Here is a 115343-nt window from a genome sequence, read left to right on the forward strand (position 1 = left end):
GAATCAAAAAAGAATAAAACTCAGTCTTGGGGGACTCAGCCCGGTAGAATACCGGACTGAGTATCAAAAAGCCGGTTAACTGAAACTGTCCAGGTTTTGGGGTTCAGTTCAATCTTATCCGGCGCTTACTCGCCCTTTTTCGCCGCCTGGATATACAGCATCTCCAGCGCCAGCGTCGCCGCAGCCAGAGCGGTGATTTCCGACTGATCGTATGCCGGAGCCACCTCCACTACGTCCATCCCAACGATGTTGAGATCTTTCAGGCCGCGTACCAGTTTAATGGCGCGATCGGAGGTCAGGCCGCCAATCACCGGCGTACCAGTTCCCGGCGCGAAAGCAGGATCCAGACAGTCGATATCAAAAGTCAGGTAAACCGGCATATCACCTACAATCTGTTTCACTTGAGCGATAACGTCATCCACGCTGCGATCGTTCACCTGGCAGGCGTCCAGCACGGTAAAACCGTTGTCTTTATCAAACTCGGTACGAATACCAATCTGCACGGAATGATTCGGGTCGATCAGACCTTCTTTCGGCGCGGTATAGAACATGGTGCCGTGGTCAAATTCACAACCGTTCGCATAGGTGTCGGTGTGGGCGTCAAAGTGTACCAGCGCCATTTTGCCGAAATGCTTCGCATGAGCACGCAGCAGCGGCAGCGTAACAAAGTGGTCACCACCGAAGGAGAGCATACGCTTACCGGCAGCCAGCAGCTTCTCGGCGTGCGCCTGCAGCTTCTCGCTCATCTCACGGGCATCGCCGAAGGCATATACCAGATCGCCGCAGTCCACGACGTTCAGGCGCTCACGCATGTCGAAATTCCACGGGAAGCGATTGTGTTCCCAGGCCAGATTCGTCGAAACCTGACGGATCGCTGCCGGACCGTGGCGACCACCCGCACGACCAGAAGTGGCCATATCGAACGGCACGCCAGTAATCACCCAGTCAGCATCGCTGTCATATGGCTGGAAGTTCATCGGCAGGCGTAAAAAACCAAAGGCGTTGGAAACCAGTGAGTTATCGTATTGATGACCTAAGGTGCTCATGGATGGACTCCTATTACAAAGTCGATATAAAAAAACCCTTCCGCGTCGTTAGGCCCGACGAGGAAGGGTTGGATTTGCGAAACACAAGTTTGCGCTAATTATCGCCTTAAATGGACGAGGCATCAAGCGAGGTTGCTATTTCCGACACGGTGGCGGCGCATAGCCATTGTTGTCCGCCGGAAAGGCTTGTCCAGAGCACGGCGGCAGCGCGTTTTGCGCCGGGCCTTGTAATTCAAAGGCGGCAAAGCCGATTACACCGGTATTACGCACATCGCCTTGCGCCGAATTGGCTGCGTAGGAATCAGCAACGTTGGCGAACTGAAAAGCCGCTTCGGTATGTTTATCTTTGCGGAATCCTTTAATCGCTAACGAATCTCCGGCATTCACAATATAGCCGTTGTTATTCAGCGAACCTTGCTTGCCGTTCAGCACATCCAGGCCATCAACCGTAGCAACGATCTCGTAGTTGGTATTACGACTGTAATTGCGGACATATAATTGATAATTCATTCCTACTCTGGCATGGACAATATAGCGTGGTTCATTATTGGATGAATCATAAACCCGCGTAATAGGTAGAGAATTAAAATTACCATCGCGAATAGCATATTCAAGTTCGTTAATACGAATGCTATAAACGCGGTCGTAGCCCGAAGGAACAGTAGTCGAATAACTAATAACGATCATCTCTGCCGGATCGCGCCAGGCTCGCTCAGCAGATACGCCCTGAACCGATGAGTGCACATCCCCACCCCAGGCGGTGCCGACATTGCCCGATGTACTGCTATTATACTGCGCATTACTGGAACAACCGGCCAGCAGCACGACTAATGCTATCAACGCGCTACGTACTTTCCATTTTTTCATAACCGTTCCCTCTGCATTTAATTAATGCAGCGATTGTAGGGGGATTATTTAATAAGAAAAGCAGCTAAATTATTTTTAAGAATATATAAAAAGAAAGCGGGCCGATTTACGTAAATAAATCGACCCGCCAGCGGAATAATCTTAATTATTCATCTTCAAGATAAGTATAACCGTACAAACCTGCCTCGAACTCTTCAAGGAACTGTTGTTGCAGTTCAGCATCAAGATCGGTTTTCTTCACTTGATCACGGAACTGGGTTAACAACGTTTTCGGATCGAGCTGTACATATTGCAGCATATCCGCCACGGTATCGCCTTCGTCAGACAGTTCTACTTCTACGCTGCCGTCAGGGAAGACGAACACGTCAACCGCTTCGGTATCACCGAACAGGTTGTGCATGTTGCCGAGGATCTCCTGATATGCGCCGACCATGAAGAAACCGAGCATCGGCGGATTCTCTGGATCGTACTCCGGCATTGGCATTGTCGTGGCAATACCATCACCATCAATATAGTGATCAATAGCACCGTCAGAGTCACAGGTAATATCCAGCAGCACAGCGCGGCGTTCCGGCACTTGATCCAGCCCTTCCAGCGGCAGAACCGGGAACAACTGGTCGATCCCCCATGCGTCCGGCATCGACTGGAACAGCGAGAAGTTGACGTACATTTTGTCCGCCATACGTTCCTGCAGTTCGTCGATAATCGGACGATGCGCACGGTTTTGCGGATCCAGTTGCTTCTGCACTTCATGGCACATGCTCAGATAGAGTTGTTCTGCCCATGCACGTTCTTGCAGGCTAAAGGTACCGGAAGAGTAGCCGATATGAATGTCGTGCAGATCCATCTGGCTGTCGTGTAACCATTCACGCAGAGAACGGCGAGTTCCCGGTTCGTGCATCTCCTGCCAGGTTTCCCACATGCTTTGCAGGGCGCGCGGTGCGTCTTCTGCAGGCGCGGTCGGCACCGTGTATTCGTTACGTTCCACGCCGATGATATTCGACACCAGCACGGTGTGATGCGCAGTCACCGCACGACCCGACTCGGTGATTACCGTCGGATGTGGCAGACCATTTTCTTCACACGCATCACCAATCGCCCAGATGATGTTGTTGGCGTATTCATTGAGGCCGTAGTTCACCGAACAGTCGGACTGCGAACGGGTGCCTTCATAGTCCACGCCCAGACCGCCGCCGACGTCGAAGCACTGAATATTGACGCCCAGCTTGTGCAGCTCAACATAGAAACGCGCGGATTCACGAACGCCTGTCGCGATATCGCGAATATTCGCCATCTGCGAACCGAGGTGGAAGTGCAGCAGTTGCAGGCTGTCGAGACGCCCGGCTTCACGCAGCGTTTCAACCAGTTGCAGTACCTGAGTCGCCGCCAGGCCAAACTTCGATTTTTCCCCGCCGGAGGACTGCCATTTACCCGAGCCCTGCGAAGCCAGACGTGCACGCACGCCCAGACGAGGAACGACATTCAGACGTTCTGCTTCATCCAGCACAATGGCAATTTCTGACATCTTCTCAATGACCAGATAGACCTTGTGGCCCATCTTCTCGCCAATTAATGCCAGGCGGATATATTCGCGGTCCTTATAACCGTTGCAGACGATGACGCTACGGGTCATGCCAGCATGTGCCAGCACTGCCATCAACTCCGCTTTGGAACCGGCTTCCAGACCCAGCGGTTCGCCCGAATGAATCAGGGACTCAATCACGCGACGGTGCTGGTTAACTTTGATCGGATAAACAAGGAAGTAATCGCCGTTATAGCCGTAGGATTCCCGCGCACGTTTGAACGCGGCGTTAATGGAACGCAAACGGTGCTGCAGGATCTGTGGGAAACAGAACAGTGCAGGCAGACGCTGACCCTGTGCTTCGCGAGTTTTCACTAACTGCGCGAGATCGACGCGAGCTTCCGGGACGTCCGGGTCCGGGCACACGCTAATGTGGCCCAGCTCGTTAACGTCATAGTAGTTATTGCCCCACCAGGCAATATTGTAAGTACGCAGCATCTTGCTGGCTTCCTGGGAGCTCATTGCAACCTCCTGCATGGAGCGTAGTACACCGTGTTCGCCCGCTGACGAAGGCAAACCCATAGACATGTCGTCAGACATAGCGAACCTCAAATTATTTTATTAAGTGTAAAACAGTTAACGACTATCGCAGCCTGGAACTGCGATAACAACCCATAAGCACATGGATTTTCCAGCAGTGAATGCTGACGCTCCAACTGCGCAACCGGTTTCTTTTTCATAACATTATTAAGCACATAACCGAACGTAAGTGTGACAGTTCGGCGAAACCACGAGAAAACTCTTGTTTTTACAAGAGCGCCCTTGTTCAGTCCTCAGTAGCTGTAACCAGCTCTTGAATCCTGAGAAGCGCCGAGATGGGTATAACATCGGCAGGTATGCAAAGCAGAGATGCAGAGTGCGGGGAACGAATCTTCACCAGAACGGTGAGACAGGTTAAGCAGCAGACAACGGTTCATTATTTCGTATCACCTCCACGGCCGCCTGTTAAGACGAACCCACAAGCCAAAACTCTGTTTTCAACCCGGCTGGAAGTGGCAACACGAAAGAAACGTCGTGTGCTTTTTATTTAAGCCGCGCGCCGCGTTTTATACCCCACAATGGCAGAAAATTGCAAAAGATAAATACGCAGAATGCCAGCATTGTCAGGAAAAATTTCCAGCCACGTTTTTAACAGAATGAGACACGATTCAAAAAAAAGTGGAAATTGGGTGAAGAACTGACCTAAAATAGCCATCCAGATGTTAATCCATCCATACCGATTAACACTCAGACTGCCAGTGTTTTTAACCTGCAGAGTCGTGGTAGGATCCGCTACCACAGAAAATCCACACAACAGTTTGAGCTAACCAAATTCTCTTTAGGTGATATTAAATATGGCAAAACACCTTTTTACGTCCGAGTCCGTCTCTGAAGGGCATCCTGACAAAATTGCTGACCAAATCTCTGATGCCGTTTTAGACGCGATCCTCGAACAGGATCCGAAAGCACGCGTTGCTTGCGAAACCTACGTAAAAACCGGCATGGTTTTAGTTGGCGGCGAAATCACCACCAGCGCCTGGGTAGACATCGAAGAGATCACCCGTAACACCGTTCGCGAAATTGGCTATGTGCATTCCGACATGGGCTTTGACGCTAACTCCTGTGCGGTTCTGAGCGCCATCGGTAAACAGTCTCCTGACATCAACCAGGGCGTTGACCGTGCCGATCCGCTGGAACAGGGCGCGGGTGACCAGGGTCTGATGTTTGGCTACGCAACCAATGAAACCGACGTGCTGATGCCAGCGCCTATCACCTATGCACACCGTCTGGTACAGCGTCAGGCTGAAGTGCGTAAAAACGGCACTCTGCCGTGGCTGCGCCCGGACGCGAAAAGCCAGGTGACTTTCCAGTATGACGACGGCAAAATCGTTGGTATCGATGCTGTCGTGCTTTCCACTCAGCACTCTGAAGAAATCGACCAGAAATCGCTGCAAGAAGCGGTAATGGAAGAGATCATCAAGCCGATTCTGCCGGCTGAATGGCTGACTTCTGCCACCAAATTCTTCATCAACCCGACCGGTCGTTTTGTTATCGGTGGCCCGATGGGTGACTGCGGTCTGACTGGTCGTAAAATTATCGTTGATACCTACGGCGGCATGGCACGTCACGGTGGTGGTGCATTCTCTGGTAAAGATCCATCAAAAGTGGACCGTTCCGCAGCGTACGCAGCACGTTATGTCGCGAAAAACATCGTTGCTGCTGGCCTGGCCGATCGTTGTGAAATTCAGGTTTCCTACGCAATCGGCGTGGCTGAACCGACCTCTATCATGGTGGAAACTTTCGGTACCGAGAAAGTGCCTTCTGAACAACTGACTCTGCTGGTACGTGAGTTCTTTGACCTGCGTCCATACGGTCTGATTCAGATGCTGGATCTGCTGCACCCGATCTACAAAGAAACCGCAGCATACGGTCACTTTGGTCGCGAACATTTCCCGTGGGAAAAAACCGACAAAGCGCAGCTGCTGCGCGATGCTGCCGGTCTGAAGTAATCTTTCTTCACCTGCTTTCAAAGGCCAGCCTCGCGCTGGCCTTTTTCTTTTACCTCACCGCGGTGGATAGGCGTTCACGCGGCATCCGGCAAAAAGCTGCCCGCACAATAACATCATTCTTCCTGAACACGTTTTACCGCAAATTATCATCGCTACTGAAACCGATTACACCAACCACACCAGCCAAAGATTTGTAATATTTTCATATTATTATTCGGTTTTCACAGTTGTTACATTTCTTTTCAGTAAAGTCTTAATTGTAGATAACAGCGTTTAATCTATGATGATATAACTCAATTATTTTCATGCACTTAAATCATAACTAAGATAAATGTTAGTGTAAGCGATTACACTGATGTGATTTGCTTCACATCTTTTTACGTCGTACTCACCTATCTTAATTCACAATAAAAAATAACCATATTGGAGGGCATCATGCCTGACGCTAAAAAACAGGGGCGGTCAAACAAGGCAATGACGTTTTTCGTCTGCTTCCTTGCTGCTCTGGCGGGATTACTCTTTGGCCTGGATATCGGTGTAATTGCTGGCGCACTGCCGTTTATTGCAGATGAATTCCAGATTACTTCGCACACGCAAGAATGGGTCGTAAGCTCCATGATGTTCGGTGCGGCAGTCGGTGCGGTGGGCAGCGGCTGGCTCTCCTTTAAACTCGGGCGCAAAAAGAGCCTGATGATCGGCGCAATTTTGTTTGTTGCCGGTTCACTGTTCTCTGCGGCTGCGCCAAACGTTGAAGTACTGATTCTTTCCCGCGTTCTGCTGGGGCTGGCTGTGGGTGTGGCCTCTTATACCGCACCACTGTACCTCTCTGAAATTGCGCCGGAAAAAATTCGCGGCAGTATGATCTCGATGTATCAGTTGATGATCACTATCGGGATCCTCGGTGCTTATCTTTCTGATACCGCCTTCAGCTACACCGGTGCATGGCGCTGGATGCTGGGTGTGATTATCATCCCGGCAATTTTGCTGCTGATTGGTGTCTTCTTCCTGCCAGACAGCCCTCGTTGGTTTGCCGCCAAACGCCGTTTTGTTGATGCCGAACGCGTGCTGCTGCGCCTGCGTGACACCAGCGCGGAAGCGAAACGTGAACTGGATGAAATCCGTGAAAGTTTGCAGGTTAAACAGAGTGGCTGGGCGCTGTTTAAAGAGAACAGCAACTTCCGCCGCGCGGTGTTCCTTGGCGTACTGTTGCAGGTAATGCAGCAATTCACCGGGATGAACGTCATCATGTATTACGCGCCGAAAATCTTCGAACTGGCGGGTTATACCAACACTACCGAGCAAATGTGGGGGACGGTGATCGTCGGCCTGACTAACGTACTCGCCACCTTTATCGCAATCGGCCTTGTTGACCGCTGGGGACGTAAACCAACGCTAACGCTGGGCTTCCTGGTGATGGCTGCTGGCATGGGCGTACTCGGTACAATGATGCATATCGGTATCCACTCTCCGTCGGCGCAGTATTTCGCTATCGCCATGCTGCTGATGTTTATTGTTGGCTTTGCCATGAGTGCCGGTCCGCTGATTTGGGTACTGTGCTCCGAAATTCAGCCGCTGAAAGGCCGCGATTTTGGCATCACCTGCTCCACCGCCACCAACTGGATTGCCAACATGATCGTTGGCGCAACGTTCCTGACCATGCTCAACACGCTGGGTAACGCCAACACCTTCTGGGTGTATGCGGCTCTGAACGTACTGTTTATCCTGCTGACATTGTGGCTGGTGCCGGAAACCAAACACGTTTCGCTGGAACATATTGAACGTAATCTGATGAAAGGTCGTAAACTGCGCGAAATCGGCGCTCACGATTAATCTCCTCAGGCTTCCTCCCGTCGCGGAGGAAGCCACCTCTTGCAGTCATCTTTTCTTCGCTCTATCCTCTGCCGCTATGAAAACATCCCGTCTCCCTATCGCCATCCAACAGGCCGTTATGCGTCGCCTGCGGGAAAAACTCGCCCAGGCCAACCTGAAGCTAGGGCGTAACTACCCGGAGCCAAAACTCTCTTACACCCAGCGCGGCACCTCCGCCGGAACAGCCTGGCTGGAAAGCTATGAAATCCGCCTCAATCCCGTTTTGCTGTTGGAAAACAGTGAAGCCTTTATTGAAGAAGTGGTGCCGCACGAACTGGCACATTTGCTGGTATGGAAACATTTCGGCCGCGTAGCACCACATGGCAAAGAGTGGAAGTGGATGATGGAAAGCGTGCTGGGCGTTCCCGCCCGTCGTACGCATCAGTTCGAACTGCAATCCGTGCGTCGCAACACCTTCCCCTACCGCTGCAAGTGCCAGGAGCATCAGCTTACCGTACGCCGCCATAATCGCGTAGTTCGTGGCGAGGCCGTCTATCGCTGTGTTCACTGCGGTGAACAGCTGATTGCAAAGTAACCACCTGAACTATCAGGAACTTTCCTGATCTGGCTGATTGCATACTAAAACAACTTTCGCTACGTTGCTGGCTCGTTTTAACACGGAGTAAGTGATGTACCGTTATTTGTCTATTGCTGCGGTGGTACTGAGCGCAGCATTTTCCGGCCCGGCGTTGGCCGAAGGTATCAATAGTTTTTCTCAGGCGAAAGCCGCGGCGGTAAAAGTCCACGCTGACGCGCCCGGTACGTTTTATTGCGGATGTAAAATTAACTGGCAGGGCAAAAAAGGCGTTGTTGATCTGCAATCGTGCGGCTATCAGGTGCGCAAAAATGAAAACCGCGCCAGCCGCGTAGAGTGGGAACACGTCGTTCCCGCCTGGCAATTCGGTCACCAGCGCCAGTGCTGGCAGGACGGTGGACGTAAAAATTGCGCCAAAGATCCGGTCTATCGCAAGATGGAAAGCGATATGCATAACCTGCAACCGTCAGTCGGCGAGGTGAATGGCGATCGCGGCAACTTTATGTACAGCCAGTGGAATGGCGGCGAAGGCCAGTACGGTCAATGCGCCATGAAGGTCGATTTCAAAGAAAAAGCTGCCGAACCACCAGCGCGTGCACGCGGTGCCATTGCGCGCACCTACTTCTATATGCGCGACCAATACAACCTGACACTCTCCCGCCAGCAAACGCAGCTGTTCAACGCATGGAACAAGATGTATCCGGTTACCGACTGGGAGTGCGAGCGCGATGAACGCATCGCGAAGGTGCAGGGCAATCATAACCCGTATGTGCAACGCGCTTGCCAGGCGCGAAAGAGCTAACCTACACTAGCGGGATTCTTTTTGTTAACCCCTACCCCGCGCGTACAACCGCGTGGGGAGACGACGCGGATTTTTAACTATGCGTATCCCCCGCATTTATCATCCTGAACCACTAACCAGCCATTCTCACATCGCGCTTTGCGAAGATGCCGCCAACCATATCGGGCGCGTACTGCGCATGGGGCCGGGACAGGCGTTGCAATTGTTTGACGGCAGCAACCAGGTCTTTGACGCCGAAATTACCAGCGCCAGTAAAAAAAGCGTGGAAGTGAAAGTGCTGGAAGGCCAACTCGACGATCGTGAATCTCCGCTGCATATTCACCTCGGTCAGGTGATGTCGCGTGGCGAAAAAATGGAATTTACTATCCAGAAATCGATCGAACTCGGTGTAAGCCTCATTACGCCACTTTTTTCTGAACGCTGCGGCGTTAAACTGGATAGTGAACGTCTGAACAAGAAGCTCCAGCAGTGGCAGAAGATTGCAATTGCTGCCTGTGAGCAGTGTGGTCGTAACCGGGTGCCGGAAATCCGTCCAGCGATGGATCTGGAAGCCTGGTGTGCAGAGCAGGATGAAGGACTGAAACTGAATCTTCACCCGCGCGCCAGTAACAGCATCAACACGTTGCCGTTACCGGTTGAACGCGTCCGCCTGCTGATTGGCCCGGAAGGCGGTTTATCGGCAGATGAAATTGCCATGACTGCCCGCTATCAATTTACTGATATCCTGTTGGGACCTCGCGTTTTGCGTACAGAGACAACTGCGCTCACCGCCATTACCGCGCTACAAGTACGATTTGGCGATTTGGGCTAACGGAGAAGAATAATGATCAAGCTCGGCATCGTGATGGACCCCATCGCAAACATCAACATCAAGAAAGATTCCAGTTTCGCTATGTTGCTGGAAGCACAGCGTCGTGGTTACGAACTTCACTATATGGAGATGGGCGATCTGTATCTGATCAATGGCGAAGCCCGCGCCCATACCCGCACGCTGAACGTGAAGCAGAACTACGAAGAGTGGTTTTCGTTCGTCGGTGAACAGGATCTGCCGCTGGCCGATCTCGATGTGATCCTGATGCGTAAAGACCCGCCGTTTGATACCGAGTTTATCTACGCGACCTATATTCTGGAACGTGCCGAAGAGAAAGGGACGCTGATCGTTAACAAGCCGCAGAGCCTGCGCGACTGTAACGAGAAACTGTTTACTGCTTGGTTCTCTGACTTAACGCCAGAAACGCTGGTTACGCGCAATAAAGCGCAGCTAAAAGCGTTCTGGGAGAAACACAGCGACATCATTCTTAAGCCACTGGACGGTATGGGCGGCGCGTCGATTTTCCGCGTGAAAGAAGGCGATCCAAACCTCGGCGTGATTGCCGAAACCCTGACTGAGCATGGCACTCGCTACTGCATGGCGCAAAATTACCTGCCAGCCATTAAAGATGGCGACAAACGCGTGCTGGTGGTAGATGGCGAGCCGGTACCGTACTGCCTGGCGCGTATTCCGCAGGGGGGCGAAACCCGTGGCAATCTGGCTGCCGGTGGTCGCGGTGAACCTCGTCCGCTGACGGAAAGTGACTGGAAAATCGCCCGTCAGATCGGGCCGACGCTGAAAGAAAAAGGGCTGATTTTTGTTGGTCTGGATATCATCGGCGACCGTCTGACTGAAATTAACGTCACCAGCCCAACCTGTATTCGTGAGATTGAAGCAGAGTTTCCGGTGTCGATCACCGGAATGTTAATGGATGCCATCGAAGCACGTTTACAGCAGCAGTAACCCTGTTTAGCGAGAGGGATCTCGTTGAGACTATGAGTGACAGCGCCCTTCTTTCCACGCATACTGGGCGCTGTTGCTTTTTTGAACCAGGAAACAGAACCTCTGACAATGAATTTACAGCATCACTTTCTTATTGCCATGCCTGCTCTCCAGGATCCGATTTTCCGTCGTTCCGTGGTCTACATTTGCGAACATAATACCAATGGTGCAATGGGGATCATCGTCAACAAGCCGCTGGAAAATCTCAAAATTGAAGGGATTCTGGAAAAGCTGAAGATCACGCCGGAGCCGCGTGATGAATCAATCCGTCTGGATAAACCGGTTATGCTCGGCGGTCCGCTGGCTGAAGATCGCGGGTTTATTTTGCATACTCCGCCCTCCAATTTTGCTTCCAGCATTCGCATTTCAGACAACACGGTGATGACCACTTCCCGCGATGTGCTGGAAACGCTCGGCACCGATAAACAACCGTCTGACGTATTGGTGGCTCTGGGTTATGCCTCCTGGGAGAAAGGTCAACTGGAACAAGAAATTCTCGATAACGCGTGGCTAACGGCCCCGGCAGATCTGAATATTCTGTTCAAAACGCCGATTGCCGACCGCTGGCGCGAGGCGGCAAAACTGATTGGTGTGGATATTCTCACCATGCCTGGTGTGGCAGGACACGCCTGATGAGTGGAACCTTACTCGCCTTCGACTTCGGTACCAAAAGCATTGGTGTAGCGGTCGGCCAACGCATTACCGGCACCGCTCGCCCATTGCCTGCAATTAAAGCACAGGACGGTACGCCGGACTGGAACATTATCGAGCGTTTACTGAAAGAGTGGCAGCCGGACGAAATCATCGTCGGTTTGCCGCTGAATATGGACGGCACCGAACAGCCGTTAACCGCCAGAGCGCGTAAATTTGCCAACCGTATTCATGGTCGTTTCGGTGTTGAAGTAAAGCTCCATGACGAGCGTCTTAGCACCGTGGAGGCACGTTCCGGTCTGTTTGAACAGGGCGGCTATCGGGCGCTCAACAAAGGCAAAGTCGACTCTGCCTCTGCGGTTATTATTCTCGAAAGCTATTTCGAGCAGGGATATTAAGGCGATTTAAAAGCCTGGCGGATAGTCGTTACCGTCATCTTGCCGGATGCGGCGTGAACGCCTTATCCAGCACACATCTGGCAGCGGCTGTAGGTCTGATAAGACGCGTTAGCGTCGCATCAGACGTTTATTGCCGGGTGCTGCGTTTGTATGCCTGATAAGCGTAGCGCATCAGGCATATTTACTAAACTAATCAATCACTTTAGCCTCACAAACGTCCTTCCCCCACCCGCTGCTGATAACTCTGCTGAAACGTTAACATCCCCACCTGCTGCCCGGTTTGAATAACATGCGGCAACTGGTGGGTTTTCCCTTCGCGAATCAAATTCCCCACCGCGGGAGTGTTAATCAGTAATTCAAACAGCGCCACGCGTCCTTCCTGTTTATCCACTTCCAGCTTTTGTGACAGCACTGCCCGTAAACTACCCGCCAGTTGATTACGTACGGGATCTTTTTCCTGCGCCGGAAATGAATCCACCAGTCGCTCAACTGCCTGCGCGGCACCACGTGTATGTAATGTTGCCAGCACCAAATGCCCGGTTTCTGCCGCCGTAAGCGCCAGACGGATTGTCTCGCTGTCACGTAGCTCTCCGAGCAAAATCACATCGGGATCTTCCCGCAATGCGGCACGCAATCCCGATGCGAACGTCATACAGTGCAAACCAATCTCCCGCTGCTGGATCAAACATCGCTGGCTGGCATAGAGATATTCAACAGGATCTTCCAGCGTCAGAATATGCGCATCGGCATGTTGATTGAGATAGCCAACCATCGCCGCCAGCGTGGTAGATTTGCCGCTCCCCGTCGCCCCCGTCACCAGAATCAGGCCATTCTCGCTCTTGAGTAATTCCGGCAATACCGGTGGCGCACCAAGCTGTTCGAGCTGTGGACAGTGCGAAGGTAACAACCGTAATGCCAGAGAAATACCTTGCCGTTGCGCGAACGCACTGCCACGCAACCGCTGGTTTTCCGCCAGCGACACAGCAAAATCCAGCTGACCATTCTCCAGCAATATTGCCCGCTGATCGTCATCCAGCCACTCCCGCAGTAGCTCTTCGACGTCCGGCGCATCAAACGGCACAGCTTCCATTCGCCCGCGAATACGCCATCGTGCGGGCCAGGCGCTGCACAGGTGTAGATCCGAGACGTTATGCTTTACACTAAGGGCCACAATTTCTTCCATATTCATACTAAGATCCTCGGAAAATGAACGATATTGCGCATAACCTGGCACAGGTCCGGGACAAAATCTCAGCGGCTGCAACGCGTTGCGGCCGTTCTCCAGAAGAAATTACGCTGCTTGCAGTCAGTAAAACAAAACCTGCGAGCGCCATCGCAGAAGCCATTGATGCCGGGCAGCGTCAATTTGGTGAAAACTACGTTCAGGAAGGGGTAGATAAAATTCGCCACTTTCAGGAACTGGGCATAACAGGATTAGAATGGCATTTTATTGGCCCGTTGCAGTCTAATAAAAGCCGCCTGGTGGCAGAGCATTTCGACTGGTGTCATACCATCGACCGTTTGCGCATTGCTACCCGCCTCAACGATCAGCGCCCGGCAGAACTTCCCCCTCTTAACGTACTGATTCAAATTAATATTAGTGATGAAAACAGTAAGTCCGGGATTCAACTGGCAGAACTGGACGAGCTGGCAGCTGCGGTCGCTGAACTACCGCGTTTACGTCTGCGCGGGCTGATGGCAATCCCTGCGCCTGAGTCAGAATATGTAAGGCAGTTTGAAGTTGCACGCCAAATGGCTGTAGCATTTGCCGGACTGAAAACGCGCTACCCGCATATCGACACGCTCTCTCTGGGAATGTCGGACGATATGGAAGCCGCTATTGCGGCAGGTAGCACGATGGTTCGTATCGGCACTGCAATTTTTGGTGCGCGTGATTACTCTAAAAAATAAGGAATTAAAGGAACGCCATGAATACGTTGACTTTCCTGCTTTCAACGGTCATTGAGCTGTATACCATGGTGCTGTTATTACGCATCTGGATGCAGTGGGCTCATTGTGATTTTTACAACCCCTTCTCACAGTTTGTGGTGAAGGTGACGCAGCCGATTATCGGACCACTGCGCCGCGTTATTCCGGCAATGGGACCGATTGACAGCGCCTCGCTGCTGGTTGCCTATATTCTCAGTTTTATCAAAGCCATCGTGCTGTTTAAAGTGGTGACCTTCCTGCCAATCATCTGGATTGCCGGTTTACTGATTCTGCTGAAAACCATCGGCCTGCTGATTTTCTGGGTCCTGCTGGTGATGGCGATTATGAGCTGGGTAAGCCAGGGTCGTAGCCCGATTGAATACGTGCTGATTCAGCTGGCCGATCCGCTGCTGCGCCCGATTCGCCGCCTGCTACCGGCAATGGGTGGGATTGATTTCTCGCCGATGATCCTCGTTCTGCTGCTGTATGTCATCAATATGGGTGTCGCAGAAGTATTACAGGCAACCGGAAACATGCTGCTGCCGGGGCTGTGGATGGCGTTATGAGTGCCGTAACAGTTAATGATGACGGTCTGGTTTTACGGCTCTATATTCAGCCGAAAGCCAGCCGTGATTCTATTGTCGGTTTACATGGCGACGAGGTAAAAGTCGCCATTACCGCGCCGCCGGTTGACGGCCAGGCCAACAGCCATCTGGTGAAGTTTCTCGGTAAGCAATTCCGGGTTGCCAAAAGCCAGGTGGTGATTGAAAAAGGCGAACTTGGCCGCCACAAACAAATTAAAATCATTAATCCGCAACAAATCCCGCCAGAAATCGCGGCGTTAATTAATTAGGTATCCTATGCAAAAAGTTGTCCTCGCAACCGGCAATGCCGGTAAAGTGCGTGAGCTGGCGTCGCTGCTTAGCGACTTCGGTCTTGATATCGTGGCCCAAACAGACCTCGGCGTAGATTCCGCTGAAGAAACCGGCCTGACCTTTATTGAAAACGCGATTCTGAAAGCGCGCCATGCGGCAAAAGTGACCGGTTTACCGGCAATTGCCGACGACTCTGGTCTGGCGGTAGATGCGCTGGGTGGCGCGCCGGGTATTTACTCCGCGCGTTATTCCGGTGAAGACGCGACCGATCAAAAGAATCTGCAAAAACTGCTGGAAACGATGAAAGACGTACCGGACGACCAACGTCAGGCGCGTTTCCACTGCGTGCTGGTATATCTGCGTCACGCGGAAGATCCGACTCCGCTGGTGTGCCACGGTAGCTGGCCGGGCGTGATTACTCGTGAACCAGCGGGCACTGGTGGCTTTGGTTATGATCCAATCTTCTTCGTACCTTCCGAAGGGAAAACCGCTGCCGAACTGACCCGCGAAGAAAAGAGCGCCATTTCCCACCGTGGTCAGGCATTGAAACTGCTGCTGGACGCTTTACGTAATGGTTAAATTACCGCCGCTGAGTCTCTACATTCACATCCCGTGGTGCGTGCAGAAATGCCCGTACTGCGATTTCAACTCTCACGCGTTGAAAGGAGAAGTGCCGCACGACGATTATGTTCAGCATCTGCTTAACGATCTGGACAACGATGTGGCTTACGCTCAGGGCCGTGAAGTAAAGACAATCTTTATTGGCGGTGGTACGCCGAGCCTGCTTTCCGGCCCGGCGATGCAAACGCTGCTGGACGGCGTGCGTGCGCGTTTGCCGCTGGCAGCGGATGCAGAAATTACTATGGAAGCGAACCCTGGTACGGTAGAAGCCGATCGCTTTGTCGATTATCAGCGTGCTGGTGTGAACCGCATCTCTATTGGTGTGCAGAGTTTTAGCGAAGAAAAGCTGAAACGACTTGGGCGCATTCATGGCCCGCAAGAAGCGAAACGAGCTGCGAAGCTGGCGAGCGGTTTAGGGTTACGTAGCTTTAACCTTGATTTGATGCATGGGCTGCCGGATCAATCACTGGAAGAGGCGCTAGGCGATCTGCGCCAGGCTATTGAACTGAATCCGCCGCATCTTTCCTGGTATCAACTGACCATCGAACCTAATACGCTGTTTGGCTCTCGCCCGCCGGTGCTGCCGGACGACGATGCGTTGTGGGATATATTCGAACAGGGGCATCAGTTATTAACCGCAGCGGGCTATCAGCAGTATGAAACATCCGCTTACGCTAAACCAGGTTATCAGTGCCAGCACAATCTCAACTACTGGCGTTTTGGCGACTACATCGGTATTGGCTGCGGCGCGCACGGCAAAGTGACCTTCCCGGATGGGCGCATTCTGCGTACCACCAAAACGCGTCATCCGCGTGGTTTTATGCAGGGAAGATATCTGGAAAGCCAGCGTGATGTCGAAGCCGCAGATAAGCCGTTTGAGTTCTTTATGAATCGCTTCCGTCTGTTGGAAGCCGCGCCGCGCGTGGAGTTTAGCCAGTATACTGGCCTTTCTGAAGAAGTTATTCGCTCTCAGTTAGACGAGGCCATCGCTCAGGGTTATCTCACAGAATGTGCGGATTACTGGCAGATAACGGAACATGGTAAATTATTCTTAAACTCACTTCTTGAATTATTCCTCGCTGAGTAATCATTAATGCGCCTGCGGGCGCATTAATCACTTCTTTTACCCCCCGTTAATTAACTTCGGCAAAAATATATTTCTTACTGAATAAATATCGACGATATTTATTATATATATTTAGTGAATATTTACTCATCATTTATTGATTATAAACATGTACAACCTGGCGCACAAATTTAATATTTAATTTCTGACTTTATTTCAAGTTGTGATAAACATAGACAAGTTGTCAGACAGGTTAACCAATTTGTCGCACAAAGCACTGATAAGCACAATTAGATATCAACCAATTTCCATCCTTCAACAGGGAGTTTTTTTATGAAAATGAGGTCATTTACCCGCTCATTAGTCTGCGCATCCTTGCTGGCTCTGGTTAGCACTGGCGTAAACGCCGCAGAAAAAGTGACGTTAAAGTTAGCACACAACCTGGAAAGAAGTCATGTTGTACATCAGAGTTTTGAAGAGCTGGCGAAAGAGGTAAAACAGCTGTCAAAAGGTAATATGGTGATCCGTATTTATCCCAGCAGCCAGATGGGTAATGCGCGAGAAACTATGGAATTGTTGCAAAATGGCGCACTGGATATGACCAAAGGTTCCGCCAGTGATCTGGAGTCTTTTGATAATATTTATGCTATCTATAATTTGCCGTTCTTATTTAAAGATCAGGCTCACTTCAACAAAGTTGTTTTTGGTGAAGTTGGTAAAGAAATTATGGACTCAACAAAAGACAAAGGCTTTTTTGCTTTATCAGCTTATGTAGCGGGTACACGCAGTTTCTATGCGAAAAAACCGATTACTAAGCCAGAAGATCTTAAAGGGCTGAAAATTCGTGTTCAGCCAAGCCCGACCACCATCAAAATGATTGAACTGATGGGTGGCTCACCCACTCCAATTTCATTTGGCGAAGTTTATACTGCGATGCAGCAAGGTGTAGTAGATGGCGCAGAAAATAACGTGCCTTCCTGGGTGCAGACTCGACATATCGAAATTGCCAAAGTCTTTTCTGAAGATGAACATGCCTCAATTCCTGACTTTTTGGTTATCTCCACCAAAACATGGAATAAATTAACCCCAGAACAGCAACAAATCCTCGAAACAGCGGCGAAGAAATCCGAAGCTTATCAACAAAAATTGTGGGAAAAAATTGACGCTGACACACGTGCTCAGGCGAAAGCTATGGGTGGTGAAATCGTTAAGGTTGATAAAGCCCCATTCCGTGCCGCAGTTCAACCTCTGTTTGACGACTTCAAAAAAGATCCAAAACAAGCTGCTTTGTTAGAGAAATTCGATAACGCTGCTCAATAATATTTCGGGCCAGTCTCTGGCCCTGATTTTCCAGGATGCTTACAATGATATTTAACCGCCTGAAACTTGCGGTAGACCGCGTCATTGCCGCGTTTTCTGTCGCCGTCATGCTTGCTCTGGTTGTATGCGTAGTCTGGCAAGTATTTAGCCGCTACGTACTTAACCAGCCAAGTACATTAACCGATGAGCTGGCACGCTTTTTGATGATCTGGGTAGGATTATTAGGTGCTGCATATACCGTCGGCGCGCAGAGACATCTCTCTATCGATTTATTTGCTCTCGCCCTGAATAAGCGCAAGCAATTACTTCTTAGTATAGTCATTAACATTCTCATTTTAGGTTTTGCCGGTTCGGTCATTGTGACTGGTGGCCTGAAATTAATTGATAAAACGCTGGCAACATCACAAGTATCTGCCGCTATGCAAATACCGATGGGATACGTATATATCATTCTGCCATTAAGTGGAGTGGTGATGATGTTTTATGCCTTGTGTTTTATTAATCAAAGCATTCAACAACTGAAACAACCTGCGCAGGAGGCCAGTTAATGGATAGTTATATCGCGCTTACACTATTTGGCTGTTTTTTTGTGCTGGTCTTTATTGGTGTGCCCATTTCGTTCTCAATCGGTATTGCCACTGTAGCTTCAATGCTTTTGATGTTTCCCTGGGATATCGCGGCAATCACTGTTTCGCAACGACTGGCTAATGGACTGGATAACTTTGCCCTGTTGGCAATCCCCTTTTTCATCTTTGCCGGAACGCTGATGAACAGCGGCGGTATTGCGATACGTTTGATTAACCTCGCCCAGGTAATGGTTGGTCGGGTTCCTGGTTCACTTGGTCATGTGAACGTCCTGGCGAATATGATGTTTGGTTCCATTTCTGGTTCAGCCGTTGCGGCAGCTGCTGCCGTTGGTGGCACACTGAATCCCATTCAGACCAAAGAAGGTTATGATCCGGCATTTTCTACCGCTGTAAACGTCTCATCTTGTATTACTGGATTACTGATACCGCCCTCAAACGTGTTAATTGTGTTTTCCCTGACAGCTGGCGGCGTTTCTGTAGCATCGCTATTTATGGCGGGATATTTGCCAGGGATCTTAATGGGTCTCGCGGTAATGATAGTCTGCGGCATTATTGCTAAACGCCGTGGCTACCCGCTTTCAGAAAGAGCAACCTTCGCTCAGGCCTGTAAAGCGTTTCTGGATGCCTTACCAAGTTTGCTTCTGGTGTTCATTGTGATGGGCGGCATTCTGGGCGGCATTTTTACCGCAACTGAAGCGTCTGCGATTGCCGTTGTCTACACATTTATTCTCTCGGTGCTGATTTACCGGGAAGTAAAATGGCGCGATTTACCCAAACTGATTCTGGAATCGGTTGTTACCACTTCGATTGTATTACTGTTGATCGGTTTTTCCGTGGGCATGTCCTGGGCAATGACCAATGCTGATATTCCTTATATGATCAGCGACGCGTTGATGGGGATTTCTGATAACCCACTGGTCATATTGCTGCTGATTAATATCGTCTTATTAATTGTCGGCATCTTTATGGACATGACACCGGCTGTACTAATCTTCACACCAATCTTCTTGCCGATTGCACAAGAGCTGGGAATGGATCCGGTACATTTCGGTATTATGATGGTGGCTAACCTTTGTATTGGGCTGTTAACACCGCCGGTGGGTAGTGCGCTATTTGTTGGTTGTTCTATTTCAGGTGTGAAGATTCAACATTTGATCAAACCATTGCTGCCATTTTATGCCGCATTGTTAATCGCGTTGATGATGATCACTTACATCCCGCAAATATCCTTGTTCATTCCACAGCTACTAGGGCTAATGTAAAAAATAATTTGCCGGATAACTTTTTATATTATCCGGCAAAGGCACTTAACATGAGTTACTTAATCACCCCATTGCGCCGCAGTTGTTCGGTATCTTTTTTCCAGCGTTCATTAGCCTGGTTGATATCGTCAATTTTCATCAAAATCGCGACTTTTTTACTGTTTATTTCTGAAACTTTCATCGTTAACGGATATTGCCCTTTATCGAGCGTTATCCAGTCATCCTGCAATTTACGGGTAAGTTTTTGTGATTGCAGAAAAGTCTGTCGCCGTTGTTCGTTGATATCGAAATCTCGCTTCTGCTGAATCGGCACTTCATAACACTCTTCACTCTGTTTATGACATGCCGCAATCGCCGGTTGATAAACCTCTTTGTCATATTTAACCGCGAACGCCTCGCTATCGTTCTGTTTATTAAACTCATCACGCTGTTGGTGAATTTTTTTAAAGGCGTCTTCGCGGGTCATTTGCTTACCATTTGCATCTTTTCCCCAATATGCATCCGCTGCTTTCTGCGCCGCCACCATTTGCTTATCAAGCGCTTTCACTTCCTTTTCCAGCGCAGGAATCGAGTTCTTCTGGGTATTCAACGCAGTCTCAAGCTGACTAAAGCGATAATTGAAATCTTCGCTATTCACAATCAGATATTTATTATTCGTTTTGATATCGTCGACCACCCGCCCACGATCGCTGGCTGCCGCCTGAAAAGAGTAAAAGTTCACCGACCAGCCAGACGCGGGCGTTCCTTTACTGGTTAACATCGCCGAGAATTTTACCGGTTTATCTTTCGTCCAGGTCTGTTCGAGCAGTTCGTAATCTGCCAACTGACCGACCCAGGTATAGAGATCGTCACTGGAAGAGACATCGCCTTCCGCTGACCAGGTGGCCTGATTACCCTTAGCATCAAGATTTTTTAAGGTGATGGCATCAAGCTTGAGAATGCCGTGATACTGCTTTTTGAATTGATCTTTTAAGATATTTTCAGTTGGCGATTCGCCATCTGCCCAGACATTACCAGTCATCAACATAAACAGCGCCGTGCCAACAATCCATTGCTTTTTCACCCGAAAACCCTCGCGCGGAATAATTTATTCCGGTGATTATCATCAGGGTAATGAAAATTGACAATGGACGTAAGTCTGAAGTGAAAAAGCCCCGGCACGATACCGGGGCGAGGTGATTAGTACTGATTGAAGATCTGCTGGATCTGCTGCGGATCTTTGGTTTGCGTCAGAGCCAGTTGCAGCAGAACGCGCGCTTTTTGCGGGTTCAACGTGCCAGAGGCGACGAAGCCGTATTTCGCATCATCGACTTCGGCATCCTGAGTGGTAGCGCCCGTCGGTACGCGGGAAGAACGCACGACTGCAGTGCCGTTTTTCGCGGCGGTCGCCAGAGTGTCAAATACGGTTTTATACAGGTTGCCGTTACCCACACCAGCGCTAACAATGCCATCATAGCCCGCATCTACCAGTGCTTTAGCCGGAAGATCGGATGCGTTAGCGTAGTTATAAACAATGCCGACTTTCGGCAGTTCATTCAGCTTAGAGACATCGAACGGCGTGTCGCTGGTGTGCTTACGTGCCGGGGTACGTTGGTAGTCAATCTTACCGTTGTGAATGTAACCCAGAGGACCGTAGTTAACAGACTTGAAGGTCGCTACGTCGGTGGTGTTGGTTTTGGTGACATCGCGACCGTCCAGTACGGTGTCGTTCATCACCACCAGCACGCCACGATTAGCGGAGGCTTTATCAGCTGCGGTCACTACCGCGTTATACAGGTTGAATGGACCGTCTGCGCTCATGGACGTGGACGGGCGCATTGCGCCGACCATCACCACCGGTTTGTCGCATTTCACCGTCAGGTCGAGGAAGTAAGCGGTTTCTTCCATCGTGTCGGTACCGTGGGTAATGACGAAGCCGTCGGTTTTATCGCAGTCGGTGTTAATTTTTTTCGCCAGTGTCAGCCAGACATCATCGTTCATGTCCTGGGAGCCAATATTCACTACCTGCTCGCCTTTAACGTTCGCAATGTCCTTCAGTTGCGGCACCGCATTAACCAGATTTTCTACGCCAACTTTACCCGCTGTGTAGTTAGATTTGGTTGCGGAGTCACCACCACCGGCAATGGTCCCGCCGGTTGCTAAAATGGTGATATTGGGTAATGCCAATGCTGCACCACTAAAACCCATAACCAGTGCGGCAAGTGCCGTCTTTTTGAAAAACTCCATTTCATTCCTCCAGTTACGTGAACGCTACGCATTATCCCTTAGCTTTGTATGGGAAATTTGACGTTAAACAATTTACAACATGAATATATTTTGGAGATCTACAAAGTTAGAGGCAGGTAACAAAACGAAGAATTAAACGGCATAAAAAAGTATTATGCCGTCTTAAAATAGAGGATTATTTTAAATTCCCGACCAGGGCTTTGCGACTATCTTCCAGAGTCACAACGCGGCTACAAACATCTTTGCCAAACTGTTGGAAATCTTTTTCCTGCTTTTTCCATTCGGTTTGGATTGAGGATTGCAGACCGCCCAGGCTTCCCAGCACATTCTGTAATGGGTTACCACCGCTTTTCAGCACCGCTTTCGCGCCCATTTCATTAATGCTGTCCTGTAAAATTCCGCCCATTGCCTGATTCACTAATTGCTGGCCTTCGGCGCGAACCTGATCAATGGCTTTATAGTGGAACGTCAGGCCATCGCTGCGCGTTTCGATAATGCGGTTCATCTGCTCTTTCAGCTGCGCATCAAGTTTGGTCAGACGGCTGCGCATTTTGCTGCTTTCGCCCATCTCCTGAACGATAATTTTATCCAGCGCAATACGGGCTTTCTCGACGCGGATTTTCGCGCCTTCATCAATCCATGGCAGGGTGCTACGCAGTTCAGCCTGATAATCCTTCGCCTGCTCGCGCTGGGCGGCGTTCAGGGAATATTGCTTACCGTTATACATCACGTTGCCGTCTGGCGTGATCACCAGATTGCCGTTTTCGCCCTTCACCTGCACGGTTTGCGGGCTGACAATCACATCGTCACGCGGCGTGACGCTGCACTGGTAGTCGGCGTGAGCGGTCATTGCCGTCACTGAAAGTGCTGCCGCCAGCAGCATTTTGCGCATCATAGTCTTCCCTCAAGAACAAATCAGGCCAGCATTTGCTGGCCCCAGATTGATAACAAAGTGCGCGTTTTCCATGCCGGATGCGGCGTAAACGCCTTATCCAGCCTACTCGATCGTGCATCTTTATAGGCCTGATAAGCGTAGCACATCAGGCAGTTTTGCATTTGTCATCGCCCGTATGCTTTCTTAGTCCCACCAAACGTCGAAAAGTTCGCTGGTGCGTACCTCTTCCAGTTTGCGTTCTTCCAGCCACTTACGCACAATCGCCTGATGTTCTTCGGTGCATTTGCCGATTTCCTGCATGCAGATCAGACCTTCCCAGGCCAGATAACCGCTGCCGTCAAAGGCCAGTTTGTTCGGTTCGATAACCTCGTTAATAAAGTCATCAACGGTTTTATCAATCTGTTCTTCCGATGTACCTTCCGGGAATCGCCATGCCACCGAAAATCCTAATTCCTGGAATTCGTCGATGTGCATTTTTTTACGCAGACGACGGCTACGGTTCTTTGCCATTATTTCACCCTCTCGAACATTAAGTCCCATACTCCGTGACCAAGACGATGACCACGTTGTTCAAATTTCGTCACCGGACGTGATGCCGGACGCGGTACGTAATCATTGCTCTCTGACAGGTTTTTATAACCGTCAATAGAAGACATCACTTCAAGCATATGTTCCGCATAAGGTTCCCAGTCGGTCGCCATATGGAATACGCCCCCCAGTTGCAGTTTGCTTTTTACCAGTTCGGCAAACGGCACCTGAACGATACGGCGTTTATTATGGCGCGCTTTGTGCCACGGGTCAGGGAAAAAGAGCTGCACCATGCGCAATGAATTGTCAGGAATCATTTTATGCAGCACTTCAACCGCATCGTGACACATCACGCGCAGGTTGCTTAAGCCCTCTTCATGCGCAGAAGCCAGGCACGCACCAACGCCCGGTGAATGCACTTCAATGCCGAGGAAGTCCTGCTCGGGGCGATCTTTAGCCATTGCCACCAGCGACGCCCCCATGCCGAAACCAATCTCAAGCGTCACCGGCGCTTCACGGCCAAAAAGCGCAGGGAAATCCAGCATATCTTCGCTGAACTCAACGCCCATCACCGGCCAGTAGTTTTCCAGCGCATGTTCCTGGCCTTTGGTCAGTCGCCCCTGGCGGCGCACAAAACTACGGATACGGCGCAGCGGGCGGCCGTTTTCATCAAATTCCGGTGAGATGACGTCGTTTTTCATAAAGATTTAGTCGCTTGTGAAAGTGTTCTGAAAACGGGCATTATCCAAAGTTAGTTGCCGGATGCAAGCATGATAAGGCCGTGGCTGCGGAAAGTTCCGGTTTACACCCTGCCGTCGCTGTGCTGCAATCTTGCCCCCAACAACAGTGAATTCGGTGACCATGCAAGCGTCGCAATTTTCAGCCCAGGTTCTGGACTGGTACGATAAATACGGGCGGAAAACGCTGCCCTGGCAAATTGACAAGACGCCCTACAAAGTATGGCTCTCAGAAGTGATGTTGCAACAAACTCAGGTTGCGACCGTTATCCCCTATTTTGAACGCTTTATGGCGCGCTTCCCAACGGTGACCGATCTCGCCAATGCGCCGCTCGACGAAGTTCTCCACTTGTGGACCGGGCTTGGCTATTACGCCCGCGCGCGCAATCTGCATAAAGCGGCACAACAAGTGGCGACCTTACACGGCGGTAAATTCCCGGAAACCTTTGAAGAAGTCGCGGCGTTACCGGGCGTCGGGCGTTCCACCGCAGGCGCGATTCTCTCGCTTTCTCTGGGTAAGCACTTTCCGATTCTCGACGGTAACGTCAAACGGGTGCTGGCGCGCTGCTATGCTGTAAGCGGCTGGCCTGGGAAAAAAGAGGTCGAGAATAAATTATGGAGTTTGAGCGAGCAGGTGACGCCCGCGGTTGGCGTGGAACGGTTTAACCAGGCGATGATGGATTTGGGCGCGATGATTTGTACGCGCTCGAAGCCGAAATGCTCGCTCTGTCCGCTACAAAACGGGTGTATTGCCGCCGCCAACAATAGCTGGTCGCTTTATCCGGGCAAAAAACCAAAGCAGACGCTACCGGAGCGCACGGGTTACTTTTTACTGTTACAGCATGATGATGAGGTATTGCTGGCGCAGCGCCCGCCGAGTGGATTGTGGGGCGGTTTATACTGTTTCCCGCAGTTTGCCGATGAAGAAAGTTTGCGACTATGGCTGGCGCAACGGCAGATTGCTGCCGATAACCTGACGCAACTGACCGCGTTTCGGCATACCTTCAGCCATTTCCACTTAGATATTGTGCCTATGTGGCTTCCCGTGTCGTCATTCACCGGCTGCATGGATGAAGGCAATGCGCTCTGGTATAACTTAGCGCAACCGCCGTCAGTTGGCCTGGCGGCTCCCGTGGAGCGTTTGTTACAGCAGTTACGCACTGGCGCGCTGGTTTAGCGCGTGAGTCGATAAAGAGGATGATTTATGAGCAGAACGATTTTTTGTACTTTCCTGCAACGTGATGCAGAAGGTCAGGATTTTCAGCTGTACCCCGGCGAGCTGGGAAAACGCATCTATAACGAGATATCCAAAGAAGCCTGGGCGCAGTGGCAGCACAAACAAACCATGCTGATTAATGAAAAGAAACTCAACATGATGAATGCCGAGCACCGCAAACTGCTGGAGCAGGAGATGGTCAACTTCCTGTTCGAGGGTAAAGAGGTGCATATCGAGGGCTATACGCCGGAAGACAAAAAATAAAAACAGTGCCGGAGGTCGCCTCCGGCAACTTGCATAAAACAAACACAACACGCACCCGGAATGATGAAAAAATATCTCGCGCTGGCTTTGATTGCGCCGTTGCTCATCTCCTGTTCGACGACCAAAAAAGGCGATACCTATAACGAAGCCTGGGTCAAAGACACCAACGGTTTTGATATTCTGATGGGGCAATTTGCCCACAATATTGAGAACATCTGGGGATTCAAAGAGGTAGTGATCGCCGGTCCTAAGGACTACGTGAAATACACCGATCAATATCAGACCCGCAGCCACATCAACTTCGATGACGGTACGATTACTATCGAAACCATCGCCGGGACAGAACCTGCCGCGCATTTGCGCCGGGCAATAATCAAAACGTTGCTGATGGGGGACGATCCGAGTTCGGTCGATCTCTATTCCGACGTTGATGATATTACGATTTCGAAAGAACCTTTCCTTTACGGTCAGGTGGTGGACAACACCGGGCAGCCGATTCGCTGGGAAGGTCGCGCGAGCAACTTCGCGGATTATCTGCTGAAAAACCGTCTGAAGAGCCGCAGCAACGGGCTGCGTATCATCTACAGCGTAACCATTAACATGGTGCCGAACCACCTTGATAAACGTGCGCACAAATATCTCGGCATGGTCCGCCAGGCGTCACGGAAATATGGCATTGATGAGTCGCTGATTCTGGCAATTATGCAGACTGAATCTTCCTTTAACCCGTATGCGGTCAGCCGTTCCGATGCGCTGGGGTTAATGCAGGTGGTACAACATACTGCCGGGAAAGATGTGTTCCGTTCGCAGGGGAAATCCGGCACGCCGAGCCGCAGTTTCTTGTTTGATCCTGCCAGCAATATTGATACCGGCACCGCGTATCTCGCGATGCTGAACAACGTTTATCTCGGCGGAATTGATAACCCTACATCCCGGCGTTATGCCGTCATCACCGCCTATAACGGCGGAGCAGGCAGCGTGCTGCGAGTCTTTTCGAATGACAAGATTCAGGCGGCCAATATTATTAACACCATGACGCCGGGCGATGTTTATCAGACGCTGACGACCCGCCATCCTTCTGCGGAATCTCGCCGTTATCTTTATAAAGTGAATACCGCGCAAAAATCCTACCGCCGCCGATAATTCCACTAACCGCCCCTGACGATGCTCAGGGGCAAAAATGTTATCCACATCACAATTTCGTTTTGCAAATTGGGAATGTTTGCAATTATTTGCCACAGGTAACAAAAAACCAGTCCGCGAAGTTGATAGAATCGCATCATCTCGCACGGTCAAATGTGCTTTTTCAAACACTCATCCGCATCACGATGTGAGGAAATTAACATGAATCTTAAGCTGCAGCTGAAAATCCTCTCTTTTCTGCAGTTCTGTCTGTGGGGAAGTTGGCTGACGACCCTCGGCTCCTATATGTTTGTTACCCTGAAGTTTGACGGTGCTTCTATTGGCGCAGTTTATAGTTCACTGGGTATCGCCGCGGTCTTTATGCCTGCGCTGCTGGGGATTGTGGCCGACAAATGGTTAAGTGCGAAATGGGTATATGCCATTTGCCACACCATTGGCGCTATCACGCTGTTCATGGCGGCACAGGTCACGACGCCGGAAGCGATGTTCCTTGTGATATTGATTAACTCGTTTGCTTATATGCCAACGCTTGGGTTAATCAACACCATCTCTTACTATCGCCTGCAAAATGCCGGGATGGATATCGTTACTGACTTCCCGCCAATCCGTATCTGGGGCACCATCGGCTTTATCATGGCAATGTGGGTGGTGAGCCTGTCTGGCTTCGAATTAAGCCACATGCAGCTGTATATTGGCGCAGCACTTTCCGCCATTCTGGTTCTGTTTACCCTGACTCTGCCGCATATTCCGGTTGCTAAACAGCAAGCGAATCAGAGCTGGACAACCCTGCTGGGCCTCGATGCATTCGCGCTGTTTAAAAACAAGCGTATGGCAATCTTCTTCATCTTCTCAATGCTGCTGGGCGCGGAACTGCAGATTACCAACATGTTCGGTAATACCTTCCTGCACAGCTTCGACAAAGATCCGATGTTTGCCAGCAGCTTCATCGTGCAGCATGCGTCAATCATCATGTCGATTTCGCAGATCTCTGAAACCCTGTTCATTCTGACCATCCCGTTCTTCTTAAGCCGCTACGGTATTAAGAACGTAATGATGATCAGTATTGTGGCGTGGATCCTGCGTTTTGCTCTGTTTGCTTACGGCGACCCGACTCCGTTCGGTACTGTACTGCTGGTACTGTCGATGATCGTTTACGGTTGCGCATTCGACTTCTTCAACATCTCTGGTTCGGTGTTTGTCGAAAAAGAAGTTAGCCCGGCAATTCGCGCCAGCGCGCAGGGGATGTTCCTGATGATGACCAACGGCTTCGGCTGTATCCTCGGCGGCATCGTGAGCGGTAAAGTGGTTGAGATGTACACCCAAAACGGCATTACCGACTGGCAGACCGTATGGCTGATTTTCGCAGGTTACTCCGTGGTTCTGGCCTTCGCGTTCATGGCGATGTTCAAATATAAACACGTTCGTGTCCCGACAGGTACACAGACGGTTAGCCACTAATTACGCAAAGAAAAACGGGTCGCCAGAAGGTGACCCGTTTTTTTATTCTTACTTCAACACATAACCGTACAACCGTTTCATGCCATCCGCATCGGTTTCGCTATAGACACCTTGCAGCTCCGGCGAAAATCCCGGCAACAAATTCACCCCTTCTTCCAGTGCAAGGAAATAACGTTGAACCGCCCCACCCCAGACTTCCCCGGGTACCACGCAAAGCACGCCAGGTGGATAAGGTAACGCCCCTTCTGCCGCAATTCGCCCTTCGGCATCACGAATCCGCACCAACTCCACTTCACCGCGAATATAAGCGCTATGCGCATCCTGGGGATTCATCACCACTGACGGGAAACTCTGCTGGCGGAACATCGCTTTTTGTAGGTCTTTGACGTCGAAACTGACATACAGATCGTGCATCTCCTGACACAACTGGCGCAGGGTGTAGTCGCGATAACGCACCGGATATTTGTTATAAACGCTCGGCAACACCTCAACCAGCGGCGAGTCATCCTCAATATGCTGTTCAAACTGCGCCAACATCGCCACCAGTTGTGCCAGCTTCTCGTGGCTTTCCGCCGGAGTTAATAAGAACAGAATGGAATTGAGATCGCACTTCTCCGGCACAATGCCGTTCTCACGCAGATAGTGCGCCAGAATCGTCGCCGGAACGCCAAAGTCGCTATATTCGCCGGTTTCAGCATCGATACCCGGCGTGGTGAGTAACAGCTTGCACGGATCAACAAAATACTGATCCGCGGCATATCCTTCAAAGCCGTGCCACTTCGCCCCCGGCTCAAAACTGAAAAAACGGCGGTCGCTGGCTAACACTGACGTCGGATAATCCTGCCACAATTTGCCATCAACAACGGGCGGGATAAACGGGCGGAACAGCTTACAGCGCGCAAGAATCGCCTTCCGGGCTTCAATCCCCAACGCAACGCACTCCGCCCACAGCCGACGCCCACTCTCCCCTTCATGAATTTTGGCGTTAACGTCCAGCGCGGCAAACAGCGGATAGAACGGGCTGGTAGAAGCATGGAGCATAAAGGCATTATTTAACCGCTTATGCGGGCAAAAACGCGCCTGCCCGCGAATATGGTTATCTTTTTTATGGATCTGCGATGTCTGCGAGAAGCCCGCCTGCTGTTTATGCACCGACTGCGTCACAAAGATCCCCGGATCGTTTTCGTTAAGCTCTAACAGCAGCGGCGAGCTATCTGCCATCATCGGGATAAACTGTTCGTAACCGACCCACGCGGAATCAAACAGAATGTAATCACATAGATGCCCAATGGTATCGACCACATGTCGGGCGTTATAGACAGTGCCGTCATAGGTTCCCAACTGAATAATCGCCAAGCGAAACGGGCGCGGCAACTCCGCTTTTTCTGGCGCAACGTCGCGAATTTGCTGGCGCAGATACTCTTCATTAAAACAGTGCGCATCAATACCGCCAATGAAACCAAACGGGTTACGTGAAGCTTCCAGATAGACCGGCGTCGCCCCCGCCTGAATCAGCGCGCCGTGATGATTCGACTTATGGTTGTTACGGTCGAAGAGCACCAGATCGCCACGCGTTAACAGCGCATTCGTCACCACTTTATTCGCTGCCGATGTGCCGTTCAGCACAAAATAGGTTTTATCGGCATGAAAGACTTTGGCTGCGAATTTCTGTGCATCCTTCGCCGAACCTTCATGAATAAGCAGATCGCCCAATTTTACGTCAGCGTTACACATATCGGCGCGAAAGATGTTCTCGCCAAAGAAATCGTAAAAATGGCGTCCGGCAGGATGCTTTTTAAAGAACGCACCATGTTGATGTCCAGGGCAAGCAAAGGTGCTATTACCCATCTCAACGTACTGCGTCAGCGTGTCATAAAACGGTGGCAGCAAATTCTCTTCATACTGACAGGCTGCGGATTCCAGCTCCAGCCACTGCTGCGCGTTGCCGTTGATTACCGCCGTAACGCCCGCAGGTAATTCAACAGCATGTTCGGAATACAAAAACACCGGTAGATGAAAACCGGTGCGCTTAAGCAACGCAAGAATGCCACTGCGACTATCCGCAGCGGTAATGACGACTGCCGCGACGTCCGTAAAATCAGTATCTCCCAACGCCACCACGCGGCGATGAGTAGAAAGTTGGGATACCAGTTCACTACTGGCGGCAATATTCATTGATTTCATAAGCGCAAAACCCGTTTCGGGGAAGTAAGAATACCGGACAAGGTGAAAAACCCTGCCCCACGAGATATGGGTCAAACTGGTCACCAGCTCCGACCGCCAGACATCAGTAAAAGCAGAAACGCTCTGATTTTACTGTTGTCCTGCAGTGAGCGTGCGTTAACTTCACCGCATGAGCAGAAAAGGGGAGGAGTTTCGCGCGAAACGGCGATTAGCGAGAGAATGTAAGGAGGTGGCGTGCATCGGGCAAACTCCGTACAGAGAGGAGAAAATTCGCGCAATCATGGCACCTTTCACCAGAGCGTGCAAGCCAGGACTTTGCGAACAAACAAGCCATCGAAGGAACCAAACGGTCATAATAAGAAAATCAGACAATGCAGCTAACAGGAACTCTTGTGGTCATCGGTCCTTTTATCAACGCAAGTGCAGTATTACTGGGTGGCGTTCTCGGTGCACTCCTTAGTCAACGCTTACCGGAACGTATCCGCGTCTCCATGACATCAATTTTTGGTCTGGCATCGCTGGGGATTGGTATTTTACTGGTGGTGAAATGCGCCAACCTTCCGGCGATGGTTTTAGCAACCTTACTCGGTGCATTAATCGGCGAAATTTGTCTGCTGGAAAAAGGCGTCAATACCGCGGTCACCAAAGCACAAAATCTGTTTCGCCACTCACGTAAGAAGCCAGCGCATGAATCTTTTATTCAGAATTATGTCGCGATTATTGTCCTGTTTTGCGCCAGCGGCACCGGGATCTTCGGGGCGATGAACGAAGGGATGACCGGCGATCCGAGTATTTTAATCGCCAAGTCATTTCTCGATTTCTTTACGGCGATGATCTTCGCCTGCTCGCTGGGTATTGCGGTGTCGGTGATTAGCATTCCATTACTGATCATCCAGTTAACGCTGGCGTGGGCTGCCGCGCTGATATTACCGCTGACCACACCGTCGATGATGGCAGACTTCAGCGCTGTAGGCGGTTTATTGCTGCTGGCAACCGGATTACGCATCTGCGGCATTAAAATGTTCCCGGTGGTCAACATGCTTCCAGCACTCCTTCTGGCAATGCCGATTTCCGCCGCCTGGACCGCCTGGTTTGCCTGACAATGCGTGCAATAGCGGCAAAGTGATGATAGATTGTGCAGTCTGCAGTAAATTGAAGAAATTTGATTGACGAGACGAGGCGAATCAGGTTTAATGCGCCCCGTTGCCCGGATAGCTCAGTCGGTAGAGCAGGGGATTGAAAATCCCCGTGTCCTTGGTTCGATTCCGAGTCCGGGCACCACTATTCTAAAGAACCCGCCCACAAGGCGGGTTTTTGCTTTTGGATCTGACAATAACCTTCACGAAAAAAATTAGCTTATAAAGTCTGGGGGAATTACTCTCGCCACGTTAACGAGAGTAATTTTATTGATATTAATCTCCTGATACTTTATCCCCGTCCAAACTCCAGCCGCTGCACATTCACCATCCCAGGCTTCTCACCCGCACTGACATCAATTTGTGTCACCCGCAGCGCATATTTTTCATCCAGTGCGTTTAACCATTTCAGAAGGTCATTAAACACCACAGGTTCTATCCAGACCTGAATATTCTCCCCACGCTCGGCTATCCGCTTGATGACCACCGAGTGCGCGGAAGCACTGTCACTGATGACCCGCGATACCTGCGCAGGCGTTGTTGTGGCAGATTTTCGCGCTGCAATAATATCCGGCGCGGCGTTCTTCAGTCGGGTGTTCATCGCCACCAGCTGCTGCAACATCGTCTCCTGTTGTTCTATCCGTTCGCTCAACGGCTGCCAGATGAGGACGTAATATCCGACACTTAACAGGAACACCACCGCTGCCAGTAACATGCCCTTTTCACGCGGAGAACGCCCCGCCAGGTGTTGTGCCAGCCAGTGTTCGCCACGGCTTAACTGGCGTTCACGCCATTGCTGAAAATAGTGAATAAATTTATCGCGTAACATGTTATTTCCTCCGCAACGTTACGCCGCCGGAAACCGCATCACCCTCTTTCTGTAACGCGTCCTGTTGCACAACATAATCTGCCGCCAGTGCGCTACGCAGTTTGTCGAAACTGGCAAAGTTCGCGGCCCGCAACTGAAGGTGGAGCGTCTGGCGTTTTTGATCAAAGGTGAAACCACGCATTTCGATGTCGGAAAGTGATGCTGATTTCAGGGTGCTGGCTATCGCTGACAATTCTGCGAGCAGCCGGGTATCGTCGGCCTGTGGGCGATATTTTTTCAGCGCCATCGTCACCTGAGAGCGTAAGTTCACAATCCGCTTCTGCTCCGGGAATAGCGTTAAGAACTGTTTCTCCGCCTGGGTGCGGCTTTGCGCCACCTGTTCGCTGACGCTCCATAACGTCACGCCCCGCTCCACTGCCAGCGCAACCAGAATCAGCAATATCGGCAGAATCATCACCCGCCAGCGCGCCCACTGTTTTCGGTAGCTGACCCGAGGCTGCCACGGCCCTGTTAGCAGATTCCCTTCCGGTTCGCCATAAATGGTAATGGCGGGCAGAGCCGTAACGGTCAGGCGTTCGGCGTCCGCACCAGCCCATGCAGACAGTTCTTCCGGTGCAATGCCGACCACGGTTAGTGAAAGCGGTAAATCCTGCTCATTGAGCTGTGCGCGGAACATGACCGGAGCCAGCGCCCGCCCGGCGCTCCATCCCCGGCATTCATCGATGCGGCAGATAACCCGTTGCGTATCGCCAGCCATAAACCCACAAGGAATAGACATCCAGTCCGGCGCGACGGTAGCGCGGGTGATGCCGTTTGCCTGCAACCACTGCGCAATGTTGCGCATATGCTGCTGGTGAATCACAGCTACGGTTGCCAGTTGCTGGTCGATTTTCAACGGGGCGAAATGCAGTTCATCGATATCCTGGTTCAGCTCTTCTTCCAGCAAGGCGGGCAGAATCGTCGGTATCTGCTTGCGAGGCACATCAGGCAGTTCAACCTGCCAGACGCTGATCCATTCGCCGGGAATATAGAGTCGAATTGTGTCTGTTTGCAGCCATTGCTGGAGATATTCGTCGGCGACGTCAGGCCAGATGCCGTGCTCCACGTCGGGTGTACGGCGCTGCCAACGGATGGGATCAGCGGCGCAAAGCGGGAAATAAATCTCAAGCATGGAACTCACTCACTTTCTCCTGTCTGATGCCAGAGAACAGAAAAGTGTTGTGGGCCCATGCGGACAATTAACGAATTCATCGTCAGTTCAATCTCATTCACGGTGATATCTGAACGCAGCCAGAAGTAATTGCTGTCCACGCTCAGGACGGTTTTTAGCTGTTTTTTAGTACGCTCATCGACGTCAGCAAGTAGCGGCTGTGCAAGAAACTGCTCGACATCTTCCCAGCCCTTCGCCGGACGTTGTTGTAATAATGCCCGCGCCTGAACAGGGCTTAACCACGGGTCAAACAGCGCCTCAAGAATCACACTTTGCGTGACGTCCAGGGTGTTGATGTTGATTTGCTGGCGGGCCATCGGCAGCGCACAAACCAGCGGTTTCAGTTTTTGATAAAGTCCGGCGTCCATTCCCTGCACCACGCGCATCTCGCTGATATCCGCCAGCGGTTGATTCGCGGCGTAGAACGGCACCGAGCGGGCGAGATACTCGCTGTCTTCACGACCCAGACGCGTCTGCACGCTGCGGTCTTCGTCAATAAACTCCCACAGGCTTTCGGCTATCAGTTCGGCCCGATAAGCAGGCACATCGAGGCGCGAGATCAGGGCAATCAGTTGTTGTACCGCGAGCGGACGCGACGCCGTCGTCGGCTGAGCGAGGGCATTCAGGTTAAAGCAGGCCTGTGCGTCACGCAGAGTGACGGCGATTTGCCCCTGCGGCAGTGGGAAAAAACGAGGGCCGGAAGCCCACGGCTGCGCCAGATGCACGCGCTTTTCATTTTTCAGGCTCAGACTGAGTGCGCTCAACGCCAGGCTTTCCGCACTGGAGCTGTACCACAGCGCCTGCTGGTACTCCTGCTGGCTGCGCGTTCGCCCAAGTTGTTGCTGCATCCGCCCGGAAAGCGTGATGGTCACCAGCATCATAACCGCCAGCAATACCAGCACCACGACCAGTGCCATTCCGCGTTTTGGTGGTAAGGTGATCATGATAATTGCGGCCCGCGTAACAACCAGATGCGTTCAATTTCGCCCCATTGCGGCGAATGCAGGGTTATGCGTACTGCCACAGGAATCGCCTGCACTGATGACCAGCTCTCCTGCCAGCGCGTGCCGTCGTAGAACTGCAAACGGAGCGAATCCGCCGGGATTAATTTTTGCGTTGTTGGCTTCACGCTGCCTGCCGCATCGGTCAGCGGCCAGGCTAACCGTTCGAGATAACCGTCATGAATGCGGTAACCGACGGTGAGCAGATTGCTGCGTGGCAGACGCATCAACGGGTTAACCACACCGCCGCGCACAAAACGCATTCCTCCACTCTCAGACGCCAGAACGCCAGCGCCCGCCAGTAACGCTGGTTCACGCTGGCCCTGATCGCCTCTTACCGGACGCGGCATCATTTGTGTCAGATCGTGGGTCAGAAAACTCATCGTTTGCTGCATGAGGTTTAGTTTTTGATCGTGTCCGGCGACGGCGCTGTTCACGCGTGTGACACCGTTTGTCACCTGCTGTGCCATTAATGCCAACGAGGCAAAAATCGCAATCGCAATCAGCATTTCCAGTAATGTGAAGCCAGAGCGAATCTTTCTCACTGCTGACCTCCCGTGGCGCTGAACCACGCGCGTCGTGACTGAATCACCGACGAAAAGTCTTCGCGACGGCTGACTTCAATATCCACCGCCTGAAGTAGCGCGTTACCGGTATTCAGCGGTGTGGTTCGCCAGTACCAGCGGCTTCCTGCCATATCACTCTCGCCCTGGTGCCTGACCGCTCGTTGTTCACGGGTCATCAGGTAAAGCAGCGCAGTCTGGTTTTCAGCTACCCAGCCCGCTACCGTTTTCTCCTCAAGGATTTGCTGATTACTCAGCGCGCCGCTGACGATCTGTAACACCGCCATGGCGGCCAACGCAAAAATCGCCAGCGCGAGCATTACTTCCAGCAAGGTAAATCCACGCTTCATGGCATCCCCTCATCACATTGATTGAGGGATAACACGCCATCGTGCGCCAGCTTTACCGCCCAACACGCGTTTTGTGCCGACGCGTAAAAACGCAGTGTAAACGGCGTGGCGGGTTCAAAAGGCGAAAAACGGATCTGCGGTGTCTTCTTTTTCGCCTCTTTTTGCAGCTCCAGTTCAATATCGTGCAGCGTCAGGCGACGACGTTGCAGCTCCAGCACATATTCCTTCTGCCACATATCACTTCCGGGTTGTAACAGCATCTGCACCTGTTTCGGCACCGTAACCTGTGCCGATAACCGGGTCGCAGAAACGGGCAACCATTGCCCGTGACGACGCTGCATAAACTGGTAACCTGGCGGGTCGATTAGCACACCGAGTGTTTGCCCTTCGATCACTGCCCTGTCCTTAAACTGCGCAAAGCGAGTCAGAAAATCCTGCGCCGCTTTTTTCGCAGGCGGCTCTGAAGCGGTCGCAAACGTCTGTACCACGCCCGCACTGGCAAGGCCGATAAGGAAAATCACCAGCATGATTTCCAGAAGAGTGAATCCGCGTTCAGGCACTGATTACTGAAACTCCTGCAAATTCCAGTTACCGATATCTGCGCCAGCGCCTTCCCCGTTTTCCTGACCATCTGCCCCCAGGGTATAAACATCAAACAGCCCTTTTTCACCCGGGCTGAGATACTGATAATCATTGCCCCACGGATCCTTTGGCAGTCGTTTAATGTATCCACCGGTACGGTAGTTACGGGAATCCGCCATATTGGCTGGTTGCTGGATCAACGCCTCCAGTCCCTGTTCGGTGGTCGGATAACGCCCGTTATCCAGTCGGTACATATCCAGCGCATTCTCCAGCGCCACGATATCGCTGATGGCTTTTTGCCGATCTGCTTTCTCTTTGTTGCCCAACAGGTTAGGCACCACCAGACTTGCCAGGACGCCAAGAATAACAATCACCACCATCACTTCCAGCAGGGTAAAACCTGCCCGTGGTTTTTGTGTGCGGGATAACGAATTCATGTGATAACTCCGTAAATTACATTCCAACCATATTGTTCAGTTGCAGCATCGGTTCGAGGATGGCGATGACGATAAACAGCACCACGCCCGCCATCATCACCACCAGCGCCGGCTCAAACAGCCCTAACGCCAGCCCCACCTGGGTATCAAATTCCCGTTCCTGGTTGACTGCGGCCTGTTCAAGCATGGTTTCCAGTTCACCGCTCTGTTCGCCGGAGGCGATCATGTACAGCATCATCGGCGGGAACAGGCGCAACTCCGCCAGCGCGGCGCGCAAGCTGCTTCCTTCGCGGACGCGATCTGCCGCCAGCAGCAGTTGTTGCTCGACATAACGATTTGCCGACACGGCGGCGGCGGTCTGAATGCCTTCCAGTAGCGGAACACTGCTGGCGGTGAGGATGCTTAACGTGCGGGAAAAACGCGCCGTATTCAGCCCGCGCGCAACACGCCCCGTCACGGGCAGACGCAGCAAGGTTTTATCCCAGCGCAGGCGCATAGCAGGATTTTTGAGTAGCCGTTGCCCCAGCACCAGAAGCCCCAGCAATCCCGCCAGCCAGTAAACGCCGCTGGTCTGTAACGTGTCGCTCATGGCGATGAGCATTCGGGTGGAGGCAGGCAGCGCGTGTCCGAGATGATCAAACTGTTCGATAATTTTCGGCACTACTGCCGTCAGCAAAATAGTGACCACGCCCGTTGCCACCACCAGCAGTACCAGCGGGTAGAGCATGGCCTGCAGCAGGCGTGATTTCAGACGCTGCCGCTGTTCGGTGTAATCCGCCAGGCGATTGAGCACCACGTCGAGATGTCCGGATTTTTCTCCGGCAGCGACCATCGAACAAAACAGGGAGTCAAAGACGCGGGGATGTTCGCGCAGGCTGTCCGACAGGGTATAACCTTCCTGAATCCGGCTGCGCAGCGCCATTCCGAGGCTTTTTACATGCAGTTTTTCACTTTGCTCACTGACCGCCTGTAAGCAGGTTTCCAGCGGCATTGCTGCCTGCACCAGCGTTGCCAGTTGGCGTATGAACAGCGCCAAATCTGCCGCCGCCACGCGACGATGTGCATGCCGCCGACGCTGCAACATTCCCCCTGTCGAAGCATTCAGCCGGGCTTCAATGTGCACGGGGATAAGCTCTTTACCACGCAACAACTGGCGGGCATGACGCGCGGAATCCGCCTCAATCATGCCTTTGGTTTTGCGACCATTACGCTCCAGCGCCTGATAGTAAAACAGTGCCATTACGCCTCCATGGTTACCCGCAGAACTTCATCGAGAGAGGTTTCTCCGGCGAGCACTTTCTCAATGCCGTTGCTGCGGATACCCGCAGAGTGTTGCCGGACATAACGTTCCAGCTCCAGTTCCCCGGCCTGACGGTGGATCAAATCACGCAATGTGGCGTCCACCACGATCAGCTCATGGATGGCAGTACGTCCGCGAAAACCTTTATGATTACAAGCGGGACAACCCTGCGGATGGTACAGCGTGACGGTTCGCGCATCGGTAATCCCCAGCAGGCGTTTTTCTTCGTCGGTGGCAGGCGCGGACTGGCGGCAATCGGGACACAGCGTGCGAACCAGTCGCTGCGCCATCACGCCCGTCAGACTGGAAGAGAGCAGGAAAGGCTCCACGCCCATATCCTGCAAACGCGTGATCGCCCCCACCGCCGTGTTGGTATGCAGCGTGGAAAGGACCAGGTGCCCTGTAAGCGATGCCTGGACGGCAATTTCTGCGGTTTCGGTATCGCGGATTTCACCGACCATCACCACATCCGGGTCCTGACGCAAAATTGCGCGCAGGCCACGGGCGAAGGTCATGCCGACGCGGGTGTTAACCTGCGTCTGACCGATCCCTTCAATCATGTATTCGATAGGGTCTTCAACCGTGAGAATGTTACGCGAGTGGTTGTTCAGCTCCTGCAATCCAGCGTACAGCGTGGTGCTTTTGCCGGAACCGGTCGGCCCCGTCACCAGAAAAATGCCGTGCGGTTTGTGTAACAGCTGGCGCAACTGCGCAGTCAGTTCGAGACTTAAACCCAGACGCTCCAGCGTCAGGCGAGCCTGGTTTTTGTCCAGCAGTCGCAGCACCACCCGTTCCCCCCAGGCGGAAGGCATGGTGGAGACACGGACGTCAATCGCCCGACCGCCCAGCAGCAGCGCAATGCGCCCATCCTGCGGTACGCGTTTTTCGGCGATATCCAGCCGTGCCATCACCTTAATACGCGATACCAGCAGCGAGGCCAGTTTGCGCCCCGGACGCAGCATTTCATGTAGTGTGCCGTCAACACGAAAACGGATCACCAGACTCTTTTCAAACGTCTCGATGTGGATATCCGAAGCGCCTTCTTTAATCGCCTCTGCCAACATGGCGTTGATCAGTTTGATGATTGGCGCATCGTCGTCACTTTCCAGCAGATCTTCCGTTTCCGGTAGTTCTTCTGCGAGAGTAAAAAAGTCCTCAGCAGAACCGAGATCTTCCATCAGCTGGCGGGCCTCGGAAGAGTCCCGCTGCCAGACCGCATTCAGCCGCTGTTCAAATTCGGCCTCGTCGATTTGCCTCAGCGTGAAAGACGCGTTCAGCCCCCGCTGCAGCTCCTGCAAAACAGAGAGCGACAACGGATGAACATGGAGGATCTCCAGCGACGCTTCGCACCATGCCACCAGGCTAAACCGACGGCTGAAACTGTAGGGCAGACGCACGGTGTTAGCGGTGGTTTCCTGTGCTACAGGCACCATTAACGCGTTCTCCCGGCATTAAGGAACGCACGAACTTCTGGCGGTAAGGCCTGATTTTGCGCTGGCAGTACCGGCTGCGCGGTGTGCGGCATCAGGCTTAAGCCTTGCTCATCGCGGTAGATTTGCTCGGCGCGCATGTAGTTATATTTGCGCTGCGACACGCCGTCTGCCGCCATACCGTCACGCAGAATGGTCGGGCGGATAAACACCATCAGGTTACGTTTTTCTTTTTTATCCGCCGTCGATTTAAACAGGTTACCAATCAATGGGATATCGCCAAGCAGCGGCACTTTCGCCACGCTTTCTCCCGCCTGATCGTCCATCAGACCGCCAAGCACGATCAGCTCACCATCGTTTGCCAGCACGGTGGTTTTCAGTTTGCGCTCGCCAAACACGACGTCGAGACTGGTCTGTCCTTCCACCTTCGACACTTCCTGCTCAATCACCATCTGTACCGCGTTTCCTTCGTTAATCTGCGGCGTGACTTTCAGCATGATGCCGACTTTTTTCCTCTCTACCGTATTGAAAGGATTGCTGTTATTAGAGCCAACAGTAGAGCCGGTTAATACCGGAACGTCCTGGCCCACCATGAAGAAGGCTTCCTGGTTGTCCAGCGTGGTGATACTCGGCGTGGAGAGCACGTTCGAGCTGGAGTCGTTTTTGACCGCCTGTACCAGCGCCATCCAGTCGCCTTTCACCACGCCAACCGCCGTACCGCTAAAGCCAGAAAGAAGCTGAGCGAGCGTGGAGAGATCGCCGTTAGTATCCGGGTTAATGGTGGTAGCGCCGTTTTCACTGATCACCGTGGAGCCTTTCTGCGGTTTCGCCTGAGAAATGGCTGCACCCAGCGTGCCAATAGGGATCTGCGTACCGTTAGCAAACTGCATTAATCCGGCATCTTTCGACGCCCACTGCACGCCGAAATTGATATTGCTACCTTCGGCAACTTCCACGATCAACGCCTCGACGTGCACCTGAGCACGGCGAATATCCAGTTGTTCAATCACGCTTTGCAGCGACTGCATAATGTCCTGCGGCGCAGTAACAATCAGGGCATTACTGTGTTTGCTGGCGGCGATGGAGACAACCTCACGCCCGCTACCAACCGTGCCTTCCGCCTCTTCTTTAGCCGCCGTGAGCGTACCGCTGACCTGCTTCAGCACATCGACCAGGTCTTCCGCTTTACTGTATTTGAGATAGAACACCTGGCTGTTGCCGCTGCGCTCCATTTCTGAGTCCAGCCGACGGATCAGGCGGCGCATTTTGTCCCGCGTGGCCGGGTCACCACTGACAATCACACTGTTGGTGCGTTCGTCGGCGACAATTTGAGATTTCAGCGTCGCAGGCTGGTTCTCACCGCTGTTTTTCGTCAGGCTTTCCAGCACGCGGGCAATTTCCGAAGCCGAGGCGTTATCCAGCGGGATCACCTCTTCGGTGCGATTACCCGCATGATCCACGCGCTGGATCACTTCCGTCAGGCGCTCCACAACTGAGGCGCGTCCGGTAAGCATAATCACGTTGGAGGGATCGTAATTAACAACGTTGCCTGAGCCTGCGCTGTCGATCATCTGGCGCAGAATCGGTGCCAGCTCGCGTACCGACACATTACGTACCGGCACGACTTTGGTGACCATTTCATCGCCCGCGTAGTTGTCGCTGCCTTCACCAACCAGCGGCAGCGGCTCGACTTTCGCGGCACTGGATTTCACCACCTTCAGCACGTCGTTTTCCATCGGTACGACGGCATACCCCTGTGCTTCCAGCAGGTTAAGGAATAGCTGGTAATACTGGCGTTCATTGAGCGGGGTCATGGTGCGAATACTCACTTTCCCCTGAACGCCCGGCCCCATAATGATGGTTTTATTAAGGTTAGCGCCGACGGTTTCGATGAACGATTTCAGGTCGGTATCTTTAAAATTAGCGGTGAAAGTGGCTTCTTCCGCCCAGACCGGTGAACTGCATAATGCCGCTGCCAGCACCAGCGCCAGTAAACGCTTTTTTGTTTTGAGGCCAGTTGTCTTCTTACGCCAGACCGACAACGTCATATCACGCCAAAACACGATGAATGATTCTCCTGGATTAAATGCGGTTAGCGCAGCGCGATGGAAATGTCGTAGCGCGCACCCTTGCGTAAAACCGTAAGTTGAATGGAATCCATTGAAGGTAACTGCCGCATCAGAGCAATCATTGCTCGTGGATCAGTGAAATCCTGCTGATTTAGCGCAATGGCGATATCGCCTTCCTTAAAACCGCTGGCATCGAACAGAGAACGATCTGCCCCCGGTTTCACTGCATAACCGACAATCCCTTCCTTACGCACAGGCGTAAGCTGGATATAGTTAAAAATTTTCTGCGGATCTTTCGCCAGTGCCTGACGCACGGCAGCCGGGATCTCAACTGGCGCACTGGCAGCAGGCTCAGCAACAGCTTGCTTTGCTTCGTCACTGACAGCTTTTTTGTTGGTCACGGCAACGGTGGAACGCTCCTCTTCAGCCAGGCTCAGGCGCTCTATTTTTCCCTGATAGCGCAGCATCACATGGTCGCGGTTGATTTCCTCAATCACTGCGTTGTGCGAGCCAAGCGTTTCACCCTGCAAATAGACCTGCTGTTTACCACCTTCTTCAATAACCGCGCCGGGTCTGGCACCAAAGGCGATCCCACGCAACACCACATTAAGACGCGTTTCGGCCACAGGTGCAGGTTCGGGTTGTTTTACCGGCGTGGCGACGGGCTGATATTTGCCAAACCAGTTTTGCTGGCTGATTAATTGCACGTCATTTTTATCGAACGCTTTTGCATCCGCACGGAGCGGTTTATTCGCCGATGGGGAAACCGCCGTATATTCCGCAGAAAAGGAGAAATAGCGCCAGAGTGAATGCGCCACTTTTGCAGAAATAATAAGCAGCATCAGCCAGAACATCCCGCGTGCAATTTTGCGCAGATGCTCTTTGTCTGTATTAAGAGATTGTCTCTGGTTAAGAGTGTGACGAATTTTTGTCAGCCATTGAATGAGATAAATTCGTGCGTCACGAAAAACAACCCGCGCCAATTTATATCTACCCGACGTTATGCTTTGACTATTCCACAGGTGGTACGATCCAGTTTCCGCTGATACTGGTTACCTGTACGTGTATCATTAATCGTTATGCTGTAATTAATTCCCTCGGTGATCATTAATTTCACCGTTGGGTCAGCGCACATTTGTCGTTGATAGCTGGTTAAAAAGGCGTCAGGTGTCTGCGTGGTCTGAGTACCCGATTCGCTGATAATGGTCATTTTTACCGTCGTGCCACTACTTTGCGCCAGCACTAAGGTATATCCCGCAGATTTAATCGGCAGGTTTTGGCTGATATTTTGCGCCTGTTTTTTCGCCAGTAAACTGGCATTTTCATTATGGCTGGCACAGCCACTTAATAATCCTGTAACGCTCAACAATAGCGATATTAATACCCTCCCTGGCATTTGTTTTATCGACATGGTAAATAATCTCTAAGGTTATTAATAAGAGTTAAAATGTCACTTTGATAATGACGTGGTTATCATTAAAACAATGCCTGTAGATAAAGTGTTGCTATACCGCCCAGACTTAAACACGGTCCAAAAGGCAGTGTGGTTGATCCTCTTTTTGTAATAACGGCATATATCAGGCCGCAGCATGAGGCGATTAAAGCAACATTGGGCAGTGATAATGCCCCCACCCAGCCACCTAACGCAGCGAAGAGTAATACATCGCCCATGCCTAATGCTTCTTTACGCAGAACTATTCCGGCTATCCAGCGCAGGGAGTAAAAAGTGATAAATCCCACCAGTACGCCGGTAACTGCGTCTTGTAGCGTTAACGGACTCTGTTGCGCCCATGCTGCAATCAGCCCGGTCCACAATACGCCCTGAGTAAAAACATCGGGCAGCCATTGGTTGTCGAGGTCAATGACGCTCGCGGCAATCAGCCAGGCGGATAATATCATCACCGCCAGCCCCCATCCACTTTCTGGCCACACCAGACTCGCCAGCAAAAAAGCGAGTGCTGTCAATAACTCAACCAGCGGATAACGCTTGCTGATTTTCGCCTGACAGTCGCGGCAGCGCCCTTTGAGCATCAACCATGAGAGCAGCGGAATATTGTCACGAACGCGGATGGTCTGCTGGCAATGCGGACAGTGCGAACGCGGTAGCGCAAGGCTTATTTTTGACTGCGCACTCGGCATTTCACCATGAAACTCCGCCATTTGTTGGCGCAGCATGATGGGGTAACGCCAAATCACCACATTCAAAAAACTGCCGATGATCAATCCTCCGACGGTTGCCAGTATGGGCATCCCCGCGGGGTATTGCTGAAAAACATCAAAAAGCATGGTTAAAGGTTGTTTGTTGTAACTTGCCGGATGCGGGCCTGCGGGTGTATGCCATATGGCTTTCCTCCAGGCCCGATGCGCCTTATTTCATGCCGGATGCGGCGCGAGCGCCTTATCCGGCATACAGGCTTACTCAGCTGACATCTTATGCTCGGTAACCTGATTAATGGTTTCCGGCCCTTGCTGCGGTTTCGGCAGATTAAGCGCCGCCAGCGTCTCGTAAGCCGACTGGCTCACACCGCCCTCGAAGTTCATCTCGCTCGCTCCCGGCAACTGGTAAGCATTCGCGCCCGGATTCCATTTCTTAAAGAACTCCGAAAGATCCGTCTGGGCGACCCAGGATGCACACAGCATCAGCTTGTCGGCAGCGTTACCGTTGGATTCGGCACAGTAATTTCTTTCGCCAAACTTGGTTTTGCCAACCTCATCGCCGCGTGCTTTACGATGCATCAACTGGAACAGGTTCCAGCCTTTCATCCCTTCACGCTCGCTGTAGAACGCTGGCAGATTGCCATCTGGATACCACGTCTTGATATCAAAGTTTTTCTCTGCCCACTCTTTCAGCTGTGCGTACATCAGCAGACGGTCACCCGCACCGCCGCGCGCCCATGCCTGACCGTTGCTCTCCTCCAGATATTCCGGCGCGACGGTAATGTCGTCAGCGACACGGTTCATCTTGCCGAGATAGCGATCCTGCATGTACAGCGCCAGCACGTTGTTCGCTACTTCAGTTGCGCCAGGAACAGTCAGCGGCGTTTCGGCGGCGTTGTGACCAACTTCGTGCCAGATCAGCCAGTCGTTCAGCGGCGTCGTCGGCAGCGTGGTGCTGTTCGTCGAGAAGCTGCTGTTCATTACCGGATAACCAGAGTGCGCATCACCGATGGAGATCTGCACATCGTTGGTGAAACGATGCTTGTGGCCCGTCAAGTTTTTATAGGTAAACATCCGGTGCTTACCGTTTTCGCCATCACGTCCGTAGAAGTCATTCATCGAGCTGGCAAAGGTATCCAGTTCCTCAGCGAATTGTTCCTGACCGCCCTTGTAATTGCTGGCCTCAAGGTTCTTCTTCGGCGTGGTATAGACGAAAGCGTCTGATTCCAGCTCGCCCAGCGGCGCAGGGGAGTTCAGAGCGTTTTTCCATGCGCCATCTTTATAGAACGGCGCTTTCACCACACCAGTAAAGGTGAATTCGGCTGACTCATTCTTTGGGCTGTTGCCCTTGATATAAATCAGACCACCGTAAGGAACCGTAAACTTCACCTCACCATTGGCTTTCAGCTCATAGGTTTTCGTCACTTTTGGCGGACGGTTCAGAGCAACTTCATGCTTCTCACGTCCGGTCAGGTCGTCGGCCAGCGCCACGGTGACAGTCACAGGAACGTTCGCCTTAGACTCAATAGTGACCTCTTTCTGAGCTGGAGCCCACAGGCCAGTAGACTGCATGTTACCTGCAAACCATTTGGTCGGATTCGAGTACAGGCTGATGGTTTCAGTAACCTTCTCACCTTCTGCCGATACCGCTCCCGGATACTTCTCGACATCAACTTTGATGTTCAGATCCCACCAGGAACGCCCCAGCATCAGACGCGTCAGCGGTTTTTCCATATAGTTGAGCGGATAGCTCGGGTTCATCATGCCTGCTTTGCTGCTACCGTCACCGTAGATCATGTTGTTATCGACAAGAGATTTTTTCAGATCTGCAGAACACTGCGTGCCGTTGGTGTAAGCATCGTTGGCGTAGCAGTTCAGGAACTCGGTGAACGTTTTAAAGCCCAGCTCGTCATCCTTGCTGCTGTCATAGCTGTATTCAATTTCATTCCACAGCCAGACCGACATGTTCTGGTACAGACGTTCCAAATCGACGCTGCTCAGACGCTCACCTTTGCGACCATTGGTCCGGAAGTAGAGCTCATGCTGATACAGACGCTGAATGTTGGTGCCTAAATCCGCAGCCTGCACCATCGCTTTCGCGGTGTCGGCGCTGAGATTCAGTTGCGTATAGCGCGGAACATACATGCCCCCGGTTACCGGAACGTTCGTGCCAGGACGATGTTCCAGGCAGTTGACCTCGTAGTGGTAGTCAGGATCCTTACATACCTCTAATCCAGGAAATGCCTTAAGGATTTTTGCCTTTGCCGCCTCCAGGGACTCGTTTGTTTCATGCTCCGCCTCATCGATAAAGGCATAACGCTTGACCTGTTTGCCATCGACATCTTCCAGCCAGCTGGCCACTTCCAGTTTCGGCTTGTCATCTGGCTTGTTTTCTTGCTGGTATTTCCAGATAACTTCTTTCGTTGTTTCATCAATTGTATACGGCGGTTTACCGTCGACAAACGGATAACGTTCATATACCCAGATGCCTTTTTCACGCTGCTGACGAACGCGATCCGGATACCCTTGAGGATCGTTATTCACCACCGACTTGTTCAGTGCCATTGACAGGCCTGCGGCATCAAGCAGACGCACAAAACCAGATGCGCTCTCTTCCTTAAGATTGCTCATCACGTTTTCCATGATCAGCACCGAGCCACCTTTGTTCAGATAGGCGATCAGATCGGTCACATCCTGCTGGCTCAGCTTCGGTTTGCTGGTATCTGCACGCAGAGGAATGGAGTAAGGATCGCTACCCCATTGTGTGACGTATTCAAAGCCATTGAGGATCAGCAGAGGAACTTCATCTGGATTCAGATTGCCATAACTGGTCAACGGTTTAACTGTGATACCTGCGAAATCCTTATGGAAAGCAAACGGTGCACTATTTCCTAATACCTGACCCGCTTTTTTGAAATAAACCGTATCCAGGTTAGTACCCACGGTCATACTGCTCTTCGCATCCGGCAGCCAGCGTTCATTTGACAGATAGCGCAGTACGTTCTCCATGAAGTTCTTCATATCATCCGGGTCGCTGTTGAGCGTACACTGCCCGTCTTTATTAACGCCCCCGTTCCAGCTGTAACCGTTCGGACAACGCAAAATGCTGTTGTAGTGCGGGTTACCGATAACCATCAGTTTGCCCTCACCGACTTGCCCCAGCGAAATAAACGGCAGGTTAAAGGTGGCGGTATCGCGCGTAACGTTTTCCGGCTCAACGAGAGAAGGCGCTTCCGTAATGTACGCCAGCTCGTTTTTATCCCAGGCGCGTTTTTCGCCAAACGCCAGCCAGTAGTTTTTATCATTACGCGCCATCAGAATCGGGAAGGCCGCGTTGGAGATATTCACCACTGCCTGACCGCGCGCATTACCGGTACTGCCATAGAAGTTGGTAGAGTCATGGAAGACGTGGAATTTCGTCACTGATTTGTAATCTTTATCCACACCCCACAGCTTGTTGATAACGCCCTGAATCTGACCTTCGTTAACATTGCGTGCTGTCAACGAGAACCAACGCTGAGAGTTGCAACCCCCAAGGGAGTCACAAATCGCCGTATCAATCTCTTTAGCCTGCCCGGATTCAAACTGCTCAAGAAATTCGTTTGTCCGCTCAAAGGTTTGATCGCCTTCGCTCAACGCCTCGCCATTGGATAACGAGAGATTGATAATCTCGTTGATTACGTTGGGATACTCGGCAAAGACCTTGCGCACTACGTCCGGCACTTCACGCTCATCATTTTTTCCGGCCTGGGAGTAACGATGAATAAGCTGATCAATATTCGCGCCGCGAACTTCGTCACCCAGTTCAGTCAACGCAATGGTCGACTTATTGCCGCGCACTGAGCCCAGTTCAAAGGTGTCGATACCAAAGGAGATGGTTTCGCCCCAGCTGAAGTTGAATTTGCCGTTTTCGCCAGTTACGCCACGGCCTGAGCTGGTGTAGTAATTTACGCCAACCACACCATTGCCCATGCTATCTACCAGTCGGCCTTCGGAGAGAATGATTTCAGTGGGTTGATACTGATAAAACTGTTCCGCGTTAGCCGACACGAAGGAAGCGTTCAGATCCGGTTTTGTTCCCGGCGTGGTGACGGGCACAACCGGTGAAGTATGAGTGGATGGCGCTTTATCGGTCGCGGCATTGTTTTCCACCTCTTCATTGACCAGCTTTTTGAACTCTTCCGGTGCCAGATCGATTTGCTTATACAGCGAGTCGAAACGTTTACTCTCGATCACTGAGGAGAACGTCAGGCAAACCTGTTCTGTATTCGCCGGACAGCTGTTACTGGACGTTACCAGCGAAACCGCATTGCTTTTCTTGTCATCGGAAGCCGCCAGTTCTTGCGCGTCCTCAAGACTAAACGACACTTTTTCAACCGCACGCAGGCTACGCGCAGCTTCTGACTGGGTGTCGAAGGTAGCAATTGTCGTGTTGTTCCCTGCCACACAGGTGACTTTGTCGCCTGGCGTAAAGGTAAAGCCATCGCTGGATTCACCATTACAGGTAGCACCAGTTACCCGCTGGCTTCCGCCCAGGGTCAGATAACCCGTTTTCGTAGGAACAGGTTCTGGCTCCGGTTCTGGCTCTGGATCAGGTGTCGGTTCCGGCGTAGGTTCTGGGTCCGGCGTTGGCTCAGGCGTCGGCTCCGGGTTTGGTGTTGGATCAGGTTTCACTTCCGGCAAAGACCCTGTTCCAGAATCTACAGGCGGCGTATCGGAGGAAGATCCGGAGCCACCGCCATCACAACCGGCTAACAGGGTTGCACTCAAAATAGCCGCTAAAAGCGATTTCTTATATTTAAATTTCTTATTCATTAATAACGCAAGTGACAAAACAAAGTTAAAAGATTCGTAACCGGGGAAATAGTTTTATGCTTTATCTTCTTTAATAACTTCCTCCATTCTTAAGAAAACGGCATCATTGATAGAAAAACAGGTGAAATTTATAAGAATAACCCCTATTCGATGTCTGGCTGGTTATTTTTACGAAATTTCAATAAACAAAAAATTAACAACCTTTCACAACGTAACTATATAAATTTGTTGGTAGTTTTAACGATTAAGATTGCAAAAGCAACAGATAGAACGGTGTTTGCTCATCAAGCGAACATAATTAATACTGACTTGTTTTGCGTGATAAATAATAGATGTTCTCACGCTCTTAATTATTTAGCATGTTATCTGAACGCGAAACATTATTGCCACATGGATAATAAAGCGGGAAATAATTTTCCATTAATAAGACAGAGTAATGTAAATGAAGCCGGATGATATTAACGATCATCCGGCATTATTGATTTACGAGACTAACATCCCAGTAAACACATACGCCTGCAACAGCGTGATAATGCCGATAACGCTGGCAAAAATCAGACTGTGCTTCACGGTGTAGCGGAACAGTTCAGATTCTCGGCCCACCATGCCCGTCGCGGCGCAGGCCACGGCGATAGATTGCGGGGAGATCATCTTGCCAGTTACGCCGCCGCTGGTATTTGCTGCCACCAGCAGAGTGTCAGAGACGTTGATTTGCTGCGCCGTGGTCGATTGCAGTGAACCAAACAGGGCGTTAGAGGAGGTGTCCGAGCCGGTAAGGAATACGCCCAGCCAGCCGAGAAACGGTGAGAAAAACGGGAACATCACGCCTGTACCTGCCAGTACCAGCGCCAGCGTGGTGGACATACCGGAATAGTTGGTGACGAAGGCGAACGCCAGCACCATGCCAATCGACAATATCGGCCACTTCAGACTAATTAGCGTTTCGGCAAAGACGCCAATCCCTTTCTTGATGCCCACGCCGAGGATGAAGATAGAGATAATCGCCGCAATAAAAATAGCGGTGCCGCCAGCCGAGAGAGGGTCGAATTTAAACACCGCATCCATTGGCGTTGGTTGGGCGACAATGGGTGCCGCTTTCAACACTTGTTGATGCAAATGAGGGATCTGGAAATTAATCACCAGTGAATAAAACGCGCCGCCCGGAGCAAATAACGCTTTAAACGGCTTCATGGTCCAGATGGTGACCAGCACCGTTAAGATTAAAAACGGTGACCACGCACGAATGATTTGCCCCAGACTATATTCTGAAGGCACGGGACCGCCAGAAGATGGTTTATTCACCACCATCGCACCTGCGGATTGTCCCATGCTGATTGCCGTTTCGGTATTTTTCGGCCGCCAGACTTTAAGGAATAAAGCGAGTGAGACGATACTCACCAGCGCCGAAGTAATATCCGGCAGTTCCGGACCAATATAGTTAGAGGTAAAGAACTGAGTGACAGCGAAGCTTCCCCCAGCAACCAGCGCCGCTGGCCACGTCTCTTTCACCCCTTTCCAGCCGTCCATCATTGCTACCAGCCAGAACGGCACAAGAACCGACAGGAACGGTAACTGACGTCCCGCCATTGCGCCAATGTGGAACGGATCGATTCCCGTTACCTGACCGGCGACCAGAATCGGCACGCCCAACGCACCAAACGCCACCGGCGCAGTGTTGGCAATCAGACACAGCCCCGCCGCGTATAACGGTTTGAAGCCCAGGCCCACCAGCAGCGCACCGGTAATCGCCACCGGCGCACCAAAGCCAGCCGCCCCTTCCAGCAACGCGCCAAAGGAGAAACCAATCAGTAACACCTGCAAACGCTGATCGTCGGTGATGGAGATAACCGAGCTGCGGATAATATCGAACTGGCCGCTGGCAACGGTTAATTTATACAGGAATACCGCCGCGACAATAATCCACGCAATAGGCCATAAACCATAAATAAAGCCATAGCCCGCAGCAGCAAATGCCATATCAATTGGCATTTTAAAGGCGAATATCGCAATCAGAATAGATAATATAAGGGTTATTGCTCCGGCGACATGTCCTTTCAGACGTAATACCGCGAGTGCAACGAAGAAGAATATTATCGGGATCAGGGCGACCAGAGCGGATAGCCCCAGTCCTCCCATCGGCATATACATTTGGGTCCAGGTAACCATATTGTTCAGTCTCTTATTATCTTTATATGCTTGATATACTTAAGGTTGTAATAAGCAAAAGAGGACTGAACTGTAAAATATAGGCGTTATACTTTACAGCAACAGTACGCTGCTAACGCAATTGCTACCTCTGGCATAACAAGTATATCGGGTAAGGGTTTCTGTTCCGCACACGCAGGCGCAGAATATCGTTAAGATGTCCATATTGTTGTTTTAGGCCCGCTAGTAATGCGCTACGGGTATTTAATATTGTTAAACCCTGATAATCGCTCCGGTTATTTCCGGGATAAATGTACTACCGCAGTTACTATCATAGCCCCGACAATAAAACTTGCCGGGGCTTTTTTGACGCTATTAATGACTTTCTTTTTCGCGTAAACGCCAGGCGTGTAATAACGGTTCGGTATAGCCGTTTGGCTGTTTCACGCCGAGGAAGATTAAATCGCTGGCAGCTTTAAAAGCACACGAGTTAGCGAAATTCCCCGCCATCGGACGATAAGCCGGATCGCCAGCGTTTTGCTGATCAACCACTTTCGCCATATTCTCCAGCGACGCCTGCACCTGTTCTTTGGTCAGAATACCGTGACGTAACCAGTTGGCGATATGCTGGCTGGAGATGCGCAGCGTTGCGCGGTCTTCCATCAACGCCACGTTGTGAATATCCGGCACTTTTGAACAACCAATCCCCTGCTCCACCCAACGCACCACGTACCCCAGAATTCCCTGCACGTTGTTATCCAGCTCTTGTTGGATCTCTTGCGCCGACCAGTTAGCGTTTTCAGCAACCGGAATAGTCAGCAGATCGTCCAGCAGCGGTTCAAATTCAGCATTGAACTCGGTCTGGGCAATGTTAGCTTGCACGCTCTGTACGTTGGTTTGGTGGTAGTGCAGCGCATGGAGCGTAGCAGCGGTTGGTGACGGAACCCAGGCCGTGTTCGCCCCGGCACGCAGTTGGTCGCCCTTCTGGCTGCACATGTCTGCCATCAGGTCCGGCATTGCCCACATGCCTTTACCAATTTGCGCTTTACCGCGCAGCCCACAGAACAGACCGGAAAGCACGTTATTACGCTCGTAGGCTTTGATCCAAGGCGTCGATTTCATCTGATTTTTACGCAGCATCGGGCCAGCTTCCATCACCGAATGCATTTCATCGCCGGTACGGTCGAGGAAACCGGTATTGATGAACGCCACGCGGTTGCGCGCCTGAGCGATACAGCTACGCAAGTTCAGCGAGGTCCGACGTTCTTCATCCATAATGCCCATTTTCAGGGTATTCGGTGCCATACCGAGCATTGTCTCAATGCGGGTAAACAGTTTGTTGGCGAACGCCACTTCCTGCGGACCGTGCATTTTCGGTTTCACAATATAGACGCTGCCAGTGCGCGAGTTTTTCTGCACTTTTAAATCATAGAGGGCAATCGCGCCAGTCATGACGCCATCAAGAATGCCTTCCGGGATTTCATTGCCTTCGCTGTCCCAAATCACAGGAATAGTCATCAAATGACCCACGTTGCGGATAAACAGCAGCGAGCGTCCGTGCAGAGAAATTTCAGAGCCATCGGCGGCGGTGTAATGACGATCGTCATTCAGTTTACGCACGATTTGTCGACCGTTCTTCTCCATTTTCTCTTGCAGAGTCCCCTGCATCAGGCCCAGCAGGTTGCGGTACAGCAGGATTTTATCTTCCGCATCAACCGCCGCGACCGAATCTTCGCAGTCGAGAATAGTACTGATGGCCGCTTCGACGATAACATCGTTGATATGCGCCGGATCGTCTTTGCCAATCCGCCCGTTGGCATCGATTTGCAGCTCAATATGCAGGCCGTTATTTTTCAGCAAAATGCAGGACGGCGCAGCGGCATTGCCACGGTAACCGACAAACTGCGCCGGGGTGCGTAACGTGGTTTCTTTACCATTTTTCAACTGGATGCGTAATTGTTTATCAACCACCTTAAACGCCACCACATCCTGATAGCTGCCGTTTTCCAGCGGTAGTGATTCATCGAGGAAACGCCGAACCCAGGCGATAACCTGCTCACCGCGCTGCGGATCGTAGCCGCTGACCATCGCCCCTTCCTGCGGGATGATGTCGCTGCCGTATAACGCATCGTACAGTGAGCCCCAGCGAGCGTTCGCCGCGTTCAGCGCGTAGCGGGCGTTCATTGCCGGAACCACCAGCTGTGGCCCCGCCTGGCTGGTGATTTCGCTGTCAATGCCCGTGGTTTCCACCGTCACGCGCTCCGGTTGTGGCACCAGGTAGCCCAGTTCACGCAGGAAAGATTTATAGGCCGCTTTATCTTTAACCGGCCCCGGATTGCTGCGATGCCACTCATCAAGCGCCGCCTGAATGCGATCGCGTTCTGCCAGCAACTGACGATTTTCTGGTGCCAGATCGTGAACGATCTCATCAAAATTGCGCCAGAACGCCGCAGCGTCCAGCCCTGTTCCCGGTAAAACTTCTTCATCGACAAAACGTTTAAAGTTGGCGTCAATGCGTAAACGGCCCTGGGTTATGGTTTGACTCATTGTTTATCTCCTCGTTTTCGCTTATTTCGCCAACACCGCTGCTGCCGCTTTCGCGACCTGCGCATCCTGTGCTCCGGTTAAACCAGAAACGCCCACGGCACCAATAATTTGCCCATCCACAACAACCGGTACGCCACCTTCCAGCGACGTCAGTAACGGCGCAGTCACGAACGCGGTACGTCCGTTGTTCACCATCTCTTCATAGCCCTTAGTTTCACGACGCCCCAGCGCGGCGGTACGCGCTTTCTCCTGGGCGATGTAAGCCGCAATCGGCGCGCAATCGTCCATGCGACTTAACGCCAGCAGATGACCGCCGTCATCGGCAACAGCAATGGAAACAGACCAGTTATTTTTCTGCGCCTCTTCCTGACCTGCGGCAATAATTGCACTCGCCATTTGCTGGCTAAGAATGACTTTAGTTTTCATTTTGTTATTCCTTTTCAAGGGCTTGTTCTACAATTTCAATCCAGTGACGCACAGAGGTACGACCGGCGCTCGCCAGATGCGTCTGGCAACCAATGTTGGCGGTGACGATCATTTCCGGTTTGCCGCTTTCCAGCGCATTCATTTTGTTATCCCGCAGCTGGCGTGCCAGATCGGGATGCGTTAACGCATATGTTCCCGCTGAACCGCAGCACAGATGGCTGTCGGGAACGTCCGTTAAGGTAAATCCAAGACGAAGTAACACTTTTTCCACTTCGCCGTTCAGCTTTTGCGCATGTTGTAGGGTACACGGGCAGTGGAAGGCCAGTTTTTTATCGCCGCGAATTGCCAGTTTTTCCAGCGGTTCCTCGCGCAGAAGTTCGACTAAATCGACCGCCAGCTCACTGACCTGACGCGCTTTATCGGCATATAACGCATCGTTTTTCAGCATCTGCCCATACTCTTTGACAAACGCGCCGCAGCCGCTGGCAGTCTGCAAAATAGCCTCGGCACCTGCTTCAATCGCGGGCCACCAGGCATCAATATTATTTCGCGCCCGCGCCAGCCCTTTCTCTTGCGCATTAAGATGATAGTCCACCGCGCCACAACAGCCTGCTTCGTTAGCTGGCATGACGCTGATCCCCAGACGATCCAGCACTCGCGCAGTTGCCGCGTTGGTGTTGGGCGAAAGCGTAGACTGGGCGCAGCCTTCCAGCATTAAAACCCGACGCTTATGGCGCAGCGGTGGACGCGGTTTAGCTTTCACGGTTTCAGCAGGCAGTTTTGCTCTGACCTGTTCCGGTAAAAACGGTCGCAGCACCAGCCCTACCTGCGTCAGCGCACGGAAGACCGCCGGACGCGGCACTACCTGGCGCAATCCTTCGCGCAGCATTCGCTCCGGCAGTGGGCGTTTCACTTTCTGCTCGACAATATCACGCCCGATATCCAGCAAATTGTGATAGCGCACACCAGAAGGACAGGTGGTTTCACAATTGCGGCAAGTGAGGCAGCGATCGAGATGCTCCTGTGTTTTAAGCGTGACTTCGTTGCCTTCCAGCACCTGTTTAATCAGATAGATGCGCCCGCGCGGCCCGTCCAGTTCATCGCCCAGGAGCTGATAGGTTGGGCAGGTTGCGGTACAAAATCCGCAGTGAACACAGGCGCGCAGGATGCTGTCGGCTTCCAGCGCCCGCGCGTTCTGCCGCATCTCTTCGGTTAATTGGGTTTGCATAGCCTGCTCCTTAAAGCTCCGCGTACATGCGACCGGGATTAAACACGCCGCAAGGGTCGAGCTGCTGTTTAAGCTGCTGGTGATAGCGGAATAAAGGAGCCGGTAGCGGGGCAAAACCACCATCTCCGGCACTAAAGCGGGTCGCATGACCGCCAGCGTTGCGGGCGATGCGATGGATTTGATTGTCATCGGCTGTCGATTTCAGCCAGCGTAACGCCCCGCCCCAGTCGATCAGTTGCTCGCCGGGTAAATCTATCATCGGCGCATCGCTGGGTAAGGAAATGCGCCATAAGGTACCTGGTAACGAGAAGAACGGCAGTTGTTGTTCACGCAATTGCTGCCAGAACTGACCCGCAACCTCTTCGCCCCCCAGCAGTTCACGCGCTGCTTTTACCGATCCTTCGCCGCCCTCAAGGCGGATCCACAACGCATTGTCGAAGTAACATAAGCCACTAATGGGTAATGGCTGGAGTTGCCACTGGGCGATTTCATTCATGGCTTCTTGCAGGCTGATTTCCCGACGCAGGCTCAGGGAGGCGCGCGGTCGCGGTAACACTTTCATCGAGATTTCAGTGAGCACGCCAAGACAACCGTAGCTTCCGGCCATTAACCGTGAGAGATCGTATCCGGCAACGTTTTTCATCACTTCACCACCAAAACGCAGATGTTTTCCAGTGCCGGTAATGATGCGCGTGCCGAGGACAAAATCGCGGACCGAACCGCTCCACGGGCGACGCGGCCCCGCCAGCCCGCAGGCGACCATCCCGCCCCAGGTGGCTTCTTCACCATAATGTGGCGGCTCGCAGGGGAGCATTTGCCCGGCGCTCTCCAGCGCCGCTTCAATCGCCACCAGCGGCGTTCCGGCACGAGCGGTTATCACCAGCTCGGTCGGGTCGTAATTAACAATGCCGCGATGACAACGCACATCCAGCGTTTGCCCGGTGACAGGACGACCTAAAAAGGCTTTGCTATTGCTGCCCTGAATCACCAGCGGCGTTTTATCGCTAATCGCCTGATTCACCTGCTCCAGCAGCGCCTGGCTGTAATCACACTCGCGTAGCATCAGAAACGCTCCAGTTCAGGGAAAGGTAAATGACCGTGATGCACATGCATGGCACCAAATTCAGCACAGCGGTGTAGCGTGGGAATGTTTTTCCCAGGGTTCAGCAAACCATCGGGGTCAAACGCCGCCTTGACCGCATGGAAGGTCGTGATTTCATCGCTGTTGAACTGGGCGCACATTTGATTGATTTTTTCGCGCCCAATGCCATGTTCCCCACTGATGCTGCCGCCAACTTCAACGCAGAGTTCGAGGATCTTCCCGCCCAGCTCTTCCGCGCGGGCAAATTCACCGGGTTCGTTGGCATCGAAAAGGATTAACGGGTGCATGTTGCCGTCTCCGGCATGAAAGACGTTGGCAACGCGTAAATCATATTGCTGCGATAAACGGGCAATGCCTTCCAGTACGCCAGGCAGCGCGCGGCGTGGGATGGTGCCATCCATACAGTAGTAATCCGGGGAAATGCGCCCCACTGCCGGGAATGCGTTCTTGCGGCCGGCCCAGAAACGTACGCGCTCTGCTTCGTCCTGTGCCAGACGGACGTCAGTCGCGCCCGCTTTCAACAAGATGTCGTTAACCCGCTCGCAGTCTTCCTGTACGTCAGACTCCACGCCGTCCAGCTCGCACAATAAAATCGCTTCGGCATCGACGGGATAACCGGCATGTATAAAATCTTCCGCCGCGCGGATCGACAGGTTATCCATCATCTCCAGCCCGCCGGGGATAATGCCATTGGCGATGATGTCACCAACCGCAAGTCCGGCTTTTTCTACCGAGTCAAAGCTGGCTAACAGCACCCGCGCCACGGGCGGCTTCGGCAGCAGTTTTACCGTCACTTCGGTGGTCACGCCGAGCATACCTTCCGATCCGGTAAACAGCGCCAGCAGGTCAAAACCAGGCGAATCCAGCGCGTCCGATCCCAGCGTCAGCGCCTCGCCATCCAGCGTTTGCACTTCAATTTTCAGCAGGTTATGTACGGTTAGACCATATTTCAGGCAGTGAACGCCACCGGCATTTTCCGCCACATTGCCGCCAATCGAACAGGCGATTTGTGAGGACGGATCCGGCGCGTAATAGAGATTATGCGGCGCAACGGCCTGGGAGATCGCCAGGTTACGCACGCCCGGCTGCACGCGCGCACGGCGACCAACGGGGTTAATGTCGAGGATCTCTTTAAAGCGCGCCATCACCAACAACACACCTTTTTCCAGCGGCAGCGCGCCACCAGAAAGCCCGGTGCCTGCACCACGGGTCACCACCGGTACACGCAGGCGGTGGCAGACAGCCAGAATCGCCGTCACCTGTTCCATCTGCTTAGGCAGAACAACCAGTAATGGACGCGTGCGATACGCGCTCAACCCGTCACACTCGTAAGGAATGATCTCCTCATCGGTATGCAGGATCTCAAGTCCAGGGACATGCTCACGCAGTGCCATCAGTACCGATGTGCGGTCGACATCGGGTAAAGCGCCATCAAGACGCTCTTCGTACAAGATGCTCATGAGTAGGCTTCGCTTTGTTGTGTTGTGTGGCAGCTGATTTTTTCGCGCTGCTTCTGTGAACAGTTATTAAGCGGGCTTTTCGTTTTCGTCTATCTCTTTAGCTACCGGTCAGACCATTTTTTTTCCAGCTCTGTGACCTTGTCTTGGTTAACTTGATGTTAAATTGATGTAACATAATCACTTACGTGATGTGCGTGTTTTGCGAGTTAAGAACAGAAAAATTGGTCCTACCTGTGCACGAGGTCCGGGAATGAAAGATGAACGTCGCCCTATTTGCGAAGTGGTTGCAGAGAGTATCGAACGGTTAATTATCGACGGCGTACTGAAGGTCGGTCAGCCGCTTCCCTCGGAACGTCGACTGTGTGAAAAGCTCGGCTTCTCACGCTCCGCACTGCGTGAAGGGCTGACCGTGCTGCGCGGGCGCGGGATTATTGAAACGGCGCAGGGTCGCGATTCTCGTGTCGCACGGCTTAATCGGGTGCAGGACACCAGCCCGCTGATCCATCTGTTCAGTACGCAGCCGCGAACGCTGTACGATCTGCTCGACGTTCGCTCATTACTGGAGGGCGAATCGGCAAGGCTGGCGGCAACGCTGGGAACGCAGGCTGATTTTGTTGTGATAACCCGCTGTTATGAAAAAATGCTCGCCGCCAGTGAGAACAACAAAGAGATTTCGCTGATCGAACATGCGCAGTTGGATCACGCTTTCCATCTCGCCATTTGTCAGGCTTCTCACAATCAGGTGCTGGAGTTTACGCTGCAATCATTGACCGACCTGATGTTTAATTCGGTGTTTGCCAGCGTAAATAATCTCTACCATCGACCACAGCAAAAAAAGCAGATCGATCGCCAGCATGCGCGGATCTACAACGCGGTGTTGCAGCGGCTGCCGCACGTCGCCCAGCGCGCAGCACGCGATCATGTGCTGACCGTGAAAAAGAATCTCCACGATATCGAGCTGGAAGGCCACCATTTGATTCGCTCGGCGGTGCCGCTGGAGATGAAGCAGGGGTGACTGCCATCAAATCTGCTTTTCATACAATCGGTAACGCTTGTACGGCTCCGCCCCAATGCGTTCCAGCATGTTATTCATGCCTGTATTGGTTTCGAGGATCCATGACATCTCCAGCGCATCGATCTTCCGGCGGGCAAACGGATCGCGTAAGGCTTCAATCAATAACAACGCAATCACCGGGCCGATGCGGCTGAACTGATACTCGTCCCGCACGCCCATCAGCGGTACTCGCGCAGTTCGCACACCGCTGACTTTTAAACGCCACAGCAATTTTGCCCAGCCGAAGGGAAAGAGCAATCCGTTCAGATCGGCAATCGCCTCGTTGATGTTTGGCAAGCCGACAATAAACGCGCAGGGTGCAGAATCAATCTCAGCGATGTAGATCATATCGTCCGGCACCAGATATTTAAGTTGGTCGCCCATGGTCGCGAATTCATGTTCGGTAAACGGCACAAATCCCCAGTTGTGCTGCCAGCCAGAGTTGAAAATCTCACGCAGGATCTGCATCTCTTCGGCAAACCGCTGGCGATTGATGCAGCGAATGGTCACCTTCTTACGCACCTGATCCATCAGTTTTTTTAGCGCCGGAGAGAAAGTGAGACCGGTTCGCTGCATCCACCACGCCAGTAAATCAATGCCTTTGTGATAACCCAGTTGTTCAATATGCGCGGCATACCACGGTTTACCGTGCGGCATCATCGCACAGGGAGGTGTGTCAAAACCTTCAATCAGTAATCCGCTTTCCTGATTGATATTCAGGCTGAAAGGCCCGCTGATCTTACTTGCACCTTGTGACTTCAACCACGCTTCCGCTGCGCCAAACAACGCGGCAAAAACCTGCGGATCATCAATGGCGTCAATCATGCCGAAATGACCGGTATCTTTGCCGTAACGCTCGCGGTGCAAGGTATCTATTTGCGCGGTAATACGCCCGACTATCTGCCCCGCTTTTTTTGCCACCCACGCCTGCCAGATGATATGGTCCGTCCCCGGATTTTTCGCAGACAAATGCTCGTTGCGTTCAATGAATAAAGGGGGTATCCAGTTTGGATCGTCGGGATAAAGTGATGACGGAAAAGCGATAAATGCCTTAAGGTCATTTTTATTAATTACTTTTTCAATTTTAATCATCAGCAGATCGCATTCCATAGTTCTGTGGGTAACAAATAATTAACGGTGACAAACAGGTTGCAACAGCAACGAACGGCACCTTAATAATCAACCCAATGAATACAAACGACGAATAAATAGTATTTATTAATGATTACGATAAGGTCAGAGACTACACAGAAGCGCCACAATGCCTTTTGTCGATTTAAGGCGACCGGACAAGGCTCCTTCTTAATATATTCATAAATTAAATATCATTCACAATAAAAACAAAAAACTCAAATTCATTATTTAAATCAATGTTCATTTTCACACTGATGAAAATACTATCTCATTTATCTTTTATGCCTATATAATCCACCGCATTATTGTCATTTTATTTTTGATATCCAATTTTTTCGTGGTGTATATGTCTAATAAAATCTTTACGCATTCCCTACCTATGCGCTATGCCGATTTTCCAACGCTGGTTGATGCTTTGGACTATGCCGCTCTGAGTAGCGCTGGAATGAATTTTTATGACAGACGTTGCCAACTTGAAGATCAACTGGAATATCAGACGTTAAAAGCGCGTGCCGAAGCTGGTGCGAAGCGGTTGTTATCGCTGAACCTGAAAAAAGGCGATCGCGTGGCGCTGATTGCCGAAACCAGTAGCGGGTTCGTAGAGGCTTTTTTTGCCTGCCAGTATGCCGGCTTAGTCGCCGTCCCGTTGGCGATTCCCATGGGCGTCGGTCAGCGGGATTCCTGGAGCGCCAAGCTGCAGGGTTTACTGGCAAGTTGCCAGCCCGCAGCCATTATCACTGGTGATGAGTGGTTGCCACTGGTCAATGCCGCGACGCATAACAACAACCCCGAATTACATGTTTTAAGCCACGCCTGGTTTAAGGCATTACCGGAAGCCGATGTTGCGCTCCAGCGTCCAGTTCCGAACGATATCGCCTACCTCCAGTACACCTCCGGCAGCACCCGTTTTCCCCGTGGCGTCATTATCACCCATCGCGAAGTGATGGCTAATCTACGTGCTATAAGCCACGATGGCATAAAATTACGCCCTGGCGACCGCTGCGTCTCCTGGCTGCCTTTCTACCATGATATGGGACTGGTCGGCTTTCTCCTGACCCCCGTCGCCACGCAACTCTCAGTAGATTATTTGCGCACTCAGGATTTTGCCATGCGTCCTCTGCAATGGCTTAAATTGATCAGTAAAAATCGCGGCACCGTTTCCGTTGCGCCGCCGTTTGGCTATGAATTGTGCCAGCGCCGCGTGAATGAAAAAGATCTCGCTGAACTGGATCTTTCCTGCTGGCGCGTCGCTGGTATTGGTGCAGAACCCATCTCCGCAGAACAACTCCATCAATTCGCTGAATGTTTCCGTCAGGTCAACTTTGACGATAAAACTTTCATGCCGTGCTACGGACTGGCAGAAAATGCGCTGGCTGTCAGCTTCTCTGATGAAGCTTCCGGGGTTGTGGTTAACGAAGTGGATCGCGACATCCTCGAATATCAGGGCAAAGCCGTCGCGCCGGATGCTGAAACACGCGCCGTATCGACTTTCGTCAACTGCGGTAAAGCGTTGCCGGAACATGGCATTGAAATCCGCAATGAAGCAGGTATACCTGTCGCGGAACGTGTGGTAGGCCATATTTGCATCTCCGGCCCTAGCCTGATGAGCGGTTACTTTGGCGACCAGATTTCACAAGACGAGATTGCCGCGACGGGCTGGTTAGACACCGGCGACCTCGGTTATCTGCTGGACGGTTATCTGTATGTCACCGGACGCATTAAAGATCTGATTATTATTCGTGGCCGTAATATCTGGCCGCAGGATATTGAATATATTGCGGAACAGGAACCGGAAATTCATTCTGGCGATGCGATTGCTTTTGTTACCGCCCAGGAAAAAATCATTTTGCAGATCCAGTGTCGGATCAGCGATGAAGAACGTCGCGGGCAGCTTATCCACGCGCTGGCAGCACGGATCCAAAGCGAATTTGGCGTTACCGCGGATATCGATCTGTTGCCGCCCCACAGTATTCCCCGAACATCCTCCGGCAAGCCTGCCCGTGCGGAAGCGAAAAAACGTTATCAGAAGGCTTATGCTGCCAGTCTTCATGTGCAGGAGTCCCTGGCATGAATCAAACTGTCGCGGTGACGGGCGCTACCGGGTTTATCGGTAAATATATTATTGATAACCTGCTCGCCCGCGGCTTTCACGTTCGCGCATTGACGCGTACTGCCCGCGCTCACGTCAATGATAATCTCACTTGGGTGCGCGGTTCGCTGGAAGATACACATTCGCTTAGCGAACTGGTTACCGGAGCCAGCGCGGTGGTCCATTGCGCCGGGCAAGTGCGCGGGCACAAAGAAGAGATTTTTACCCGCTGCAACGTTGACGGCAGCCTGCGCCTGATGCAAGCGGCAAAAGAGAGCGGCTTTTGCCAACGATTTCTGTTTATCTCTTCGCTGGCGGCGCGCCATCCCGAACTCTCCTGGTACGCAAATTCCAAACACGTCGCCGAACAACAGCTGACTGCAATGGCTGACGAAATTACGTTGGGCGTTTTTCGCCCGACAGCCGTGTATGGTCCCGGCGATAAAGAGTTAAAACCGCTGTTTGACTGGATGCTGCGCGGTCTGCTGCCACGACTTGGCACGCCAGAGACACAGCTCTCTTTCCTGCACGTCACCGATTTTGCGCAAGCAGTGGGTCAGTGGTTAAGCGCCGAAACTGTACAGACGCAAACCTATGAATTATGCGATGGCGTCGCCGGAGGCTATGACTGGCAACGTGTCCAACAGCTTGTTGCCGATGTCCGCTGTGGTTCCGTGCGGATGGTCGGTATTCCTCTGCCGCTACTCACCTGCCTTGCGGATATCAGTACCGCGTTGAGCCGTCTGGCGGGTAAAGAACCGATGCTGACTCGTTCGAAAATCCGTGAATTAACCCATGCCGACTGGTCGGCAAGTAATAACCGTATTTCTGAAGATATTAATTGGTTTCCCGGGATTAGCCTGGAACACGCATTACGCAACGGGCTATTTTGATTGTCTTGTTTAAAGGTGTGTTAACGTTTCTATGGTAAATCGTGAAATAGTAATGGATTACATCCTTTCCTGTTTACAGGATTTGGTCGAAAACGGTGTGGAAATTAAGCCCGACAGCGATCTCGTCAACGATCTTGGCCTGGAGTCGATCAAAGTGATGGATCTCTTAATGATGCTGGAAGACAGATTCGATATTTCCATTCCTATTAATATTCTGCTGGATGTCAAAACCCCTGCGCAATTAATGGAAACTCTACTTCCATGGCTGGAGAATAAATAATGGGGCTATACGATAAATATGCGCGCCTTGCTGGCGAGCGACTGCAATTTAGTGACAACGGGTTAACACCGTTTGGCACCTGTATTGATGAAGTGTATTCCGCCACCGAAGGTCGGATCGGCAATAAAAAAGTGATTCTGGCCGGGACCAATAATTATCTCGGTTTAACCTTTAATCATGATGCCATCGCCGAAGGTCAGGCAGCGTTAGCGGCCCAAGGCACCGGCACCACCGGTTCTCGTATGGCAAACGGCAGTTATGCGCCGCACCTGGCGTTAGAGAAAGAGATTGCCGAGTTTTTCAATCGCCCTACCGCTATCGTTTTTTCAACCGGTTATACCGCTAATTTAGGCGTCATCAGCGCACTTGCCGACCATAACGCCGTGGTGTTACTGGATGCCGACAGCCACGCCAGTATTTATGACGCCTGTTCTCTCGGTGGCGCAGAAATTATTCGTTTCCGCCATAACGATGCTAAAGATCTGGAACGGCGCATGGTTCGCCTCGGTGAACGGGCGAAAGAGGCGATTATCATCGTTGAGGGCATCTACAGCATGCTCGGTGACGTTGCGCCGTTAGCGGAAATTGTTGATATCAAACGTCGTCTCGGTGGTTATTTGATTGTCGATGAAGCGCATTCGTTTGGCGTGTTAGGCGCAACGGGGCGCGGACTGGCTGAAGCCGTTGGCGTTGAAGATGATGTGGATATTATCGTTGGTACTTTCAGTAAAAGTCTGGCCTCGATTGGCGGTTTTGCTGTCGGTTCGGAAGCGATGGAAGTGTTGCGCTACGGCAGCCGCCCGTATATTTTTACCGCCTCTCCTTCTCCGTCCTGCATTGCGACCGTGCGCTCGTCGTTAAGAACCATTGCCTCACAACCAGAGCTGCGGCAAAAGCTGATGGATAACGCCAACCATCTGTATGACGGTCTGCAAAAACTGGGTTATGAGTTAAGTTCACATATTAGCCCGGTAGTGCCGGTAATAATCGGTTCGAAAGAGGACGGTTTACGCATCTGGCGCGAGCTTATTTCACTGGGCGTTTATGTGAATCTTATCCTGCCACCTGCCGCGCCTGCAGGCATCACTCTGCTGCGCTGTAGCGTAAACGCTGCCCACAGTCATGAGCAAATCGATGCCATCATTCAGGCATTTGCTACTCTGAAGCAGTAATGTGAGCCCGCCGTGGTGTTGCGCCACGGCGGGTTTAATGTTGTCTGTCATACCAATACACCAGGCTCAACGCCATCAGGACAAACGCTACCGGTAAACCGAGCGCGGTAACAGGTGCACTCAACGCAAATAGCAACCCCAGATTGACCATGATTTGATAGCTGATCCAGGTGAGTAAGCCAACGATGACGCCTACAGCGAGACGGCTACCCATCCCTGGCGAGCGCGGGGCGCTAAAGGTGAACGGCACAGCCAGCAAAATCATCGCCAGGGTCAGGATCGGTTGCCCCAGTTTTTCCCACAGTGCAAGGCGGTATTCGCTGCTGGGTTGTCCGGTTTCCTGCAAATAATGGATGTAATGATTAAGCTGACGGACAGAAAAAGTATTCCCCGGCATCGATAACTCTTCAAGATCCATACTGGTGAAGGCCGATTGCCAGGCAAGATTATCTGATGTTTCCAGCGTTTCTTTGCCATTCAACCATTTTTTATGATTCACACCATGCAGGATCCACGTTTTGTCGTCTTCAATGGAGGCACTGCGTGCAAAAATGTAGGATTCGAGCGAGAGATCGTCGCGATAATGAAATATCTCCACGCCCACAGGCTGGCCCTGCTCGTTCAGCGATTTCACCGTCACAAATTCATTACCGCGCCTGGCCCAAAGCATATTGCCGGTAATGTCATCGTCCTCCCCCAACGCGGTGGCAGTCGATTTGATTTGCAGCGCCTGTTGCTGCAATGGCGACGCCACCCACTCATCTATCGCGCCTAACGAAACAGTCCACAATATCCCGGCAACCAGCGCCACCAGTGCAATACGGAAGATAGAAAACCCAGTGCTGCGAATGGCGGTAAGCTCACTGTTTTTCGATAACTGCCCCAGGCCAACAATCCCTCCCAATAATGCGATAAACGGCGAAAGTTCGACCAGTGTACGCGGTAAGGTCATCAGCACCACCAGCACCGCCTGAGTCCAGCGATAACCGCCCGGGCTGACATCATCCAGTTCGTTAATCAGGTTGAAGGTGGTAAAAAGCGGCAGCAATAGCCCTGCGGCGGCGGCAAAACCGAGAAAGAGATGACGGATTAAATAGCGACTGAAAACATTCATCGGGAAAATTTCTGCAGCAAAGAGAAGTCGCGTGCGACCAGCATCAGCAGGCCCATTAGCATGAGTCCGGGTACTAACCACAAACCAGGAATGAGGGGAATCGCACCGTTAGCCACCAGCGTACGGCAGACGTCGCCGCCATAAAAAATGGCAACAAACAGCAACGTCAGTGGCAATAACGTTGAAAATCGCCCTTGCCGCGGTTTTACCCGACTTAATGAAATGGCCAGCAGCGCCATCAACAATGCTGTCAGGCCACGGCTTTGTCGCCATTGCAGTTCGGCATGATCGGCAGGAAAGGCGGAGCGCGCCAGCTCCGTGACCGATTTTGCTTTGCGTTTGACGTTAGGGCTTTGATCCAGCGGATTCAGATGTAATTGCAGATTACGGTAGATCTGTTCGTTGTCGTCACGCCCCTGATGATCGAGAAGATAGGCGGTCCCGTTATGCAACATAACGGTCGGTTTCTCAGGTGATGGGTCAACCACATCAACCGAACGGGCGCGGAAAATGCGGGTTCGATTGGCAGTAGAAGTATAAATCAGCGCGTCAGTCAGGCGATTATTATCCTGATCAACCGTCTGCGAAAGGATCATTCGTCCGTTATCGTTAGTGTTAAATTTCTTTGCCCGCAACTGGCGAACATCCAGCTCCGACTGTGACTGTTGCTCCAGTTGATAAATCTGCGCATAAGCCCACGGCCGACCATACATCGACAGAAGGGTGACAAAAATACTTAGCGGTATCGCCAGATAAAGAACGGCTTTGTACAAGCGTCCCGGACTGCCCCCCGCCGCAGAGATAGCGGTAATTTCCGAGTCGGTATACATCTGCCCTAGCGTCACGCCAACTGACACATACAGACCAACAGGTAACAACATCTCCAGTGCAATCAGCACTTTGTAGAAAACGATATCCAGCACAACATCAAGAGCTAAGGTCCCATTTGCCGCTTCGGTCAGATAACGCTGTGCGGAGTAGCTGGCGAAAATAAAGATCAGAAAACCGACGATAATCAGCACCAGACGGCGCGTACCACGCATGATGTAGTGTTCAACCAGCTTCATCTCACTAACACCCTCAATCCTTTGAATTTTTTATTCATTGATCAGTTTCTGCGCCAGCGCAATGACATGATCTACCTCTTCCGGCGTCAGGCTGCCGTCCTTTGCCCACTGAATTTGCCCGTCTTTATTCAGCACCAGAATGGTTGAACTCTGCTCCGGCAACCGCCAGGCAACGCGTCCCAGTCCATTGCCGTCAATAACGAATTGCGCCCACGGATAGCGGCGTTTATTTTTTTCGATTTTGCCAACGACAAAATAGCCAGTACCAAAGATGGCATCATCGGTGTTCACAATGGTGGTGGGCTGAAAACGATCCTGCGGAAAGTTTGCCGCTTCAACCGCTTTAATTAACAGTGAGTTCTTTTTCTTCGCCGACTTACGCCCGGCGATATACTGGATAATGCGGACTTTTCCCGCCAGCTGTGTGCTGTTCCACTTTTGGTAGTGAATTTCGTCGTCGCTATTCAGAAGCAGCTCGCCGCCTTCCTGGATATAAACGGGGGTAACCGTTTTGCCAGTGACAAAATTGTGTGCCTGCACACCCTGGGCTAAGAGCATGATAATCAGCGCAATAATCAAACGAGATGACATCATTGCTCCGGTTATAGCGGAAAACGCGAAATCAGCAGCTCTAAGCGCTGGCGAATATCGCTATCCAGCGCCACCGGTGCATCATACGACTGGCGGTTTTCCATATCATCCGCCACCATGTCGTCGTGTTTATCCCCCATCAGGCCATTAATGGCGGCGAGGAAGCGGGAAATCTGTAACGCCTCTTTATTTTCAGGATCAAGCGATCTTAAGGTGTCGTAATAAGAAACCTGCTGGCTGATGATTTTTCGCACATCATGAAATTCCCTGCCAGTTAGTCGCGGTTTGGCAATTATCTCTTTCAGGGTATGCATTTGCTTTTGCCGATAGGCAATAAAACCGCTTACGCTTTCTAACTGGCTATGGCGTAATGAATAGTTCACCAACGACCAGACCGGAGAGCTTAAATAAACCCGTAACAAGTTGCCGTAATACGACACAATATTTTTCTTACCGTTACGAAAACCGTCCTGAAAACGCCCCAAAAAAACGGTCGTTTTGCCGAATAAAAATCCGGCCTGATGCTTCTTTAAATACAGCCGTTGCGCAAAACGCAGGTGCTTGTAGCGCGCTCGCATGTATTTAAATTGTTTGCGCTCATCAGCAGTCAGCTCATCGCCTTTGGCCTGTTTGCATATTAAACGCAGTAACTCCTGGCGATTGACGCCATTGAGCCAGAATTGCAGGCATAACGCGTAATTATCATGGATGATTTCGGTGGTACAACTTAGTGCGATAGTCGGCGGCAAACTGACCTGTGCATCAACGACATCATCTTCTTCAACTGCAACAAATAGACGCTCGCTCGCCTCAAGCGGGAAATATTTTCTCATCATCAGGATTTCTCTCCGGCTGCGTTATAAAGCAAGGAATGGCGCTGAAAAAATGCCTTTAAGGTCGGAATTAACGAGAGCACCACATCCAGACATTGCCCACCGAAATAAGCAAACGCTGCTCCCAGCACGCCAAACAGATGACAGAACATGAACAGCAATACGATGTAGCCGATTGAGGCGATGGTTTGCGCCACGAGAAAAGCGCGCTGTTTTCCCGCCATCAATAGCAATGACTCCTGAGGGAAGCCCAGCATCGAGATCACAATTGCGCCCAGCATCACCTGAATCAGGTCATACGCTTCGAGATACTTAACGCCAAACACCAGCGAAATGAGCGGCTTGCCGACAATCAACACCGCGAGCGCCACCAGAATACCGATTCCGCCCGCCAGTAAACCTGACTTCACGCCTAACAACCACGGTCTGGTGGTGCGCGGATCTAAACGCATCACCTCTGGGTAAAAACTTTTGCCCAGTAAACCCGCTGGCGTTCCGGCGGCGTCGAAGAATGTCATGGCGATTTTAAATAACCCGGCGGCAGCGGGTCCTAACACGATCCCCACCAGCACTGTGCTGCACGAGTTACGCGCCGACCAGATGGAGTGGGCAATGTTGGTTGACCAGACAAAACTCCACGCGCCTTTAATGTGTCGGGCAGACTCAAACAGATTCAATTTGAACGCGTTATGGATATTTCTGCGGCGTAATTCGCGCGCGGCAAACCACCAGTACATGGTGCCGCCAACCAGATTCGACACGTACCAGGCAATAACAAAACCCGCAAAACCAAAGTCAAAATACCAGGCTACGACGCTCCCCGCTGCGCGCAGAAAAGGTTTCGTCGCTTGCTGTACAGCAATTAGATCGAAGCGATCTACCGCACGCAGAATGCCGGTCGGCGTGGAGGAAGCCATTGAAGGAATGAGCGTGCAATACAGCGCTGCCAGCCAAAAGCTTTGGTCATCCAGACCTAATGAATGGGAAAGAAAAGGGAGTAAGGCAATGCCGCCGACAATCGCCACCGCGCCGCTGACGATATCCAGCGAGAAGGAAAATGAGACGACATTGCGAAATTGCTGCGGATTATTGTTGGTCAAGGCTGGCGTTCCGTACTGCACCACCAACTGCCATGTCTGAAACTTAATAAAATCGCTGATCGACTTGGCGTACGATTGCACAATCACCAGTACGCCAAACATGGCGGGCGTCATCCCTTTACCGGCACACGAGAGCGCCAACAGACCCAGCAAAGCGCTCACGACATTACTGGAGCCTAACCAGGCGCTATTGCGAATAATGGTGCGAAACGCGCCATCTGCAAACCAATGTTTGATGTTAAAACCCGCCAATTCAGCCTGACCTTATCGTTGATAGTAAAAAGTATCCCGCCAGCCTTAAGTTAAACTTCGGCGGTCAGAAACGATGGCAACCAGAGAAACCGCCTTCTGTGCCTGTTCCAGCACTTCGCTGTAGGGCGCTCTGGAATCAATCTCAAGAATTTTTGTGCCGTTATAGCCAATCGTCGACATGACGCCGATTTTGTCCTGCAGCTCGGCATAGTCATGGTCAGGCTTGCGGGAGATGGCAGTATCAATATCAATCCCCAAACGAATGATTAATTCAGGACGGTATTGCGCCATTTTTTGGTATAAACGCCGTTCGCGCTGCGCCAGAAACATGCTGATTTTCCCGGTCGCACGTTCGACGCCGATCCCCGGTCCGTCATAATAAAAGCCCGAAATTTCAGCCTGCGGGAAGCGATCGCTGACCACCAGAACGCCACTTTGCGCCAGTCGCTGAACCTTGCGTAGATTCGCCATTCTTCGCAGCGAGAAGCAGTACATAATCACCGCCGCCCATAGCGCCGGAGATTTGGTTTTCATGCTTTGGGTTTTCGAGGATTTGGCCGCCAGTCGCCGTTCCAGCCAGACGCCAACCAACGGCAACCGTTTGATTTTGTCGCCGTCTTCGCCCGAGAGCAGCCCCAGATAGCGCCGCTCGGTTTGCCAGTGTTGTTGCAGCGATTTCACCAGGTCGGTGGTCAGTGTGGATTTACCGGTGCCATCACACCCGACCACCGCAATCAGCCCCGGAATGTAGTTGGGCTGCGGCGCGGTTGTACTATTAACAGTTTGTGTTTGTAGTGCGTCCATTCGTTAAATCATCCCCTATCCATTTTGGTGATCAGGAAAGCGCAGCGTGAATTGCGCGTAGTGACGCTTGCAGAATTTCATCGGCTGGTTGCCGACCATCCAGTTCAAGGATCTTTGCGCCATTGAATGTCAGTTGCGGCGTAACGGCGATTTTTTCCTGTAACGCTGCCAGTTGGTGGTCAGGTTTACGCGCAAACGCGGTTTGTTCATCAATGCCAAGACGAATCAACAATACGGGCAAATAAGACGCCATCCATTGGTACAGCTTCAGCTCGCGCTGCCTTAACATTTTTATCCAACCGTTACCGCCCGTGGTTTTTGCCAATTGCGGGCCATCAAAGCGGAAACCCGGCACTTCAACCTGCGGGTAGCGGTCGGTGATGAGCAGATAGCCTTGCTGGTTTTTACACAACATTTTGTGAAACTTGTACGCCCGCCAGCAGGAAAGCAGATAGATAACCAGCGCAGTCATATTGCCAGGCGGTGTGCAGGGCTTTTCGTGCACATGTGCCGCTTTACTTCGCAGATAACGCCCAAAAGGTGCGCCAATAACAGGGAGCTGTGAAATCCATTCGCCAATTCGCCCGGACGATTGCCCGAGATAAATGTGTTCTGTTGGCATTGTTGCTGCCAGTTCATTTACCAGGCTTGCCGTGAGGGTCGATTTACCTGAACCATCACATCCTACAATGGCAATAACACGCACTGGCGTGGAATTAATTATTGACATATTACGTTGATTCACGAAAAACCCGGCAGCAAATAATGTATTGAATATTACGTGGTCCGTGCTCAGAATATCCGTTCAACCTTATTGTGACAATGGTTAATTGTGACATTGACCTGAATTACGCTTTCATAAAAACATATTAACCAAATAAATATTTTTAATGGATATTTAAATTAAAGGATATATTCATGCAGTCAATAACACCTCCATTAATTGCCGTTATTGGTAGCGATGGTTCAGGCAAGTCAACGGTGTGTGAACATCTCATTACCGTTGTCGAAAAATATGGTGCTGCCGAAAGAGTTCATTTAGGAAAACAGGCCGGAAATGTCGGTCGTGCAGTGACAAAATTACCGTTGATGGGAAAATCCTTACATAAAACAATTGAACGAAATCAGGTGAAAACAGCAAAAAAATTGCCTGGCCCTGTTCCGGCGCTGGTAATTACAGCGTTTGTCGCCCGTCGCTTACTGCGCTTTCGTCATATGCTTGCCTGTCGTCGTCGCGGGTTAATTGTTCTAACCGACCGTTATCCTCAGGACCAAATTCCTGGTGCTTACGATGGTACGGTGTTCCCACCTAACGTTGAAGGTGGTCGTTTTGTCTCATGGCTGGCAAGCCAGGAACGTAAAGCGTTTCACTGGATGGCGAGCCATAAGCCCGATCTGGTCATCAAACTCAATGTCGATCTGGACGTGGCCTGCGCGCGTAAGCCTGACCACAAAAGAGAATCGCTGGCAAGAAAGATAGCCATAACGCCACAGTTAACCTTTGGTGGTGCACAACTGGTTGATATCGATGCTAATCAGCCACTGGAAAAGGTGCTGATTGATGCAGAAAAAGCGATTACGGATTTTATGACCGCGCGTGGTTATCACTAGTCAAAAATGGAAATGCCCGATCGCCAGGACCGGGCATTTTCAGGAAGGTTAAATCAACTGCAATGCTATCCAGTACAACCCACCAGAAAGAAAAATCGCCGCCGGTAAAGTAAACACCCACGCCATCAGGATGCTGGTTACCGTTTTACGCTGTAACCCACCGCCGTCCACCACCATCGTCCCTGCTACTGCAGACGAGAGGACGTGTGTTGTGGAGACGGGCATCCCAATATAACTGGCAAGGCCGATAGACACTGCCGCCGTCATTTGTGCCGCCATGCCTTGCGCATACGTCATGCCGCGCTTACCAATCTTCTCACCGATGGTCATCGCTACACGACGCCAGCCAATCATGGTGCCGATGCCGAGCGCCAGTGCTACCGCCATGATGATCCACACCGGTGCGTACTCAATGGTGCTTAACATATCGCTGCGCAGTTTTTTCAGCAGGTTCTGGTCTTCTTTACTGACGCCTGGCAGTTTCGCCAGCTTCGCGGAGGTATCAGAGATGCACAGCATAATGCGGCGCAGCTGGCTGCGCTGACTCACGCTTAACGGCTCGTAGCTTTCCATATTACCTGGCAACATCGTTTTAACGCGCGCAATCGCATCAAAGGTATTTGCCGGATGACAATGAAACTCCGTTACTTGCGTGCCATCAGTCGATGCCGCAGGCAATGGAGGTTCCATCGCAATCAACTTCTGCGGCAGTTCAGGATGCTGTTGCAGGTAGTGTTCGAAGTTGGTGACGGCATCGCGGGTACGGGTAATTTCATAGCCGGACGCATTCATATTGACGACGAAACCAGCAGGAGCAATCCCCACCAGTACCAGCATTACCAGGCCGATCCCTTTCTGCCCGTCGTTAGCGCCGTGCGAAAACGCCACGCCCGCAGCAGAAACAATCAGCGCAATACGCGTCCAGAATGGCGGCTTACGTTTGCCTTTTTTCTTTTTGCGATCTTCCGGAATGCGGTGAATACGGTCACGCTTTTTCGTCCCGCTCCAGAAACGGCGCAGCAGGAAAATCAGACCACCCGCAATGACCAGGCCGACGATAGGGGAAACAATCAGCGAGGAGAAAATTTTGGTCACTTCACGCAGGTTTAACGCATCCATCACCGATGAGCCGGTTAACAGCGCGTTGGTTAAACCGATGCCGATAATCGCACCAATCAAGGTGTGCGAACTGGAGGCCGGTAAACCAAAGAACCACGTTCCCAGGTTCCAGATAATCGCCGCCAGCAGCATAGAAAAGACCATCGCCAGGCCGTGAGTTGACCCCATATTCAGCAACAAATCGGTTGGTAACATATGGACAATGGCATAGGCAACGCTAAGTCCGCCCAATAACACGCCAAAAAAATTAAAAAATGCCGCCATCACCACGGCAAGCTGTGGTTGCATGGCACGAGTATAAATAACGGTTGCCACCGCATTCGCCGTGTCATGAAAACCATTGATTGCTTCGTAGAACAACACAAATGCCAGAGCAAGTAATAACAAAAGCCCTGTGTATATATCAAGGCCAACAAATAAATTTAGCATATATTAGATTACGCCATTTTGAATTTACGAACGGACGCATTATCAGTGACTTTAACGGCATGGGCAAAGTGAAATATCATTTTTTAACGATAAAAAGAGTGTTATTTCTTGTGTATCAGACAATAAGCATTCATTCAAAACCTTTAGAAATAATCAAAACACAGGTATTCTGCTGGTTAATATATTCACATATAAAATGAATAAATATTGGAATATATAAATATTGAATGTTTTGATTAATCCCCGTACTGATTATTCTTCATAATCAGTACGGGGTTGCTACAACATGTATTACTTTTTCACCACAATTAACGGTTCAATATCACTCTCTTTTTTGATGACCAGTGATTCATCACCGCGCAAACACGTCCCACCGTAGTTGCCGCCAACGGTGAAGGTACATACCTGAATGTATTTACCGTCCACTTTCGGCAAACACCACAGTTGCTGATAGATGTTTTTCTGCTCGGCAAATTTACCGCTGGTTTTGTCCAGCACCTCTTCATGATGGCTGACCAGGTCGATATTGCTACCACAGCGACCAGCGATCGGTTTCACTGCATAACCGGTTTTCACCAGTTCATCATTCACGGAGAAATCGGTATCCAGCAGGTAGCGATGGTGCGGGAACAGCGACCAGAGGATCGGCAGAATCGCTTTGTTGCCGGGGATCACCGTCCACAGCGGCTCAAAGACCAGCACTTCCGGGCGCAGCAATACGTCGATAAGACGCACTTCATTTTGCGGATGACCGGTACGGATCGGCACCGCAGCAAACTCACGGTCGCTAACTTCACGAATCTGATCAAACGCGGTTTCCCACGCCCAGGTTTTCCACACGCAGTTAACCAGTCGCCCTTCCCCATCAATCAGTTGCCCGGCAGCATCCCAGCCCAGTTCATCCAGCCCGCGCAAGATACGCGTTTCAAAGCCCGCCTGGTGCAGCGCCTGCTCCATAAACTGCGCGTGATAGTTTTCCTCGATATCTTTGTCCTGCATGATATGGACAAACGGACGTGCACGACTGTGTTTCCAGGCACCAGCCAGTTCGTTAATCAGCCCTTCCGCCGGATTGAAGCCGTTGCCTTTATAGCCCTGCTCCGCCCAACGTTCGAGGATCAAGCCCGCTTCGGTATGACAGGAGGCGGAATCGGCGTTGTATTCGTAGACCTTCAGGCCACGTTCGTCCATACAGAAATCCATACGACCGGTGATCATATGGTGACGGCGACGCTGCCAGGAGAGACGCAAACGTGACCAGAGGATTTTCGGAATGTCGAACAGCGCCAGCAGGTTGTCATCTTTTAGCACCTTGTCGGTTGCGTGAAGATACATCAGGTGCAGCTCGTTGGTGGCTTTAATCAGCTCCTGCTCTGCGCTCTCGGTAATGGTGTAGTAATGATACGGATCCTGATTGATCACCTGACCGTTGGCCTGTACATAGGCGTTTTGCAGCGGATCTTTTTCATCCAGCCATTTACCGTCAAACTGGCCTTTGTTTTCCAGACGCGCCCCGCTGATTTTCAGCAGTTCGCCTGCAATTTCCGGCTGTGGCAAGCTGTATTCGGTATCTTCCGTCTGGATCATCCAGCCCAGAATAGTGGTGTCATCGAAGGTGTCTTTCAGGGTATAGCCGCCGTTTTCGACCACCATCTCCAGCTCGCGCGTCCACTGTTGCCCTTGCGGCAACGGGGAATGAATCACGTTCTGTTCCGCAATACGGACTTTGTTGCCATGCAATTGGGTAATGATGGCGACATGGCCAGTGTCTTTAAATTCACCGCCTTTATCCCAGATAAGAAGCGCACCCGCGACCGGCGCACGCGGCGAGCCGTTAGGAAATGCCTGCAATGGCAGGATGTTGTCATTAACCACTTCACGCAGGAAGCGCAGCGAGAAAATCTCCCACGCCATACCCACGTCAGTGAAGACCACACCGTAATTCAGAAAGAGAAAACGGCGAGCAAATTCAACGCATTGCCATTTGTGGCCCATATATTCGTCGTCGATATAGCTACGGAATACGGCGTCATCTTCGTATTCCTGCGGATCGAGAGAACTGTAATCTGAAGAGTAGATTGCTACCCCACCTGGGGCGTAGCCCAATAATGTCCCGAACGGGGCATCCTGGCTGGTCGTTCCTTTGCTCATCACTTTACCTTTAACAATACAACCTAAGCAGTTGGCGTAATTGTTGTGCTCTGATTACCTGCTCAGCGACATTAACCGGACAGAGGTCAGACTAATCATACACCTCATCGCAGCGGCTGGCGCAAAGGGTTAAAAAATTCACATTCTGTACAGCAAGTGACCTGCTACACTGCTTCAACACTACCACTCAGAAGGCAACTCACTATGACAGACAATACTTATCAGCCCGCGAAAGTCTGGACGTGGGATAAATCCGCTGGCGGCGCGTTCGCCAATATCAATCGCCCGGTTTCTGGTCCGACGCATGAAAAAACGCTGCCGGTGGGCAAACATCCGCTGCAACTCTATTCGCTGGGAACGCCAAACGGACAGAAAGTAACGATTATGCTTGAGGAGCTGCTGGCGCTGGGCGTTACTGGTGCAGAGTACGACGCCTGGCTGATTCGTATTGGCGATGGCGATCAATTCTCCAGCGGCTTTGTCGAAGTGAACCCAAACTCGAAGATCCCGGCGCTGCGCGATCATACCCATACTCCGCCGATCCGCGTGTTTGAATCTGGTTCGATCCTGCTTTATCTGGCGGAGAAATTTGGCTACTTCCTGCCGCAGGATTTGGCAAAGCGTACTGAAACGATGAACTGGCTGTTCTGGTTACAGGGCGCGGCACCGTTCCTCGGCGGTGGTTTTGGTCACTTTTACCATTACGCGCCGGTGAAAATTGAGTACGCCATCAACCGCTTTACCATGGAAGCCAAGCGCCTGCTCGACGTGCTGGATAAGCAACTGGCGCAGCACAAGTTTGTTGCGGGCGATGAGTACACCATTGCGGATATGGCGATCTGGCCGTGGTTTGGCAACGTGGTGTTAGGCGGCGTGTATGATGCCGCAGAGTTTCTTGATGCGGGAAGTTATAAACACGTACAACGCTGGGCGAAAGAAGTGGGCGAACGTCCGGCGGTGAAGCGTGGGCGTATTGTTAACCGCACCAACGGGCCGCTGAACGAGCAGTTGCATGAGCGCCATGACGCCAGTGATTTCGAGACGAATACGGAAGATAAGCGTCAGGGGTAAGTCGCAACATTGGCAGGCTTATCGCTATGTAGCCGGATAAAGCATTTACGCCGCATCCGGCTTTAATCATCACGCGCTGGTAATGTCGTAATCCATTTGGCGCAGTGCGTCTAATGTGGCTTTGGCTTCGTCTTCATCGATAATGCTCATGGCAAATCCGACGTGTACCAGTACCCACTGGCCCAGCAGATCGGCAGGGTTACCTTCACAAATCAGGGCGATATTCACGTCGCGCTTGATACCACATACTTCAACCTGCGCAAGCTGGTGAATATCTTCACCGACAGCCAGCACCTGGCCTGGAACGCCAATACACATTGTTAACTCCAGTTATTCAACTTCAATACTTTTGACGATCAGCGAATCGCCGGTATCGACACGCAACCGCTCGCCATGACAGAGCGGACACTGCGCATCGTGCTGATGAATCTCCACCACCTGGCTGCAATCCCAGCACCAGGCCTGGGCGGGTTTATAGACGATATGTAAATCGCACCCTTGCGCCACCGTTCCGTGGCAGACAATTTCAAAACTAAAACGGACGGCGCTCTCCTCAACGCAGGAGAGTGCACCAATTTCCAGCCACACGGCGGTGACGCGCTTAACATCGTGCTGCTCCGCCTGCCGTTGGATAATTTCAACGGCGCTCTGGCAAAGCGACAACTCATGCATTTTCGCCACTCCTGCGGCCAAATAGCAGGGCACGACGCCCTGCGTGTGGTACATCCGGATTGCTGACTGGCAGCGAAAGGATCATTCGGGCGCAGTCATCCGTCAGCCGTTGGCCCTCTTCAATCGACATGCTGTGCGAAAGCGGCGACATCAGCGAGCAGGAGAGATATTGAGAAACACCGTCCAGTTCACCAACAGTAAAGGTCATAGTGCCATACGGCAGTTGCAGACCAATTTTTTCACTCACTTTGCGCAGCGGCCAGAGTTGATCCGGGCCGGGGAAGATAACTGCACTCAGCATCCACGGGGTGATCACACACCCCGTCCACTGACCTTCGAACAGCGTAAAGTCAGAAACATACACCGGCATTGAAGGATGCAGAAAAGAGAGATCGTGCATCGAACGCCGGGCAATTTCTTCAAACGCTGCCTGTACTTGCGCCTTCGGGGAGGTCTGGAAACCTGTTATCTCTTCAGTCATGAATCGCCTCCCGTGGGATGGCTTCCACGCCAGATTCGCGCAGCGCAGCCAGAACCTGCTCAAGCGCAGGTTCAATCATCGCTTCGACCGTCGGCGTTAAGCCGATGTGCGGCTCCAGCGATTCCGGGATCACGCCGACCAGGGTCAGCTTTTTCGGAAACTCGCCGGTGAAGCGCAGGGCCGACAATACGTCGGCCAGGCCAAGCTGATGCGGAGAGATTTTGTTGGTAAACAACGCCGGAACTTCTTCATCCCGCAGGATCATCATCGTTCCCGGCGCGTTCTTTTTCGACACAATGGCATCCGCAATAATCAGATGATCGCGATTTGCCATGTCGCCAAGCAGCTCCATTCCCGCCGTGCCGCCATCGAGGATCTCAACATAATCCGGCAGAATGTATCGTTGCTCTAACGCTTCAACAATCCGCACACCGATGGCTTCATCGGTCAGCAAAATATTGCCGACCCCTAAGACTAAAATACGCATTACAGAACCTTCACTGAAACCACTTCGTTGCCGTCGGCATCCACTACGTGTACCGCACAGGCCATGCACGGGTCGAAGGAGTGAATGGTACGCACCACTTCCAGCGGTTTATTCGGATCGGCAACCGGTGTACCCACCAGCGACTGCTCGTAAGGACCGACGTCATCATTGAAGTTACGCGGACCAGAGTTCCAGGTTGATGGAACAACCGCCTGGTAGTTGCTGATGATACCGTCTTTAATAACCATCCAGTGAGAGAGCATACCGCGCGGTGCTTCGAGGAAACCTACGCCTTTGAACTCACCCGTTGCCGGAATGTTCGGCTTCACAAAGGTGGTGTGATCGCCTTTGCCGATATTGGTGATCAGTGCACTGTATTGATTTTGCAGGATATCCTGCAATTCACAGCAGTGAACGGTACGACCAATAATACGGCCCAGCGTGGAGTGCAGCTGCGCCACTTCCAGCGTGTTGCCAGTCAGTTTCTGATAAATCGCAACGATTTCATTCAGTTTGTTCTGGGTAGACTCGCGTCCTGCCGCCAGTTTCACCAGCATGTTAGCCAGCGGACCCACTTCTACCGTTTTGCCGTAGAAAGTCGGTGATTTCACCCAGGAGTATTTACCGTCGTCAGACCAACCATCATAAGCCGGAATGGTGGTACCTTCCCACGGTGCCTGCGGCGCTTCGTCTTTATACCAGGAGTGCTTCGCGCTCTCCTGAATGCCTTTAATCAGGTATTCATCGGAGTGGGAAGTGATCGGGCGATACGAGGACAGATCCGCATTCTCAATGTAGCCGCCCGGGAACAGGAAGCTGCCGTTTTTGCTGTCGGTCGGGAATTCCGGCACGCTCAGGTAGTTCACCGCACCTTTACCACGCGTCAGCCATTCCGGGTAGAACGCGGCGATAACCGCGGTATCAACCTTGTAAACCTGCTCAACAAAGTCGCTCAGTTTATCGATGAAAGACTTGATGTACATCAGGCGCTCAAGGTTCAGCACGCCCAGACCGTCGAGGTTGATTGGGTTAGCGACCCCACCTACCGCCAGGTTCTGAATGTGCGGCGTTTTACCGCCCAGCAGCGCCACGACGCGGTTAGCGTCACGCTGGCACTCCAGCGCCTGCAGGTAGTGCGCTACCGCAATCAGGTTCACTTCCGGCGGCAGTTTCATCGCCGGGTGACCCCAGTAGCCATTGGCGAAAATACCCAACTGACCGCTGGCAACCAGATCTTTGATCTTGTTCTGAACTTTGGTGAACTCTTCCGGGCTGTTCAGGTGCCAGGTCGAAACACCTTTCAGCATTTCGGAGGCTTTGGTTGGATCGGCTTGCAGTGCAGAAGTGATGTCCACCCAGTCCAGCGCCGAAAGCTGATAGAAATGAACAATATGGTCATGCGTGGTGTGCGCAGCCAGAATGATGTTACGGATGTATTGCGCGTTAACCGGAACGTCGATATTCAGTGCACTTTCTGCCGCACGAACGGAAGACAGCGCGTGAGTGGTAGTACATACGCCACAGATACGTTGCACAATCATCCATGCATCGCGCGGATCGCGGTTTTTCACGATCTCTTCCATGCCGCGCCACATGGTACCGGAAGCCCATGCTTTCGAAACGACGCCATTTTCGATTTCGCAATCGATGCGTAAATGCCCCTCAATACGGGTTACCGGATCAATAGTAATTCTCTGGCTCATGCTTTGCTCGCCTCATGACGATTATGATCGTTTTGTTTTAAAGGAGGAAGTATCGGCAGTAGACGAATGAGTACGATGTAAGCGCAAATCTCAATAGCCACAAAACCAATAGAAATCAACAGTTCTTCCCAGGTCGGGAAGTAGGCGTAACCGCCGCCCGGGTTGAATGCCACCAGCGAATAGGTCAGACGCCAGGTTGCACAACCTAACAGCGCGCTCAGTGCTGACAGGAACAGCATGCGGGAATCATTACGCAGCTTCGCCACACGCAGAACGACCAGCGGGAAGAGCATCAGCAGGACTTCAATCCAGAACATCACGGAATAGAAGTCACCGGCAAACGCTAACGACAGCTTGTCGCGATAGATAAGCTCGCCAAAGCGCAGCACGATGAAAATCGCCAGCAACACACTGATGGTGTTGGTCAGCTTAACGAACAGACTCTTTTCATCCGGACCGTTGCCACGCAGACCCGCCTGCACCAGCGAACCTTCAAAGATGACAATTGAGAAGCCCATGATGAACGCCGTCAGCAACGAGAACAGCGGCAACATTTCATAGCTTTGCCACAGCGGATGCACCTTGTAGCCCGCCGAGATCATCAGCGACCCCATTGAAGACTGGTGCATGGTCGGCAGCAGTGCGCCAAGCGCGATGATAAAGAACATCACCTTGTTCAGACGCTGTAGCGACACCTTCCAGCCCAGACGTTCAAACAGTGCCGGAGCAAACTCAAGCGCCATCACGCCGATGTAGATGGTCATACAGACCGCCGTCTCGAACAGTACCGAGTTCACGTTGAAGTGACCCGGAATGTAGAAGTACGGCAGGTTCCAGTAGCGACCCACGTCGATAGTGATCGACAAGCCACCCAGTGAATAACCAAACAGACTCGCCAACAGCGCCGGACGCACCAGCGGATGGTATTGCCCACGGTTAAAGACGTATACTGCCCACGCCAGCGCCCAGCCGCCACAGGCAAAGCCGGTACCGATCAGCAGGTCAAACGCGATCCACACGCCCCACGGGAAGCCGCCGTTCAGGTCGGAGACAGAGCCCAGACCGAACACCAGACGCTTCACAATCAGGAGCATACAGATGACGATTAACGGTCCAAAAATCATGACCGGTTTACTGATGATTTTGCCGCCCAGCGGTTTTGGATCATGACTCATGATCGTCTCCTCCGTCGTGATGGTCGTTTTTGGTGTTGCGACGAACCAGCACGGTTAAGCCCGCCAGCACAGCCAGTGGTAGCATCATGCCTTTATACAGGGTGTGTTGAATATTTTCGGAACGCGCACCGGTAGAAAGATCGTCCAGTTTCGGCAGGTCGAGATTTTCATAAGGCACACCCGTCAGTACCAGAACCTGAGTACCGCCGCCCTCTTTCTCGCCGTACAGATGCGGATAATATTTCGGCACCGTATGCAGGTAAGTGTCGCCAGATTTCAGCGTCTGACGCGGATAGTGGTATTCGCTGCCAGGCTTCAGCGCCAGACGTTTTTTCGCCTCCGCCATCAGCTCTTCACGCGTACCGAAAATCACCGCGCCCGCCGGGCACACTTCTACGCAGCCAGGCAGACCGCCTTTATCGAGACGTTCCACACCTTTCTGGTTGCACAGCTCGCACTTATGCAGCGCACCAAACGGGTTGTTGTAGTCGTACTTCGGCACATTGTATGGGCAGGCGACCATGCAGTAACGGCAGCCGGTGCACACATCTTTGTCGTAATGGACAATGCCGGTTTTCGGATCTTTTTTCAGTGCAGAGACCGGGCACACAGAGACACAGTTCGGATCGACGCAGTGCATACACTGTTTCTTAATGTACGCGTAGCCGTTCTCCTCCTGGTCTTTGTTGACCCCTGTGCCGCTGGTCCACACCTGAATGATGTTATTGGTATACGGCGACAGTTTGTCGTTGTTCGACCAGGTCTGTTCCCCTTGTGGGTTACGTTCAGGGAAGTTGATATCCTGACACTTGGTGACGCAAGCCTGGCAGCCTACGCACAAGGTCGAGTCGTACAACATCCCCAGCGATCCCGGAATTGGCGGGCGGTTTTCAGCAGCCGCATGACTGACAGACGGCAGCGCGCCCGTCAGCAATGCCCCGCAGGAGGCTGCTTTAATAAAATTACGTCTGTTCACGGTTATTCTCCCCGTGAGTCAGCGTTATCTTTCTTTTGCTGACGACCCAGTTCACGCACCGCCATCACGCTGACACCGGCAACCAGCCCAACCACACCGCCGAGCAAACCAATAGCGCCCGCAGAGACGTTGCCGCCTTCTTTAGCGTTAACATCCGGTTTCTGTGAACGCGGAGTCTGGTTTTCGACGTTGGCAAGCTGATGGATGCCTTTATGGAAGCCGATACCTTCTTCGTTACAGCCATAGCACGGGTGACCAATCGCCACCGGCCACACACCGCCAACATCGCAGAATTGCAGCGTTGAGCAGTTGCCGTAAGTTTCTGGCCCTTTACAGCCGAGGTGGTACAGGCACCAGCCTTCGCGGTGGCCTTCATCACCGAACTCTTTGGCAAAACGACCAGCATCGAAGTGCGGGCGACGTTCGCAGTGTTCGTGAATCAGACGACCGTAGGCGAAAGTCGGACGGTTTTTGTCATCCAGTTTCGGCGGCTTGCCGTAAGTGATGATGTGCGCAACGGTCGCGAGGAAGTTGTGCGGGTTCGGCGGGCAGCCAGGAATGTTGATTACAGTTTTGCCCGGCAGAACTTCTTGCAGGCTGACTGCGCCGGTTGGGTTAACTCCAGCTGCGGCAACACCGCCCCACGCAGAGCAGGAACCGATAGCGATAATGGCTGCTGCGCCTTCCGCCGCTTTGCGGATGTGATCCACAATCGGCTCACCGGCAACCATGCAATAAATACCATTATCTTTTAATGGGATGGAACCATCCACCACTAACACATACTGCCCTTTGTACTTCTCGAGAGCGTTATGTTTGTTCTCTTCGACCTGATGACCGAAGGCGGCGGAAAGCACTTCGTGATACTCCAGAGAGATAGTCTCCAGCACGAGGTTTTCTACCGTTGGATGCGTTGCACGAAGCAGAGATTCCGTACAACCGGTACACTCCTGCGCGCCAATCCAGATAACTGGCGGACGCTGCGGGTTAGTAACCGATTCGGCCATCTCTGCAGCGGCTTTGCTACTTAACCCCATGGTGGCGGCTAATGCTGCACAAAGCTTCATGAAATCACGACGGTTAATGCCGTGAGAATGGATGAGGGTGTTATCTCCAGTCATTTATAGTTATTCCGTTGCGAAGACCTGGCATATATTTTGCCTCAATCGCAAAATCAATAATGCGATCGATGCGCCATTTACCACACATTTATTATGGTTATCGATATCATGATACTGCGGCGGGGCGCTAAAACGAAGGGAAGAAGCATTAGTGTAATTAATTAAAGCAAGATAATACGTATGTTTGATCAATTTTCGAGGCGATAACCGGCCATAAAAAAGCGCAACGTAGAACAGGAATTATTCTCACGAAAGAAATCCATTACCATCTCTTTATCCAGTCCATAGCGGCGCGTCAGAATACCCGCTTCCCAGGCGCTAAGCTGGCGATCTCCGGTCTTTTCGTACATCCGGTGTGAGTAGCCTAATACAAAACCGCGTTTATAATCGGCACAGAATTTTGTCACATTAACCGCACTGTCGGCATGCGTTGCTTTTAATCCCGCCATTAAGCCTTTACCAAAATGGTTATTCATCGTTCACCTCATTCGCTATATATTGTCATATATAGCGATATTTTAGGCAAAGAACGACTTTTGCGCACGCTATTTTTTCATGCTTGTTTAAGACGTAATCCCGTAAGAGATAAACCTATCAGGAGAGATATTTATCGAACCATTTCAGCGTCCTTTGCCAGGCAAGATCGGCGGCAGATTTGTCATAACGGGGCGTGGAATCATTATGGAATCCGTGATTAACCCCCGGATAGATATACGCCTCATAGACCTTATTATTGGCTTTCAACGCCGCCTCGTAAGCAGGCCAGCCCTCGTTGATTCGGGTGTCCAGTTCCGCGTAGTGGAGTAGTAAAGGCGCTTCAATCTTCGCCACATCGGCGGTGGGTGCCTGTCGACCATAAAACGGCACCGCGCAGGCCAGTTCCGGATACGCGACAGCCGCCGCGTTCGATACACCACCGCCATAGCAAAATCCGGTAATACCCACTTTGCCTGTCGCTTGCGGATAGCGTTGCATAAACTCAATTGCGGCAAAGAAATCATTCATCAGTTTGGTTGGATCAACCTGCTGTTGCAGCTCACGACCTTTATCATCATTTCCCGGATAACCTCCAACGGAACTTAAGCCGTCAGGTGCCAGGGCGATATACCCCGCCTTCGCTACTCGCCGTGCCACATCTTCGATATACGGATTCAGTCCACGATTCTCATGCACCACCACCACGGCTGGCGTTTTGCCGCTCATTTTTGCGGGTTTCACCAGATAACCCCGCACCTCGCCGTGACCATTTGGCGAAGGATACGTGATGTACTCAGCAACAATTTCCGGGTCGGTAAACTCTACCTGAGTCGCCAGCGCATAATTTGGCTTGAGCAAATCAAACAACGCTAATGCCGTCATCCCGCCTACCGCATACTTCGCCGCAAGGTTGAGGAACTCACGTTTCGAGATTTTCCCGTGAGCGTAATAGTCGTAGTAATCCAGCAACTCTTGTGGGAAATCTTTGGCGGTTAAACGCGGCATCATTGCACTCCTCAGTTGGTGTTTTTTTAAGCAAAGCATAAGCACGTGTTTTTGCCCAGTTTTTCGTCACTCTGTGAGCCAGACTACGGGATACACGCTGATGAATCGCTAAACTAGAAACATTGTTTCGAAATTGAATGGTGGAAAGGAGAGGTCATGGTCTGGTTAGCGAATCCCGAGCGTTACGGGCAGATGCAGTACCGTTATTGCGGAAAAAGCGGTTTACGCCTGCCCGCGTTATCGCTCGGTTTATGGCACAATTTCGGTCACGTTAACGCGCTGGAATCACAGCGTGCGATCCTGCGTAAAGCGTTTGATTTAGGCATTACGCACTTTGATTTAGCCAACAATTACGGGCCGCCTCCAGGAAGCGCAGAAGAGAACTTTGGTCGCCTGCTGCGCGAGGATTTTGCCGCTTATCGCGATGAACTGATTATCTCTACCAAGGCTGGCTACGATATGTGGCCCGGCCCTTACGGCTCTGGCGGTTCACGTAAATACCTGCTCGCCAGCCTCGACCAAAGCTTGAAGCGTATGGGGCTTGAGTATGTCGATATCTTTTACTCTCATCGCGTCGATGAAAATACGCCGATGGAAGAAACCGCCTCTGCGCTGGCTCATGCGGTACAAAGCGGTAAGGCGCTGTATGTCGGGATCTCCTCTTACTCGCCAGAGCGGACGCAAAAAATGGTCGAGTTACTGCGCGAGTGGAAAATTCCGCTGTTAATTCATCAACCTTCGTACAATTTACTGAACCGCTGGGTGGATAAAAGCGGCCTGCTGAATACCCTGCAACATAACGGCGTGGGCTGCATTGCCTTTACTCCTCTGGCTCAGGGATTGCTGACCGGAAAATATCTCAACGGCATTCCGCAAGATTCACGGATGCATCGTGAAGGGAATAAAGTTCGTGGTCTGACGCCGAAAATGCTCACCGAAGCCAACCTCAACAGCCTGCGCTTATTGAATGAAATGGCACAGCAGCGTGGACAATCAATGGCGCAAATGGCGTTAAGCTGGTTGCTGAAAGATGAGCGAGTGACGTCGGTATTGATTGGTGCCAGCCGCGCGGAGCAACTTGAGGAGAACGTGCAGGCGCTGAATAATCTGACATTTAGCACCGAGGAGCTGGCGCAGATTGATCAGCATATCGCCGATGGCGAGCTGAATCTGTGGCAGGCGTCTTCCGATAAATGACCTGTTAATAACGGGCGCGAGAACCGCGCCCGAATCAGATCAGTGATTATGACGAGTCAGTCGGTCAAGATAGCCCATCACAAATGCAGAGAGCACAAACGTCAGATGGATAATGACGTACCACATCAGTTTGTTATCAGGGACATTTTTCGCATCCATAAAGACGCGCAGTAAGTGAATGGAAGAAATTGCCACAATCGACGCTGCTACTTTGTTTTTCAGCGACGTTGCATCCATTTTCCCCAGCCAGTTCAGCTTCTCTTTGTTCTCGGAGATATCCAGTTGTGAGACGAAATTCTCATAACCGGAAAACATCACCATCACCAGCAAACCGCCAACCAGCGTCATATCCACCAGCGACAGCAACACGAGGATCAAATCTGATTCCGCCATCGAGAAGATATTCGGCAGTACGTGAATAATCTCCTGGAAGAACTTCAGCGCCAGGGCAACTAACGCCAGCGAAAGGCCAAAGTACACGGGGGCAAGCAGCCAGCGAGAAGCATACATTGCATTTTCAAGAAAACGTTCCATACATTCCTGTCGTGTAGTTAAAACGGGCAACAGTATATCGCAATTGAGTAAACAGCGCGCAACAGCAAATCAACATATCCGTTAAACCTTTGTCGCATAAATCCGAGGTTTAGGGATCTTCCTGGTTCCCTTATCAACGCATCGAGAGCGTCTACCCTTAAAGGACGTTGAACCTGAAGGGAGAAAAACGATGTCTCATTTAAAAGACCCGACCACGCAGTATTACACTGGTGAATATCCCAAACAGAAACAACCGACGCCAGGCATCCAGGCGAAGATGACACCGGTACCGGATTGCGGCGAGAAAACCTATGTTGGTAGCGGTCGCCTGAAAGATCGTAAAGCACTGGTGACAGGGGGCGATTCCGGAATCGGTCGCGCTGCCGCCATTGCTTACGCGCGTGAAGGGGCTGACGTGGCGATTAGTTATCTTCCCGTAGAAGAACAAGACGCTCAGGATGTGAAAAAGATCATTGAAGAATGCGGACGCAAAGCCGTTCTGCTGCCAGGCGATTTAAGCGATGAGAAATTCGCCCGTTCGCTGGTTCACGAAGCGCACAAGGCGTTAGGCGGGCTGGATATTATGGCGCTGGTCGCCGGGAAACAGGTTGCCATTCCTGATATTGCAGACCTCACCAGCGAACAGTTTCAAAAGACCTTTGCCATTAACGTTTTCGCGCTGTTCTGGCTAACCCAGGAAGCGATACCCCTGCTACCGAAAGGTGCCAGTATCATCACCACTTCGTCAATCCAGGCATACCAGCCAAGCCCGCATTTACTGGACTATGCGGCTACGAAGGCGGCGATTCTGAACTACAGCCGAGGCCTGGCAAAACAGGTCGCGGAGAAAGGTATTCGGGTGAATATTGTCGCGCCAGGCCCGATCTGGACAGCACTGCAAATTTCCGGCGGACAGACGCAGGATAAGATCCCGCAGTTTGGTCAGAAAACGCCGATGAAGCGTGCGGGGCAACCGGCGGAACTGGCCCCTGTATATGTTTATCTGGCAAGTCAGGAGTCGAGCTACGTCACCGCAGAAGTGCACGGTGTGTGCGGCGGCGAGCATTTAGGTTAAAAAAATGCCCGGTTGTGAAAAGCAACCGGGCATCATTTTTATTTCGCTTTGGCGGTTTCTTCGCCGACCAGACCTATCTTCAGATAACCCGCCTGATGCAGCGTATCCATTACCTTCATCAACGTCTCGTAATCGACGGTTTTATCCGCACGGAAGAAGATGGTGGTGTCTTTCTTACCTTCAGTTAACGCATTCAGCGCCGTAACCATTGTTTCATCGGTGACCGGATCGTTACCGATAAACATCGAGTTGTCCGCCTTCACCGACAGATAAACCGGTTTTTCCGGGCGCGGCTGCGGCGTGCTGGTAGAAGCAGGCAAGTTCACCTTCACATCTACCGTCGCTAACGGTGCCGCCACCATAAAGATAATCAGCAGAACCAACATCACGTCGATAAACGGCGTCACGTTGATATCATGCATTTCGCCATTATCGTCGAGGTTTTCGTTAAGATGCATTGCCATCGGACATTATCCTGCGCGTAATTTTTGTGCGACACGAACCGGATGCGCAGCGGCGCTGGCTTCCAGATCCAGGTCACGGCTTTGCAGCAACAATACCTGCGCTGCAACATCACCCAGCATCGCTTTAAAGCCGCCAATCTGGCGTGCAAATACGTTATAGATAACGACCGCCGGAATCGCTGCCACGAGGCCGATTGCCGTTGCTAACAGAGCTTCTGCGATACCCGGCGCAACGACTGCCAGGTTAGTGGTCTGCGTTTGCGCGATACCAATAAAGCTGTTCATGATGCCCCAGACCGTACCAAACAGACCAACGAACGGCGAAATCGCGCCGATGGTTGCCAGATAGCCGTTACCGCGGCCCATTTGACGACCTACTGCGGCGACCCGACGCTCCAGACGGAAGCTGGTACGTTCTTTAATACCTTCGTTATCGTCGCTGCCTTCTGACAGTTCCAGCTCATTCTGCGCTTCATTGAGCAAATGCAGGCTTAAGCTTTTGCTACCAAAATCAGCGGCGATATCGTTGGCCTGGTTTAAGGAACGCGCTTCAGCCAGCAGTTGCTGCTCGCGCTTAAGGCGACGCTTCTGATTGAAGAACTCTACGCTCTTACTGAAGAAGATTGCCCAGGTGACTACGGAGGCCAAAATAAGCCCAATCATCACGCACTTAACGACAATATCGGCGTGCTGATACATACCCCAGACGGAAAGGTCCGTCTGCATTAAATTATTACCCACTGTGTATCTCCAGGACGCAAGTCACAAAATCTGCGCATAATAATATCAAAACGACGTCGAATTGATAGTCGTTCTCATTACTATTTGCATACTGCCGTACCTTTGCTTTCTTTTCCTTGCGTTTACGCAGTAAAAAAGTCACCAGCACGCCATTTGCGAAAATTTTCTGCTTTATGCCAATTCTTCAGGATGCGCCCGCGAATATTCATGCTAGTTTAGACATCCAGACGTATAAAAACAGGAATCCCGACATGGCGGACAAAAAGCTTGATACTCAACTGGTGAACGCAGGACGCAGCAAAAAATACACTCTCGGCGCGGTAAATAGCGTGATTCAGCGCGCTTCTTCGCTGGTCTTTGACAGTGTGGAAGCCAAAAAACACGCGACGCGCAATCGCGCCAATGGCGAGTTGTTTTATGGACGGCGCGGAACGTTAACCCATTTCTCCTTACAAGAAGCGATGTGCGAACTGGAAGGTGGCGCAGGCTGCGTGCTGTTCCCCTGCGGGGCGGCGGCGGTTGCTAATTCTATTCTTGCTTTTGTCGAACAGGGCGATCATGTGTTGATGACCAACACCGCCTATGAACCGAGTCAGGATTTCTGTAGCAAAATCCTCAGCAAACTGGGCGTAACGACATCGTGGTTTGATCCGCTGATTGGCGCAAATATCGTTAAACATGTGCAGCCAAACACTAAAATCGTGTTTCTGGAATCCCCAGGCTCCATCACCATGGAAGTCCACGACGTTCCGGCGATTGTTGCCGCCGTGCGCAGTGTGGTGCCGGATGCCATCATTATGATCGATAACACCTGGGCGGCCGGTGTGCTGTTTAAGGCGCTGGATTTTGGCATTGATGTTTCCATTCAGGCCGCCACCAAATATCTGGTGGGGCATTCAGATGCGATGATTGGCACTGCCGTGTGCAATGCCCGTTGCTGGGAGCAGCTGCGGGAGAATGCCTATCTGATGGGCCAGATGGTCGATGCCGATACCGCCTATATAACCAGCCGTGGCCTGCGCACTTTGGGTGTTCGCCTGCGTCAACATCATGAAAGCAGTCTGAAAGTGGCTGAATGGCTGGCAGAACATCCCCAAGTAGCGCGAGTTAACCACCCTGCTCTGCCTGGCAGTAAAGGCCACGAATTCTGGAAACGAGACTTTACAGGCAGCAGCGGGCTATTTTCCTTTGTGCTTAAGAAAAAACTCAATGATGAAGAGCTGGTGAACTATCTGGATAACTTCAGTTTATTCAGCATGGCCTACTCGTGGGGCGGTTATGAATCGTTGATCCTGGCAAATCAACCAGAACATATCGCCGCCATTCGTCCACAAGGCGAGATCGATTTTAGCGGGACCTTGATTCGCCTGCATATTGGTCTGGAAGATGTCGACGATCTGATTGCCGATCTGGACGCCGGTTTTGCGCGAATTGTATAACATTGCCACTTTTGGACAATTTTGCAGACATTTTATTGTGAAAAGTCTTAAATTGTTGCGTCCGGGATCAAGGCGTCCCGGACGATTCAGGAGTACAATAGGCAGATAAAGGCTTAAACGCTGTTCCACAGGAAAGTCCATGGCTGTTATTCAAGATATCATCGCTGCGCTCTGGCAACACGACTTTGCCGCGCTGGCGGATCCTCATATTGTTAGCGTTGTTTACTTTGTCATGTTTGCCACGCTGTTTTTAGAAAACGGCCTGCTGCCCGCCTCATTTTTGCCAGGCGACAGCTTGTTGATATTGGCTGGCGCATTGATTGCCCAGGGGGTTATGGATTTTCTGCCTACGATTGCGATTCTGACCGCCGCAGCAAGTCTGGGCTGCTGGCTAAGTTATATTCAGGGGCGCTGGTTAGGGAATACCAAAACGGTGAAAGGCTGGCTGGCACAGCTTCCTGCTAAATATCACCAGCGCGCCACCTGCATGTTTGACCGCCACGGTCTGCTGGCGCTGCTGGCTGGACGTTTTCTTGCATTTGTCCGTACGTTGCTGCCAACCATGGCGGGAATTTCCGGTTTGCCAAACCGCCGCTTCCAGTTTTTCAACTGGTTAAGCGGATTGCTGTGGGTCAGCGTGGTAACCAGTTTCGGCTATGCATTAAGTATGATTCCGTTCGTTAAACGCCATGAAGATCAGGTAATGACGTTCCTGATGATCCTGCCAATTGCCTTGTTAACCGCTGGCTTGTTAGGCACGCTGTTTGTGGTGATTAAAAAAAAATACTGTAACGCCTGACGATTTTCCCCGTTCCCGGCTGCTGTACCGGGAACGTATTTAATTCCCCTGCATCGCCCGCATTCTTGCCGCATCTTCCCCCGGCGTCACACCAAAGTAACGTTTAAACTCACGGCTAAATTGCGATGCGCTTTCGTAACCGACGCGCATCGCTGCCGCACTGGCCTTCATGCCGTCGTGGATGATCATCATCCGCGCCTTATGCAGACGGTAATTCTTCAAATACTGCAACGGCGAGGTGCTGGTGACAGACTTAAAATTATGGTGGAACGCCGATACGCTCATGTTGGCTTCTGCCGCCAGTTGCTCGACGCTCAGGTTTTCGGTGTATTTATTCTCAATCCGTTTCAGCACGCGGCTAATCAGGCTGAAGTGAGTCTGGCGACTGACCAGCGCCAGTAACGCGCCGCCGCAAGGTCCGGTCAGCACGTAGTACAGAATTTCGCGGATGATCTGTTTGCCGAGAATACGCGCATCCAGCGGTCGCTCCATCACGTCGAGTAACCGCTCCGCCGCGCATAAAATCTCTTCTGATAACGTGGCAGAGTTAATCCCGCTGGCTGCCATCGACGGCTGGAAATGCTCATCTTCGCCAATGTCCATCAACAGTTCCTGTAACTGCAAAATATCGACATTGAGACGCAACCCTGCCAGCGGCACCTCTGACGTGGCATAGGTTTCGCACTCAAACGGCAACGGCACCGTCAGCAGCAGGTATTCATTGGCATCATAACGAAACACGCGTTCATTGATATAACCGATTTTATGTCCGGAAAAGAGAATTATGATGCCAGGCTCGTACATCACCGGTGTGCGTGCGAAAGGCGTCTCGCCATACAACAAACGCACATCGGGCAACAGCTCTGACAAACTATTTTCTTTATTTTTCAGTTTATTAACTTTATCCGCCAGCAAGCGGCAAATCTCTTCACGTTTCATATCGCGTAATTTCTTAGGAATAATGCGGCAATTTGATTGTGCGCAATTTTGCAGCATTTCTCCAGCACTCTGGAGAAATAGGCAAGACATTGGCAGAAATGAGCATTGAGAGGTACGGCGCTGGCGACCACAATGAAAAACATCAGGCAGACCGATCTCTGCCCTCATATTGACCCAGCAAAGGGAGCAAGTAATGAACAACTTTAATCTGCACACCCCAACCCGCATTCTGTTTGGTAAAGGCGCAATCGCTGGTTTACGCGAACAAATTCCTCACGATGCTCGCGTATTGATTACCTACGGCGGCGGCAGCGTGAAAAAAACCGGCGTTCTCGATCAAGTTCTGGATGCCCTGAAAGGCATGGACGTGCTGGAATTTGGCGGTATTGAGCCAAACCCGGCTTATGAAACGCTGATGAACGCCGTGAAACTGGTTCGCGAACAAAAAGTGACTTTCCTGCTGGCGGTTGGCGGCGGTTCTGTACTGGACGGCACCAAATTTATCGCCGCAGCGGCTAACTATCCGGAAAATATCGATCCGTGGCACATTCTGCAAACGGGCGGTAAAGAGATTAAAAGCGCCATCCCGATGGGCTGTGTGCTGACGCTGCCAGCAACCGGTTCAGAATCCAACGCAGGCGCGGTGATCTCCCGTAAAACCACAGGCGACAAGCAGGCATTCCATTCTGCCCATGTTCAGCCGGTATTTGCCGTGCTCGATCCGGTTTATACCTACACCCTGCCGCCGCGTCAGGTGGCTAACGGTGTAGTGGATGCCTTTGTGCACACCGTGGAACAGTATGTTACCAAACCGGTTGATGCCAAAATTCAGGACCGTTTCGCAGAAGGCATTTTGTTGACGCTGATCGAAGATGGTCCGAAAGCCCTGAAAGAGCCAGAAAACTACGATGTGCGCGCCAACGTTATGTGGGCGGCGACTCAGGCGCTGAACGGTTTGATCGGCGCTGGCGTACCGCAGGACTGGGCAACGCATATGCTGGGCCACGAACTGACTGCGATGCACGGTCTGGATCACGCACAAACACTGGCTATCGTCCTGCCTGCACTGTGGAATGAAAAACGCGATACCAAGCGCGCTAAGCTGCTGCAATATGCTGAACGCGTCTGGAACATCACTGAAGGTTCCGACGATGAGCGTATTGACGCCGCGATTGCCGCAACCCGCAATTTCTTTGAGCAATTAGGCGTGCCGACCCACCTCTCCGACTACGGTCTGGACGGCAGCTCCATCCCGGCTTTGTTGAAAAAACTGGAAGAGCACGGTATGACCCAACTGGGCGAAAATCATGACATTACGCTGGATGTCAGCCGCCGTATATACGAAGCCGCCCGCTAAGCTTTTTACGCCTCAAACTTTCGTTTTCGGGCATTTCGTCCAGACTTAAGTTCACAACACCTCACCGGAGCCTGCTCCGGTGAGTTCATATAAAGGAGGAACGTATGGCTAATCCAACCGTTATTAAGCTACAGGATGGCAATGTCATGCCCCAGCTGGGACTGGGCGTCTGGCAAGCAAGTAATGAGGAAGTAATCACCGCCATTCAAAAAGCGTTAGACGTGGGTTATCGCTCGATTGATACCGCCGCGGCCTACAAGAACGAAGAAGGTGTCGGCAAAGCCCTGAAAAATGCCTCAGTCAACAGAGAAGAACTGTTCATCACCACGAAACTGTGGAACGACGACCACAAGCGCCCCCGCGAAGCCCTGCTCGACAGCCTGAAAAAACTCCAGCTTGATTATATCGACCTCTACTTAATGCACTGGCCCGTTCCCGCTATCGACCATTATGTCGAAGCATGGAAAGGCATGATCGAATTGCAAAAAGAGGGATTAATCAAAAGCATCGGCGTGTGCAACTTCCAGATCCATCACCTGCAACGCCTGATTGATGAAACTGGCGTGACGCCTGTTATTAATCAGATCGAACTTCACCCGCTGATGCAACAACGCCAGCTACATGCCTGGAACGCGACACACAAAATCCAGACCGAATCCTGGAGCCCATTAGCGCAAGGAGGGAAAGGCGTTTTCGATCAGAAAGTCATTCGCGATCTGGCAGATAAATACGGCAAAACCCCGGCGCAGATTGTTATCCGCTGGCATCTGGATAGCGGCCTGGTGGTGATCCCGAAATCGGTCACACCTTCACGTATTGCCGAAAACTTTGATGTCTGGGATTTCCGTCTCGACAAAGACGAACTCGGCGAAATTGCAAAACTCGATCAGGGCAAGCGTCTCGGTCCCGATCCTGACCAGTTTGGCGGCTAACGGGCAAATTCTCCCGGTGGCGGTAATGTTCCGCTACCGGACTTTTCAGAAATCATTTATTCCCCTCGCGTCCTGCCCATTGTTACTCTTCCTTGTTCAGGAATGCCAAATATAAGGACATCATCATGCAGAGCCGGAAGCTCTTAAAGGAACAACTCATCTACACCCGGGATAAACGCAACGGAGAGGTGAAAAACAGATGAAAATAATACTTCTGTTTTTAGCAGCCCTGGCAAGTTTTACCGTACACGCGCAGCCTCCTTCACAGACCGTAGAACAAACAGTCCGGCAGATTTATCAGAACTATAAATCAGATGCCAGTACGCCTTATTTCGGTGAAACCGGAGAGCGGGCGATAACTTCAGCGCGTATTCAACAGGCGCTTACCCTGAACGACAATCTTACACTACCGGGCAATATTGGCTGGCTGGATTATGATCCGGTTTGTGATTGTCAGGATTTTGGCGATCTGGTGTTAGAAAGCGTAGCGATAACCCAACCTGACGCCGATCATGCCGATGCCGTTGTGCGCTTTCGTATCTTTAAAGACGATAAAGAAAAGACCACGCAGACACTGAAAATGGTGGCGGAAAATGGTCGTTGGGTCATTGACGATATTGTCAGCAATCATGGCAGCGTCTTACAAGCAGTTAATAGCGAGAATGAAAAAACGCTGGCCGCTATAGCTTCGTTGCAAAAAGAACAGCCGGAAGCCTTTGTTGCCGAACTCTTTGAACATATTGCTGATTATAGCTGGCCGTGGACGTGGGTGGTTTCCGACCCTTACCGCCAGGCGGTCAATGCTTTCTATAAAACCACCTTCAAGACGGCCAACAATCCCGATGAAGATATGCAAATAGAACGGCAATTTATTTACGACAATCCGATCTGTTTTGGCGAAGAGTCGTTATTTTCACGCGTTGATGAAATCCGTGTCCTGGAGAAAACCGCCGATTCCGCCCGCATTCATGTTCGTTTTACGCTGACCAATGGCAACAACGAAGAGCAAGAACTGGTTTTACAGCGGCGCGAAGGTAAGTGGAAAATCGCTGATTTTATCCGCCCGAACAGCGGCAGCCTACTTAAGCAGATTGAGGCAAAAACCGCCGCCAGATTAAAACAATGAGCTGAATTAAATAGCAATTAGCCGGAACAATAAATAAAAGGGAACACTATATGAAAACGATTTTCACCGTGGGAGCTGTTGTTCTGGCAACCTGCTTGCTCAGTGGCTGCGTCAATGAGCAAAAGGTCAATCAGCTGGCGAGCAATGTGCAAACATTAAATGCCAAAATCGCCCGGCTTGAGCAGGATATGAAAGCATTACGCCCACAAATCTATGCTGCCAAATCCGACGCTAACAGAGCCAATACGCGTCTTGATGCACAGGACTATTTCGACTGCCTGCGCTGCTTGCGTATGTACGCAGAATGATAAAAAAATCCCCGGCAGCATTCTGTTACCGGGGATATTTTTTAACGTCCAACCGCCGCTTTAGGGCGTTTCTTCGCACCAGCATTCTGCAGGCGAGATTGCGTAGACGACGCTTTTTTTGCCGTAGCAGGCGTCTGACGCTGGGTCGCCATCGGCGTATGTTTAGTCAACGCCGGACGGGTATTGCGGTTCTGGCGGCGAGCTTCACGCATCTCTTCAATGGTTGGCACAGGCACTAAGCAATCGCGACGGCTGCCAATCAGATGCTTTTTGCCCATCGCTTCCAGCGCCTGACGGATTAACGGCCAGTTTGCCGGATCGTGGTAACGCAACAACGCTTTATGCAAACGACGCTGTTTGTCGCCCTTCGGTACGAAGACGTCTTCACTCTTATAACCAATCTTCGCCAGCGGGTTTTTCCCGGTGTAATACATGGTGGTCGAGTTAGCCAGCGGCGATGGGTAGAAGTTCTGTACCTGGTCGAGACGGAAACGATGCTTTTTCAGCCACAGCGCCAGATTCACCATATCTTCATCACGCGTACCCGGGTGCGCGGAGATGAAATACGGGATCAGATACTGTTCTTTACCTGCCTGTTTCGAGTAAGTATCGAACAGCTCTTTAAAGCGGTCATAGCTGCCCATGCCCGGCTTCATCATCTTCGACAACGGCCCTTCTTCGGTATGTTCCGGGGCAATCTTCAGATAACCGCCAACGTGATGAGTCGCCAGCTCTTTGATATAGCGCGGATCCTCTACGGCGATGTCATAACGCACACCAGAGGCAATCAGGATCTTTTTAATGCCTTTCAGATCACGCGCACGGCGATAGAGATTGATGGTCGGTTCATGGTTAGTGTCCATGTGCGGACAAATATCCGGATAAACGCACGACAAACGACGGCAGGTTTGCTCAGCGCGTGGCGATTTGCAGCGCAACATATACATGTTGGCAGTAGGCCCACCGAGATCGGAAATCACGCCCGTAAAACCTGGAACAGTGTCGCGGATCGCTTCGATCTCATTAATAATCGAATCTTCGGAACGGCTCTGAATAATGCGCCCTTCGTGCTCGGTAATAGAACAGAAAGAGCAGCCGCCAAAGCAGCCACGCATAATGTTGACCGAGAAACGAATCATTTCGTAAGCCGGAATTCGGGCATTACCGTAAGCCGGATGCGGCACGCGCTTGTACGGCAGCGCAAAGACGCTATCCATCTCTTCGGTAGAAAGCGGAATAGCAGGCGGGTTGATCCATACATAGCGGTCGCCATGTTTTTGCATCAATGCGCGGGCGCAGCCTGGGTTAGTTTCGTGGTGCAGAATGCGCGAAGCATGGGCGTACAGCACTTTATCGCCCTTCACTTTCTCGAAAGAAGGCAGCAACACGTAGGTTTTTTCCCACGGTTTCGGGCGTGGTGGCTGCACGGTTACAGCTTTGGCTTCCTGCTTTTTCGGAGCTACCGGTTTGTTATCCGCGCACGGCAAATCTTCGCCATACGGATGCGGGATTGGGTCGATTTTCCCTGGGGTATCAAGACGGGTGGAATCCACACCGCTCCAGCCTGGCAACGCCTCTTTTACGATAATCGCGGTATTACGCACATCGCGGATTTCACTAATCGGCTCGCCCATCGCCAGACGGTGCGCCACTTCCACCAGCGGACGCTCACCGTTACCAAACATCAGCATGTCGGCTTTCGAATCCACCAACACGGAACGGCGCACGGTATCGGACCAGTAATCATAATGCGCGGTACGGCGCAGGCTGGCCTCAATACCGCCGAGGATCACCGGCACATCTTTCCACGCCTCTTTACAACGTTGGGTATAAACCAGTGTGGCGCGATCCGGACGCTTACCCGCGACATTATCTGGCGTGTAGGCATCGTCATGACGTAAACGGCGATCGGCGGTATAGCGGTTGATCATCGAGTCCATGTTGCCAGCAGTAACCCCGAAAAACAGATTCGGTTTACCCAGACGCATAAAGTCGTCTTTGCTGCTCCAGTCTGGCTGGGCGATGATCCCGACGCGAAAGCCCTGCGCTTCCAGCATACGACCGCAAATCGCCATCCCGAAGCTTGGGTGATCGACATACGCGTCGCCAGTAACCAAAATGATGTCGCAGCTATCCCAGCCAAGTTGATCCATCTCTTCACGTGACATCGGCAAAAACGGTGCCGGTCCAAAACAGGCGGCCCAGTACTGCGGCCAGGAGAACAGGTCGCGATCCGGTTGGATCAGGGAGATAGAGCTCATTTTGCTTCCAGAAATGATAAAAAAATAATCAAAGGCCGGGGATTATACGCTGTATCACGCGCGGAAATGAAGTGATGTTGATGAACGGTGGCGAAATACCCTGGTGAGGTTTTTCACTGCCCGACTTGGGCAAGCACATTTAAGGCTGGCGGTATCGTGGCAACTGCCGCTACTATTTATGCCGATCAGCAACGTTCAAATCATATTGCACGACGATCGGCTATCCGAGGACACCCACAGTAAGGCAAGGTATGGAACAGGTTATTACAAAGCGCCGCTATTACGATATTGGTCTACAGATTGAAGAGCTGCTGTATTCAGGCGTATTTAAGGCCGGAGAACGCTTACCTTCAGAACGTGAACTGAGCGAGCGGTTTAATACCAGCCGAACTACCATTCGTGAAGCCATCATTATGCTGGAACTGAAAGGCGTATTGAATGTGAAGCAAGGGTCAGGGATTTTCTTTGTCGACTCCACCGATAAGCTCAACCAGAAATCATTAATGCCCTATTCAGAAATTGGCCCGTTTGAACTGTTGCAGGCGCGTCAGGTGATTGAGAGCAATATTACTGGTTTTGCAGCCAGCCAGATTAGCTTTAACGAGTTACAAGAGTTAAAGAAAATCATTAGATTGCAGGAAAACGCTATCGCTGCGGAAAGTGATAAATTTGAAGACCTGGATCACCGATTTCATAGCATTATTGCCGAAGCGACGCAAAATCGGGTACTCATCAAACAAGCTGCTGAATTATGGCGGGCAGTTCGTACAGAAAACCCCCGCTGGAAGAAACTTAACTACAAGTACCTGCATGAAAAGCATTTGCGTCTGCAATGGCTGGAAGATCACCGGGCTATTTTCCTTGCGCTACAACAGAAAGATTCAGAGCTCGCCAGGGAAGCGTCCTGGAGACATCTGGAAAACAGCAAAAATGAACTGATCAAAATCTTCAAACAAGACGCTTCCATCAGCGATTTTGATGACTTTTTCTTCGCTCGTTAACCTTCATTAGTCCAGAGCTGGCGGGAAAAATAACGCCGGCTCTGCGTTGCACCCTCCACTGGTACACGCTCTCTTTTCAATTGGTCTAATAAATCGACGATCATCAGATATCTTAGATTAGCGGCAATTATCCCAAAAACTGACCTCTAAAAAACTTTCCTTTCATTTTATTCATATAACTCATTGATACAGATATAAATAACGCCTTGTTGTTCTGTTTCGTACTTTTACCTTTCTCTGCAAGCGTGATGCATCTCTCTGTTTTTGGTCTAGTGAATTATGTAAATTGGTATACACACAAGCCACCAGGAGTAAGAGCATAATGTCAGGGAACGAAAGTATCGCTGCCGCCCACTATGATCAGGTAACCACCTGGCCTCGGGACGGGTTACAGGCAGATATTGTCCATATTGGTTTTGGCGCTTTTCATCGCGGACACCAGGCTGTCTACACGGATCTCACTAATCAACTTTCGGACACCCGCTGGGGGATCTTTGAGATCAACCTGTTTGGTGATGCTCAACTGATCGAAAACTTAAATGCGCAAAATGGGCTGTTTTCGGTTGTGGAAACATCTGCATCGCAAGCTACCTCACGCCTTGTGCGTTCGGTGGCTGGCGGTATTCATACCCCCAGAGATGGCATTGCCGCAGCAATCCATAAACTGGCTGAACCTCAGGTAAAAATCGTTTCATTAACCATCACCGAGAAAGGTTATTGCCTCGATCCGCAAACACGTTCACTTGATCTCACCAATGGATTAATCCAACACGATCTACAAAACCCGGATGCGCCTCTGTCAGCTATTGGCGTGATCGTCTGTGCTTTGCAACAACGTAAAGCGACAGGACTCGCCGCTTTTAGTGTGCTCTCCTGTGACAACTTGCCAGACAATGGGCATCTGACGCGCAATGCCGTTCTCGGTTTTGCCCGACAACTGGACCAGCCCCTGGCTCAGTGGATCGAAGAAAATGTCTCATTTCCAGGCACGATGGTAGATCGCATTGTTCCGGCAATGACTGAATCGCAATTCGCCTTACTGGAAACGAAAACCGGTTATGCCGATCCCTGCGGGATCGTCTGCGAATCATTTCGTCAGTGGGTGATCGAAGATAATTTTGTGCGCGGACGACCGAAATGGGATAAAGCCGGCGCGATGTTTGTCAGCAATGTTCAGCCTTATGAAGAGATGAAGTTACGCATGTTAAATGGTAGCCATTCATTTCTGGCTTATAACGGCTCGCTGGCAGGCTATGAGTTTATCTGGCAATGCATGGAAGACGCTAATTTTCGTTCCATTACCCACCAACTGATGATTAATGAACAAGCCCGAACACTTAATCCAGACTTAAATATCAACATCCAGGAATACGCCGACCTGTTAATTGAACGCTTTAGCAACCGTAACGTTGCACACCTTACCGGGCAAATAGCCATGGACGGTTCACAAAAGCTTCCCCAGCGTGCACTGACGCCCTGGCTGAAATTACATCAGCAAAAGCAAAACAATGCTGTTCTGTCACTGCTCGTTGCTGGTTGGTTGCATTATGTCATTGATGCTGTTGAGAAAAGCCAGTCTGTCGCTGATCCAATGAATGACCAATTTCAGGCGCTAATAAAGGAACAACAAGACGCATGGCAACAGGCGCTCGCATTACTGCACCTTAGCGCCATATTTGGTGATTTAAGCAACCATCAGCCATTTATAAATGAAATAAAAATCGCCTTTGCGAATATAAAAAACAAAGGCATCAAGGCCACCATCAGCCAATTATTATCGGATGAGCAGAAATGAAAACATTAATTTGTCAGCAGCCTGGCGTTATGGAATATGTGGAAAAGGATATTCCCACACCAGCAGATAATGAAGTGCTGTTAAAAATCAAAGCTGTGGGTATTTGTGGTACTGATATTCACGCTTTTGCCGGCAGACAGCCTTTTTTTAGCTACCCACGTGTATTAGGTCATGAAATATGCGCCGAAGCGGTTTCGCGAGGCAGCCAGTGCCAAACAGCACAATCAGGCCAGCGCTATTCCGTCATCCCATGCATTCCGTGTGGCGAGTGCGCAGCCTGTCGGGAAGAGAAAACGAACTGCTGCGAACGTGTTTCGCTGTATGGCGTGCATCAGGATGGGGGTTTTAGTGAGTACCTTGCGGTACGTGAAGACAACCTTGTGCCTCTCCCTGACGAGGTCAGCGACAGTGCCGGAGCATTGGTTGAATGTTTCGCCATTGGTGCACATGCCGTTCGTCGGGCAGAGATCAAGGCTGAACAAAACGTACTGGTGGTTGGCGCTGGGCCAATCGGTCTGGCTACCGCGGCCATCGCCAGGGCTAAAGGGGCGCATGTTGTTGTTGCTGATATTGATTGTCAACGTCGCCAGCACGTTGTGGATCATCTGGCAATTAATGTCTTCGACCCAACACAGGAAGGTTTTATTGCCGCGCTTAGTGAAGTATTTGGCGGCGAACTGGCTTGCGTAGTCCTGGATGCGACGGGAAATAAAGCTTCAATGAGTCATGATGTAAATCTTATTCGTCATGGCGGCAAAATTGTTTTCATCGGTTTGTACATTGGTGAACTTGTTATTGACGATCCGACCTTCCATAAAAAAGAGACAACGTTACTCAGCAGCCGCAATGCCACACGGGAAGATTTTGCGTTGGTGATTGAACTGATGCGCAGCAATAAAATTCACGAAAATTTAATGAAAAACCAGGCGTTCAATTTCTTTAGTGTTGGCGAAGATTACCAGCGTAACGTTGTAGAAAATAAAAATATGGTCAAGGGTGTGATCACTTTTTAAGGGAACAAATATGACAACTGTTTATGTCAGTGAAGAAAATTTAAAATCACTGGTGCACCACAAATTACATACCGCCGGGCTGGATACCGACACCACACAACAGGTGACAGATGTTTTAGTACATGCCGATATTACAGGTGTGCATTCACATGGTGTTATGCGTGTCGAACATTATTGCACCCGCCTTGCTGCCGGAGGGTTAAATAAAGCCCCGCAGTTTAGCATTGAGCAAATTTCACCGTCAGTGGCCATTCTCGACTCTGACGACGGAATGGGGCATTCCGCATTAATTAGCGCCACTGAGCACGCTATTAAACTGGCCCAGCAAGAGGGCCTCGGTTTTGTTAGCGTTAAAAACACGTCTCACTGTGGTGCGTTATCTTATTTTGCAGAGATGATCACCAACAAAGGGTTGGTTGCTATCGTAATGACGCAAACCGATACCTGTGTGGCTCCCCATGGCGGCGCCGAGCGCTTTTTGGGAACTAACCCCATCGCCTTTGGTTTCCCGGTGGAAAACAGCCATCCGATGATTGTTGATATGGCGACCAGTGCCACGGCTTTCGGCAAAATACTTCATGCAAAGGAAACCGGAAAACATATTGGTGAAGGGCTGGCGATAGATAAAAACGGTTATGGCACCACTGATCCGTATAAGATTGAAAACCTGCTACCTTTCGGCCAACACAAAGGTTCAGGCATTGCACTGGCTATTGATGCACTGACTGGCGTGCTGATGAATGCGAATTTTGGCAACCATATTGTTCGCATGTATGGTGATTATGACAAGATGCGTAAGCTGGCAAGTTTGGTTATTGCCATCGATCCGAAAAAGCTCGGCAATCCTGTTTTTGCAAAAACCATGGCGCAAATGGTCACGGAGTTGCATGCCGTTAAACCGGCTCCCGGTATCGAAAAAGTGTTAGCGCCGAACGATCCGCAAATGCACTACAAAGAAAAATGCCAACAGGAAGGTATTCCGGTTCCGGCAGGAATATTCCATTATCTGGCAGAGAATTAATCACTACTTTTTATTATAACGATAGAAAAGCGCTGTATTTATCGTTTCTGTTATATTAACCAGGAGCAGGATATGAAAGCACTTCGTCCTCTGACGGCATCGCTTATGCTGTTAACCAGTTGTTTATTAATATCTAATACCACACTGGCAAAAATAACATTAAAACTGAGTCATAATCAGGATAAAAGCCATGCTGTCCATAAAGCATTAAGCTATTTAGCGGATAAAACCAAAGAGTATTCTAATGGTGAATTAGTTATTCGCATTTACCCAAATGCAACATTAGGTAATGAGCGTGAATCACTGGAATTAATGAACTCCGGTGCATTACAGATGGTTAAGGTTAATGCCGCATCACTAGAATCATTTGCTCCAGATTACAGCCTTTTCAGTCTGCCGTTCTTATTCCGCGACCGTGATCACTATTATCGTGTTCTGCAAAGTGATTTAGGTAAAAAAATACTTAATTCATCAGAAAGCAAAGGTTTTGTTGGTATTACGTACTATGACGGCGGTGCGAGAAGTTTTTATTCCAATAAACCGATTACAAAACCTGAAGATTTAGCGGGAATGAAAATCAGGGTTCAACAAAGCCCCAGCGCCATTGCAATGATGAAAGCACTCGGTGGTGTCGCTACCCCGATGGCGCAAGGCGAACTCTACACCGCACTTCAGCAAGGTGTGGTTGATGGCGGAGAGAACAATACCGTTGTCTATTCCGATATGCGTCACGCCGAAGTCGCAAAAGTCTATTCACGTGATGAACACACCATGGTACCTGATGTGTTAATTATCAGCACCGACGTGTTGAATAAACTTGGTGATAAAGAGCGCACGGCATTATTAAAAGCAGCCGATGAGTCAATGATGCAGATGAAGGACGTCATCTGGCCTGCGGCTGAAAAAGAAGCCTACGACAAAATGAAAGGGATGAACGCAACAGTTGTTGATGTTGATAAATCCGCTTTCAAAGAACGCGTCAAACCGTTATACGATGAATTCAAGGCGAAAGATGCACAATCAGCCAAAAACCTTGAGCTAGTAGAAAGTATGTAACCCTAATGGGCAGGTAATTCCTGCCTTTTCATGGAAGACTTATGCGAACACTCACTCATATTCTTAATAAGATCCTTGCCGGATGTTGCTGCATTATTCTCGCCATTATGGTGTTCTGCGTAACCTGGCAAGTTATTGCACGTTTTATTTTTAACGCTCCCAGCACTGTGCTTGATGAGTTCACCCAGATTTTATTTATGTGGATGATTTTACTTGGTGGTGTATATACTGCGGGGTTAAAAAAACATCTGGCCATTGATTTGTTGGCTCAAAAACTTCCGGCTGCATCTGTTCTGACGCTTGACTGTTTTATCCAAATTATTATTACGGTCTTTGCGGTTATTTTCATGATCTATGGCGGGAATATTGTTGTTGAAAAAGCACAACATGTTGGACAAATCTCTCCTGTATTAAAATGGCCGATGGATAAGGTTTATTGGGTTATGCCTGCCAGTGGGCTTATTCTGGTCTGGTATTCAGTGATGAATATCATCGACAACTATCGCAAATGGAATTCTCATTAACGAGGGAAGTATGGACATTGAATATATCTACCCCGTCTTAATTTTATTTGGCAGTTTTGTCATCATGCTGACAATCGGTGTGCCAATTACTTTTGCGATTGGTCTTTCTTCGCTGTTATCTATTATTACTGCCTTACCACCCGATGCCGCCATTTCTGTGATTTCGCAAAAGATGACTGTGGGGCTGGATGGCTTTACGCTATTAGCCATTCCCTTCTTCGTGTTAGCCGGAAACATTATGAATACCGGTGGTATAGCCAGACGACTGGTTAACCTGGCGCAAGCATTAGTTGGGCGTCTTCCTGGCTCACTGGCTCATTGTAATATCCTCGCGAATACACTGTTTGGTGCGATTTCAGGTTCAGCCGTTGCGTCAGCCGCCGCGGTAGGTGGAATTATGTCTCCACTGCAGGAAAAAGAGGGCTATGATCCGGCGTTCTCTGCGGCGGTTAATATTGCCTCTGCACCCATTGGCCTGATGATCCCACCAAGCAATGTGTTGATTGTCTATTCACTCGCCAGCGGAGGGACTTCTGTTGCTGCGTTGTTCTTAGCCGGATACTTGCCAGGCATTCTCACCGCTGCTGCTTTAATGTTTGTGGCGGCACTTTATGCGCGACGTAACCATTATCCGGTGGCCGAACGTATCAATTTTCATCAATTTTTGCAGGTATTCCGCGAATCAATTCCCAGCCTGATGCTTATTTTTATCATTATTGGCGGTATTATCGCAGGGGTATTCACGCCCACGGAAGCATCGGCAATTGCGGTAATTTATAGTTTAGTCCTGGCAATGATTTACCGTGAAATCACCATCAAGAAACTCAATGATATCCTGTTAGATTCGGTGGTGACCAGTTCAATTGTTTTGTTGCTGGTAGGCTGTTCAATGGGGATGTCATGGGCCATGACGAATGCTGATGTTCCTGAGTTGATCAACGAACTGATTACCCGCGTTTCGGATAACAAATGGGTCATTCTATTTATTATTAATATCATTCTGTTGATCGTCGGTACCTTTATGGATATCACGCCGGCGATCCTGATATTTACACCTATTTTCCTGCCGATCGCCCAGCATCTGGGGATTGATCCGATTCACTTCGGCATCATTATGGTTTTCAACTTAACCATTGGCCTTTGCACACCACCTGTCGGCACCATTCTGTTTGTGGGGTGCAGCATTGGTAAGGTCAGTATCGACAGGGCAATAAAACCATTACTGCCGATGTTTCTGGCATTGTTTGTAGTAATGGCAATTATTTGTTATTTCCCGCAGCTTAGTCTGATGCTGCCAGGATTATTTTCGACCTGATACACAATGAAGACTGCATACTGAGTAATTTTCAATGCCCCACCACTCTGTGGGGCATTGAATTGGTCCATTACGGTACCGGATTGACCAACAGTTGCCCAATCGAACCACGGTCCGCCATTTCCAGCGTCTGACTGTTGAAGTAGAACGGGAAGTGCGCCCAGGAAGGCTGACCGAAATAAACAAGCAGCTCCACTTGTCCGTCAACCCAAACGGTATCTTTCCAGCCTCTGTCTTCCGGGAACGGCATCGCGCCATTCACGTTACGGATCTGGAACATCACGCCTTCAATATGGAACGCTTGCGGCTCGTCCGCGCGTACCGTCCAGCGTTCCCACGTTCCTTGCTGCGCGGTGACATCAATACGGTTGACGTCCCACAGCTGTCCATTAATCCCCGGGTCATCACCCAGACTGATATCGCGACTGCGAATCGGCGAACCAGCCATGATTTCAGTTGGCAGCAGGCGCATCGGAAGACTGTCTGTGACCAGCGGCAGAAGGCCGGTTGGGCGCAGCGTTAGCACCAGGGTAGAAACCAGAATACTGGATGGCTCAAAGAAGCCGCGAATACGATCAACAATGCTCGCCGCTTCACCACAGGTGATCGACACTTCATCACCGTTGCTCATATCCACCAGAATCTCGCGGCGCTCGCCCGGTGCCAGCGAAAGTTGCTTCACCGATACAGGAGCGGGCAGGAATCCCTGATCGCCAGAAATCACATGTAACGGGCGACCATCGCTCATCTGTAGTTGATAGCGACGAGAGTTCGACGCGTTCAACAGACGCAAGCGCACCCAGCCACGCGAGACTTCAACGTACGGGCTTTGTACACCGTTAACCAGCAGCGTATCACCAACAAAGCCGCCGCTTCCCGGTTCGTTGTATTCTGGCGTACCAAAGTTATCCAGCCGTTTATCCTGGATAATGACCGGAAAATCATCCACACCATAATGGTTGGGGATAGGCAGCGACTTGCTGACTTCATCTTCCACCAGCCACATTCCGGCAAGGCCGTTATAGACCTGCTGAGCCGTGCGGTTGGGAGTATTGGCGTGATACCACAGAGTAGCTGCGTTCTGGCGAATGGGCAGTACGGGTGCCCAGTCAGCGTTTGGCGACATCATCCGTGCCGGACCGCCCATCAGCGGGCCTGGTACCTGTAGCCCGGCCACCGTCATTGAGACATTTTCTGTCAGGCGGTTGCTGTAAATAAGCTTAACATCGTCGCCCTTCCAGACGCGGATAGTCGGCCCCAGGTAACGACCATTGATTCCCCAAACCGACGCGCGTGTCCCTGGCGTAAATGACCAGTGCGCACGTTGTACAGTCATAAACAGCGGTTGCCCACGGCGAGATTCAAGCAGCGGCGGAACGGGTAGCGGTTGCTGTTGCCCGGCTGCGCTGGCCTTCAGGGGAACAGCGCCTGCACAAAGTGCAATCCCCGATGCCTGAATGAACTGACGCCGACTGAGTGACATATTTGCTCCATGTAAAACTGGCTAAAGTAATACCGTGCAGGAAAGTGTTCCCCGCAAAAATACAGATTGCCGACTTAAACTTTTCCGGCGGCTTCGCGCTCTGCGACTTCTTTATCGAGCTCAGCGATTTTTTGTTCCATTATCGAACGACAATGGGCAGCCAACTCGCGAACCTGATCTTTGCCATACTGACTGACGTCAATTGGCGGCAGCATTTCGACAATCACCAGACCGTTGTGTAGCCGATTAAGATTAATCTTATTCGAAGTTGTAGAGACGCACACGGGAATAATCGGGACGCCCGCCGCAATTGCCGCGTGAAATGCCCCGGTCTTGAACGGTAGCAGGCCGCGACCACGGCTGCGGGTTCCTTCCGGGAACATCCAGATGGAAATACGGCGTTTTTTGAAGTGATTCACGACTTCCGCAATAGTGCCGTGAGCTTTAGTGCGATTGTTTCTGTCGATCAATAAGTTGCCGGTTAACCAGTACAACTGCCCGAAGAAGGGGATCCACAGCAAGCTCTTTTTACCTACCGTCACCGTCGGCGGTTGCACAATGTTCGATGCTGTGACCATGTCATAGTTGTTCTGGTGGTTAGCGATATAGATAGCATTGCCGTAGCTTTCAGCATCCGCAGGTTTGCGGCACTCAACTTTCAGGCCGAACAGCGGTGCAAGACGACCAAACATATGCCCAAAGGTGGCCACATGTTTCGGGTTACGCGGGCTGAAAAGGCAGTAAATGGAGCCGAATACACAGACTAAGATGCTGTAAATCACGGTAATAATAAGACGAAAGATATATAGCATAACACCCTCTGAAGGTCTGAGAGACTGGCATTGTACGTCACCTGAAATCAGGTTAGGGCATTGTTAAAAGCCGCTCTCTGGAAAAGCGTATTGTTAATCGCAACGCATGAATAAACAACGGTTTCAAGGGAATTTTTATCGTTTCCGGGGGTTGAATACGCTGCCGGATGACGACTTAACGTTTCATCCGGCGTTCCTTGCAAGCGGGAGGAAACAGCGCCCTCCCCGGCATATTACTCTTCGCTATCACCGCTGCTGGCACGGCGAGGAGAGTCGATCTCAACACGATCGATACGCTGTAAACCGCGCATCAACGTACCGCGGCGTCCACGTTCGCCAGTGACTTTCTGTAGCTCTTCCGGACGCAGTTTAATTTTGCGTTTCCCAACATGAATGGTCAGCGTGCTTTGCGGCGGCAGAACGTACAGTTGCGCCAGGCCATCCTCGCCACGCGCGGCTTCTGCCGATGGAATGTTGATAATCTTATTGCCTTTGCCCTTCGACAACTGCGGCAGATCGCTTACCGGGAACATCAACATACGGCCTGCCTGAGTGATTGCCAGCAGCATATCGGAAGCATCCTCAATCACCACCGGCGGCATAACATGGGCATTTTCCGGTAAGGTGATCAAAGCCTTACCTGCACGGTTACGCGCCACCAGATCGTTAAAGGTGCAGACGAAACCGTAACCCGCATCGGAAGCCATCAGCAGTTTCTGATCGTCGCTTTCCATCAGCATGTGGTCAACGGTCGCTCCAGGCGGCAACGTTAATTTGCCGGTGAGCGGCTCGCCCTGACCACGCGCCGACGGCAGCGTAATCGGGTCGATGGCATAGCTACGACCGGTGGAATCAACAAACACTACCGGTTGGTTGCTCTTACCTTTCACCGCCGCTTTGAAGCTATCGCCCGCTTTATAATTCAGGCCCGGCGCGTCGATATCATGGCCTTTAGCGCTGCGTACCCAGCCCATCTGCGACAGCACAATGGTGACAGGTTCAGACGGCAGCATGTCGTGCTCGCTCATCGCTTTCGCTTCTTCGCGTTCCTGCAACGGCGAACGACGTTCGTCACCGTAGGCTTGCGCGTCTGCCTGCAGTTCTTTCTTCAGCAGGTTATTCATTTTACGCTCGGAAGCCAAAATGCCCTGCAACTGGTCGCGCTCTTTTTCCAGCTCACTCTGCTCACCGCGAATCTTCATCTCTTCCAGTTTGGCAAGATGACGCAGTTTCAGTTCGAGGATCGCTTCCGCCTGGGTTTCAGTAAGGCCAAACCGCGACATCAGCGCCGGTTTCGGTTCATCTTCATTACGAATGATCTCAATCACTTCGTCGATATTGAGAAACGCCACCAGCAAACCTTCGAGGATATGCAGGCGCTTGAGGACTTTCTCCAGACGATAATTCAGTCGGCGGCGCACGGTATCGCGGCGGAACACCAGCCATTCGGAGAGGATTTCCAGCAGGTTTTTCACCGCCGGACGACCATCCAGACCGATCATATTGAGGTTAATGCGATAGCTCTTTTCCAGATCGGTGGTAGCAAAGAGGTGGTTCATCACCTGATCCATATCCACGCGGTTGGAACGCGGCACAATCACCAGACGGGTCGGGTTCTCGTGGTCAGATTCATCGCGCAGATCGTCAACCATCGGCAGCTTTTTGTTGCGCATTTGCGCAGCAATTTGCTCCAGTACGCGCGCACCTGAAACCTGATGCGGCAATGCGCTAATAACCACCGCGCCATCTTCTTTCTTCCAAACCGCGCGCATACGCACTGAACCACGTCCGTTCTCGTAGATTTTACGAATCTCGGCGCGCGAAGTGATAATTTCCGCTTCAGTCGGATAATCCGGCCCCTGCACGATATCCAGCAGCTGATCGAGCGTGGTTTTCGGCTGGTCGATTAATGCGATTGCCGCCTGAGCCACTTCACGCAGGTTATGCGGTGGAATGTCCGTTGCCATGCCGACGGCAATACCGGTGGTGCCGTTAAGCAAAATGTTTGGCAGACGGGCAGGCAGCATTTTCGGCTCCTGCAAAGTGCCGTCGAAGTTTGGCACCCAGTCAGCCGTCCCCTGTCCAAGCTCGCTTAATAGCAACTCAGAATATTTCGACAAACGGGATTCGGTGTAACGCATTGCCGCGAACGATTTCGGATCGTCCGGCGCACCCCAGTTCCCCTGACCATCAACCAGCGGATAACGGTAAGAGAACGGCTGCGCCATCAGGACCATCGCTTCATAACAGGCACTATCGCCGTGCGGATGGTATTTACCCAGTACGTCACCGACGGTACGGGCCGATTTTTTAAATTTGGCGCTGGCATTCAGGCCCAGCTCAGACATCGCATACACAATGCGGCGCTGAACAGGTTTCAGACCATCACCAATAAACGGCAACGCACGGTCCATGATCACGTACATGGAGTAGTTTAAGTAGGCGTTTTCCGTAAATTCATGTAGCGCAAGGCGCTCTGCCATATCGCTCATTAATTCTGATTCCTCAACTTATTCGCCAGCCTTCAAAGGGGCAATATTGCCGGAGATACTACATTATCTGCCGCGTCGAGTCACAGGAGATCAGAGTGAATAGCGCCGCCGGACGTGCTCCGACGGCGATAAAGGCATCAATGTGCCTTGATATACAACTCTTTGCTGTAGACATAATCCTGGGGATTATGCAGCGGAAAACCGCCAACGTAGGGTTTAAGCAGTTTGATTAACGGCTGATAGTAGACAGGAATCAGCGGTGCCTGTTGGTTGATGATCACTTCTGCCTGCTGATACAACGCATTACGCTTTGTCGCATCAGTGATCTGCGTGGCCTGGTTTAGTAAGGCGTCATACTGCGCATTTTTCCAGTGACCGACGTTTTCTTCACTATCGCTTTTGAGCGTGTTCAGGAAGCTGGAAGCATCATTATACGTCGCATCCCACGACTGCCGAGACAGCATGAAATCACCGGCTCGTCGGGCATCAAGATAGGTTTTCCACTCCATTGTGCGCAGCGTCACCTGTGCACCCAGCCATTTTTTCCATTCGGAAGACAACGCTATCGCGGTCTTTTCATGCAGATCGTACTTGTTGTAGAACAGCTCAAAGCGTAGCGGATGAGAGGCATCGTATCCCGCCTGTTTGAGCAAGGCTTTTGCCATCGCGACACGCTCACTCATTGGCTTTTGCAGTTCATCGAACGTCGTCGCGCTAAAGCCTTTTACCTCTGGCGGCGTCAGCGTGGTTGCGGGCGTTCTCAACCCCAGTACCTTTTGCGCAATAAGCTGTCGATCAACCGTAAGATATAGCGCCCGACGCACCCGCACATCGTTAAATGGCGGTTTCTCAAGGTTAAAGTTGTAATATTCGCTGTTCAGACGCGGGATAATTCGTAGCTCGCCAGGCAGTGATTTTTCAATGGCGGGAATTTGCTGCGCCGGAACCCAGGTGAGATCGACCTCTCCCGCGCGATAGCGGTTATAGCCGGTGACCGAATTATCCAGCGCCAGATACTCAACCTGTTGCAATACTGTATGTTGCGCATCGCGGTACTTTGGATTTTTGCGTGCAGTAATCTTTTCGTTAACTACCCACTGATCAAGCACAAAGGCACCGTTGTAAACCATGTTCTCTGGCTTACTCCAGCTATCGCCATGTTTAGCGATGACATGATGAGGAACCGGGAACAGCGTCGGCCAGGCGAGCATCGTCGTGAACCAAGGAACTGGCTGCTCAAGCGTAACTTCAAGAGTACGATCATCCATCGCTTTGACACCCAGCGATGTAACATCTGCTTTACCCGCAACAATAGCCGCGGCATTGTTAATGTGCGCCTGTGCCAGATAGCCAGCAAAAGGGCTTGCCGTTTTCGGGTCAACCGCACGTTGCCAGCCGAGGACAAAATCCTCTGCCGTCAGAGGCTGACCGTCTGACCACTGCAAACCGCTACGTAGATGGAAAATATAGCGCTTGCCGCCGTCCAGTATCTCCCAGCGTTCAGCCTGAGCGGGCTGCACCTGGCCTTCACCGTCCATCCATACCAGACCTTCAAACAGATCCAGCACAATCTGCGCGGCAGTATTCTCCTCCACCTTTTGCGGGTCGAGCGTACCTGGGTCGCTATGATTGTTGTAACGAAAGACTTGTTGCGGGGCGAGGGGTGTGTTGGCGGGAACGTCAGCAGCGTAGAGAGGAGCCGCACTTACCAGGCTGACCAGCCATAATAAATTTCGCGTATACATGGTATTCCTTACCGGAGAAATTATAAGCCCAACAACAATACGCCTGTGGCATTGTTCGCTCAAACTTATCGCGAGTGATTTGGCTCACACTCCGGTAAAGATTCCCCATCACGCTAACGGTACATAAACATCCGTTTCCAGTCGCTGATCTGTCATCCCTTCGGCAAGATTGGTGTAGTGAAACAGGATCGGGGCTTTGCGCATTTTTTCGCCGCTTGCCGGAAGCCAGTGGCGAATGATGCCCCATATCGTGTGTGAAATATCGTCCAGCTCGCCAACATGGCGGGCCACAGCATAACGTCCACCGGTAAGTTCACCATTACTTACGCCATAACGATTATCGGGGATCGGTTCGCTAACGCTGCCGCAGATATCAAAGCGAAACGCTTCTGGTGCGGTGGTGGCAGGGTCGTCCCAGGCGACGCCAAAAGTCTGGCTTTGGTTAACAGGAGAAAGCCCCGTCTCTTTACGCCACATGATAAATTTCGCCACGCTGTAGTTGAGCAACTCAGGGCTACAGCGGTGCGGCAACATCGCCACAGGGATTGATGGGAAATCGATAATATTTACATCCAGTGTCAGGTTTGTCATTTTGCCTCCCTGCGAAATTATTCCCGGGAACGCGTCCCGGGAGCGGTAACAATTACGGATTTACTTTGCGGATCTGTTTGACGTCAATTTCAACAGAGTTCCAGTCTTTATCGACTTCACCCTGAATCTCAACCGTATCTTTCGGCGTCACCGTCACGCCGTTCCAGCGTTTGTGATCGATATCCACATTGATAGTACCGCTGGCATCTTTGAACACGTAGAGATCGTCAGAGATGCGTTCAACGATATTGCCGCGCAGGGTTACCCAGGTGTCGTCACGCAGGGATTTTGCGCTTTCTACGGTCGTTACGCTGCCGTTCGGCCCCTGGAATCCTCCGGCCTGACTTTGCGTTGCCGATGGGCCAGAAAAACCTCCCTGCTCTGCTGCCATAACCGGTGCACTGCACAGGGCCATTACTGCGATTACTGCTGCGAATTTTTTCATGTTTATTACTCCCTTTAATGTCTGTTTCCGAGCATTTAACAAGATAGTCCTTAACAACTTCTTAAGGGAAAAAAATAAAATTTAATGCTGTACAGAGCGCGTTACAACACGGTTTACTGGCAGCAAATACGGTTATCGCAGGGATGAAAAAATGCGAATTTTACTGATAGAAGATGACATGCTGATTGGCGACGGCATCAAAACGGGCCTTAGTAAAATGGGTTTTAGCGTCGACTGGTTTACACAAGGTCGTCAGGGAAAAGAGGCGCTATATAGCGCACCTTATGATGCGGTGGTCCTGGATTTAACCTTACCGGGCATGGATGGTCGCGATATTTTGCGCGAATGGCGAGAAAAAGGTCAGCGTGAGCCGGTTTTGATCCTGACCGCGCGCGATGCGCTGGCGGAACGTGTAGAAGGGCTGCGTCTGGGAGCTGACGATTATCTGTGTAAACCTTTTGCGTTGATAGAAGTCGCCGCCAGGCTGGAAGCTCTGATGCGCCGAACCAACGGCCAGGCCAGCAACGAGCTGCGCCACGGCAACGTCATGCTCGACCCCGGCAAACGTATCGCCACGCTGGCTGGCGAACCCTTAACGCTGAAACCAAAAGAATTTGCCCTGCTGGAATTACTGATGCGTAACGCTGGTCGGGTACTGCCGCGCAAACTGATTGAAGAGAAACTGTATACCTGGGACGAAGAGGTCACCAGTAATGCCGTTGAAGTGCATGTGCATCATCTGCGACGCAAACTCGGCAGTGATTTTATTCGTACCGTTCATGGTATTGGCTACACATTAGGTGAGAAATGAAATTTACCCAACGTCTTAGTCTGCGAGTCAGGCTGACGCTAATCTTTTTAATTCTGGCCTCAGTGACCTGGCTGCTTTCCAGCTTTGTCGCCTGGAAACAAACAACGGATAACGTCGATGAGTTGTTCGACACCCAACTGATGCTGTTTGCCAAGCGGTTAAGTACGCTCGATCTCAACGAAATCAACGCGGCAGATCGCATGGCACAGACGCCAAATAAATTAAAACACGGTCATGTTGATGACGATGCGCTGACCTTTGCCATCTTTACCCACGACGGCAGAATGGTCCTTAACGATGGCGATAACGGAGAAGATATTCCTTATAGCTATCAGCGGGAAGGTTTTGCTGACGGGCAACTGGTCGGTGAAGACGATCCCTGGCGTTTTGTCTGGATGACCTCACCTGATGGCAAATATCGCATCGTTGTGGGTCAGGAATGGGAATACCGTGAAGACATGGCGCTGGCGATTGTTGCCGGACAATTGATCCCGTGGCTGGTCGCACTGCCGATTATGTTAATCATCATGATGGTACTACTGGGTCGTGAACTCGCGCCGCTGAACAAACTGGCGCTGGCACTACGTATGCGTGACCCTGACTCGGAAAAACCACTAAACGCGACGGGCGTACCCAGCGAAGTGCGCCCACTGGTTGAGTCGTTGAATCAACTGTTCGCCCGCACACATGCGATGATGGTTCGTGAACGACGCTTTACTTCCGACGCAGCTCACGAACTTCGTAGCCCGTTAACGGCGCTGAAAGTGCAAACCGAAGTTGCGCAGCTCTCTGACGATGATCCGCAGGCGCGGAAAAAAGCGCTGCTTCAATTACATTCCGGAATCGATCGTGCTACTCGTCTGGTTGATCAACTGCTCACGCTATCGCGGCTGGACTCACTGGATAACCTTCAGGACGTCGCGGAGATCCCGCTTGAAGATCTCCTGCAATCGTCGGTGATGGATATTTACCACACGGCGCAGCAGGCGAAAATTGACGTGCGACTGACACTCAATGCCCACGGCATCAAACGCACCGGACAACCGCTATTGCTAAGTTTGTTGGTGCGAAATTTGCTGGATAACGCCGTGCGTTACAGTCCACAAGGTAGCGTGGTGGACGTCACGCTGAATGCCGATAATTTCATCGTGAGGGATAACGGCCCCGGTGTGACGCCAGAGGCACTGGCGAGAATTGGCGAACGCTTCTATCGCCCACCCGGACAAACCGCTACCGGCAGTGGACTTGGGCTATCGATTGTCCAGCGAATCGCCAAGCTGCATGACATGAATGTTGAATTTGGGAATGCGGAACAAGGTGGATTTGAGGCGAAGATAAGCTGGTAAGGGTAAGACTTTTGCTAAATTCGCAAAAGACTTTGCACATTTTGCTAATTTCACCGTACCGCTCTGTGACGTACTATAGTCGGCAAACGTCTCACCTTGAGGTTAAAAAATGAGCAACATCCTGATTATCAACGGCGCGAAAAAATTCGCCCACTCCAATGGTCAACTGAACGACACCCTGACCGAAGTCGCGGATGGCACACTGCGCGACCTCGGGCATGATGTCCGCATCGTTCGCGCCGACAGCGACTACGATGTCAAAGCGGAAGTACAAAACTTTCTCTGGGCTGATGCGGTGATCTGGCAGATGCCAGGCTGGTGGATGGGCGCGCCGTGGACAGTGAAAAAATACATTGATGATGTATTCACCGAAGGTCACGGGACGCTGTATGCCAGCGATGGTCGTACCCGCAAAGATCCGTCGAAAAAATACGGCTCCGGCGGCCTGGTACAGGGCAAAAAATATATGCTTTCTCTGACCTGGAACGCACCAATGGAAGCCTTCACCGAAAAAGATCAGTTCTTCCACGGCGTTGGTGTTGACGGTGTGTACCTGCCGTTCCATAAAGCAAACCAATTCCTTGGCATGGAACCGCTGCCGACATTTATCGCTAATGACGTGATAAAAATGCCTGATGTTCCCCGCTATACTGAAGAATATCGCAAGCATCTTGTGGAAATTTTTGGTTAACTAGAGCTCTGGCTTTAGA

Annotated in this window: 111 protein-coding genes and 1 tRNA gene; 48 read left to right on the forward strand and 64 right to left on the reverse strand. The window is 51.4% G+C overall.

The window, feature by feature from the left end; translation table 11 throughout:
* Positions 1-79, forward strand: a 79-nt coding sequence (locus ACJHX7_RS05320; protein WP_322967685.1) for an IS3 family transposase, incomplete at its 5' end; no start/stop codon positions are given.
* Positions 80-125: 46 nt separating this feature from the next.
* Here the strand turns inward: ACJHX7_RS05320 and speB are convergent.
* The 6 genes from speB to yqgD all read right to left on the reverse strand — a co-directional run bounded on the left by speB (position 126) and on the right by yqgD (position 4774).
* Positions 126-1046 carry an agmatinase gene (speB, locus tag ACJHX7_RS05325; RefSeq protein ID WP_000105566.1) on the reverse strand — a complete coding sequence of 307 codons (921 nt, stop codon included), beginning with the start codon at positions 1044-1046 and terminating at the stop codon, positions 126-128.
* Between the two features lie 135 nt (positions 1047-1181).
* Entirely contained in the window at positions 1182-1913 is a 732-nt protein-coding gene (locus ACJHX7_RS05330) for a hypothetical protein (RefSeq protein ID WP_000758898.1), read from the reverse strand.
* A gap of 145 nt (positions 1914-2058) precedes the next feature.
* Positions 2059-4035 (reverse strand): biosynthetic arginine decarboxylase, encoded by a 1977-nt coding sequence (speA, locus tag ACJHX7_RS05335; protein WP_001295380.1) that lies wholly within the window; start codon positions 4033-4035, stop codon positions 2059-2061.
* An 8-nt stretch (positions 4036-4043) separates the two neighbouring features.
* Positions 4044-4175 (reverse strand): acid stress response protein YqgB, encoded by a 132-nt coding sequence (yqgB, locus tag ACJHX7_RS05340; RefSeq protein WP_001297406.1) that lies wholly within the window; start codon positions 4173-4175, stop codon positions 4044-4046.
* A 93-nt stretch (positions 4176-4268) separates the two neighbouring features.
* Positions 4269-4412, reverse strand: coding sequence for a protein YqgG (yqgG, locus tag ACJHX7_RS05345; RefSeq protein ID WP_001297404.1), 144 nt, complete (start codon positions 4410-4412; stop codon positions 4269-4271).
* Between the two features lie 110 nt (positions 4413-4522).
* Positions 4523-4774 carry a protein YqgD gene (yqgD, locus tag ACJHX7_RS05350; RefSeq protein ID WP_001305310.1) on the reverse strand — a complete coding sequence of 84 codons (252 nt, stop codon included), beginning with the start codon at positions 4772-4774 and terminating at the stop codon, positions 4523-4525.
* Between the two features lie 55 nt (positions 4775-4829).
* Here yqgD and metK point away from each other — a divergent pair, with 55 nt between their 5' ends.
* The 8 genes from metK (at position 4830) to ruvX (ending at position 12052) form a co-directional block, all read left to right on the forward strand.
* Complete coding sequence (gene metK / locus ACJHX7_RS05355; protein ID WP_001062128.1) at positions 4830-5984, forward strand: methionine adenosyltransferase; 1155 nt, start codon at positions 4830-4832, stop codon at positions 5982-5984.
* Between the two features lie 435 nt (positions 5985-6419).
* On the forward strand, positions 6420-7814 hold the full coding sequence (gene galP / locus ACJHX7_RS05360) for a galactose/proton symporter (protein ID WP_001112301.1): 1395 nt from the start codon (positions 6420-6422) through the stop codon (positions 7812-7814).
* Between the two features lie 76 nt (positions 7815-7890).
* Complete coding sequence (locus ACJHX7_RS05365; protein ID WP_001296359.1) at positions 7891-8388, forward strand: SprT family zinc-dependent metalloprotease; 498 nt, start codon at positions 7891-7893, stop codon at positions 8386-8388.
* 94 nt (positions 8389-8482) lie between these two features.
* Positions 8483-9190, forward strand: a complete 708-nt coding sequence (gene endA / locus ACJHX7_RS05370; RefSeq protein WP_000286500.1) for a deoxyribonuclease I — start codon at positions 8483-8485, stop codon at positions 9188-9190.
* A gap of 79 nt (positions 9191-9269) precedes the next feature.
* Positions 9270-10001: a 16S rRNA (uracil(1498)-N(3))-methyltransferase gene (rsmE, locus tag ACJHX7_RS05375; protein ID WP_001300912.1), complete on the forward strand. Its 732-nt coding sequence runs from the start codon at positions 9270-9272 to the stop codon at positions 9999-10001.
* A gap of 12 nt (positions 10002-10013) precedes the next feature.
* Positions 10014-10964: a glutathione synthase gene (gshB, locus tag ACJHX7_RS05380; RefSeq protein WP_000593273.1), complete on the forward strand. Its 951-nt coding sequence runs from the start codon at positions 10014-10016 to the stop codon at positions 10962-10964.
* A 108-nt stretch (positions 10965-11072) separates the two neighbouring features.
* Positions 11073-11636: a YqgE/AlgH family protein gene (locus ACJHX7_RS05385; protein WP_001053178.1), complete on the forward strand. Its 564-nt coding sequence runs from the start codon at positions 11073-11075 to the stop codon at positions 11634-11636.
* Positions 11636-12052, forward strand: a complete 417-nt coding sequence (ruvX, locus tag ACJHX7_RS05390) for a Holliday junction resolvase RuvX (RefSeq protein WP_000017106.1) — start codon at positions 11636-11638, stop codon at positions 12050-12052. The genes ACJHX7_RS05385 and ruvX overlap by 1 nt, the downstream gene beginning before the upstream one ends.
* A gap of 208 nt (positions 12053-12260) precedes the next feature.
* On the opposite strand, the gene ACJHX7_RS05395 is transcribed toward ruvX, so the two are convergent.
* On the reverse strand, positions 12261-13241 hold the full coding sequence (locus ACJHX7_RS05395) for a PilT/PilU family type 4a pilus ATPase (protein ID WP_001361345.1): 981 nt from the start codon (positions 13239-13241) through the stop codon (positions 12261-12263).
* Positions 13242-13258: 17 nt separating this feature from the next.
* Here ACJHX7_RS05395 and yggS point away from each other — a divergent pair, with 17 nt between their 5' ends.
* The 8 genes from yggS to ACJHX7_RS05435 all read left to right on the forward strand — a co-directional run bounded on the left by yggS (position 13259) and on the right by ACJHX7_RS05435 (position 19712).
* Positions 13259-13963: a pyridoxal phosphate homeostasis protein gene (gene yggS, locus ACJHX7_RS05400; protein ID WP_000997793.1), complete on the forward strand. Its 705-nt coding sequence runs from the start codon at positions 13259-13261 to the stop codon at positions 13961-13963.
* 17 nt (positions 13964-13980) lie between these two features.
* Positions 13981-14547: an osmotic shock tolerance protein YggT gene (gene yggT, locus ACJHX7_RS05405; protein ID WP_001094831.1), complete on the forward strand. Its 567-nt coding sequence runs from the start codon at positions 13981-13983 to the stop codon at positions 14545-14547.
* On the forward strand, positions 14544-14834 hold the full coding sequence (gene yggU / locus ACJHX7_RS05410; RefSeq protein ID WP_001277222.1) for a DUF167 family protein YggU: 291 nt from the start codon (positions 14544-14546) through the stop codon (positions 14832-14834). Before yggT ends, yggU begins: the two co-directional genes overlap by 4 nt.
* Before the next feature lie 7 nt (positions 14835-14841).
* Positions 14842-15435 carry an XTP/dITP diphosphatase gene (locus ACJHX7_RS05415; RefSeq protein WP_001174738.1) on the forward strand — a complete coding sequence of 198 codons (594 nt, stop codon included), beginning with the start codon at positions 14842-14844 and terminating at the stop codon, positions 15433-15435.
* Positions 15428-16564 carry a radical SAM family heme chaperone HemW gene (gene hemW, locus ACJHX7_RS05420; protein ID WP_000239941.1) on the forward strand — a complete coding sequence of 379 codons (1137 nt, stop codon included), beginning with the start codon at positions 15428-15430 and terminating at the stop codon, positions 16562-16564. Before ACJHX7_RS05415 ends, hemW begins: the two co-directional genes overlap by 8 nt.
* Before the next feature lie 312 nt (positions 16565-16876).
* Positions 16877-17863, forward strand: coding sequence for a TRAP transporter substrate-binding protein (locus ACJHX7_RS05425; protein ID WP_000784004.1), 987 nt, complete (start codon positions 16877-16879; stop codon positions 17861-17863).
* Between the two features lie 44 nt (positions 17864-17907).
* Positions 17908-18411, forward strand: coding sequence for a TRAP transporter small permease (locus ACJHX7_RS05430; RefSeq protein WP_000577032.1), 504 nt, complete (start codon positions 17908-17910; stop codon positions 18409-18411).
* Positions 18411-19712, forward strand: coding sequence for a TRAP transporter large permease (locus tag ACJHX7_RS05435; protein WP_000378954.1), 1302 nt, complete (start codon positions 18411-18413; stop codon positions 19710-19712). The genes ACJHX7_RS05430 and ACJHX7_RS05435 overlap by 1 nt, the downstream gene beginning before the upstream one ends.
* A 55-nt stretch (positions 19713-19767) precedes the next feature.
* Here the strand turns inward: ACJHX7_RS05435 and ACJHX7_RS05440 are convergent, their stop codons facing one another.
* The 5 genes from ACJHX7_RS05440 to trmB all read right to left on the reverse strand — a co-directional run bounded on the left by ACJHX7_RS05440 (position 19768) and on the right by trmB (position 24062).
* On the reverse strand, positions 19768-20775 hold the full coding sequence (locus ACJHX7_RS05440) for a DUF1202 family protein (RefSeq protein ID WP_094030310.1): 1008 nt from the start codon (positions 20773-20775) through the stop codon (positions 19768-19770).
* A gap of 116 nt (positions 20776-20891) precedes the next feature.
* Positions 20892-21938: an L-asparaginase 2 gene (gene ansB / locus ACJHX7_RS05445; protein WP_000394107.1), complete on the reverse strand. Its 1047-nt coding sequence runs from the start codon at positions 21936-21938 to the stop codon at positions 20892-20894.
* A gap of 175 nt (positions 21939-22113) precedes the next feature.
* A complete protein-coding gene (locus ACJHX7_RS05450) occupies positions 22114-22833 on the reverse strand; it encodes a DUF2884 domain-containing protein (protein WP_033877847.1) in 720 nt (239 codons plus the stop codon).
* Positions 22834-23016: 183 nt separating this feature from the next.
* A complete protein-coding gene (locus ACJHX7_RS05455; RefSeq protein WP_001107565.1) occupies positions 23017-23343 on the reverse strand; it encodes a YggL family protein in 327 nt (108 codons plus the stop codon).
* Positions 23343-24062: a tRNA (guanosine(46)-N7)-methyltransferase TrmB gene (gene trmB, locus ACJHX7_RS05460; RefSeq protein WP_000786911.1), complete on the reverse strand. Its 720-nt coding sequence runs from the start codon at positions 24060-24062 to the stop codon at positions 23343-23345. Before trmB ends, ACJHX7_RS05455 begins: the two co-directional genes overlap by 1 nt.
* 160 nt (positions 24063-24222) lie before the next feature.
* Here trmB and mutY point away from each other — a divergent pair, with 160 nt between their 5' ends.
* The 4 genes from mutY to nupG all read left to right on the forward strand — a co-directional run bounded on the left by mutY (position 24223) and on the right by nupG (position 28179).
* Positions 24223-25275, forward strand: a complete 1053-nt coding sequence (gene mutY, locus ACJHX7_RS05465; RefSeq protein ID WP_094030311.1) for an A/G-specific adenine glycosylase — start codon at positions 24223-24225, stop codon at positions 25273-25275.
* Positions 25276-25302: 27 nt separating this feature from the next.
* On the forward strand, positions 25303-25578 hold the full coding sequence (locus ACJHX7_RS05470) for an oxidative damage protection protein (protein ID WP_072777818.1): 276 nt from the start codon (positions 25303-25305) through the stop codon (positions 25576-25578).
* Positions 25579-25641: 63 nt separating this feature from the next.
* The gene (gene mltC / locus ACJHX7_RS05475; RefSeq protein ID WP_001389464.1) at positions 25642-26721 is read left to right on the forward strand and encodes a membrane-bound lytic murein transglycosylase MltC; all 1080 of its coding nucleotides are present in this window, start codon (positions 25642-25644) and stop codon (positions 26719-26721) included.
* A 201-nt stretch (positions 26722-26922) separates the two neighbouring features.
* Positions 26923-28179: a nucleoside permease NupG gene (gene nupG / locus ACJHX7_RS05480; protein WP_001049791.1), complete on the forward strand. Its 1257-nt coding sequence runs from the start codon at positions 26923-26925 to the stop codon at positions 28177-28179.
* A gap of 48 nt (positions 28180-28227) precedes the next feature.
* Here nupG and speC read toward each other — a convergent pair whose 3' ends face one another.
* Positions 28228-30363, reverse strand: a complete 2136-nt coding sequence (speC, locus tag ACJHX7_RS05485) for an ornithine decarboxylase (RefSeq protein WP_094030312.1) — start codon at positions 30361-30363, stop codon at positions 28228-28230.
* Between the two features lie 392 nt (positions 30364-30755).
* Between speC and ACJHX7_RS05490 the strand changes: the two genes are divergently transcribed.
* A complete protein-coding gene (locus ACJHX7_RS05490; protein ID WP_097465991.1) occupies positions 30756-31463 on the forward strand; it encodes a DUF554 domain-containing protein in 708 nt (235 codons plus the stop codon).
* A gap of 105 nt (positions 31464-31568) precedes the next feature.
* Positions 31569-31644: transfer RNA gene (locus ACJHX7_RS05495), tRNA-Phe, on the forward strand.
* 147 nt (positions 31645-31791) lie between these two features.
* Here ACJHX7_RS05495 and yghD read toward each other — a convergent pair.
* From yghD to glcD, 20 genes are all read right to left on the reverse strand, one after another.
* Positions 31792-32328 (reverse strand): GspM family type II secretion system protein YghD, encoded by a 537-nt coding sequence (yghD, locus tag ACJHX7_RS05500; RefSeq protein ID WP_094029944.1) that lies wholly within the window; start codon positions 32326-32328, stop codon positions 31792-31794.
* 1 nt (position 32329) lies between these two features.
* Entirely contained in the window at positions 32330-33508 is a 1179-nt protein-coding gene (gene gspL, locus ACJHX7_RS05505) for a type II secretion system protein GspL (RefSeq protein WP_094029943.1), read from the reverse strand.
* Entirely contained in the window at positions 33505-34482 is a 978-nt protein-coding gene (gene gspK / locus ACJHX7_RS05510; RefSeq protein ID WP_094029942.1) for a type II secretion system minor pseudopilin GspK, read from the reverse strand. The genes gspL and gspK overlap by 4 nt, the downstream gene beginning before the upstream one ends.
* A complete protein-coding gene (gene gspJ, locus ACJHX7_RS05515; RefSeq protein ID WP_094029941.1) occupies positions 34479-35084 on the reverse strand; it encodes a type II secretion system minor pseudopilin GspJ in 606 nt (201 codons plus the stop codon). Before gspJ ends, gspK begins: the two co-directional genes overlap by 4 nt.
* Complete coding sequence (gspI, locus tag ACJHX7_RS05520; protein ID WP_094029940.1) at positions 35081-35452, reverse strand: type II secretion system minor pseudopilin GspI; 372 nt, start codon at positions 35450-35452, stop codon at positions 35081-35083. Before gspI ends, gspJ begins: the two co-directional genes overlap by 4 nt.
* Positions 35449-36012 (reverse strand): type II secretion system minor pseudopilin GspH, encoded by a 564-nt coding sequence (gspH, locus tag ACJHX7_RS05525; protein WP_094029939.1) that lies wholly within the window; start codon positions 36010-36012, stop codon positions 35449-35451. Before gspH ends, gspI begins: the two co-directional genes overlap by 4 nt.
* A 3-nt stretch (positions 36013-36015) precedes the next feature.
* Positions 36016-36471 carry a type II secretion system major pseudopilin GspG gene (gene gspG / locus ACJHX7_RS05530; RefSeq protein ID WP_001087296.1) on the reverse strand — a complete coding sequence of 152 codons (456 nt, stop codon included), beginning with the start codon at positions 36469-36471 and terminating at the stop codon, positions 36016-36018.
* A gap of 16 nt (positions 36472-36487) precedes the next feature.
* Complete coding sequence (gene gspF / locus ACJHX7_RS05535; protein WP_094029938.1) at positions 36488-37711, reverse strand: type II secretion system inner membrane protein GspF; 1224 nt, start codon at positions 37709-37711, stop codon at positions 36488-36490.
* Positions 37711-39204, reverse strand: a complete 1494-nt coding sequence (gspE, locus tag ACJHX7_RS05540) for a type II secretion system ATPase GspE (RefSeq protein WP_000249375.1) — start codon at positions 39202-39204, stop codon at positions 37711-37713. The genes gspF and gspE overlap by 1 nt, the downstream gene beginning before the upstream one ends.
* On the reverse strand, positions 39204-41264 hold the full coding sequence (gspD, locus tag ACJHX7_RS05545; protein WP_000498847.1) for a type II secretion system secretin GspD: 2061 nt from the start codon (positions 41262-41264) through the stop codon (positions 39204-39206). Before gspD ends, gspE begins: the two co-directional genes overlap by 1 nt.
* A gap of 29 nt (positions 41265-41293) precedes the next feature.
* Positions 41294-42253 carry a type II secretion system protein GspC gene (gspC, locus tag ACJHX7_RS05550; RefSeq protein ID WP_094029937.1) on the reverse strand — a complete coding sequence of 320 codons (960 nt, stop codon included), beginning with the start codon at positions 42251-42253 and terminating at the stop codon, positions 41294-41296.
* A gap of 17 nt (positions 42254-42270) precedes the next feature.
* Entirely contained in the window at positions 42271-42681 is a 411-nt protein-coding gene (gene gspS2, locus ACJHX7_RS05555; protein ID WP_001298257.1) for a type II secretion system pilot lipoprotein GspS-beta, read from the reverse strand.
* A gap of 65 nt (positions 42682-42746) precedes the next feature.
* Positions 42747-43556 carry a prepilin peptidase PppA gene (pppA, locus tag ACJHX7_RS05560; protein ID WP_094029936.1) on the reverse strand — a complete coding sequence of 270 codons (810 nt, stop codon included), beginning with the start codon at positions 43554-43556 and terminating at the stop codon, positions 42747-42749.
* A gap of 129 nt (positions 43557-43685) precedes the next feature.
* A complete protein-coding gene (sslE, locus tag ACJHX7_RS05565) occupies positions 43686-48242 on the reverse strand; it encodes a lipoprotein metalloprotease SslE (RefSeq protein ID WP_094029935.1) in 4557 nt (1518 codons plus the stop codon).
* A 483-nt stretch (positions 48243-48725) separates the two neighbouring features.
* Entirely contained in the window at positions 48726-50408 is a 1683-nt protein-coding gene (glcA, locus tag ACJHX7_RS05570; RefSeq protein ID WP_000259302.1) for a glycolate permease GlcA, read from the reverse strand.
* Between the two features lie 354 nt (positions 50409-50762).
* The gene (glcB, locus tag ACJHX7_RS05575; protein ID WP_094029934.1) at positions 50763-52934 is read right to left on the reverse strand and encodes a malate synthase G; all 2172 of its coding nucleotides are present in this window, start codon (positions 52932-52934) and stop codon (positions 50763-50765) included.
* A 21-nt stretch (positions 52935-52955) separates the two neighbouring features.
* A complete protein-coding gene (locus ACJHX7_RS05580) occupies positions 52956-53360 on the reverse strand; it encodes a heme-binding protein (protein ID WP_001296404.1) in 405 nt (134 codons plus the stop codon).
* Between the two features lie 4 nt (positions 53361-53364).
* Complete coding sequence (gene glcF / locus ACJHX7_RS05585) at positions 53365-54588, reverse strand: glycolate oxidase subunit GlcF (protein WP_094029933.1); 1224 nt, start codon at positions 54586-54588, stop codon at positions 53365-53367.
* Positions 54589-54598: 10 nt separating this feature from the next.
* Positions 54599-55651 carry a glycolate oxidase subunit GlcE gene (gene glcE / locus ACJHX7_RS05590; RefSeq protein ID WP_023308320.1) on the reverse strand — a complete coding sequence of 351 codons (1053 nt, stop codon included), beginning with the start codon at positions 55649-55651 and terminating at the stop codon, positions 54599-54601.
* Positions 55651-57150: a glycolate oxidase subunit GlcD gene (gene glcD, locus ACJHX7_RS05595; RefSeq protein ID WP_000026117.1), complete on the reverse strand. Its 1500-nt coding sequence runs from the start codon at positions 57148-57150 to the stop codon at positions 55651-55653. Before glcD ends, glcE begins: the two co-directional genes overlap by 1 nt.
* 250 nt (positions 57151-57400) lie before the next feature.
* On the opposite strand from glcD, the gene glcC reads away from it, so the two are divergent.
* Positions 57401-58165 carry a transcriptional regulator GlcC gene (glcC, locus tag ACJHX7_RS05600; protein ID WP_410231540.1) on the forward strand — a complete coding sequence of 255 codons (765 nt, stop codon included), beginning with the start codon at positions 57401-57403 and terminating at the stop codon, positions 58163-58165.
* Between the two features lie 6 nt (positions 58166-58171).
* Here glcC and yghO read toward each other — a convergent pair whose 3' ends face one another.
* On the reverse strand, positions 58172-59314 hold the full coding sequence (gene yghO / locus ACJHX7_RS05605; protein WP_094029949.1) for a protein YghO: 1143 nt from the start codon (positions 59312-59314) through the stop codon (positions 58172-58174).
* 370 nt (positions 59315-59684) lie between these two features.
* On the opposite strand from yghO, the gene ACJHX7_RS05610 reads away from it, so the two are divergent.
* Genes ACJHX7_RS05610 through spt form a run of 4 tightly spaced genes read left to right on the forward strand, consistent with a single transcriptional unit; the run spans position 59685 to position 63772 of the window.
* Positions 59685-61409, forward strand: coding sequence for a fatty acyl-AMP ligase (locus tag ACJHX7_RS05610; protein WP_001530864.1), 1725 nt, complete (start codon positions 59685-59687; stop codon positions 61407-61409).
* Positions 61406-62320, forward strand: a complete 915-nt coding sequence (locus tag ACJHX7_RS05615) for an NAD-dependent epimerase/dehydratase family protein (RefSeq protein WP_016242948.1) — start codon at positions 61406-61408, stop codon at positions 62318-62320. The genes ACJHX7_RS05610 and ACJHX7_RS05615 overlap by 4 nt, the downstream gene beginning before the upstream one ends.
* Positions 62321-62351: 31 nt before the next feature.
* Positions 62352-62600: an acyl carrier protein gene (locus ACJHX7_RS05620; protein ID WP_000248097.1), complete on the forward strand. Its 249-nt coding sequence runs from the start codon at positions 62352-62354 to the stop codon at positions 62598-62600.
* Positions 62600-63772, forward strand: a complete 1173-nt coding sequence (spt, locus tag ACJHX7_RS05625; protein ID WP_000524937.1) for a serine palmitoyltransferase — start codon at positions 62600-62602, stop codon at positions 63770-63772. Before ACJHX7_RS05620 ends, spt begins: the two co-directional genes overlap by 1 nt.
* Positions 63773-63806: 34 nt before the next feature.
* Here spt and lptG read toward each other — a convergent pair whose 3' ends face one another.
* From lptG to ACJHX7_RS05660, 7 genes are read right to left on the reverse strand one after another with little or no spacing between them, the layout of a single operon-like run.
* The gene (gene lptG / locus ACJHX7_RS05630; RefSeq protein ID WP_001301055.1) at positions 63807-64886 is read right to left on the reverse strand and encodes an LPS export ABC transporter permease LptG; all 1080 of its coding nucleotides are present in this window, start codon (positions 64884-64886) and stop codon (positions 63807-63809) included.
* Positions 64883-65953 carry an LPS export ABC transporter permease LptF gene (gene lptF / locus ACJHX7_RS05635; RefSeq protein WP_000779645.1) on the reverse strand — a complete coding sequence of 357 codons (1071 nt, stop codon included), beginning with the start codon at positions 65951-65953 and terminating at the stop codon, positions 64883-64885. The genes lptG and lptF overlap by 4 nt, the downstream gene beginning before the upstream one ends.
* Positions 65954-65983: 30 nt before the next feature.
* Positions 65984-66544 (reverse strand): YtfJ family protein, encoded by a 561-nt coding sequence (locus ACJHX7_RS05640; protein ID WP_000098713.1) that lies wholly within the window; start codon positions 66542-66544, stop codon positions 65984-65986.
* 11 nt (positions 66545-66555) lie between these two features.
* Complete coding sequence (locus tag ACJHX7_RS05645) at positions 66556-67380, reverse strand: hypothetical protein (RefSeq protein ID WP_000985005.1); 825 nt, start codon at positions 67378-67380, stop codon at positions 66556-66558.
* Complete coding sequence (locus ACJHX7_RS05650) at positions 67380-68729, reverse strand: lipopolysaccharide biosynthesis protein (RefSeq protein ID WP_000896889.1); 1350 nt, start codon at positions 68727-68729, stop codon at positions 67380-67382. Before ACJHX7_RS05650 ends, ACJHX7_RS05645 begins: the two co-directional genes overlap by 1 nt.
* A 45-nt stretch (positions 68730-68774) precedes the next feature.
* Complete coding sequence (locus tag ACJHX7_RS05655; protein ID WP_000339526.1) at positions 68775-69533, reverse strand: hypothetical protein; 759 nt, start codon at positions 69531-69533, stop codon at positions 68775-68777.
* A gap of 31 nt (positions 69534-69564) precedes the next feature.
* Complete coding sequence (locus ACJHX7_RS05660; protein ID WP_410231541.1) at positions 69565-70278, reverse strand: dTMP kinase; 714 nt, start codon at positions 70276-70278, stop codon at positions 69565-69567.
* A 173-nt stretch (positions 70279-70451) separates the two neighbouring features.
* Here ACJHX7_RS05660 and ACJHX7_RS05665 point away from each other — a divergent pair, with 173 nt between their 5' ends.
* The gene (locus tag ACJHX7_RS05665; protein WP_094029931.1) at positions 70452-71144 is read left to right on the forward strand and encodes a dTMP kinase; all 693 of its coding nucleotides are present in this window, start codon (positions 70452-70454) and stop codon (positions 71142-71144) included.
* Positions 71145-71192: 48 nt separating this feature from the next.
* Here the strand turns inward: ACJHX7_RS05665 and pitB are convergent, their stop codons facing one another.
* A complete protein-coding gene (pitB, locus tag ACJHX7_RS05670) occupies positions 71193-72692 on the reverse strand; it encodes an inorganic phosphate transporter PitB (protein WP_000933274.1) in 1500 nt (499 codons plus the stop codon).
* Positions 72693-72983: 291 nt separating this feature from the next.
* On the reverse strand, positions 72984-74843 hold the full coding sequence (gss, locus tag ACJHX7_RS05675) for a bifunctional glutathionylspermidine amidase/synthase (RefSeq protein ID WP_094029930.1): 1860 nt from the start codon (positions 74841-74843) through the stop codon (positions 72984-72986).
* Positions 74844-75047: 204 nt separating this feature from the next.
* Between gss and yghU the strand changes: the two genes are divergently transcribed.
* Entirely contained in the window at positions 75048-75914 is an 867-nt protein-coding gene (gene yghU / locus ACJHX7_RS05680) for a glutathione-dependent disulfide-bond oxidoreductase (RefSeq protein WP_032343109.1), read from the forward strand.
* 69 nt (positions 75915-75983) lie between these two features.
* Here the strand turns inward: yghU and hybG are convergent, their stop codons facing one another.
* The 10 genes from hybG to yghX form a co-directional block, all read right to left on the reverse strand.
* Positions 75984-76232, reverse strand: coding sequence for a hydrogenase maturation factor HybG (gene hybG / locus ACJHX7_RS05685; protein WP_000334896.1), 249 nt, complete (start codon positions 76230-76232; stop codon positions 75984-75986).
* 12 nt (positions 76233-76244) lie between these two features.
* Entirely contained in the window at positions 76245-76586 is a 342-nt protein-coding gene (gene hypA / locus ACJHX7_RS05690; RefSeq protein ID WP_000544953.1) for a hydrogenase maturation nickel metallochaperone HypA, read from the reverse strand.
* Positions 76579-77067: a hydrogenase-2 assembly chaperone gene (gene hybE, locus ACJHX7_RS05695; protein ID WP_000134083.1), complete on the reverse strand. Its 489-nt coding sequence runs from the start codon at positions 77065-77067 to the stop codon at positions 76579-76581. Before hybE ends, hypA begins: the two co-directional genes overlap by 8 nt.
* Positions 77060-77554 (reverse strand): HyaD/HybD family hydrogenase maturation endopeptidase, encoded by a 495-nt coding sequence (locus ACJHX7_RS05700; RefSeq protein ID WP_001221939.1) that lies wholly within the window; start codon positions 77552-77554, stop codon positions 77060-77062. The genes hybE and ACJHX7_RS05700 overlap by 8 nt, the downstream gene beginning before the upstream one ends.
* Positions 77554-79257: a hydrogenase 2 large subunit gene (gene hybC / locus ACJHX7_RS05705; protein WP_000083065.1), complete on the reverse strand. Its 1704-nt coding sequence runs from the start codon at positions 79255-79257 to the stop codon at positions 77554-77556. Before hybC ends, ACJHX7_RS05700 begins: the two co-directional genes overlap by 1 nt.
* Positions 79254-80432, reverse strand: coding sequence for a Ni/Fe-hydrogenase cytochrome b subunit (hybB, locus tag ACJHX7_RS05710; protein ID WP_000017680.1), 1179 nt, complete (start codon positions 80430-80432; stop codon positions 79254-79256). Before hybB ends, hybC begins: the two co-directional genes overlap by 4 nt.
* On the reverse strand, positions 80422-81408 hold the full coding sequence (hybA, locus tag ACJHX7_RS05715; RefSeq protein ID WP_001081870.1) for a hydrogenase 2 operon protein HybA: 987 nt from the start codon (positions 81406-81408) through the stop codon (positions 80422-80424). The genes hybB and hybA overlap by 11 nt, the downstream gene beginning before the upstream one ends.
* 2 nt (positions 81409-81410) lie before the next feature.
* On the reverse strand, positions 81411-82529 hold the full coding sequence (gene hybO / locus ACJHX7_RS05720) for a hydrogenase 2 small subunit (RefSeq protein ID WP_000145410.1): 1119 nt from the start codon (positions 82527-82529) through the stop codon (positions 81411-81413).
* Between the two features lie 188 nt (positions 82530-82717).
* Complete coding sequence (gene yghW, locus ACJHX7_RS05725) at positions 82718-83005, reverse strand: DUF2623 family protein YghW (protein WP_001059136.1); 288 nt, start codon at positions 83003-83005, stop codon at positions 82718-82720.
* A gap of 118 nt (positions 83006-83123) precedes the next feature.
* Positions 83124-84011 carry a YghX family hydrolase gene (gene yghX / locus ACJHX7_RS05730; protein WP_001309763.1) on the reverse strand — a complete coding sequence of 296 codons (888 nt, stop codon included), beginning with the start codon at positions 84009-84011 and terminating at the stop codon, positions 83124-83126.
* Between the two features lie 156 nt (positions 84012-84167).
* Between yghX and gpr the strand changes: the two genes are divergently transcribed.
* Entirely contained in the window at positions 84168-85208 is a 1041-nt protein-coding gene (gpr, locus tag ACJHX7_RS05735; protein WP_053294542.1) for an L-glyceraldehyde 3-phosphate reductase, read from the forward strand.
* 39 nt (positions 85209-85247) lie between these two features.
* Here the strand turns inward: gpr and ACJHX7_RS05740 are convergent, their stop codons facing one another.
* Positions 85248-85742 (reverse strand): TIGR00645 family protein, encoded by a 495-nt coding sequence (locus ACJHX7_RS05740; protein ID WP_000439331.1) that lies wholly within the window; start codon positions 85740-85742, stop codon positions 85248-85250.
* 190 nt (positions 85743-85932) lie between these two features.
* Here ACJHX7_RS05740 and yghA point away from each other — a divergent pair, with 190 nt between their 5' ends.
* Positions 85933-86817 (forward strand): NADP(+)-dependent aldehyde reductase, encoded by an 885-nt coding sequence (gene yghA, locus ACJHX7_RS05745; protein WP_000018775.1) that lies wholly within the window; start codon positions 85933-85935, stop codon positions 86815-86817.
* A gap of 38 nt (positions 86818-86855) precedes the next feature.
* On the opposite strand, the gene exbD is transcribed toward yghA, so the two are convergent.
* Together exbD and exbB are read right to left on the reverse strand one after the other, a co-directional pair.
* On the reverse strand, positions 86856-87281 hold the full coding sequence (exbD, locus tag ACJHX7_RS05750) for a TonB system transport protein ExbD (protein ID WP_001240714.1): 426 nt from the start codon (positions 87279-87281) through the stop codon (positions 86856-86858).
* A 6-nt stretch (positions 87282-87287) separates the two neighbouring features.
* On the reverse strand, positions 87288-88022 hold the full coding sequence (gene exbB / locus ACJHX7_RS05755; RefSeq protein WP_000527844.1) for a tol-pal system-associated acyl-CoA thioesterase: 735 nt from the start codon (positions 88020-88022) through the stop codon (positions 87288-87290).
* A 251-nt stretch (positions 88023-88273) separates the two neighbouring features.
* Here exbB and metC point away from each other — a divergent pair, with 251 nt between their 5' ends.
* Together metC and yghB are read left to right on the forward strand one after the other, a co-directional pair.
* Positions 88274-89461 carry a cystathionine beta-lyase gene (gene metC, locus ACJHX7_RS05760; RefSeq protein ID WP_022646123.1) on the forward strand — a complete coding sequence of 396 codons (1188 nt, stop codon included), beginning with the start codon at positions 88274-88276 and terminating at the stop codon, positions 89459-89461.
* 139 nt (positions 89462-89600) lie between these two features.
* Complete coding sequence (gene yghB, locus ACJHX7_RS05765; RefSeq protein ID WP_000268419.1) at positions 89601-90260, forward strand: DedA family general envelope maintenance protein YghB; 660 nt, start codon at positions 89601-89603, stop codon at positions 90258-90260.
* A gap of 39 nt (positions 90261-90299) precedes the next feature.
* Here the strand turns inward: yghB and yqhC are convergent, their stop codons facing one another.
* Entirely contained in the window at positions 90300-91199 is a 900-nt protein-coding gene (yqhC, locus tag ACJHX7_RS05770; RefSeq protein WP_001298382.1) for a DNA-binding transcriptional regulator YqhC, read from the reverse strand.
* 193 nt (positions 91200-91392) lie between these two features.
* On the opposite strand from yqhC, the gene yqhD reads away from it, so the two are divergent.
* From yqhD to yqhH, 4 genes are all read left to right on the forward strand, one after another.
* A complete protein-coding gene (yqhD, locus tag ACJHX7_RS05775; RefSeq protein ID WP_001058802.1) occupies positions 91393-92556 on the forward strand; it encodes an alcohol dehydrogenase in 1164 nt (387 codons plus the stop codon).
* A 104-nt stretch (positions 92557-92660) separates the two neighbouring features.
* On the forward strand, positions 92661-93488 hold the full coding sequence (gene dkgA / locus ACJHX7_RS05780; RefSeq protein WP_000013129.1) for a 2,5-didehydrogluconate reductase DkgA: 828 nt from the start codon (positions 92661-92663) through the stop codon (positions 93486-93488).
* A gap of 199 nt (positions 93489-93687) precedes the next feature.
* Positions 93688-94614 (forward strand): YbjP/YqhG family protein, encoded by a 927-nt coding sequence (locus ACJHX7_RS05785; RefSeq protein WP_032172030.1) that lies wholly within the window; start codon positions 93688-93690, stop codon positions 94612-94614.
* A gap of 50 nt (positions 94615-94664) precedes the next feature.
* Positions 94665-94922 (forward strand): lipoprotein YqhH, encoded by a 258-nt coding sequence (gene yqhH, locus ACJHX7_RS05790; protein WP_000848523.1) that lies wholly within the window; start codon positions 94665-94667, stop codon positions 94920-94922.
* A 41-nt stretch (positions 94923-94963) separates the two neighbouring features.
* On the opposite strand, the gene ACJHX7_RS05795 is transcribed toward yqhH, so the two are convergent.
* Positions 94964-97183, reverse strand: a complete 2220-nt coding sequence (locus ACJHX7_RS05795) for a YgiQ family radical SAM protein (RefSeq protein WP_094029928.1) — start codon at positions 97181-97183, stop codon at positions 94964-94966.
* 251 nt (positions 97184-97434) lie between these two features.
* Between ACJHX7_RS05795 and ACJHX7_RS05800 the strand changes: the two genes are divergently transcribed.
* From ACJHX7_RS05800 to ACJHX7_RS05830, 7 genes are all read left to right on the forward strand, one after another.
* Positions 97435-98184, forward strand: a complete 750-nt coding sequence (locus ACJHX7_RS05800; RefSeq protein ID WP_000438653.1) for a FadR/GntR family transcriptional regulator — start codon at positions 97435-97437, stop codon at positions 98182-98184.
* Between the two features lie 322 nt (positions 98185-98506).
* Complete coding sequence (locus ACJHX7_RS05805) at positions 98507-99979, forward strand: mannitol dehydrogenase family protein (RefSeq protein WP_094029927.1); 1473 nt, start codon at positions 98507-98509, stop codon at positions 99977-99979.
* Positions 99976-100992 carry a zinc-binding alcohol dehydrogenase family protein gene (locus ACJHX7_RS05810; protein ID WP_001530875.1) on the forward strand — a complete coding sequence of 339 codons (1017 nt, stop codon included), beginning with the start codon at positions 99976-99978 and terminating at the stop codon, positions 100990-100992. Before ACJHX7_RS05805 ends, ACJHX7_RS05810 begins: the two co-directional genes overlap by 4 nt.
* A 10-nt stretch (positions 100993-101002) precedes the next feature.
* Complete coding sequence (locus ACJHX7_RS05815; RefSeq protein WP_000214543.1) at positions 101003-102013, forward strand: Ldh family oxidoreductase; 1011 nt, start codon at positions 101003-101005, stop codon at positions 102011-102013.
* A gap of 72 nt (positions 102014-102085) precedes the next feature.
* Positions 102086-103069 carry a TRAP transporter substrate-binding protein gene (locus ACJHX7_RS05820; protein ID WP_094029926.1) on the forward strand — a complete coding sequence of 328 codons (984 nt, stop codon included), beginning with the start codon at positions 102086-102088 and terminating at the stop codon, positions 103067-103069.
* Between the two features lie 41 nt (positions 103070-103110).
* Positions 103111-103593 carry a TRAP transporter small permease gene (locus ACJHX7_RS05825; protein WP_001259748.1) on the forward strand — a complete coding sequence of 161 codons (483 nt, stop codon included), beginning with the start codon at positions 103111-103113 and terminating at the stop codon, positions 103591-103593.
* Positions 103594-103603: 10 nt separating this feature from the next.
* Positions 103604-104908 carry a TRAP transporter large permease gene (locus tag ACJHX7_RS05830; RefSeq protein ID WP_410231542.1) on the forward strand — a complete coding sequence of 435 codons (1305 nt, stop codon included), beginning with the start codon at positions 103604-103606 and terminating at the stop codon, positions 104906-104908.
* A gap of 70 nt (positions 104909-104978) precedes the next feature.
* Here ACJHX7_RS05830 and ftsP read toward each other — a convergent pair whose 3' ends face one another.
* The 6 genes from ftsP to ygiW form a co-directional block, all read right to left on the reverse strand.
* Complete coding sequence (gene ftsP / locus ACJHX7_RS05835; RefSeq protein WP_000059395.1) at positions 104979-106391, reverse strand: cell division protein FtsP; 1413 nt, start codon at positions 106389-106391, stop codon at positions 104979-104981.
* 74 nt (positions 106392-106465) lie between these two features.
* A complete protein-coding gene (gene plsC, locus ACJHX7_RS05840) occupies positions 106466-107203 on the reverse strand; it encodes a 1-acylglycerol-3-phosphate O-acyltransferase (RefSeq protein ID WP_000965712.1) in 738 nt (245 codons plus the stop codon).
* A 233-nt stretch (positions 107204-107436) separates the two neighbouring features.
* Entirely contained in the window at positions 107437-109695 is a 2259-nt protein-coding gene (parC, locus tag ACJHX7_RS05845; protein WP_001281890.1) for a DNA topoisomerase IV subunit A, read from the reverse strand.
* Positions 109696-109832: 137 nt separating this feature from the next.
* Positions 109833-111440, reverse strand: a complete 1608-nt coding sequence (locus tag ACJHX7_RS05850; RefSeq protein ID WP_001361224.1) for an ABC transporter substrate-binding protein — start codon at positions 111438-111440, stop codon at positions 109833-109835.
* A 108-nt stretch (positions 111441-111548) separates the two neighbouring features.
* Positions 111549-112031, reverse strand: a complete 483-nt coding sequence (locus tag ACJHX7_RS05855) for a GyrI-like domain-containing protein (RefSeq protein ID WP_410231543.1) — start codon at positions 112029-112031, stop codon at positions 111549-111551.
* A gap of 52 nt (positions 112032-112083) precedes the next feature.
* On the reverse strand, positions 112084-112476 hold the full coding sequence (ygiW, locus tag ACJHX7_RS05860) for an OB fold stress tolerance protein YgiW (protein WP_000712658.1): 393 nt from the start codon (positions 112474-112476) through the stop codon (positions 112084-112086).
* A 151-nt stretch (positions 112477-112627) separates the two neighbouring features.
* On the opposite strand from ygiW, the gene qseB reads away from it, so the two are divergent.
* The 3 genes from qseB to mdaB all read left to right on the forward strand — a co-directional run bounded on the left by qseB (position 112628) and on the right by mdaB (position 115324).
* Positions 112628-113287: a quorum sensing response regulator transcription factor QseB gene (gene qseB, locus ACJHX7_RS05865; RefSeq protein ID WP_033560344.1), complete on the forward strand. Its 660-nt coding sequence runs from the start codon at positions 112628-112630 to the stop codon at positions 113285-113287.
* A complete protein-coding gene (qseC, locus tag ACJHX7_RS05870) occupies positions 113284-114633 on the forward strand; it encodes a quorum sensing histidine kinase QseC (RefSeq protein WP_094029925.1) in 1350 nt (449 codons plus the stop codon). Before qseB ends, qseC begins: the two co-directional genes overlap by 4 nt.
* A gap of 109 nt (positions 114634-114742) precedes the next feature.
* On the forward strand, positions 114743-115324 hold the full coding sequence (gene mdaB / locus ACJHX7_RS05875; protein WP_032330190.1) for an NADPH:quinone oxidoreductase MdaB: 582 nt from the start codon (positions 114743-114745) through the stop codon (positions 115322-115324).
* Positions 115325-115343: the final 19 nt, after the last annotated feature.

It is taken from the genome of Escherichia sp. WS1451 (genome assembly GCF_046487365.1).
In the GTDB taxonomy this organism is placed as follows: Bacteria; Pseudomonadota; Gammaproteobacteria; order Enterobacterales; family Enterobacteriaceae; genus Escherichia; species Escherichia coli.

Coding starts and splice junctions, on each gene's coding strand:
- ACJHX7_RS05740 (WP_000439331.1), bottom strand. CDS start 85,742: ATGGAACGTTTTCTTGAAAATGCAATGTATGCTTCTCGCTGGCTGCTT.
- hybC (WP_000083065.1), bottom strand. CDS start 79,257: ATGAGCCAGAGAATTACTATTGATCCGGTAACCCGTATTGAGGGGCAT.
- ACJHX7_RS05580 (WP_001296404.1), bottom strand. CDS start 53,360: ATGAAAACTAAAGTCATTCTTAGCCAGCAAATGGCGAGTGCAATTATT.
- galP (WP_001112301.1), top strand. CDS start 6,420: ATGCCTGACGCTAAAAAACAGGGGCGGTCAAACAAGGCAATGACGTTT.
- yghA (WP_000018775.1), top strand. CDS start 85,933: ATGTCTCATTTAAAAGACCCGACCACGCAGTATTACACTGGTGAATAT.
- speC (WP_094030312.1), bottom strand. CDS start 30,363: ATGAAATCAATGAATATTGCCGCCAGTAGTGAACTGGTATCCCAACTT.
- ruvX (WP_000017106.1), top strand. CDS start 11,636: ATGAGTGGAACCTTACTCGCCTTCGACTTCGGTACCAAAAGCATTGGT.
- ACJHX7_RS05655 (WP_000339526.1), bottom strand. CDS start 69,533: ATGGACGCACTACAAACACAAACTGTTAATAGTACAACCGCGCCGCAG.
- speB (WP_000105566.1), bottom strand. CDS start 1,046: ATGAGCACCTTAGGTCATCAATACGATAACTCACTGGTTTCCAACGCC.
- ACJHX7_RS05640 (WP_000098713.1), bottom strand. CDS start 66,544: ATGTCATCTCGTTTGATTATTGCGCTGATTATCATGCTCTTAGCCCAG.
- ACJHX7_RS05855 (WP_410231543.1), bottom strand. CDS start 112,031: ATGACAAACCTGACACTGGATGTAAATATTATCGATTTCCCATCAATC.
- gss (WP_094029930.1), bottom strand. CDS start 74,843: ATGAGCAAAGGAACGACCAGCCAGGATGCCCCGTTCGGGACATTATTG.
- yqgB (WP_001297406.1), bottom strand. CDS start 4,175: ATGAAAAAGAAACCGGTTGCGCAGTTGGAGCGTCAGCATTCACTGCTG.
- mltC (WP_001389464.1), top strand. CDS start 25,642: ATGAAAAAATATCTCGCGCTGGCTTTGATTGCGCCGTTGCTCATCTCC.
- spt (WP_000524937.1), top strand. CDS start 62,600: ATGGGGCTATACGATAAATATGCGCGCCTTGCTGGCGAGCGACTGCAA.
- sslE (WP_094029935.1), bottom strand. CDS start 48,242: ATGAATAAGAAATTTAAATATAAGAAATCGCTTTTAGCGGCTATTTTG.
- glcC (WP_410231540.1), top strand. CDS start 57,401: ATGAAAGATGAACGTCGCCCTATTTGCGAAGTGGTTGCAGAGAGTATC.
- yqhC (WP_001298382.1), bottom strand. CDS start 91,199: ATGAAACGTGAAGAGATTTGCCGCTTGCTGGCGGATAAAGTTAATAAA.
- ACJHX7_RS05330 (WP_000758898.1), bottom strand. CDS start 1,913: ATGAAAAAATGGAAAGTACGTAGCGCGTTGATAGCATTAGTCGTGCTG.
- ygiW (WP_000712658.1), bottom strand. CDS start 112,476: ATGAAAAAATTCGCAGCAGTAATCGCAGTAATGGCCCTGTGCAGTGCA.
- yghD (WP_094029944.1), bottom strand. CDS start 32,328: ATGTTACGCGATAAATTTATTCACTATTTTCAGCAATGGCGTGAACGC.
- ACJHX7_RS05825 (WP_001259748.1), top strand. CDS start 103,111: ATGCGAACACTCACTCATATTCTTAATAAGATCCTTGCCGGATGTTGC.
- gpr (WP_053294542.1), top strand. CDS start 84,168: ATGGTCTGGTTAGCGAATCCCGAGCGTTACGGGCAGATGCAGTACCGT.
- speA (WP_001295380.1), bottom strand. CDS start 4,035: ATGTCTGACGACATGTCTATGGGTTTGCCTTCGTCAGCGGGCGAACAC.
- ACJHX7_RS05810 (WP_001530875.1), top strand. CDS start 99,976: ATGAAAACATTAATTTGTCAGCAGCCTGGCGTTATGGAATATGTGGAA.
- ACJHX7_RS05415 (WP_001174738.1), top strand. CDS start 14,842: ATGCAAAAAGTTGTCCTCGCAACCGGCAATGCCGGTAAAGTGCGTGAG.
- gspK (WP_094029942.1), bottom strand. CDS start 34,482: ATGATCACCTTACCACCAAAACGCGGAATGGCACTGGTCGTGGTGCTG.
- yqhH (WP_000848523.1), top strand. CDS start 94,665: ATGAAAACGATTTTCACCGTGGGAGCTGTTGTTCTGGCAACCTGCTTG.
- yggS (WP_000997793.1), top strand. CDS start 13,259: ATGAACGATATTGCGCATAACCTGGCACAGGTCCGGGACAAAATCTCA.
- trmB (WP_000786911.1), bottom strand. CDS start 24,062: ATGAAAAACGACGTCATCTCACCGGAATTTGATGAAAACGGCCGCCCG.
- ACJHX7_RS05470 (WP_072777818.1), top strand. CDS start 25,303: ATGAGCAGAACGATTTTTTGTACTTTCCTGCAACGTGATGCAGAAGGT.
- ACJHX7_RS05815 (WP_000214543.1), top strand. CDS start 101,003: ATGACAACTGTTTATGTCAGTGAAGAAAATTTAAAATCACTGGTGCAC.
- gspF (WP_094029938.1), bottom strand. CDS start 37,711: ATGGCACTGTTTTACTATCAGGCGCTGGAGCGTAATGGTCGCAAAACC.
- ACJHX7_RS05620 (WP_000248097.1), top strand. CDS start 62,352: ATGGTAAATCGTGAAATAGTAATGGATTACATCCTTTCCTGTTTACAG.
- glcD (WP_000026117.1), bottom strand. CDS start 57,150: ATGAGCATCTTGTACGAAGAGCGTCTTGATGGCGCTTTACCCGATGTC.
- ACJHX7_RS05435 (WP_000378954.1), top strand. CDS start 18,411: ATGGATAGTTATATCGCGCTTACACTATTTGGCTGTTTTTTTGTGCTG.
- mutY (WP_094030311.1), top strand. CDS start 24,223: ATGCAAGCGTCGCAATTTTCAGCCCAGGTTCTGGACTGGTACGATAAA.
- hybE (WP_000134083.1), bottom strand. CDS start 77,067: ATGACTGAAGAGATAACAGGTTTCCAGACCTCCCCGAAGGCGCAAGTA.
- endA (WP_000286500.1), top strand. CDS start 8,483: ATGTACCGTTATTTGTCTATTGCTGCGGTGGTACTGAGCGCAGCATTT.
- ACJHX7_RS05385 (WP_001053178.1), top strand. CDS start 11,073: ATGAATTTACAGCATCACTTTCTTATTGCCATGCCTGCTCTCCAGGAT.
- glcA (WP_000259302.1), bottom strand. CDS start 50,408: ATGGTTACCTGGACCCAAATGTATATGCCGATGGGAGGACTGGGGCTA.
- ACJHX7_RS05615 (WP_016242948.1), top strand. CDS start 61,406: ATGAATCAAACTGTCGCGGTGACGGGCGCTACCGGGTTTATCGGTAAA.
- yqgG (WP_001297404.1), bottom strand. CDS start 4,412: ATGAACCGTTGTCTGCTGCTTAACCTGTCTCACCGTTCTGGTGAAGAT.
- ansB (WP_000394107.1), bottom strand. CDS start 21,938: ATGGAGTTTTTCAAAAAGACGGCACTTGCCGCACTGGTTATGGGTTTT.
- qseB (WP_033560344.1), top strand. CDS start 112,628: ATGCGAATTTTACTGATAGAAGATGACATGCTGATTGGCGACGGCATC.
- ACJHX7_RS05665 (WP_094029931.1), top strand. CDS start 70,452: ATGCAGTCAATAACACCTCCATTAATTGCCGTTATTGGTAGCGATGGT.
- gspG (WP_001087296.1), bottom strand. CDS start 36,471: ATGAATTCGTTATCCCGCACACAAAAACCACGGGCAGGTTTTACCCTG.
- hemW (WP_000239941.1), top strand. CDS start 15,428: ATGGTTAAATTACCGCCGCTGAGTCTCTACATTCACATCCCGTGGTGC.
- ACJHX7_RS05805 (WP_094029927.1), top strand. CDS start 98,507: ATGTCAGGGAACGAAAGTATCGCTGCCGCCCACTATGATCAGGTAACC.
- metK (WP_001062128.1), top strand. CDS start 4,830: ATGGCAAAACACCTTTTTACGTCCGAGTCCGTCTCTGAAGGGCATCCT.
- dkgA (WP_000013129.1), top strand. CDS start 92,661: ATGGCTAATCCAACCGTTATTAAGCTACAGGATGGCAATGTCATGCCC.
- ACJHX7_RS05850 (WP_001361224.1), bottom strand. CDS start 111,440: ATGTATACGCGAAATTTATTATGGCTGGTCAGCCTGGTAAGTGCGGCT.
- qseC (WP_094029925.1), top strand. CDS start 113,284: ATGAAATTTACCCAACGTCTTAGTCTGCGAGTCAGGCTGACGCTAATC.
- yghX (WP_001309763.1), bottom strand. CDS start 84,011: ATGCCGCGTTTAACCGCCAAAGATTTCCCACAAGAGTTGCTGGATTAC.
- yggT (WP_001094831.1), top strand. CDS start 13,981: ATGAATACGTTGACTTTCCTGCTTTCAACGGTCATTGAGCTGTATACC.
- hybG (WP_000334896.1), bottom strand. CDS start 76,232: ATGTGTATTGGCGTTCCAGGCCAGGTGCTGGCTGTCGGTGAAGATATT.
- ACJHX7_RS05795 (WP_094029928.1), bottom strand. CDS start 97,183: ATGAGCTCTATCTCCCTGATCCAACCGGATCGCGACCTGTTCTCCTGG.
- yghU (WP_032343109.1), top strand. CDS start 75,048: ATGACAGACAATACTTATCAGCCCGCGAAAGTCTGGACGTGGGATAAA.
- parC (WP_001281890.1), bottom strand. CDS start 109,695: ATGAGCGATATGGCAGAGCGCCTTGCGCTACATGAATTTACGGAAAAC.
- hybB (WP_000017680.1), bottom strand. CDS start 80,432: ATGAGTCATGATCCAAAACCGCTGGGCGGCAAAATCATCAGTAAACCG.
- yghB (WP_000268419.1), top strand. CDS start 89,601: ATGGCTGTTATTCAAGATATCATCGCTGCGCTCTGGCAACACGACTTT.
- hybO (WP_000145410.1), bottom strand. CDS start 82,529: ATGACTGGAGATAACACCCTCATCCATTCTCACGGCATTAACCGTCGT.
- metC (WP_022646123.1), top strand. CDS start 88,274: ATGGCGGACAAAAAGCTTGATACTCAACTGGTGAACGCAGGACGCAGC.
- ACJHX7_RS05785 (WP_032172030.1), top strand. CDS start 93,688: ATGAAAATAATACTTCTGTTTTTAGCAGCCCTGGCAAGTTTTACCGTA.
- glcB (WP_094029934.1), bottom strand. CDS start 52,934: ATGAGTCAAACCATAACCCAGGGCCGTTTACGCATTGACGCCAACTTT.
- ACJHX7_RS05425 (WP_000784004.1), top strand. CDS start 16,877: ATGAAAATGAGGTCATTTACCCGCTCATTAGTCTGCGCATCCTTGCTG.
- pitB (WP_000933274.1), bottom strand. CDS start 72,692: ATGCTAAATTTATTTGTTGGCCTTGATATATACACAGGGCTTTTGTTA.
- ACJHX7_RS05800 (WP_000438653.1), top strand. CDS start 97,435: ATGGAACAGGTTATTACAAAGCGCCGCTATTACGATATTGGTCTACAG.
- hypA (WP_000544953.1), bottom strand. CDS start 76,586: ATGCATGAGTTGTCGCTTTGCCAGAGCGCCGTTGAAATTATCCAACGG.
- exbD (WP_001240714.1), bottom strand. CDS start 87,281: ATGGCAATGCATCTTAACGAAAACCTCGACGATAATGGCGAAATGCAT.
- ACJHX7_RS05430 (WP_000577032.1), top strand. CDS start 17,908: ATGATATTTAACCGCCTGAAACTTGCGGTAGACCGCGTCATTGCCGCG.
- gspI (WP_094029940.1), bottom strand. CDS start 35,452: ATGAAGCGTGGATTTACCTTGCTGGAAGTAATGCTCGCGCTGGCGATT.
- nupG (WP_001049791.1), top strand. CDS start 26,923: ATGAATCTTAAGCTGCAGCTGAAAATCCTCTCTTTTCTGCAGTTCTGT.
- ACJHX7_RS05645 (WP_000985005.1), bottom strand. CDS start 67,380: ATGATGAGAAAATATTTCCCGCTTGAGGCGAGCGAGCGTCTATTTGTT.
- yggU (WP_001277222.1), top strand. CDS start 14,544: ATGAGTGCCGTAACAGTTAATGATGACGGTCTGGTTTTACGGCTCTAT.
- ACJHX7_RS05830 (WP_410231542.1), top strand. CDS start 103,604: ATGGACATTGAATATATCTACCCCGTCTTAATTTTATTTGGCAGTTTT.
- ACJHX7_RS05455 (WP_001107565.1), bottom strand. CDS start 23,343: ATGGCAAAGAACCGTAGCCGTCGTCTGCGTAAAAAAATGCACATCGAC.
- lptF (WP_000779645.1), bottom strand. CDS start 65,953: ATGAAGCTGGTTGAACACTACATCATGCGTGGTACGCGCCGTCTGGTG.
- ACJHX7_RS05450 (WP_033877847.1), bottom strand. CDS start 22,833: ATGATGCGCAAAATGCTGCTGGCGGCAGCACTTTCAGTGACGGCAATG.
- yghW (WP_001059136.1), bottom strand. CDS start 83,005: ATGAATAACCATTTTGGTAAAGGCTTAATGGCGGGATTAAAAGCAACG.
- gspE (WP_000249375.1), bottom strand. CDS start 39,204: ATGGTGCCTGTAGCACAGGAAACCACCGCTAACACCGTGCGTCTGCCC.
- ACJHX7_RS05700 (WP_001221939.1), bottom strand. CDS start 77,554: ATGCGTATTTTAGTCTTAGGGGTCGGCAATATTTTGCTGACCGATGAA.
- yghO (WP_094029949.1), bottom strand. CDS start 59,314: ATGGAATGCGATCTGCTGATGATTAAAATTGAAAAAGTAATTAATAAA.
- glcF (WP_094029933.1), bottom strand. CDS start 54,588: ATGCAAACCCAATTAACCGAAGAGATGCGGCAGAACGCGCGGGCGCTG.
- lptG (WP_001301055.1), bottom strand. CDS start 64,886: ATGAATGTTTTCAGTCGCTATTTAATCCGTCATCTCTTTCTCGGTTTT.
- ACJHX7_RS05820 (WP_094029926.1), top strand. CDS start 102,086: ATGAAAGCACTTCGTCCTCTGACGGCATCGCTTATGCTGTTAACCAGT.
- pppA (WP_094029936.1), bottom strand. CDS start 43,556: ATGCTTTTTGATGTTTTTCAGCAATACCCCGCGGGGATGCCCATACTG.
- glcE (WP_023308320.1), bottom strand. CDS start 55,651: ATGCTACGCGAGTGTGATTACAGCCAGGCGCTGCTGGAGCAGGTGAAT.
- gspS2 (WP_001298257.1), bottom strand. CDS start 42,681: ATGTCGATAAAACAAATGCCAGGGAGGGTATTAATATCGCTATTGTTG.
- ACJHX7_RS05395 (WP_001361345.1), bottom strand. CDS start 13,241: ATGAATATGGAAGAAATTGTGGCCCTTAGTGTAAAGCATAACGTCTCG.
- mdaB (WP_032330190.1), top strand. CDS start 114,743: ATGAGCAACATCCTGATTATCAACGGCGCGAAAAAATTCGCCCACTCC.
- ftsP (WP_000059395.1), bottom strand. CDS start 106,391: ATGTCACTCAGTCGGCGTCAGTTCATTCAGGCATCGGGGATTGCACTT.
- yqhD (WP_001058802.1), top strand. CDS start 91,393: ATGAACAACTTTAATCTGCACACCCCAACCCGCATTCTGTTTGGTAAA.
- gshB (WP_000593273.1), top strand. CDS start 10,014: ATGATCAAGCTCGGCATCGTGATGGACCCCATCGCAAACATCAACATC.
- plsC (WP_000965712.1), bottom strand. CDS start 107,203: ATGCTATATATCTTTCGTCTTATTATTACCGTGATTTACAGCATCTTA.
- ACJHX7_RS05610 (WP_001530864.1), top strand. CDS start 59,685: ATGTCTAATAAAATCTTTACGCATTCCCTACCTATGCGCTATGCCGAT.
- rsmE (WP_001300912.1), top strand. CDS start 9,270: ATGCGTATCCCCCGCATTTATCATCCTGAACCACTAACCAGCCATTCT.
- ACJHX7_RS05365 (WP_001296359.1), top strand. CDS start 7,891: ATGAAAACATCCCGTCTCCCTATCGCCATCCAACAGGCCGTTATGCGT.